The following is a 115,343-nucleotide window of genomic DNA, read 5'->3' on the forward strand; positions in this document are numbered from 1 at the left end:
GCTGCCTAGGGTAAAACTGGTAACTAGGGCTAAGTCGTAACAAGGTAGCCGTACCGGAAGGTGCGGCTGGAACACCTCCTTTCTAGAGCCTTGGTGTTAGTCTTCGGACACGCCTTGGAAATAAGATGGATATTTGATGTTTTGGAATTCCAAGACTGTATTACTCTTGCTGTTAATTTGAAAAAAAATGAAAATTAAGTAAAACAGAGTCTCGTAGCTCAGCTGGTTAGAGTACTACACTGATAATGTAGGGGTCGGCAGTTCGAGTCTGCCCGGGACTACTATTTGACTTTAGATTTAAGATCTCAGATTTTAGATTTAAAACAATAGACTGAAAAGCTTGATTTAAAGGAAATTCTGGAAGCTGGGATTCACCAAAGGAAATTAGATCAGAATCAGTAATCTAAAATCTGAATTCTAAAATCTAAGATTTAAAAATGGGGGATTAGCTCAGCTGGCTAGAGCGCCTGCCTTGCACGCAGGAGGTCAACGGTTCGACTCCGTTATTCTCCACTGGTTTACTATAAGCATAGTAAATAAAAGTTCATTGACATATTGAGATAAGAAAATAATAAAAGTAGAAAGCGTTTTTTACAATTTTATTGTAAAGAACAAAAAAAAACGGTCGTAATTAATTTTATGACTGGGTACAATAAGCAAAATAAGGGCGTATGGGGGATGCCTAGGCTCTCAGAGGCGATGAAAGGCGTGATAAGCTGCGAAAAGCTGCGGGGACGGGCACACACCGATTGATCCGCAGATACCTGAATGGGGCAACCCGTTATGTTGAAGACATAACACACCGATAGGTGGGCAAACCCGCTGAACTGAAACATCTAAGTAGGCGGAGGAGAAGAAAACAAAAGTGATTCCGTAAGTAGTGGCGAGCGAACGCGGAACAGCCCAAACCAGTCTTGTTACGGCCTGACTGGGGTTGTAGGACCACGATATTTTATGCACAAGGAACCGGAAGTTGCTGGAAAGTGACGCCGCAGAGGGTGAAAGCCCCGTATGGGCAACAAGTGTAATAGATAGTGGTATCCTGAGTAGGGCGGGGCACGTGAAACCCTGTCTGAATTTGGCGGGACCATCCGCTAAGGCTAAATACTCCTGAGAGACCGATAGTGAACCAGTACCGTGAGGGAAAGGTGAAAAGAACCGTGAATAACGGAGTGAAATAGATCCTGAAACCATACGCTTACAAGCGGTCGGAGCCCTTTCGTGGGGTGACGGCGTGCCTTTTGCATAATGAGCCTACGAGTTAACGCTGCTGGCAAGGATAAGTACTTCAGGTATGGATCCGCAGCGAAAGCGAGTCTGAATAGGGCGCTTTAGTCAGTAGTGTTAGACGCGAAACCGTGTGATCTACCCATGGGCAGGTTGAAGCTGTGGTAACACACAGTGGAGGACCGAACCGGTTGACGTTGAAAAGTCTTCGGATGACCTGTGGGTAGGGGTGAAAGGCCAATCAAACTCGGAAATAGCTCGTACTCCCCGAAATGCATTTAGGTGCAGCGTTATTTTAGTTATACAGAGGTAGAGCTACTGATTGGATGCGGGGGCTTCACCGCCTACCAATTCCTGACAAACTCCGAATGCTGTATAATGATTGATAACAGTGAGGGCTTGGGTGCTAAGGTCCAAGTCCGAGAGGGAAAGAACCCAGACCATCAGCTAAGGTCCCCAAATATATGTTAAGTTGAAAGAACGAGGTTTGTCTGCCCAGACAGCTAGGATGTTGGCTTGGAAGCAGCCATTCATTTAAAGAGTGCGTAACAGCTCACTAGTCGAGCGGACGAGCATGGATAATAATCGGGCATAAACATATTACCGAAGCTATGGATTTACAGTTTACTGTAAGTGGTAGGGGAGCATTCTGACAGGGCTGAAGGTGTTCCGTAAGGGATGCTGGACTGGTCAGAAAAGAAAATGTAGGCATAAGTAACGATAATGCGGGCGAGAAACCCGCACACCGAAAAACTAAGGTTTCCACAGCTATGCTAATCAGCTGTGGGTTAGTCTGGACCTAAGGCGAACCCGAAAGGGACAGTCGATGGCCAACGGGTTAATATTCCCGTACTGCTTATTACTGTGATGGGGTGACGGAGTGATGAAAGCGCCGCGAACTGACGGAATAGTTCGTTAAAGTACCTAACTATAGGCTCTACAGGCAAATCCGTAGAGCTTGGTGAAATACGATAGTACTCGGAGTCTTCGGACAAAGAGATAGTGCGCCTAAGGGCTTCCAAGAAAAACCTCTAAACTTCAGGTAATAAGCACCAGTACCGTAAACCGACACAGGTAGTTGAGGAGAGAATCCTAAGGTGCTCGAGAGATTCATGGCTAAGGAATTAGGCAAAATAGACCTGTAACTTCGGGAGAAAGGTCGCCCCGAGCAATCGGGGCCGCAGTGAAGAGGTCCAGGCGACTGTTTATCAAAAACACAGGGCTCTGCAAAATCGTAAGATGAAGTATAGGGCCTGACACCTGCCCGGTGCTGGAAGGTTAAGAGGAGATGTTATCTTCGGAGAAGCATTGAATTGAAGCCCCAGTAAACGGCGGCCGTAACTATAACGGTCCTAAGGTAGCGAAATTCCTTGTCGGGTAAGTTCCGACCTGCACGAATGGTGTAACGATCTGGACACTGTCTCAGCCATGAGCTCGGTGAAATTGTAGTAACGGTGAAGATGCCGTTTACCCGCAGTGGGACGAAAAGACCCTGTGCACCTTTACTATAGCTTAGTATTGACCTTGGATAAATGATGTGTAGGATAGGTTGGAGACTATGAAGCGGCGTCGCCAGGCGTTGTGGAGTCATTGTTGAAATACAACCCTTTGTTTATCTGAGGCCTAACCCCATATTGTGGGGGACATTGCTTGGTGGGTAGTTTGACTGGGGTGGTCGCCTCCAAAAGAGTAACGGAGGCTTCTAAAGGTTCCCTCAGTACGCTTGGTAACCGTGCGTAGAGTGCAATGGCATAAGGGAGCTTGACTGAGAGACATACAGGTCGATCAGGTACGAAAGTAGAGCATAGTGATCCGGTGGTTCCGCATGGAAGGGCCATCGCTCAAAGGATAAAAGGTACGCCGGGGATAACAGGCTGATCTCCCCCAAGAGCTCATATCGACGGGGGGGTTTGGCACCTCGATGTCGGCTCGTCACATCCTGGGGCTGGAGAAGGTCCCAAGGGTTGGGCTGTTCGCCCATTAAAGTGGCACGCGAGCTGGGTTCAGAACGTCGTGAGACAGTTCGGTCTCTATCTACTGCGGGCGTTAGAAATTTGAGTGGATCTGATTCTAGTACGAGAGGACCGAATTGGACTAACCGCTGGTGTATCTGTTGTCCCGCCAGGGGCACCGCAGAGTAGCTACGTTGGGAAGGGATAAGCGCTGAAAGCATATAAGCGCGAAACCCACCACAAGATGAGATTTCTTTTAAGGATCGTGGAAGATGACCACGTTGATAGGCTATAGATGTAAAGGCAGTAATGTCATAGTCGAGTAGTACTAATAATCCGTAAGCTTATGTACACCCTTTTCCCGGGTCCAAAGACCCGGGAGGAAACTTTCTAACCAAATTTATTGTATTTCTTTATCTCAGTATGTTAAGATATTGGTTTTAATTATGAATTGTCAATTATCAATTGTTAATTAAAACAGATTGCCCAAAGCAATTATAACTTCTTAAGGTGGTTATTGCGGCGGGGCTCACCTCTTCCCATCCCGAACAGAGAAGTTAAGCCCGCCTGCGCAGATGGTACTGCAGTTATGTGGGAGAGTATGTCGTCGCCTTTCTTTTTAAAACCCTGTTTCTATTGAAACAGGGTTTTTTGTTTTGAAACGGGTTGCAAAACAGGCGCATGTCTGGGATCATTCGCAAAAGCGGGGATAATACAAAGAAGAACCCTGTCTTTCTTACGCCTCTGCCTTCTAAAAACTTTTATTTTTGCGTTAAAATAGTTGCCGGCTCGCTTTTGCGGGCACGGATTGCAAATCCGCGCTAACGTTGTCTGCTAACGCACAGCCCGGTCCGGAGGAAACGTCCTAATAAATAATCTTTAAAATCTATATTTTTCATATAATTCTTCTGCCTTGACATTTCGACACAACTTTTCTGAAAAAAAAATAAACACGAATTTCAGGGATCAATACGAAAACCTATGGAGTAACAAAGAAAGATTGAGCATAAATGTTAGTGAGTCTAAAAAGGAAGAATTCTACATCTCTAACGCCTCTGAATTGAGATCTAAATGCTTTTATTTTTGCATTGAAAGATTCATTCTGCAGACGCATTAGTACTTCTGTTGTCAAAATAGTTTAATATGGTTTGATAGTGATTCATAATTGTTCGAGAGATTGTACTGAAAAGACTTAAACCCAGACTGATTGACTTTTTCATGCCATTTAGCCAGTTTAGCAAAGCCTGTGATTTTATCTCCGCTCTTTTATTAAAATAATACGCCAGCAGCAAATTGGTTCGGGCTAAGGGCCTGTTGTCTGCTTTAGATTTTAAGATCAGATGCGCTTTTTTATAGGCCTTTTTCTCTTCGCCTTTGTTATACAAATCATAGAGTGCAAGCGTATTTTTATCTTCCTTAACAGGAATCGATTTTTTGGAAACAAAAGCTTTCTTTTTATCCTCAATCTGAGCTTTCAGACCAAATGATAAAAAGGCGAAGAACAGTAAAAAAAGTTTTCTAAGCCAGATTTCCATAGCATTTCTTTTATACTCAAAAAGACGAATGAGTAATTTTTAAAGTCTTGTAAATTTGGGATTTATAAGATTAAATCAGTTTTTGAATAAGCGATAAAAGTACTACAAAAGAATTGAAAATGCTTTTCTAAAAATAAAATTTTTGAGTGAAGTTGTGATATAATTTCTGGTTTGTGTTTTGTTTCAATTGATTGATTATGAGTGTTTAAAAAGATTAAAAATTTCTTAAATAGATTTGAAAACATTTTTCCCTGTTGTAAATTAGTGAGACTATACTTAAAAAATTGAATTATGAAAAACAGAATATTTTTAGTCCTTGCATTGTTAACGCTAACAATCTCGGCCAGCGCACAGAAGAAAATTGAAATTACCGAATTGCCAAAACCAGCACAGGAATTTTTGAAAAAGCATTTTAATGATGTTGCTGTAGAAAGCGCCAAAAAAGATGCTGAACATGGCGAAAAAGGATACGAAGTAAAACTAAAAGACGGAACAGAAGTAGAATTCTGGAAAGACGGATCCTATCGTGAAGTGGACGGCGGAGACAAGCCTATTCCAACCGCGTTTATTCCGAAAGAAGTAAAAGATTATGTGGCAAAAAATTATCCAAATGAAAAAATCACGCACATCGACTATGGGCACAAAGATCTTGACGTAGATTTAACCAACAAAATCGATCTGGAATTTACCAAGGAAGGGAAGATTTTGAAAGACAAGAAAAACAATATTGATAAAAAATAGTTTAAAAATTGTTTTTTCGGAATCGGAGCTATATAGGAGAAACAAGCTTAAAAACGATTCATTTTTAAATAGCACTTCACCTATTTTAAAAACAGAAATGTCCTCAATACTTCTTTGAGGACATTTTGTTTTTACGTCAATTTTAGAAAAGAACATCTTGCCTAAAAATAGTTTATATTTACATCTTCTATTTATTTGTTTTATGGAAGAAAATAAACACGTTACCATTTATGATATAGCCGAAAGACTCAATTTGGCGACATCAACTATTTCAAGAGCTTTAAAGGATCATCACACCATTAGTGATAAAACCATAAAAAAAGTCAAGAAAACTGCCGAAGAAATGGGCTTTGTACCCAATACTTTGGCTGCAGGTCTGCGTGGTAATAAAACCAAAACCATTGGCGTTTTAATTCCGACTGTCACACAGCCCTTTTTGTCATCGCTCATTAGCGGTATAGAGATTACAGCCCAAAAATCCGATTATACCGTCATCATTATGCAGTCGCACGACTCGTACGAAGAAGAGGTTAATATGGCAAAATCCCTGTACAGCAATCGTGTAAGCGGCGTAATTTGTTCGCTGGCAATGGAAACGCGCGATACAGCACATTTTCATCAATTTTCAAACAATAATATTCCCTTAGTATTTGTCGATCGTGTACCGAAAGATTACAATACCTTTAGAGTTGTAATTGATAACTATACAGCAGGTTACAAAGCGACCAAACACCTTATTGAACAGGGCTGTATTCGTATCGCACACATAACGGCAGGATCAGAATTGGGTAATTTATATAACGAAAGAAAAAGAGGTTATATCGAAGCCTTAAAAGACCATAATGTCGACATAGATGAAAAACTGATTATCAATTTAAATTCCGTTACTTACGAAGACGGTGTAAAAGCCAGCAATGCGTTATTCGACTTAGACCCAATTCCCGACGGACTTTTTGCACCAGGGGATATTCTGGCCGTAAGCGCCGTACAGACTGCTAAAAAACGCGGGATCAAAGTACCCGAAGAATTTAAAGTAATTGGTTTTAACAACGATCCAATTTCGCAGATCATTGACCCTAACTTATCTACGATTACGCATCCAGCAGAAAAAATGGGAAAAGCGGCGGCCGAAATTATAATCAAAAACCTGAAATCATCTAAAAACGATGATGCCAAAGAAATTACCTTTTTAAACACAGAAGTATTAGCAAGAGAATCTACGCAGAAATAAAACCTATTACAGAATCTAAATTCTAAAATCGGCTTCACCATAGGCAGGATAGTTTTTTTAATTATCCTGCCTTTATTTGTTATATGAAATTATTTTTTGAAAAAAACAGAGCTAAAATTTTTTTCTTCAATAACAATCTTATATTTTTACGCAACCGATTGCATTTGTTGTTTTATTTGGAATAATGTATTTTTTAAATTAAAATTTTATCAAATACTTTTAATTACAAAAGAAAAGCCATCGAAATAAAAATATAAATCGAGAATAAATTAAACCAAAAATGACTTCATTACGATTTGTTTTCCTCTTTTTTTTGACTTCCATTTCGGCTTCGGCACAAAAGGATTATAAATTATGGCTGCAGTACAATACTGTTGCCAATGCTTCAATTTCAAAAGAATACAAAGACAATCTGAAAGGAATTGTGGTTTTAGGAAATTCTGAAACGATTAAAATTGCAGTAAAAGAGCTTAAGACTGGATTTTTGCAAATGCTCGGAAATGTTCCCGAAATAAAATTAGAATTAAAAGGAGAAAATAATCTAATAATAGGGGCTCAATCTAATTTGAACAGCGAAATTAGAAAAGAGCTTCAATCAAATTTTGATAAAATAAACGAAGAAGGATTTATCATCAAATCCATTTCCATTCAAAATAAAAAACAAATCATCATTACTGGAAAAAAGGATGCCGCTGTTTTATATGGAGTTTTTAATTTTCTGAGAATTTTCCAGACCAACAAATCTGTTAAAAATGTAAATATTGCCGATTCTCCCAAAACAAATATCCGAATCTTAAATCACTGGGATAATCTGGACAGAACAGTTGAACGAGGTTACGCAGGATTTTCGCTTTGGAACTGGCAGAAATTACCTGATTTTATCGATCAGCGTTATATTGATTACGCTAGAGCAAATGCCTCAATCGGCATTAATGGAACTGTTTTGACGAATGTAAATGCAAACGCATTAATCTTAACGCCGCAATATTTAGAAAAAGTAGAAGCTTTAGCAAATGTTTTCAGACCTTACGGAATAAAAGTCTACTTGACAGCCCGTTTTTCGGCACCAATTGAAATTGGAAAACTAAAAACCGCCGATCCAAAAGATCTGGAAGTGATAAATTGGTGGAAAAATAAAGCAGCGGAAATTTACAAACGAATTCCAGATTTTGGCGGATTTTTGGTGAAAGCCAATTCAGAAGGACAGCCCGGCCCTCAAAATTACGGACGAGATCATGTTGACGGTGCCAATATGCTGGCCGATGCAGTTGCTCCCTTTGGAGGTGTGATTATGTGGAGAGCTTTTGTATATTCTGAGCATGACGCAAACGATCGTGCGAAACAAGCGTATGCCGAATTTCAGCCGTATGACGGAAAATTTAAAGAAAATGTAATTGTTCAGGTAAAAAATGGAGCAATCGATTTTCAGCCCAGAGAACCCTTTCATCCTTTATTTGGCGCCATGCCAAAAACGCCTTTGATGATGGAATTTCAAATTACACAGGAATATTTGGGTTTCAGCACGCATTTGGTTTTTCTGCCTAAATTATTTCAGGAAGTTTTAGAATCAGATACTTATCAAAAAGGAAAAGGTTCAACCGTTGCCAAAGTCATTGACGGCACTTTGTATCAAAATAAACTAACGGGAATTGCAGGCGTTTCTAACATTGGAAATGATTTAAACTGGACAGGTCATCCTTTTGCGCAAGCGAATTGGTATGGTTTCGGAAGATTGGCCTGGAATCCGTATTTGGATGCTGAAACCATTGCCGATGAGTGGTTGAGATGTACTTTTTCAAACGATGAACATTTTATAAAACCAGTTAAAAAGATGATGATCGATTCGCGTGAAGCTGTTGTCAATTATATGACACCGTTTGGCCTTCATCATATTATGGATACAGGTCATCACTACGGACCAGGACCTTGGGTTTCTGATTTATCTCGTCCCGAATGGAATCCGACCTATTATCATAAAGCCGATAAAAACGGAATTGGTTTTGACCGTTCTAAATCAGGAACAAATGCTGTTTCACAATACGCACCAGAAATGGCAAAAGTTTTCAATAACTTAGAAACCTGTCCGGAGAAAGATTTATTATGGTTTCATCACGTTTCGTGGGACTATAAATTGAAGAACGGCCAGACACTTTGGAACGGTTTGGCGCTCAAATATCAGGAAGGTGTTAATCAGGTTGCCGAGATGCAAAACGTTTGGAATAACGCTGAAAAATATGTCGACATCGAACGATTTAACGAAGTAAAAATGCTTTTGGAAATCCAGCAGAAAGAAGCAAAATGGTGGCGTGATGCCTGTTTGTTGTATTTTCAGCAGTTTTCAGGAAAAGAATTGCCGTCAGGAGTCGAAAAACCAACACAAACATTAGAATATTTTAAATCATTAAAATTCCCATTTGCACCGGGAAATGGATAAATTAAATTATTGAGATTAATTAGAACGCAGATGACGCGGACTCGCTTTCGCGAAAACGCAGATTTACACGGATTTTTTATTTTTTTTCGTTTAGAAAAAGACCCGTTTTTTCCGTGTCTTCGCGAAAACGAATCTGTTAAATATGCGTACCAAAAAAACAAATTATGAGCAAAAAAACGGCAATTGTAACCGGAGGAAATTCAGGATTAGGTTTTGCAACCGCAAAAAAACTTTGTGACAACGGAATCACAACTTACATCATCGGAAGATCAAAAGAAAAAACAGAAGAGGCCTGCAGGGAAATTGGAGAAAATGCGATTCCGGTAATTTTCGATTTAAATAATCTGGACGGAATTCCAGCCATGATCGAAAACATAACCCAAAACGGCCCAATTGATATTTTGGTAAACAACGCCGGAATCAACATGAAAAAAGAAATTCCAGACGTTACGGATGAAGATTTTCTTTCGATCATTCATACCAATTTATTGAGCGTTTTTGCCGTAAGTCGCGAAGTAATTAAAAACATGAAAGCCAACGGAAGCGGCAGCATCATCAACATCAGTTCGATGGCATCGCAATACGGAATCCCGAAAGTAATTGCGTATTCGGCAAGCAAGGGCGCAATCGAATCTATGACGCGTGCGATGGCCACAGAACTGGCTCCGTCGGGAATAAGAATAAATTGTATTGCTCCGGGATTTATCAAAACTAAAATGTCGGCAGCAGCATTGGATAATGATCCGGAAAGAAAAAATAAAGTATTGGGAAGAACACCAATGGGCTTTTTAGGAGAGCCTTCGGATATTGCAGATGCCGTTTACTATTTCGCTTTAAGCGAATCAAAATATACAACAGGTACAGTTCTGCCGGTTGACGGTGGGAATAGTATTGGGTTTTAATTGTGGAAATGCCAAGAAGGCGCTAAGTAACAAAGTTTTTAAGCCACAGATTAAAGGATTAAAAGATTTAAATCAGTTGACACAAACGCCGGCGAATATGCAAAGTAATTTGTTTCCATAGCTATACGCATTAAGGGAAATAAACTTTGTGACTTAGCGCCTTTGCGGCATAAAAAAAAGAAGTATGATAAAAATGCAGCAAACCATGCGATGGTTCGGTCCTAATGACAATGTCAGTTTGATTGATATTAAGCAGGCCGGAGCAACGGGAATTGTAACCGCTTTGCACCAAATTCCGGTGGGCGATGTCTGGACAATTACAGATATAAAAGAAAGACAGGAAATCATTCGGAATTACGGATTGGAATGGGCTGTGGTTGAAAGTCTGCCTGTTCATGAAGAAATAAAACGAGCTTCGGGAAATTACCTGCAATACATCGAGAATTATAAAATCAGTTTGCGAAATCTGGCAGAATGCGGGATCAAAATCATTACTTATAATTTTATGCCGATTTTGGACTGGGTACGTACGAATCATAATTTTATCAACGAAGATGGAAGTAAAGCTCTTTTATACAATCAGGATGCGTTTACTTATTTTGATGTTTTTCTTTTAAAAAGACCCGATGCCGAAAACGATTATTCAGAAGATCAAAAACAGAATGCTTTAAACTTTGGAAATAATCTTTCAGAAGATGAAAAAGCATTGTTGTTTAAAAATGTTTTATTGGGATTACCAGGAAGCAAAATTAATTTTACAGCAGAACAGATTTTATCGCTTTTGGACAATTATGCTGAAATCGACAATCAAAAATTAAGAGAAAACCTGATTTATTTTTTATCCGAAGTTGTTCCGGTTGCAGCAGAAATCGGCGCGAAATTAGCGATTCATCCAGATGATCCGCCGTTTTCGGTTTTGGGATTACCCAGAATCGTTTCAACAGAAGCTGATTTGAAAGCTATTTTCAGTGCTGTTCCTTCAACAGCTAACGGATTGTGTTATTGCACAGGATCTTTAAGCGCCGATCCGAAAAACAATTTGGAAAAAATAATTGACGATTACGAAGATAGAATTCACTTTCTGCATCTTCGAAATACCATCCGCGAAAGCGAAACTATTTTCCGCGAATCAGAACATTTAAACGGCGATGTTCAAATGGAAAAGATTGTAGAAAAGATTTTAGTTGTAATGAATAAGCGAAAAGTGAGCCTGCCGATGCGCCCCGATCATGGTTTTCTGCACGAAGTTGATGAAGCTAAAGAAACTTATCCGGGTTATTCGCTGACGGGAAGATTAAAAGGATTGGCCGAGTTAAGAGGTTTAGAAATGGGAATTGCTTATAAATTGAGTTTGTAAAACGTACTGTTTGCTATCGCTCGAGTCTCCTTCGATTGAAATGAAAAAACTGACGAAAACTATGTTTGTTTAAAAAAGCGAAATGTCTTTTACAGAAAAAGAAACCTATGACCCTATGTGTTTAAAAACTAAAATAGTATACGTTTTATCGCTTTTCCTCATCGGATTAAGCACAAAATCGTATGCGATAAATCCAGAAAAATATGTAGTGAATCAGGCTTCTGCCGAAAATTTTCCTTTGGTTTCAAAAGGAAAAACGGCATCGATTTTAGTTAGTGATAAAGATTTTGAGGGAGTTTTAAAAGTAACGGGACATTTAGAAAACGACATTTTCAAAGTTTCAGATTTACATCCCAAAAGAATAAAAAAAATAGCAGAAGCCGAAGATTTCGTAGTGATTATCGGAACACTCGGAAAAAGCGAAATCATCGATCAATTAGTAAAAAAAGGAAAAATTGATGCCGCCCAACTTCGTGGAAAATGGGAAAAATTTACAACGCAAATTGTTGAAAATCCCTTTAAAGGAATCAAAAAAGCCTTGGTAATTGCGGGTTCAGACAAAAGAGGAACGATTTACGGAATTTACGATTTATCCAATCAAATAGGTGTTTCGCCTTGGTATTTCTGGGCAGACGTTCCAGTGAAGAAACAATCAGAATTGCACGTTTTGCCTGGAATTCATTCGCAGGGAGAACCAAAAGTAAAATACAGAGGAATTTTTATAAACGATGAGGCGCCGGCTTTATCTGGCTGGGCATTCGAAAAATTAGGCGGATTTAATTCCAAATTTTACGATAAAGTTTTTGAATTGATTTTGCGAATGAAAGGCAACTATTTATGGCCGGCAATGTGGGGCAGAATGTTTTATGTTGAAGATCCGCAGAATGCTGTTTTAGCCGACAAATACGGAATAGTAATGGGAACTTCGCATCACGAACCACTCACGCGAGCGCATGCCGAGTGGGGGAAATCGAATGGGAAATGGGATTTTAGTACTAATTCTGAATCTTTGGTTCAATTCTGGAAAGATGGAATTAAAAGAATGGGAAACAAAGAAACCATTGTAACTGTTGGAATGCGTGGTGACGGCGACGAACCCATGACGGAAGGAACGGCAATTGAATTATTAGAAAATATCGTAAAAACCCAACGGAATATCATTGCAGAAGTCACGAAGAAACCTGCCGAAGAAACGCCTCAAATGTGGGCACTTTACAAAGAAGTTCAGGATTATTACGACAAAGGAATGCGAGTTCCCGACGATGTAACGCTTTTGTTATGCGATGATAATTGGGGAAATATCCGCAAACTTCCAGAATTGAACGCCAAAACCAGAAAAGGCGGTTACGGTATTTATTATCATTTTGATTACGTAGGCGGTCCGCGAAATTACAAATGGATCAATACCAATCAGATCGAAAGAGTTTGGGAACAAATGGATCTGGCGTATCAATATGGCGTTGATAAAATCTGGATTGTAAATGTAGGGGATATCAAACCAATGGAATTTCCAACCGAATTTTTTCTTGATATTGCTTGGAATCCCGAAAAATTCAATGCCGGAAATTTAGATCACTATTATAGAAATTGTGCAAAAGAGAATTTTGGAAATCAGTTTTCAGAAGAAATTGCCGAAATTCTAAAATTATATACCAAATACAACGCACGTAGAAAACCAGAATTATTAGATGCGGCTACCTACAGTATTACCAATTATAATGAAGCAGATCGGGTTGTTGCAGATTATCAAAAATTGGCTGAAAAAGCTCATTTGATAAACGAAAAATTACAGCCAGAATACAAAGATGCTTTTTATCAGTTGGTTTTATTTCCGGTTTTAGCGAGTTCAAATTTAAATGAGTTGTATGTGGCAGCAGCTAAAAATCAGTTGTATGCAGAGCAGGGAAATGCCGCTGCAAATTTGTATGCTGAAAAAGTAAAAACGTTATTTGAAAAAGACGCTGAGCTCACCAATTTTTATCACACCAAATTAGCAGACGGCAAATGGAATCACATGATGGCTCAGACGCATATTGGTTATGATAATTGGCAGCAGCCGGACAAAAATGTGATACCAAAAACCAAGTTAGTTTATTATGACACAACTTCAAATCCAGCAGTTACGGCGGAGGGCAGTAAAGAAGTTTATGATTCAAAAAGTACTAAAACAATTGTGCTTCCAGATTTAAATTCTTTAGAGAATAATGCCACCTATGTTGAGGTATCTAATAGAGGTGTAAAATCTTTTCAGTTTAGGATTGAGAATAAAAACGATTGGATTTTGTTTTCTTTTTCTAAAGGAACAGTTGCTTTCGAAAAAAGAATTGCAATCCGAATCGATTGGAAAAAAGCGCCCAAAGGAATTACCAATTGCCAGTTTACCATTTTAGCAGATGATAAAAGACATAAAGTAGAACTGAAAATTAATAATATCGATTCTGATAAAATTAAAGGTTTTGTAGAAAACAACGGTTATATTTCAATAGAAAGTAAAAATTATTCAAATGCAATAAATTCGGAGGTAGTAAAGTGGACTATAATTCCAAATCTTGGTAAAACAGATTCTGGAATAACGATTAAACCTTCGAATATTCAGACTATTGCAGTTTCAGGGCAATCACCAAGACTGGAATACGACGTTCATTTTTTCAGTAAAGGAAAGGTAAAAGTACATGCTTATTTTTCGCCGACAATAAATTTTAAGTTTGGAGAAGGCTTAAAATACGGAATTGGCTTTGATTCTGAAAAACCGCAAATTATGAATTTGAATGCTGATTCTTCAGAAAAAAGCTGGGCTGCATCTGTTGCAGCTAACATTAAAATTATAACGTCCACACATCAAATAGAAAATTCGGGGAATCATGTTTTGAAGATTTACGCGATTGATCCGGCTTTGGTGCTGCAAAAAATTGTAATTGAGACCGAAGATGGAAAAGTTTTGGATTCGTATTTGGGTCCTCCGGAGAGTTTTAAGAAATGATTCAATAACGTAACACATTAAGTTTGTTTATTTGGATGGGGAAGACTCTCCGCAACGAAAATCTCCAATCTTTGTAGAGTTTCTTACGAAGATTTGCTTCGCCTATTCGCTATCGCTCGAGTCTCCTTCGTCGAAATGACAAGATCGACGGTAGTTGCTGCGGATTTAGAAAGGAAAAACTATTAACTATTTAAACCAAAAAGATATGAAATTTATTAACCCTTATTTGTTTGTCGTCACCACTTTGCTGTCTGTAAGTTGTACATCACAAAAAGAAACCGCTTCATTAAAAGAGGTTTATAAAAACGATTTCTACATCGGAGCTGCTTTAAGCGCAGATCAAATTGAAGAAAAAGATGCTAAAGCAGATTCGTTAATTCGAAAAGAATTTAATGCCATTACTGCAGAAAATATCATGAAATCGATGTACACGCATCCGCAAAAAGACCAATACGATTTTGCTTTATCGGATAAATTTGTGGCGTACGGCGAGAAAAATAAAATGTTTATTCACGGACATACGTTGATCTGGCACAGCCAATTAGCGCCCTGGATGGAGAAAATTGCAGACAGTACCGAAATGAAAACTTTTATGAAGGATCACATTACCACGATTGTTTCCAGATACAAAGGAAGAATCGATTCTTGGGATGTGGTGAATGAAGCTTTAAACGAAGATGGGACCTTAAGAAAATCGGTTTTTTTGAATACATTGGGCGAGAAATATCTGGTTGATGCTTTTAAACTGGCAGAAAAAGCCGATCCAAAAGTGGATTTGTATTATAACGATTATAATCTTGAAGATCCTGCAAAAAGGGCTGGAGCTATAGCTTTAATCAAAAAAATAAAAGCGGCGGGCGGAAAAATTGACGGAGTAGGAAGTCAGGGACATTGGAATTTAAATAGTCCATCATTAGAAGAAATTGAAAAAAGCATTTTAGAATATTCGGCTTTAGGAATCAAAGTTGCTTTTACAGAATTGGATATTACTGTTTTACCAAATCCGTGGGACTTAAAAGGAGCAGATGTAAATCAGAAATTTGAAGGAAATCCAAAAATGAATCGCTACCCTGAAAAACTCCCAGATTCAATTCAAAACAAATTGGCAGCACGTTACGCTTCGATTTTTAAATTATTTTTAAAACACAAAGACAAAATCAGCCGTGTTACTTTTTGGGGAGTTTACGATGGACAATCGTGGTTAAACGACTGGCCGATAAAAGGAAGAACGAATTATCCGCTTCCTTTTGATGCCGATTTCAAGCATAAAAAAGCATACGATAGTATTTTGAATTTAAAAAAGACTGAAGAATAATTAGTCAAATGCGTTTCCGATTGAAAGAATAGTAGCAATCGGTTGTTTTTAAAAATATTCTTGAAATAAAGTAAACTAAATTTGCGTAATATGTTTTTTTATCTAAATTTACACAACCGATTGTTTTAATTGTTTCAACGTTTTTTCTGCAAGGTTTTAGAAACTTTGCAGATATATGATAAGCATTATAAAAACAATTTAAAATCTGGAAGGTTTCGAAAACCTTGCTAGACAACTAACTAACCACAAACCACAAAATGAATAACATTTCACAAAAATTATCCATCAAAGAGAAAATAGGATACAGCTTAGGAGACTTGGCCGCTAATCTGGTTTTTCAGACTTTGATGACGTATCTGGCTTATTTCTATACTGATATTTACGGATTATCGCCAACCGATTCTTCTATCATCATGTTGATTGTGGGTTTGATTGCGGCTTTTATTTTTAACCCTATTATTGGAGTTTTGGCAGACAGAACGAGTACGAAATGGGGAAAATTCAGACCTTGGATCTTAGCAACAGCAATTCCGCTTGGTGTAGTGGCACTTTTAGCCTTTTCTACTCCTGATTTTTCGTATAAAGGAAAAGTTATTTATGCCGTTGTAACGTACACTTTACTACTGCTTTTTTATGCTGCAAACAATCTGCCGTATTCTGCACTCAGTGGTGTCATTACGGGCGATATGGGTGAACGAAACAGTATGTCGTCGTATCGTTTTGTGGCGGTAATGTTTGCGCAATTCTTTGTTCAGGTTTTTATGCTTGGTATTATCAAAAGTGCTGGAAATGGTGATAAAGCGATCGGAATTGAAAAAGTGATGACCGCTTTGGCAATTATCGGAACTATTATGTTGATCATTACTTTTTTGACCACCAAAGAAAGAATTATTCCAAAACCAGAACAAAAATCAAGTATAAAAGAAGATTTGAGCGATTTGGTAAAAAACAGACCGTGGGTAATTATGCTTTCGCTGACAACTTTGGTTTTTGTGACTTTAGCCATGAAAGGCGGTTCGTATGTGTATTATTTTGAGAATTACGTCAACAAAGAGCAGCTGGCTGTTTTTATTGAGCCTATTTTGAATTTTCTATCCAATATTGGATTGAATCATTTTGGAAACGATCCTATTGCTGCAGGCTTCGGACTTTTTAATGCCGGCGGTATTATCTTTATGATTGTTGGGATTACGTTGTCTAAAAGTCTTGCGGACAAATATGGAAAGCGAAATGTTTTCGGAATATTTCTGTTTATTTCAACCTTATTTATTATCGCTTTTTACTTTTTTCCATCGACTTCTATTTCGCTTATATTTTTCTCTCAGATCCTGCACGGCTTTTTCTACGGAATCACAATCCCGATTCTTTGGGCGATGATTGCCGATGTTGCGGATTATTCAGAGTGGCTCAATAACCGTCGTGCGACTGCTATAATTTTTTCTGCCATGATGGTAGGTTTAAAAGCAGGTTTGAGTATTGGAGGCGCTGTAACGACTTTGGTTTTAGGTTCCTTTCATTACGTTGCCAATGCCGCTGTTCAGACAGCATCTGCAGTAAACGGAATCAAATTATTGGTGAGTATTTTTCCAGCAATTCCATTTTTGATTGGTGCGGGATTATTGTTTTTCTATAAAATCAATAAAGAAATGGAAGTTCAGATTGAAAAAGATTTAAGAGAAAGAAGAAATTAAAATTAATTAAAAAACATAAAAAAAGAGTATGCCTGAAGATAGTATTGAAAAAATTAATTTTGAGGAGATTAACGAAACGGCGATTTCAAAACCTTTAGTTTCTCATATTTACACCGCAGATCCGTCTGCGCATGTATTTAATGGTAAAATATATATTTATCCATCGCATGACATTGACGCCGGGATTCCGTTTAACGATAACGGAGATCATTTTGGGATGGAAGATTATCATGTGTTTTCTATGGAAAACATTTCATCCGAAGCTGTAGACAATGGAGTTGCATTGCATGTCGATGATGTGGCCTGGGCCGAAAAACAAATGTGGGCGCCGGATGCCGCTTGTAAAAACGGAAAATATTATCTGTACTTTCCAGCCAAACGTGCCAACGGAATTTTTCAGATTGGTGTTGCTGTAAGCGACTCTCCTGTAGGGCCTTTTGTTCCAGAAAAAGAAGCGATAAAAGGAAGTTACAGCATTGATCCTGCTGTTTTTGAAGACGAAGACGGCAGACATTATATTTATTTTGGAGGCATTTGGGGCGGACAACTGCAGAAATACCGAAATAATAAGTATGATGAAAATAATGAAGAGCCTTCTGGAAGTGAACCTGCTTTAGGTCCAATTGCAGCGAGACTTCGAGAGGATATGCTGGAGTTTGATGAAGAACCAAAAGAAATCAAAATTCTGGATGAAAACGGAGAAAACCTGCTGGCTGGCGATAACGACCGCCGCTTTTTTGAAGCTTCCTGGGTTCATAAATACAACGGAAAATATTATTTCTCTTATTCTACGGGAGATACGCATTTTATTTGTTACGCGATTGGCGACAATCCGTATGGGCCGTTTACATATCAGGGTAGAATTTTGAATCCGGTTGTGGGATGGACTTCGCATCATTCGATTTGTGAGGTTGAAGGCGAATGGTACTTATTTTACCATGATTCGAGTTTGTCAAAAGGGGTTACGCATCTGCGAAGTATGAAAGTAACCAAAATTGATTATCTCGAAGACGGTTCTATTATTACGATTGATCCGTATGGGATAAGAAGATTGTTTGATTAAAACTATATTTTATTAATAAAAAATGATGTGTCTTCTGAAAACCGTTTGCGTGAGGGATAGCAGTGGAAAGCCCACAGCCTGACGAAGGAAGTGCGAGGACTTGAAACGGATAGCCCGGCCCGCCTTTTTCGGCGGGACACGCCCAAATTGTTCCTAATTAAAAAATTAAAAAGGAGCTTGGGTTACTTATAAAATTGCAAATTGAAAAATTAACAATTTTAATGTGGAAAAGAATTTTTTGTAAAACATTTTTAGCTACTTTAGCATAACAGAACGGAACAGAACGGTATGCCAAAGGAAGAAGAAAAATTTGAGTTTATAATGAATCACGAAAGTGATATTCCGAAGTACCAGCAGCTGGTGGACGGAATTACGAACGCCATTGCAGAGAATATTCTGCAGAAGGGTGATTTACTGCCTTCTGTAAACGTGATCTGCAAAACGTATCAGCTTTCGAGAGATACGGTTTTTAAGGCGTATTCGATTTTGAAGGATCAGAATGTGATTGATTCTGTGCCGAATAAAGGGTATTATGTGGCGGGAGAAACTAGAAAAGTGCTTTTGGTCTTAGATACTTTTAAGGCATATAAAGAGGTTTTGTATCATTCTGTTGTCAATAATCTGCCGGATAATGTGATTACTGATGTACAATTTCATCATTATAATATTGATGTTTTTAAAACGATCATTAATAACGGAATCGGCAAGTATTATAAATATGTGGTAATGAATTTTGACCACAAGGAGATCGGTCCGGCTTTGTCGGCAATCTCGAATGATAAACTCCTGCTGATCGACTGGAATATTCAAGCGAAAAAGAGCAGTAATTATGTTTTTCAGGATTTTGGAAAAGCATTTTATGAGGCGCTGACAGCGGCAGTGGATTTGTTTAAAAAATATAAAAAGATAGAATTTCTATATCCGGATTTTACGAATCATCCGTGGGAAACGGTGGAGTTTTTTAAGAAGTTTTGTGCTGATTTTAGTTTTGAAAATGAAATTATTACAGATTCTAAAAAGTTTCAAATTGAAAAGGGAATCGCTTACATCAGTGTCAGCGACAGGATTTTGGGCGAATTTTTAGAACAATGCAAAGAAAAAGATTTTGAACCCGGAAAAGATGTTGGTTTTCTGTCTTATAACGAAACGCCAATGAAGAAATTTATTTACAAAGGAATTTCGGTTGTCTCAACTGATTTTAAGGAAATGGGAACCAAAGCAGCAGCATTTATAACGCACGATGAAGAAACGAAGTTTTACGTGCCAACCAAATTAATTTTAAGAGAATCATTATAAAGTTATGTATTATATAGGATATGATATTGGAAGTTCTTCTGTAAAAGCGGCAATCGTTGAGGCAGAAACGGGTAAGAAAGTAATTGTTTTGAACGAACCTCAAAACGAAATGGAAATTGTTTCGCTTCATCCCGATTGGGCAGAGCAGGATCCTGAAATGTGGTGGGAGTACATTTGTACGGCAACTAAAAGAGCTATTAAAGAATCGAATATTGATGCTTCTAAAATTCAGGGAGTTGGTATTTCGTATCAAATGCACGGATTGGTAATTGTTGATAAAGAAAAAAATGCACTTCGCAATTCGATTATCTGGTGCGACAGCCGCGCGGTAGAAATTGGAAATAAGGCTTTTGCCGAAATTGGAGAGCAAAAATGCATGGAACATTTATTGAATTCGCCTGGAAATTTTACAGCTTCTAAGCTAAAATGGGTAAAGGAAAATGAGCCTGAGATCTACAATAAAATCTATAAATACATGCTTCCTGGAGATTATATCGCCTTGAAATTGACGGGTGAGGTAACGACAACCAAAAATGGTTTGTCTGAAGGAATGCTTTGGGATTATAAAGAAAATAAAGCAGCCGACTGGCTTTTGGAATATTACGGAATCGATACTTCGCTGACGCCGACCATTGTAGAAAATTTTTCGAATCAAGGGGTTATTAACGAAAAAGGAGCTCAGGAATCGGGACTTCCGGTGGGGATTCCGGTTGTTTACAGAGCGGGAGATCAGCCTAATAATGCTTTGGCTTTAAATGTTTTACATCCGGGAGAAGTGGCGGCTACAGGCGGAACTTCTGGTGTGTTTTATGCCGTAAGCGATGTTACTTCTGGAAAAAGCACCCGAGTAAACAATTTCGTTCATGTTAATTACGAATTGGAAACGCCAAGAGTTGGTAAACTATTGAATATTAATGGAGCAGGAATTCAGTACAGATGGCTTCGTAATAATATGGGGAACGAAAGTTATGAAGCGATGAACGAGAAAGCTTCAAATATTGAAATTGGTTCAGAAGGTGTTGTGGTAATTCCGTTTGGGAATGGTGCAGAGCGTATGTTCAACAACAAAAACATCGGAACTCATTTTCTAAATTTAAACCTAAACATTCATAACAGTGCGCATTTATTCAGGGCTTCTCTAGAAGGAATTGCATTTTCGTTTGTGTACGGAATGGAATGCCTTAAAGATGATAATGCAGTAATTAATGTAATCAGAGCAGGAAATGATAATTTGTTTCGCTCAGAAATTTTCTCCAATACCGTAGCAACTTTAATCGGTTACGAAATTGAAATTTACAATACAACTGGTGCTGTTGGTGCAGCAAGAGCAGTGGGTTTAAAAGACGGTGATTATGATAAGTTTAGTTCTGGAATTACGACTAACGATCATGTAATGACGTTTTTACCACTAAAAAATAAAGAAGAATACCAGAAAGCATACCAGAAATGGAAACAAGAATTGGAATTAATATTAACAAATAAATAAAAAAACGAGATGATAGTTTTAGGAGATAAAGAATACTACAAAGGTATCGGACAAATTAAATTTGAAGGAAAAGAATCTGACAATCCGTTAGCATTTAAATATTATAATCCAGACCAGATTGTGGCTGGAAAAACAATGCGTGAGCACTTTAAATTTGCGATCGCTTACTGGCATACATTCTGCGGACAAGGAAGCGACCCATTTGGGCCAGGAACTCAAAATTTTGCTTGGGATGCATCATCAGATCCGTATCAGGCTGCAAAAGATAAGGCAGATGCAGCTTTTGAATTCATCAGCAAAATGGGATTCGATTACTTCTGTTTCCACGATTACGATTTGATTGCTGAAGGAGCTACTTTTGCAGAATCAGAAAAACGTCTGGCATTCATTACAGATTACTTAAAACAAAAGAAAGCAGACTCTGGAATTAAATTGCTTTGGGGAACTTCAAACTGTTTCTCAAACCCAAGATTTATGAACGGTGCAGCTACAAATCCAGATTTTAATGTAGTGGCAAGAGCAGGTGGACAAGTAAAATTAGCGCTTGACGCAACGATCGCTTTAGGCGGTGAAAATTACGTGTTCTGGGGCGGTAGAGAAGGGTATATGTCTTTACTAAACACAGATATGGGTAGAGAATTAGACCATATGGCGCAATTCTTAGCAATGTCTAGAGACTACGCAAGAGCACAAGGTTTTAAAGGAACTTTCTTTATCGAACCAAAACCAATGGAACCTTCTAAACACCAATACGATTTTGACTCTGCAACAGCAATTGGTTTCTTAAAACAATATGGTTTAGATAAAGATTTCAAAATCAATATCGAAGTAAACCACGCTACATTGGCACAACACACTTTCCAACACGAACTAGAAGTGGCTGCAAAAGCTGGAATGTTAGGAAGCATCGATGCCAACAGAGGAGATTACCAAAACGGCTGGGATACAGACCAGTTCCCAAATAACATTCAGGAAACGACTGAAGCAATGTTGGTTTTCTTAAAAGCTGGCGGCTTACAAGGCGGCGGTGTTAACTTTGATGCTAAAATCAGAAGAAACTCAACGGACTTAGAAGATGTTTTCTTAGCGCATATTGGCGGTGCTGATACTTTTGCAAGAGCATTATTGACTGCAGATAAAATCATCACTTCTTCTCCTTACGAAAAATTAAGAACTGAAAGATACAGCTCTTTTGATTCTGGAAAAGGAAAAGATTTTGCTGACGGAAAATTAAGCTTGAAAGATCTTTATACTATCGCACACGAAAACGGAGAATTAAACCTTCAAAGCGGTAAACAAGAATTGTTTGAAAACATCATCAATCAATATATTTAATTGGTAAGATAATAGAACCTTACTAAACCCGACAGCTTTTTTAAATCTGTCGGGTTTCTTTTGAAAATTATTTAGTGAGACAAAATTTCTAAAAATTATTTCAATTTTAATATGATAGCTTAAGAACGTTAAAATGATTTTTAGATAAAAATTGAAAAATGTGTATTAAGATTATGCCTTGTTCCAATATTGAAATTTGATAAAAATAGATTGAAGGTTTAGTTACTGTTTTTTGATAATTAAAAAAAGGAATAAGTCAGTTTGATAAAATAATAAGTGAGTATTTTTTATTGAAGGTTTTTTGAAGAGCAGAATCAATCTAAGATGCACATTTTTCACTCGCTAAAATTTAGAAGCGCTTCAGTATACTGTTAGCTTGTTTATACAAGAGATATACACAATCTTGTCATTTCGACGAAGGAGAAATCTTCGTAAGAAACTCGACAAAGACTGATTTTCAGTGCGGAGCTACTTGTGTAGATTTGCTTCGCCTATTCGCATCGCTCGAGTCTCCTTTGTCGAAATTGACAAACTGTAAGGTTTATAATCGACGATAAATCACTTTTCGAAAGTAACTAATCAAACTCAAAACTTATGAAATTTTTTATTGACACTGCAAATCTAGAAGACATTACAGAAGCACAGTCTATGGGTGTTTTAGACGGCGTAACCACAAATCCGTCGTTAATGGCCAAAGAAGGCATTACCGGAAAAGAGAATATTTTAAAGCACTATCTTGATATTTGTAACATTGTCGACGGCGATGTTTCTGCAGAGGTAATTTCAACCGATTTTGACGGAATGATCAGAGAAGGCGAGGAGCTTGCTGCATTGCATCCGCAGATTGTGGTAAAACTTCCTATGATTGCAGATGGTGTAAAAGCGTGTAAATATTTTTCTTCTAAAGGCATCAAAACCAATGTAACTCTAGTATTTTCTGCTGGTCAGGCGTTATTAGCGGCAAAAGCCGGCGCGACTTATGTTTCTCCTTTTCTAGGACGCTTAGATGATGTTTCGACTGATGGAATGCACCTTATAGAGGAGATAAGATTGATTTACGATAATTACGATTATCAAACTCAGATATTGTCTGCTTCGGTGAGGCATACCATGCATATTGTAAATTGTGCCAAAGCAGGTTCTGATGTAATGACAGGGCCATTATCGGCAATCAAAGGATTATTGAAACATCCGTTAACCGATATTGGTTTAAAGCAGTTTGTAGAAGACGCTAAAAAGATGAATTTGTAATTTATAAAGACATCCTTTTTTAATAGATTAAACTCCCTTCAGGTCTTTTGAAGGGAGTTTTTTTATAAAATAAAAGCAACCGATTGTTTGTAAAACTGCTTTTGTAAGAATTGTATTGTTTTGAATTAAAATGTTGATTTTCAGTACAAATATTGTAAAAGTCCTTATTTTACGGGCATTGCCAAAGAAGCCGTTTGAGATCTTCTTTCTGTTCTAACTACAACGTTTTAGTGATTTTTGTAAAAAAGCAAAAATTTAGGCTTTTATATTTTTTTTAAGATTTCAGATCAAACTATTTATTATCTCTAACGTTTTCGCTGTTATTAAATGGCTTTTTGAGGATTATTTAATATTTTATAATTATAAATAAAAAATATGTTTTTTTAAATGATATTTTTTTTGAATTTAGGAAAAAATATTAACGCAACCGATTGTGTATTGTTGTTTTTTACATATATTTGTTTTGACTATAACTTGTTCTTAATTCGATTTTTATCCCATTTAAGGCAGTTGAAATAGTCTAAAAGAAAAACTAACTGAACCATACTATTAACTAATTAAACCAATTATTTATGACTCACTTTTTAATTGCTAAAAGCAGATCAAAATACTTTAAGAATTTGGGATATCTGATCCTGATGCTGGTATTTTCTGCTGCGGTAAATGCTCAAAATACTGTTACGGGAGTAGTTTCCGATAATAGTGGTCCCATACCAGGAGTAAATATTGTTGTAAAAGGAACAAACATTACCACGGTTTCTAATTTTGACGGAACGTATACTATAAAATCGGTACCGGCAAACGGTACGCTGGTTTTTAGTTTTATAGGTTATAAAGTTAAAGAAGCAGCCGTTGGAGGAAAAACTACAATTGATGCAGTTTTAGAAGAAGACATCAGCAGTTTAAAAGAAGTGGTTGTCGTGGGATACGGCACCATGAAAAGAGGCGATTTAACAGGAGCTGTTTCTACCATTAGCAGTAGTGCAGTAACACAATCTGTTGCTACAACAATCGATCAAGTGCTGCAAGGACGTGCTGCAGGGGTGCAGATCCAGCAAAACAGCGGTACGCCGGGAGGAAGTTCTTCGGTGCGTATTCGCGGTATCAGTTCAATCACAGGTTCAAACGAGCCGATTTATGTGGTAGACGGTGTAATTATTGACGGAAATTCGGGTTCGTTAAACTCAAATCCGCTTGCTGGTATAAATCCGGCGGATGTAGCTTCTATTGATGTTTTAAAAGATGCATCGGCGACAGCCATCTACGGATCAAGAGCGGCAAATGGTGTGATTATGATTACCACAAAAACGGGTAAAAAAGGAGATTTAATATTAAATTTTGACAGCTATGTAGGCTGGCAGACCATTCCGAAGGAATTACAAATGCTTAATCTTAGGGAATATGGAACATTAAAAAACACCCGTGCAGATTTAGGTATCGTACAAAGAGACAATACTTTTATCAGACCCGATTTATTGGGCGAAGGAACCAATTGGCAGGACGAATTATTTCAAACGGCCATGATGCAGAGTTATAATTTATCGGCTTCTGGCGGTTCAGACAATACAACTTATGCCTTAGGAATTGGTTATTTTGATCAGGAAGGTATCGCAATTGGCTCTTCTTTTGATCGTTTAAATCTTAGAGGGGTAATCGATTCTCAGGTTAAAAAATTCTTGAAAGTAGGAGTGAATGTAGCTTTAAACAAAACCAATCAGGTTACTACTATTACAGACGATGCCTTGATCCTTACAGCCTTAAAACAAACACCCAATGTAGCAGTGCGTAATGCTGACGGTACGTTTGACGGGCCGGATACTACAGAATTTGTACAGAACAATCCGCTTGGTCTGGCTTTAATGAAAGACAATCATAATACCAATTACGGAATTAGAGCAAATGCTTATGCCGAAATCAGTTTTACAAAAGATTTAAAATTTAAAACACAATATTCTATCGATTACGGATTTGGAAATAGCTACACTTTTAATCCTTCTTATACTTTTGGAGCTATTGTAAATGATGTGAGAGAAGGCACCAGAACAAAATCGACCAGCGATAACTGGATTTGGAATAATTTGCTAACGTACAACAAAGCATTTGGAAAACACTCTGTTAATGTAATGCTGGGTCAGGAATTTCAAGAACAAAACTGGGAAAATCTTTACGGCTACCGCTCTGGATATTTGACCAATGGCGCTACAGATTTAAATGCTGGTGATCCTACAACGGCAAGAAATTCAAATGCAAGTTCAACCCGAGCTTTGAGTTCTTATTTTGGAAGAGTACAATATGCATTTGACGACCGCTATTTATTGACAGGAACTTTAAGAAGAGACGGTTCTTCTCAGTTTGCTGAAGGCAATAAATGGGATTGGTTTCCGTCTGCAGCTTTAGGATGGAAGATTTCTAACGAAAGTTTCTTAAAAGACAATAATACGATTAATAACCTGAAACTGCGTTTAGGCTGGGGAGTTGTCGGAAACTCTACGGTTCCAAACAATGCTTATACTTCTGTTTACGGTACTTCTGCAACCAATTGGGGAAGCGGCCAGATTGCAACCAATACAGCAAACCCAGATTTAAAATGGGAAAAAACAAATTCTAGTAACATCGGTTTAGATCTTGGTCTTTTTGAAAATAGAATCGAACTTACAGCTGATGTTTACAACAAGAAAACAGACGATTTATTATTGAGATTATCACTTCCTGCCTATGTAGGAACAACAGGACAGGGTTCTACAGCACCGCCGTATGCCAATATCGGTTCGCTGGAAAACAAGGGTATTGAATTTAGTTTGAATACTTTAAACATGCAGCGAGACAACTTTACCTGGAGAACCAACATTACTTTTTCTATGAACAGAACCAAAGTATTAAAACTTAATACAGAATCTGGAGTTTACGACCAAACTTTACAGCAGGGTTCTGACGTAACAGTGGTTACCCGTACAGCAGTAGGCCAGCCGATCGGGCAGTTTTATGGTTACAAAGTAATTGGACGTTTTGAGAAAGCAACTGATTTTTATTATAAAGACGCAAGCGGTACGGTAAAACCAACGGCACTGCCAGAAGGTATGGTGATTGGAGAAAATGGAGTATGGATTGGAGATTATATGTTTGAAGATGTTAACAAAGACGGCGTAATCAATGAGAAAGATGCAGGTTACATCGGAAACCCAAATCCAGATTTTACTTTTGGAGTTAATAATTCATTCTCATTTCTAGGTTTTGATGTGAGCGTATTGTTAACAGGATCTTACGGAAATGACGTTTTAAACTATCAAAGACGCTGGTTAGAAAATCCGCGTGAGAATACCAATTTGTTTAAATCAGCTTTAGGATATGCACAATTAGAATTGATCGATCCAAGCGGACCAAACGATTATCGCAATGTGCAAATTGTAGGCGGAGATCCATACATGCCTAGAATCGGAGCATCGTCAGCATCTTCTGCTTCCAATTATCGTTTAAGCAACCGATTTGTAGAAGACGGGTCTTACGTAAGAATCAAAAACATTTCTATTGGTTATAATCTGCCAAAGAGTTTGTATTCTAAGTACGGAATCTCTAACATCAAAGTCTACTCGAACATGCAGAATGTTTTGACTTTTACCAAATATAAAGGATACGACCCAGAGGTAGGTTCGATCAACCAAAACCTGCTTTTGTCTGGTATTGATAATGGTCGTTATCCTTCGCCGATCACAACAACTCTTGGATTAACTGTTAATTTCTAAAAACGGCACAATGAAAACAAAGAAAATAGTATACACGGCTTTAATGATTGCGCTGCCATTTATCTGGACAAGCTGCAGCGACATTCTAGACGTTGAACCAAATGATGTAATTACAAAAGAAAATTTCTATAAAACCGAATCTGATTTTCAGGCGGCCACAGGGCCATTATACAATAAAGTTTGGTTTGATTTTAATGATAAATTTTACTACGGACTAGGCGACGGGCGCGCTGCAAATATGTATGCTCCCTTCTCAGACTATGTTTATCCGTTTACCGATTTGACTGAAACGGGTTTAACAGGGCCTTTAGTCTCTGCTTGGGGATCTTTCTATAATGTGATTCAACAGTCCAATAACGTCATTATCGGAATCTCAGAAAGTACTACCGTAAGCGGTGCTATTAAAAATAAATACATTGCCGAAGCCCGTTTTATGAGAGGAACTGCGTATTGGTATCTGGCTTCTTTATGGGGCGATGTGATTATCTCTACAGACCCGAGAGAGCTGGTAAAAAATCCTATTGTAAACAAAAATCCGTTAAAAGATGTTTACGAATTTGCGATGCGCGATTTAGAGTTTGCGGCTAAATATCTTCCAGAAACAGCTGGTCAAGCCGGACGTTTAACAAAGTACAGCGCATTCGGAATGTTGTCTCGCGTATACCTTTCCTATTCAGGAATCAGTGATAATCCGAACAGCGGTACTAGAAATCAGGAATATTTAGACTTAGCCAAAAAAGCAGCAGAAAAAGTAATTAATTCTGGAACCTACAGTTTAATGACCAATTATGCCGATTTGTTTATGATTGATAATAACAACAATTCAGAGTCTATGTTTGCACTGCAATGGGTTCCAAACGGAGATTTTGGAGTAAACAACACCCAACAGGCCTACTTTGCTTTAAACTCTGAAATTACAGGCGATGATGCTGCTTGGGGATATTGGACAAGAGCGTCTTATAATGTTCTGCAGGAATACGAGTCAAAAGATCTGCGTAGAAAAGCAACCTGGATGGCAGACGATGATCATTATGCCGAAATCAACAAAGCAAACGGCGGTTATACTGTAGACCACACCAAAGATTTCTTAACGGTAAAAAAAGGCGTTGTAGGTTCTACAAAAGACAATTCTAAAATCACGCGTATGAACTCTGCTTTAAATACCTATATGCTCCGTTTGGGCGAAGTGTATTTAAATTACGCCGAAGCGGCTTTAGGGAACAATGCTTCAACCGCAGACGCTATGGCTGTTTCTGGAGTAAATAAACTTCGCGTGCGCGCTGGTTTAGACCCAAAAGCGACCCTTACCTATGCAGATATCATTCACGAAAGAAGAGTAGAACTTTGTATGGAAGGGCAATATTGGTACGATCTCGTAAGAAGAGCCTATTACAAACAACAAGAGGTGATTAATTATGTTACAGGACAAAACCGCGGTACCATAACACCAATTTTGTACGATACAGCAACCAATACCGTAAGTGTTGACGCTTCAAAAAGTACCAGCGCTCGTGCCATTGGTGTCATAGATGCGACCATTTTTGTATTGCCTTATCCAGAGTCAGAATTAATTCAGAATCCGTTATTGAGAGAGAACGCGGTTCCGTATCAATTTACAGAAGAAAGAATCAAAGATTTATTCTAGCATTACCAAAAAACAATTTAAAAGAAAGATTAAGATGAAATATATTTTAAATAAAAAGTATTGGGCGCCGATTGCATTACTTAGCATGCTGTTCTTGGGCCTGCTGTTGACTTCTTGTGAAAACAATGATTCAGAGGGCAAGGCAATCACTATCACAAAAGTATTTTTAGAAGACGTCAATTCTACAGTACCCGATAGAGAAGTTACATTTGCCCGTTTAGGTCAGGCATTGCGTATTGAAGGCTCAGGTTTTACAGGATTAAAAAGAGTTTATATAAACGGATATGCTACCTATTTTAATGTTGTTTTTGTATCTGATAATTCGATGCTCGTAAACGTTTCTGCCGACACGCCTATTTTAGATGCTGATCCATCCGTAAGAAATACGATTCGTTTTGCAAATGATACCAACGAATTTACATTTCCTTTCGAAATCCGTTCTGGAAAACCAGTAATTAACGGAATTTCAAACACTATGCCCAATCCAGGCGAAGTAATTATTGTGGCAGGTTCAGGTTTAACAGAGGTTAGTAAAGTAGTTTTTCCAGGAAATGTTGAGGTTACAAGCGGTATCGTTTCAGATCCTGATGGAGAATTTTTTACTGTTCCAGCTCCAAGCGGCGTATCAGATTTAGGAGGCTCCTTATTTGTGCAGACTTCAAACGGAGGCGTTTATTCTCCCGCTTGCTACAACTTTAAAAAAGGATTACTGCTTAATTTTGACGGACAAGGACAGCACGGTTATTGGGGAACTTCAACCAGCATGATCCAGCCTGCAGATTTAGAATCGGGAGTGATCGGCTTAGAAAATACCTCTCAGGGAAAATATGTACCGCATCGTCCGGCAAGAATTGCTTCTTTTGATCCCGCTAAAAACCGCTGCACAGAAGTGTGGACAGCAGGAAACGGTGTAGACAATTGGAGAGCACAGTTAACACCTTATATTCCAGCAAGTACTCCATTAGACAAAGTAGCACTTCAGTTTGAAATGTATGTTCCTGACAACTGGAAAGATTCCGGATTTATTAAAATCTGTATGATCAATAATTTTAATGGAGGAGAATGGACAGGAGCTTGTTACAATTACGTTCCGTGGATTGTTGACGGTAAATCTGTAGACTTTAAAACACCAGGATGGAGAACAGTGACCATTCCTTTAAACAAATTCTACGCATGGTCTAAAGAAGCTTTTACTTTCGAAACCGTATTAGCCTTTCGCGAAGCGGCAACGTATCAAAATTTCGGAATGTATTTTGAAAACTCTGATATCAAATTGTCAAATGTTACCGGAAGTGCCAGCGAAGTAGAATTTCCTTCAAAAGCCATTTCTGTAAAAGTTTACACAGACAATTGGAGAATCGTATCTCTGGATACACCGGTTTACAATGATTTTGCTAACTAAAAAACCAAAAACCAAAATGAAATATACCAAGATATTACCTGTAATCGCTTCATCCATGCTGTTATTTACAGCCTGCGATGATAATTTGATGGAATGGGAAAAAGATCCCGAGCATGGCGCAGTAACCGGCGCCGAATTACCGCTGGCACTAGTAGAAAAAATAAGCCGCTACGAACCTTTAAAAAATTACAGCGATTTTATTTTAGGAAACGGAATCGGAGCCGACTTATACATGAGCGACGCGGCATACAGAAAAATTGTAAACGAAAACTTTGATGAGGTAACACCGGGTTATGCTATGAAACACGGCGCCATGGTAAACTCAAAAGGCGAAATCAATTTTGCCACTATGGATGCCTTTATTGCTGAAACCAAAAAAGCCGGCTTAAGTGTTTTTGGACATACTTTGGTTTGGCATTCCAATCAAAATGCAACTTATTTAAATGGAATCATTGCTCCAACGATAATTCCAGGATCCAGCGGTACGAATGTTTTAGATTTGACTCCAATTAAAAACGGTACTTTTACGGGCTGGGCAAGAAACAATCCCGGAAAAGGGATTACCACTGTAGCAAATTCTGGATTAACAAGTACGTCTGCAGCTATTCAATTAGCATCAAGTGCCGCTTCATCGCTGCCTTATAATCTGCAGTTGACCTCTCCCAATGTGCCAATTGTTGCAGGACATAATTATGAAATTTCCTTTTACATTAAATCTGATGTGACAGGCAAAGGGCGTATCTCATTTGGTTCTACATTAAACAATCAATACCCGTACAAAGACTGGTACAATAACGGTAACAATGGAGAAGCATTTGCAACAACTTCTTCTTGGCAGCAAGTTAAAATTAAATTAGCTCCAAGTGATTTTAAAGCAGCGAGTACAGCATTTCAGTTTAATTTGGATTTAGGATATCTGCCAAATGTAACCTATTTAATAGACGTAAATACGCTCGCGGTTGTTGATTTAGACGCTGCAGCAGGCCCTGTTAATTTAATTGCTAATGGTGATTTTGAAAGCGGTAATCTTACCGGATGGACTGGCTGGGGTAATAGTTCTACAAGATCTATTTCTGCAAATGGAGAGGGTTACAATGGAGGATATGCTATGAAACTGACCAATCCTACAGCGGCAAATAATTACAGTGCGCAGCAGGTTTACACTTTGAGTGCACCGCTCACAGTAGGACAAAACTATACTTTTACCTGTATGATTAAGGCTGAAGCACCTGGAACGACAGTGCAGATTCAGACTCAAAATACTGCTGGTAATGCAGCCGATTATTATGGCGGAAACAGTGTAGGTAACACTTGGACTCCTATTTCGCTGACAATTAAACCAACAAAACAAGATCTTACAAAAGTTATTTTTGATTTTGGACAATATGCTACGACTTATTTGATTGACAAAGTAGTATTGTCTTCAGAAAGTTCTGGAGGAGGTCCAACAGCTCCAATCACACTTGAAAAAACAGATGCAGAGAAAACCAAAATCATCGGCGATGCCATGACCGATTGGATTTCTAAAATGATGACTCACTATAAAACCAGCGTTTTTGCATGGGATGTTGTGAATGAACCAATGAAAGAAGACGGATCTCTCAGAAACGGAACCGAAGGCGAAACAGCGACAGATCATTTCTCTTGGGCAAAATACTTAGGAAAAGATTACGCCGTAACTGCATTCAAATTAGCGCGTCAATACGGAAATCCATCAGACAAACTTTTTATCAACGATTATAATTTAGAATCAAGATTAGATAAATGCGACGGCTTGATTGAATATGTAAAATATATTGAAAGCAAAGGCGCACAAGTTGACGGAATCGGAACGCAGATGCATATTGGACTGACAACAAACAAGGATCAAATTGTGCAAATGTTTCAAAAACTGGCAGCATCAGGAAAATTGATTAAAATTTCGGAATTAGATATCAGATTAGGAACCAAAACACCAACCGTTGCCCAACAGGCATCACAAGCAGAAATGTACCAATTTGTAATCGATTCATACAAAAAATACATTCCAAAAGCACAGCAGTACGGAATCACCATTTGGGGCGTTTCGGATAATGCCAAAGAACACGAATTCTGGCTTCCAGACGAATCACCAAACCTTTGGGATGCCAACTACGTACGCAAACACGCCTACAAAGGCACAGCAGACGGTCTTGCAGGAAAAGATGTAAGTTTAGGATTTTCTGGAGAATTGGTAAAACCTTAATATTTTGTCAAGTTGAGGGATTCGCTCCTAAAAAATAGTTGGTTGTATCATAGAAATAGAATGACAAAAAAACTACAATCAAAAAAGCTTTGTCAAGGTTCAAAACTTTGACAAAGCTGCTTTGTTTATTTTTAATATTAAAATAAAACGAATGCTCCATATTCTAAAAAATAGTTTTCTTCTAAGCGCATTTTTCACCATCCATTTCGGATTTTGTCAAAGTATTCCCCATCTTCAAAAAAAAGGAAACAAAACACAATTAATTGTCAACGACAAACCATTCTTAATCCGCGGAGGAGAATTAGGAAATTCATCTGCAACCAGTATGGAAAGCATGGAACCGATCTGGTCAAAGCTGACTGACATGAATCTCAATACGGTTTTGACTCCAATTTATTGGGAATTAATAGAGCCCCAAGAAGGAAAATTTGATTTTGCTTTGGTTGACGATTTGATTCTTCGAGCCAGAAAAGAAAACTTAAAATTAGTTTTTCTTTGGTTTGGATCGTGGAAAAACAGCATGTCAAGCCACGCGCCGGAATGGGTAAAACTCAATCAGAAAAAATATCCCAGAGTAAAAGACGATCAAAATAAAAGCCATGAAATTTTAACGCCTTTCAGCGAAAATAATCTTCAAGCCGATTTAAATGCTTTCAAAAATTTGATGGCGCACATTAAAGCCTTCGATCAAAACGAACAAACCGTCATCATGATTCAGGTTGAAAATGAAATCGGAATGCTCCCAACTGCCCGCGATTATCACACACTGGCAAATGAAGCATTTCAAAAACCGGTTCCAAATGAGCTGATTCAGTATTTAGAAAAAAGCAAACAAAATCTCGTTCCAGAATTTTTAGAAATCTGGAAAAAAAACGGTTTTAAAACCAAAGGAAATTGGGAAGAGATTTTTGGAAAAGGACTGCATACAGACGAAATATTCATGGCGTGGTATTTTTCTAAATTTACCAATCACGTTGCCAAGGCAGGAAAAAACATTTATCCGATTCCGATGTTTGTCAACGCCGCTTTGAATGCACCCGAAAAAAAACCAGGTCAATATCCAAGTGCCGGGCCATTACCGCATCTTATGGATGTCTGGAAAGCGGCCGGAAATTCTATCGACTTTTTAGCACCCGATTTTTACAATCCCTCTTTCAAACAATGGAACGATTTATTTACGCGTCAGGGCGATCCGTTATTTATTCCAGAACATAAATTTGACGAAACCGCACCGTTTAAAGGTTTGTATGCCATCGGACATTATGAAGCCATTGGTTTTTCGCCATTTTCTATAGAATCGGTTGAAGACGCCAAAAAAGAACCTTTAGGAAAAATCTATAATCTAATCCAGCAATTAACGCCAGTGATTGAAGCCAATAAAGGACGGGGGAAAATTGACGGCGTTTTGTTAGACAAAGAAAATCAGTTACAGATTATTAAGATGGGCGATTACGAATTCACTTTCAAACATGATTATACTTTAAATTGGTCCGACGGAGCAAAAGCAGCTGTCTGGCCAATGGCGAGTGCGATTATTATAGAAATTGCCCAAAACGAATTTTACATTTCCGGTTCTGGAATTGTCGTAACTTTTAAGCCTTTAAAAGCAAATGTAAATGCGGGAATTTTAAAAACAGATCAGGGAATATTTGAAAATGGAAAATGGAAAACAATTCGTCATTTCAACGGAGACCAAACCCATCAAGGCAGGCATTTAAGAATCTCGGTCGGCGATTACGAAATTCAGAAACTAAAATTGTATTGTTATGAATAGTTTTTTTTCAGCCACGAATTCACGAATTTTTTTAATGCCAGCTTTGCAGTCAATTATTCAAATTATACAAATTTTAATTCGTGGAATTAGATATTATAGCCAACGTATTAAAAAAAAATTCGTGAATTCGTGGCTGAAAAAAAAAGAGAGAGCATAATTTTAGCCACATATTAAAAGATTTAAAAGGATTTTTTAATAATCTGTGCTAATCTTTTTAATCTATGGCAAAAAAATATAAAGAATAGCAAATGAAAAATATATTACTAGCATTTCTAATCACCTTTAGCATCAATGCGCAGATAAAACTTCCGAGGCTTATCAGCGACGGAATGATATTGCAGCGCGATACCAAAGTCTCTATTTGGGGCTGGGCATCGCCTAATGAACAAATTGAACTTAACTTTAAATCTAAAACACTCAAAACCACAACTTCTCAAGAAGGAAAATGGAGCATAGAACTTCCCTCTCAAAAAGCGGGCGGACCTTACGAAATGACTTTAAAAGCAAGTAATACAATCGTCTTAAAAAATATACTTTTTGGAGATGTATGGCTGTGTTCCGGACAATCCAATATGGAGCTGCCAATGGAACGTTTGAAAGACAAATACAAAGAAGTCATTGCGAAATCTGAGAATTCTCAAATAAGACAATTTTTGGTTCCAGACGAATATTATTTTGAAAAAGAAAGAAATGATTTTTCGTCAGGCGAATGGATTGCTGCAAATCCAAAAACAGTGTTGCAATTTACCGGAACAGGCTATTTCTTTGCTTCTGAAATATACGAAAAGTATAAAATCCCGATCGGATTAATCAACAGCGCTTTGGGCGGTTCGCCGGCAGAATCTTGGATCAATGAAGAAGGCATTAAAAAATTTCCAGAATACAATCAGGAATATCTAAAATTTAAAGACGGTAAACTCGAAAAAGAAATTGATGGCAACGATAGAAAAGTAAATAACGAATGGTATCAAACCGTTAACAAAACCGATCTTGGTCTAAAAGAAAAATGGTCGGCAGAAGTGATAAATGATTCTGATTGGAAAACAATGGCAATTCCTGGTTATTGGGCAGATCACGAATTAGGAAATGTAAATGGAGCCATTTGGTTTAGAAAAGAATTTATTGTAGAAAACACAAAAGAAACCAGCGCCAGACTTATTTTAGGAAGAATTGTAGACGCCGATTCTGTTTTTGTAAACGGAAATTTCGTCGGAACCACTTCATACCAATATCCGCCGAGAATTTATTCTTTCAATCCTAATATTCTAAAAGAAGGAAAAAACGAAATAAGCGTTCGTGTCATCAACAATTCTGGCAGAGGCGGTTTTGTTTTAGACAAACCTTATGAGTTGGTTTTAGACAATAAAACCATTGACTTAAAAGGAGAATGGAAATACAAATTAGGAACAAAAATGGATGCGCTTCCGGGGCAGACTTTTGTACGATGGAAACCCGTTGGATTGTACAACGCCATGATTGCACCGCTTAGAAATTATTCTATAAAAGGGGTTTTATGGTATCAGGGAGAATCGAACACCAAAAAGTCATCAGAATATTTTGCTTTGATGGAAACCTTGATTTCTAATTGGAGGGAATTGTGGAAAGACGATAAATTGCCTTTTATATTGGTACAGCTTCCCAACTATATGGATCCAAAACCAGAACCTGCAGAAAGCAATTGGGCAGTATTAAGACAGCAGCAAAGTAAGGTCTTACAAATTCCAAATACGGGATTAGCGGTTACAATTGATTTAGGCGAATGGAATGATATTCATCCGTTAAATAAATACGATGTCGGTCACAGATTAGCGCTTCAGGCACAAAAGAATGTTTACGGCGAAAAAAAAATAATTGCTTCGGGACCAATTTGCAAATCAATTAAAAAAGAAGGAAACAAGTTGATTCTCAATTTTTCAGATGTTGGAACGGGCTTACAAATCAAAAATGGAAGTGAATTAAAGGAATTCGCCATTGCCGGGAATGATGGGAAATTTGTCTGGGCAAAGGCAGTTATCGACGGCGATAAAATTATAGTGAGTAATGATTCCGTTGTAAATCCGGTAAAAGTAAGATACGCTTGGGCAGATAATCCAAAAGAAGCGAATTTATACAATAAAGAAAATTTACCGGCATCTCCGTTTGAAGCTGAATTGAATTCGAATTAAGTATTTAATTAACCAAACTTCGGCAAAGTGAAATTTACTTCGTCTTTGACAAAGTTTATAAACAAAAAAACTATTCCAAATTCCCCATAAGCGTTTTCAAGAAAGCACTAACCGCTTTTTTCTCATAAACTTCTTTCAGCGAAATAAGCATGGCAGTACGCGTCATGCTTTTGCCCTTTATCGGAATTGCATGCAAATCTTTTTCGTTTTCAATAGTCGTTTTGGTCAGGATGGTGTGCCATTTTCCTGTTTTAATTAATTCCAGTAAAGTTGGAATATCATTTATTTCGATTGTAACTTTGGGATGAAGATGATCTTTTTTAAAAGCCTTATTAATGAATTGCGTTGTACTGAAACCACTCGACGGCAGCGCAAGCGGCAATGTACTGACTTCGTCAAGCGAAATACTTTTTTTATTTGTTAAAGGCGTTTCGGCAGAAGTTACCAAAGCCATTGGAGAAGTAAACAATTCGACATATTTAAAATGCGCTTCGGCGGCAATTTCTTCAAAAGTAAGGATCACATCCAGTTCAAAAAGATTCAGTTTTTGGATTAATTCCTGTGAAGTTCCAAATACAATTTCGAATTGAATTTTCGGAAATTCAGAACTAAATAAAATCAAGGCCTTGGTAACCACATGGCGTAAAGCATACGTAACACCAATTGCCACTTTTCCCGTTTCCAGAGTATTCAAATCCTTTAATAATTCCAATCCGTCAGAAGCCTTGTTTACAGATTGCTGTGCATAAACGGCAAATAAATCACCCGCTTCTGTCAGCGTAATACGTTTGCCTATTCGATTAAAAAGAGGCACTTGTAATTCTTCTTCTAATTGCTTAATTTGTTGTGATAAAGTGCTTTGACTGATAAAAAGGGCCGATGCAGCCTCGGTAAAATTCAATAATTCTTTTGCTTTAAGAAAATATTTCAGCTGTCTGAGTTCCATTTCTAAATCGGTTTTATCGATTGATTTTATCGAAAAATAAGGTTTTACAAATATATAAAATCTTAAGAACTTTGCTGTGTTGTAAAAATTAGACAAGTCCAAAAATGAAAATAATAGCTTTACAAGAAGGAAATTATATCGCAGATTCTAATAAAGAATTTAAACTAATAACAGAGAAAACAAACGATCCCGGACTCAAAATGGCGATTCAGCCTTTTGTAGTTATTACAGCTAATGACGTTATCTTATTAGATTTTGGTTTGGGGTTTGTAAACAACGGAATTCCTTTTATCCATGAGGTTTTAAGAAAAAATAATATTGAACCGGAGCAGCTTACTAAAGTTTTGGTTTCGCATTTGCATAAAGATCATATTGAAGGAATCGGGCATTTTGAAGACGATAATTTTATCCAGAATTTTCCAAAAGCGACAATTTATATTCAGAAAAGAGAAATAGATTTTGCCTTAGAACAAAGCAATAATCCATCCTATGTTTTAGAAATATTAAAAGAACTCGAAAAACTTCCTAATGTTGAATTATTGGATGCTGACAGCGGACAAATTACGGATGAAATTTTCTATGAAGTTTCTGCGGGACATACTAAATTTCATCAGGTTTTCTGGATTAAGGCCGATAATGAAATTGTATTTTACGGTGCCGACGACTTACCACAAAAAGTATATTTATCGATGCACGTAGCTTATAAAACAGACTTTGACGGAAAACGTGCTATGGAATCCAGAAAAAAATGGGAGCAGCAAGCCAGAGAAGAAAATTGGAAAGTGCTTTTGTATCACGACATGAAAACGCCTGTTTTGGAGTTTTGAGGGTTAGGAGTTAAGGGTTAGGAGTTATGGGTTAGGAGTTAAGGGTTATGGGTTATGGGTTAAGGGTTATGGGTTAAGGGTTAAGGGGTATGCGTTATGAGTTATGGGTGGTTATAGTGTTTTAGTAATCAGTAAAATAGTGTTTAAAAATGAAAAGTACCGAATCAATTCCGGTTTTAATTATTTACGGATCGCTGGCGCCGGGCGAGTCAAATCATTCGGTTATGGCGCCTATAAAAGGAGATTGGCAAAAAGCAATTATAAAAGGAAAATTACAGGAGGGAGGCTGGGGGTCTTCTCTGGGCTATAACGGATTTATTTCTGTGAATTCTCAAGAAGCACAACCGATCAACTGTTATGTTCTTTTTTCTGAAGATTTGCCATCGCATTGGGATTATCTGGACGAATTTGAAGGCGACGGTTATCAGCGCATTCAAACAGAATACGAATTGGAAAACGGCAAAAAAGGGATAGGATTTATATATGCCTTAAATCAATAAATTAAAAATTCAGATTATTAGTTTAGTCTGAATTTTTTTTTCTTCGGAAAAAATAAAAACAAAACACTTCTAACTTTTTCTTCAAGTGAAGAACGCAGAATTGAAAATGCTTTTGTAATCTGGGCTTCGACTGTTTTTATGGAAACATCCAGATGTTCGGCAATTTCGATATTGGTCAGCCCTTCTTTTTTACTTAAAATAAAAACCTCTTTGCATTTTGGAGGCAGATTTTGAATTTCATTATTTACGGCATTCATAACCCTTTGAAAAGATTCTGAATCTTCTTCCTGAACAATTCCGTTTAAGGCATCATAATAGGATTTTTCTAAAGAAAACAACGATTGGTTTTTGCGGTACAAATCGATAAACTCATTGTAAGCCAGTTTATAAAGAAAACTTTTTAAAGCATGATCTGTTTTTAGCCTTGTGCGCTGTTCCCAAATTTTAATAAATACATTTTGAACAATGTCTTCGGCGCTGTAAACATTCTTTACCAGACTGTTAGCGTAGACACAAAGTTTATGATGATAGGTGTCGATAAGATACGTATAAGCGCTTTCATCTCCATTACGAAGAGCCTCAATTAGTAAATCATTGTTCTGGTAATCATCAATTTTCATAAAAACAAATATATAAATTATCCTTTTCAAGGATTAAAATGGGCGTGTATTTCAATAGAATTTTTAGTTTTTCATCGTTTCTATTTGAAAATTATTACAAATAAAATCGATAAAAAGTGCAAAGGTAAATCATTTAGTTTGTAATTTCTATCAAATTAGTAGAGTTTTATTGAAAGAAAAGACTTGTGAAAAATAAAAAATTCATCAAAATGAAAAAAACTTTATCAAATTGTTAGGGTTTTTATTTTTTGCTTCGTAATAATATTAAAAACAACTAAAATGACAGTGAAAAAGTCAGAGCAAGTAATTGTTAAATTTATCACGAATCAAGCTTCTCAGGAAGAAATTGAATGGCTGACGGTGTGGTTAAAAGAGGATGAAAATCAGATTGTATTTAAAGAGTTTGTAAAAACAAATTATGCAGTCGACTCTTCTTTGTATTCTTTTGATGCCGCTTCGGTTAAGAAAGAGTTATCAGAAAGAATCCAGAAAGAAAATAATGTTTTTGTTAAAAGAAGGTTTTCTTCTTATTATAAATATGCCGCTGTTTTGGTTCTGGCATTCGGATGTTTTTTTTGGTATAAAAACCTGAATCCTGCCCCAGAAAAACAAAATGTTATCGTTCCGAGAGAAGATGCTATTGTGCTGCAATACGCTAATAAAGATGAAGAAACGATCGATGCATTAGAAACGAAAAATATTACAGATCAGGACGGAAACATCATTGGAAAACAGGAAAAAAACAGATTGGTTTATAATAAAACATACACCAATGGAAAACTGAGCTACAATTCGATTAAAATTCCATACGGGAAAAAATTTGAAGTAGAATTATCAGACGGAACCATTGTGCATTTAAATTCTGGAAGCCAAATGAGTTATCCAATACAATTTGGAAAAAATCAAGGACGAAAAGTACATGTAGAAGGAGAAGCTTATTTTGAAGTTGCAAAAGACAAAGTACATCCGTTTACGGTAAACACAAATGAACTGGCTGTTGAGGTTTTAGGAACCAAGTTTAATGTAGATACGTATAATGAACGTATAAGCACTGACATTGTGTTAGTTGAAGGCAGTGTTTTGCTTTATAAAGGAGCAAAAGAAAATAAAAACCAAATGTTTTTAAAACCGGGAACAAAAGGTTCGCTGGTAAAAAGTCAAAATACTTTTGCCACAGAACAAGTCAATACCGATTATTACACAGCTTGGATGAAAGGAAGCCTGATCTTTAAAAATGCTTCATTTGAAGATATTATTAGAAAGCTCGAACGTCAGTACAATGTCACTTTTATCAATAAAAATAAAACATTGGGCAAAGAAATTTTTAACGCCCGTTTTGACAACGAACCGATTGAAGTGGTTTTAAAATATTTCAGCGACAGTTATAAAATTGATTATAAAATTGACAGGGATAAGATTGTTATTGAGTGAGTGAGAAGTTAGAGGTTAGAAGTTAGAAGTTAGAAGTTAGAAGTTAGAAGTTAGAGGTTAGAGGTTAGAGGTTAGAAGTTAGAAGTTAGGAGTTAGGAGTTAGGAGTTAGGAGTTAAAGGTTAGGAGTTAGGAGGTAAAGGTTAAAGGTAGAATTCTCTATTTTCTAAGAAATCTACAATCTACAATCTAAAATCTACAATCTAAAATCATAAATGTACAATCATAAATTAAATCTAAAATAAAAAAAGCCTATGTAGCAAAATCCGAGAAGAAAGAAGGATCGTTATTTAGAAAAAAACCGGAAAATGCGCCAACATTTCCCGGTGGAGTAAATGCGGTCAGTGAACTAACCAACCAACATTAAAAAACATTTTAAAAGTATGAAAAAACTCTTGAACACCATCAGGTTCAGCACGCCTTTTTTGAAATTTGATTTGAAGATGAAATTGACCACATTATTTTTATTGACCACATTGACTGTTATGCATGCAGGGGTTTCTTATTCCCAAAAAGCAAAAGTCTCTTTCAGCGCCAATAATATGTCTGTAGCAAAAGTGATAGAAAAATTAGAATTTACTACAGAATACCGATTTGTTTACAATGTAAGATCTGTTGATTTGGATCGAAAAATTGACATTAATTTAGATAATGCTTCGATAGAAACAATCTTAAGCACTATTTTTAATAACTCGAGTACCGATTATAAAGTTTCGGGAAACCACATTATTTTGACGCCTAAAAAATTGGATGAAAAAACTGCTTCAGTAAAAAAAGCAGCAGCCGATTTTATTGTAAAAGGCCGTGTAACTGACGAAAAAGGAATGCCTTTGGCAGGTGCAGCTGTTTCAGACAATGGTTCTGGAAGAGGTGTGCAAACCGATTTTAATGGTGAATTCCAAATTATTACTGTAAGCAGCGAGACTACTTTGGCTTTTGCTTATCTAGGATATATTCGCCAGGAAATAAAAGTAGAGGGAAGAAGTGTAATCAATGTTGTATTGAAAGAAGATACGCTGGAATTAGGAGAAATCGTAATTACAACGGGTTATCAAAATATTAATAAAGAGCAAGTTACAGGAGCTGTTTCTACTTTAAAAACAACAGATTATCAAGAACAGCGTCTAAGCGGATTAGATAAAATCTTAGAAGGACGTGTGGTAGGATATCAAAACGGAAAAATTAGAGGAACCACAACAATGACTGGTCTTTCAACACCGCTTTATGTTATCGACGGATTCCCTGTTGAGAACACCAAATTAACTCCTTATGCTTCTATAGAAGAAAATCTGCCTAGTTTAAACTTAGAAGATATCGAAACGATTACGGTTTTAAAAGATGCTGCAGCTTCTTCTATTTATGGAGCACGTGCAGCGAATGGCGTTGTGGTAATTACAACCAAAAAAGCAAAAGCAGGAAAAACAAATATCTCATTTTCAAGTAATTTAACGATTACGCCTTATCGAAATTATACAGGCAATCTTACGGATTCTGCCGATATAATTGGTTTAGAGAGAGGATGGGCAGCAGGAAACCCGAATTTACAAGGTGCAAATGCAGGAACGTATTCGCAGTCTTTATTGAACAATGCGGTATTTACAAGTTTAGGAATGCAGACAATCTTAAAAGGATATGCAGGTGTTACTTCGCAGACGGAAGCAAACAATACTTTAAATACACTTGCGGGACAAGGTTACAAATACTATGATGATGTTGCAAAATATGCTAAGCGCGACCAATATTTTATGCAGCATAATATTAGTTTAGGAAAAGCAACCGATTATAATACTTTTAATGCTTCCTTGACATACAAAGACAATCAGTTAGAAGACAGATATTCTGAAAATCAAACGGTTGGACTTAATTTGAAAAATTCTACACAGATTAACAGCTGGCTTTCGTTAGATTTAGGATCGTATACCAATTTTGGAAAAGGAGACACACAGAGTTATATGCCTAGTAATCCAATTACTAGTTCTGTTAATCCAGGTTATAAATATCAGCCATACAACCAGTTGGTTAATAATGATGGAACTAACTTTGTATCAACAGCAGCTTCACGTTACAACAATTACACCTTGCAGTCTATGCAGACTTACGGGCTTTACAATATGGACATTACCCCAATGGATGAATTGGGAAGAAATTTACTTGAAAATAAAAATTTCTTAAACCGAACTTTTGCAAAATTCAATGTCAAATTCAGTAATGCGTTTACCTACAATGCAATGTTTCAATACGAATACGGTTCAGATCGAGCAAGTCAACTGTTAAGTAAAGATTCTTACTACGTTAGAAATAAAGTAAACAGTATGGTAACCATTGCCAATAATAAAGCTGTTTATAATTTGCCTTATGGAGATATTATACAAGAAACCAATCATTTTTCTAACGCTTATAATTTCCGCCAGCAGTTAAACTACAATCAAATTTTTGCAAAAAAACATGATTTTTCTGCCATTGCAGGGATGGAAATTCGCCATGCAAAACAAGAGTTCAGCACTAACACACGTTATGGTTATGATGACCAGACTTTAGGTTTTGCACCTATAAATCAAGCCGATTTATTAAAAGTATACGGAACTGTTTTTAACGGTTACATGTTACAAAATGAATTTTCATTAGAAAAAGAATTGCAAAACCGTTACGTTTCAGTTTATGCTACTGGAGGTTATACTTATGACAGAAGATATTCTCTTTCTGGCAGTGTACGCTGGGACCGTTCTAACCTTTGGGGAACTGACAGCAAATATCAAAACAAACCAATCTGGTCTACAGGTGCTGCGTGGAATATTGATAAAGAATCATTTTTTGAGTCAGAATGGGTAGATGCTCTTAAACTTCGTGTTTCTTATGGTATTGGAGGAAACATTGCAAAAGATTCTGCACCGTATCTAACGGCTTATTATGATTCGAATTCAAATGTTGGAGGAAACCAAGGAACCGTCAACAAGAGGCCAAATCCAGAATTGTCTTGGGAAAAAACGACTACAACCAATATTGGATTCGATTTTTCATTCTTTAAAAGCAGATTAAGCGGAACGCTAGATTTTTACAACAAAAAAGGAGAAGATTTATTAGCCAGCAGTCAGGGAATTCCAACAGAAGGCTGGGGGTATTCTACGTACTACATTAATAATGGGGAGATGACTAATAAGGGTATCGAAACCACTTTAAGAGGTACAATTGTAAAAACACCTTCATTCTCTTGGGATGCATCTGTTTTATATGCCTACAACAAAAACAAAGTCGATTATGTAAATGTAAAAGCTCCTGTTTACTACCTGCAATTAGATCATTCAGAATCTTTCCCGAGAGTAGGTACTAGTTACAACGCTATTTACGGATACAAATGGGCAGGATTAAGTGCTACAGGAATTCCACAGGTTTATGATGCTTCTGGAACCGCAGTAAAGTACAATCCAGGGCAGCTGGACGCTATTTACGATTTCGGTTCAACAGTTCCTTTGCATAGTGGTTCTTTCCATACTGCTGTAAATTATAAAAACTTTTCGCTATCTGCACTTTTCATTTACGAGTTAGGACATAAAGTTAAAAATACTTTTCTGCCAATGCTGAATAATAATTACAATGGTGCAGCAGGAGGTTATGTAACAGATATTTCGGTAGTAAACAACCATATTGCAGATCGCTGGATGCAGCCTGGAGACGAAGCATTTACTAATATACCAAGAGCAGTATACGAATACGATCCAGAATTTAATTCAGATTCCCGTACTATTTATTCGTATGCAGATATTAATATTCTGGATGCATCAAATGTCAGATTAAGCAACATTTCGTTAGCGTATCAAATGCCAAAAGATCTTATTAAGAGAGTAAAATTAGACGGTGTACGTTTTAACTTAAATGCAGAAAACGTGTACACTTTTGCAAAAAGCAGAGATGCTAAGTTTATGTTGAACGGATTCCAATCTCCAAGTTTTGTTTTTGGGGTAAATGTTAATTTCTAATTTTTAAGACGATGAAAAAAATATATCAAAATGCACTGTGCCTTTTAGCTTTAGGATTAACATTTGCTTCTTGCGATAACTATCTTGATGATGTGCCAAAAGGATCAAAAGCCCCAACTGCGCTGGCAGATTATGAAGCTTTTTTACGTGATGAATATACCAATCATAGAGTTGATATTACTGGAGCTTCACAACTATTAAACGATCAATATGTAACACTTGCCAATTTAGCAAGCTATAGATTGTATAATGCTAATTATATGTGGGACGAAAATGCGGACCGTATCGCATTGAAACAATCAGATGAAACAGCATATTATTCTAGTTATGCCGGAATTTCGACTTTTAATTTAATTATCGAAAATGCCTTAACAACGACAAAAGCAACCGACGCAGAAAAAAGAATAGTTTGGGCAGAAGCAAAAGTATTGCGTGCCATGAACTACTTTAATCTGGTTAATTTTTATGCCGATACTTATGCCGCGTCAACCGCTTCTACAAAATTATCTGTGCCTTTAATTACAAGTGCCGATATTAATGCGCCAAGCAGACAAGTAACTATTCAGGAATTGTATGATTTTATTTTGAATGATGTAAAAGACGCGCTGCCGTATCTGCCAAAAGTGTCGCAAACAGCTTTACATCCAAATTTAGGAGCCGGTTATGCTTTTTATTCAAGAGTTTATTTACAAATGAATAATTATACAGAAGCCTTAAAATATGCTGATTTGGCATTGGCAGAGAATAATAAATTATACGACTGGGTGGGGTATTACAATACCAACAAAACCATTATTGATCTGCCAAATTCCTACACCACTACAACATCTCCAATGGGGTACACTTATGTAGAAAACTACACGTACCGTCATGGGACTTATTCTAGTTTAACCACAGAAAACAGTATTCCTGTAGAACGTGCACAGCGTTTTGAAACCGGTGACGCCCGTTTTATTTCTCGCTGGAAAATTTATACTGTGGGAGCAGAAACGTATTACAGAAGAACTTTATCGGGAGCTTTCAATTTTGGAGGTATCACAACGGTAGAAGTGTATTTAATTAAAGCAGAATGTCTGGCTCGTGCAGGACAAATCAGCGATGCGTTAAATGTTTTAAACACCGTTCGTAAAACCCGTATTCTTCCGGCTTCTTATCAGGACATCGCAACTGCTGATAAAACGGTCGCTTTGAATGCTATTTACAAAACGAAAGCAAACGAACTGATTAACACATTGATTCCATTTGCAGATGCAAAACGTTTAAATGCAGAAGGTGTTTATCCTGTTAGTTTTACAAAAACAGCAAACGGAACGACTTATACATTAAAATCAGATTCACATTTGTGGACAATGCCTTTCCCGCAAGGTGCAACACAAAATCCGGGGAATGGAACGATTACTCAAAACGTAGCTAAATAATCAAAAAAAAAACTAAAGCTTCCTGATTAGAAAAACTTCTGAAAAGGAAGCTTTATAAAAAAATAACAACCATGAAGAATCTAAAAACCAATATTTTCGCATTCTGTGCCTGTATAATGCTTACAGGATTTGCAAATGCACAAGCAAAAAAAACGGTTGATACAGGTTATGTTTTAGAAGGACAAATTGCAGGTCTTGAGGACGGAACGAACATAACATTAGTTCCCGGAGCAACACATTCCAGCGAAAAAGCAATAGCTGCAACCAAATTAAAAGAAGGAAAATTTTCGTTTACCGGAAAATTAAGCGAGCCTCGATTTTTTTACATCGCATTTGGAGACAACAAAGGATTTATACCGATTATGGTCGAAAATTCTAAAATAAAAGTAACCGCCGCAGCCGAAAAACCAAAAGAAGAAGGCGGCAGAATCAACTTTAAAGACGAAAAAATTACAGGCTCAAAAGCAAACGATTATTTTGTGAAACAAACGGCTTTTAAAGAAGAATTAAATAATGATTATGCTGCTTATCACGTTGGAATTGACAAATTGAGCGACATTGTGGGCAAAGCCCGAAAAGAGAACAACAAAAAAATAATGGATTCTGTTTTTAATCTTGAACAATGGAAAAAATTTGAAGCAGACGAAAAAGCGTTCTTTACCAAAGTTGAAAAATTAACTACAGATGTTGTTATAAAACATAAAACAAACTGGTGGGGACCATTCTTTATGATGACACAATTCTCGTACCTGACGCCAGATCAAAAACCTTTGTACGAGCAATTCTCCGATGCAGCTAAAAAAAGCTATTACGGACAATTGGTTGATAAAGAAATTAACCCAAAATCTTTGGTAGGAACAAGTGTTGCCAATTTTAAACTGAATGATAAAGACGGAAATCCTAAAAATGTAAAAGACATTGTTTCGGGTAAAAAATATATTTTAATAGACTTCTGGGCCTCTTGGTGCGGACCATGCCGAAAAGAAATTCCGAACCTAAAAAATGCTTACGCAGCCTATGCAGAAAAAGGTTTTGAGGTAGTAAGTATTTCGATCGATCAAGATCAAAAAGCGTGGTTAAAAGCTTTAGGACAAGAAAATATGCAATGGCCAAATTTATACGATGACGATAAAGTAAGCAAAGCATTTAATGTAAAAACAATTCCAGCCACTTATTTAGTAGACAGCAAAGGCGTTATTATTTCTGATAATTTACGCGGAGAAGCATTAGATGCAAAATTGAAAGAATTATTGAAATCTTAGGTTTTTTTAAGTTCAGGTTTCAGGTTTCAAGTTTCAGGTTTCAAGTTTCAGGTTTCAAGTTTCAGGTTTCAAGTTTTAGGTTGGTTTGATGAATGAAAAGCTTATTAGAAGCAGCTAAAATGATTCTATGTGTTAGAAAAAACATCGCAATAAAAAAAAAGCAATATGAAAAATATAATTTCAAAATCAGGTTTAGCGGCACTAGCACTTGCCGCAACAATAACTTCGTGCTCAAAAAAGGCAGAAAGTTACACCATTAAAGGAAAAATCGACGGCTTAAAAGACGGATTAGTGTATCTGGAAACCTTTGGCGACAGCATCAAAGTCGTAGATTCTGTAAAAATCGTAGACGGTAAATTCACCTTTACAGGAACTGTAACAGAGCCCTTATTGCATACCATTAAATTAAAAGGGGTAGAATACGGAAGATCTTTTGTATTAGATAACGAAACAATCGCTTTTACAGCGTTGAAAGATTCTATTTTTAAAGGAAAAATTGAAGGAGCAAAACAAGACTCGATTTATCAGTCTTATTACAATAATGAATTTAAAAAAATTCAAAAAATCGCATTTCCTTTGTACCAATTATCCGATTCCTTGTATAAAATTGATGCTGCAGACAAAACGATTCCAAAAGGAAAATTATCAGAAGAACACCGTGTTTTTATGGATAAAAAATGGGCAGATCTTCAAGAAATTGCAGACAAAGAAACAGCCGGTTATATTGAAAAAAACAAATCCAATATCGGAGCCGCTTTGGTTTTGGACGATCGATTGATTAAATACCCAAACCCAAAATTGGCTAAGAAAATGTACGATGCTTTAGCGCCAGAAGTACAGCAGTCTTTTTACGGAAAAAAAGTAAAAGCCTCGGTAGATCTTTTTGAAAAAACAGCCGTTGGAGCCGTTGCTCCAGAGTTCTCTCAGACAGACGTAAACGGAAAAGTGGTAAAATTATCAGACTATAAAGGCAAATATGTCTTAATAGATTTTTGGGCAAGCTGGTGCGGACCATGCCGAAAAGAAAATCCGAATGTGGTTGCGGCCTACAAAGCATATCATGAAAAAGGATTTGAAGTTTTAGGTATTTCCCTGGACGACAAAAAAGAACCTTGGTTAAAAGCAATCGAAAAAGACGGTCTTACTTGGACACATGTTTCGGATTTAAAAGGATGGAAAAACGAAGCAGCCAAAATCTACGGTGTTTCTGTTGTGCCAACCAATTATTTAATTGGACCTGACGGAAAAATTGCAGCTTCGAATCTTCGTGAAGAAGCACTTCAAACCAAATTAAAAGAAATTTTTAGTAAATCTTAAAAGTATATTTGAAGTAAATAAAATCTATTTTTGATGCTGATAAAACGGATTTGCTTTCGCAAAAGTGCAGATAAAAAAACATTTTTTATGATGCTAAAGCAAAAGAGCCGCATTAATCCGTGTTTTTGCGACAGCGAATCCGTTTTATCCACGTTCAAAATTACAGACAGCTATTTCGTAAAACTTTGAAAAAAGGCAGCGACTAACAAACATCACATCAAAAAATGAAAAAAACAATCTTTCTGGGCTTTTGCTCACTTGCTTTCTGTACGCTTATTTCTGCGCAGGAAAAAAATAACAACTTTAAGAAAATTAAAGAATTAGGCGGAATTGAAGAGTATTTGTACCAGCCAAATGGCATGAACATACTTTTGCTTCAAGACAATGCCTCGCCGGTTGCAACGGTACAAATTGTATATCGCGTAGGGTCTAAAAATGAAGTAATAGGCAACACAGGTTCAACACACCTTTTAGAACATTTAATGTTTAAAGGAACTGCTTCATTCAACAAAAAAAACGGCAATACTATTACAGATGTTTTGCAGAATACAGGAGCACAATTAAACGCCACAACTTGGTACGACAGAACCAATTATTTTGAAACCCTGCCAAGCGATAAAATCGGTTTGGCACTGCAGATTGAAGCCGACAGAATGCGTAATTCTTTGTTATTGAAAGAAGATAAAGAAGCCGAAATGACGGTAGTTCGCAATGAATTTGAACGCGGTGAAAACGATCCAAATAGTTTATTAGACAAAGAAATCTGGGCGTCTGCTTATATTGCACATCCGTACCATCATTCTACAATTGGCTGGAAATCGGATATCGAAAAAGCACCGATTGAAGTGCTGCGTAATTTTTACAACACTTATTATTGGCCGGATAACGCGACTTTGACCATTATTGGAGATTTTAAAAAAGAAAATGTTTTTGCCTTAATCGAAACCTATTTTGGCAAAATAACAAAGGCACCAAACCCAATGCCGCAACCTTACACAGAAGAACCGCAGCAATACGGGCCGCGTAAAATTGTAGTAAAAAAACCAGGTGAATTGGGCGTAATCAACAAAGCGTATAAAATTCCAGGCGCATTGCACGAAGATCTTCCAGCTTTGAATATTTTGGGAGAAATTATCGGTTCTGGACCTTCGGCAATTTTAAACAAAACTTTTGTAGACACACGTTTAGGAATTTACGCTTATGCAAATGCAACCAACTTTAAAGAAGTCGGGCTTTTTACCATCGGAGTTGGATTTCCTACAACCTCAAAACACGAAGATATTGACGCCAAAATAAACGAAGTGGTTGCAAAAATCCAGAAAGAAGGCGTAACTCAGGACGAAATCAATCGCGTAGTGGCAGAGATCAGCACACAGACTATTTTGAGCAGAGACGGTTCTGGCGTAATTGCATCGGGATTAAACGAGGCGATTGCTTCGGGAGACTGGACAGATTACGTAACAGGAGTTGACAGACTTAAAAAAGTAACTCCAGCAGACGTTTTGCGAGTAGCGCAAAAATATTTGGTTGAAGATCAAAGTACAACGGGCTATTTTATTCCGAAACAATCTGGTGAAAGTAAAGCACAAGATCAGGCAGATGCCAATCATTTTATGCCAGAAAACGGACCTTTTTATTACAGAGATTCTAATCACAATCATAATGAAGAGCCTTCTGGAAATTTAATTGCAGCTCATACAGCAATTTTAAATGAAAATAAAATGGAAGCCGAAAGTGATCTTTTAATCGAGAAAAGTGCATCGGCATTTAAAAGAGAAAAAATAGCAGGAATCGATGTTGTTTCTGTAAAAACAGCCGCGAAAGATTTTGTTACAGTTGCAGCTAGTATCTCGGCAGGGAATTTTGCAAACGAAACCAAAAATGCCATAATTCCTTCGTTAACCGCATCAATGTTATCAAAAGGAACCACCTTAAACGACAAATTTAAATTTTCTCAGAAATTACAAAAATTAGGAGTTAAACTTAACGTAAGTGCATCGACAACCAAAATTAATATTGGTTTTAAATGTTTGAAAAAAGACTTGGATGAGGTTGTTTCTTTATTGGCAGAAGAATTGAGAAATCCGTTGTTTGATGCCAAAGAATTCGAAAATCTAAAACAACAGTATACAGGAAATACACAGCAAAGTTTAAACGATCCGGGCGAAAGAGGAAGTATCGCTTTATCTCAGGCAATTTATCCAAAAGGAAATCCAAACTACGATTTAAGTGTTGAAACAAATTTAGAAAATATTAAAAATGCCACTTTAGACGAAGTAAAAGCATTTCACAAAAAATATTTCGGACCTGCGTCGATGCATTTAGTAATTGTAGGCGATACCGAAGGAGCCAATTTAAATGCGTGCTTAAAAAAACATTTTAAAAACTGGACGGGCGGTGTTGCCGAAAACCTAAAATTTGAAGAAGCCGTAAAAGCAAACTCCAAAACAGAAGTTATTACCATTCCAGAAAAACCAAGTGCCGAATTGTTCATCGGACAATATACTGGTTTAAAAAGAGCCGACGCCGATTATATTCCGTTTTACATTGCCAATTATACATTGGGAGCAGGGTTTGCAGGACGCTTGATGCAGACGGTTCGTGACAATGACGGATTAACCTACAGCATTTCGTCTGGAATAGGGGGTAACATCCAAACGGGCGGTTATTGGTTTGTAAACGCTTCTTTCAATCCAAATTTATTTCAAAAAGGCTTGGACGCCACCATGGTGCAGGTTGACAAATGGGTAAAAGACGGCATCACGGCTCAGGAACTCGAAAACAAAAAAAGCAACTTAATTGGAAGTTTTAAAGTCGGAATGTCTACAACTGCTGGAATGAGCAGAACGATTTTAAGTTTTATAGAAAGAGGTTTAGAACCAGATTATATTCAGCAATATCCTAAAGACATTGAAAAAGTGACTTTACAGCAAGTAAATAACGCCGTAAAGAAATACATTCAATTGGATAAAATGATTATCATCAAAGCGGGTTCTCTAGATAAAGATGGAAATCCTTTGAAGTAAGTGTAACTGCGAGTGAACTTTGTCAGAGTTTAAAACTTTGACAAAGTTATGGCAGCTTTAAGGTTTGATGCTGTTTTATAGCATTCGAAGTAACACAAGTAACTCCGCACAGTTTTAAAATCTAAAATCTAAAATCTAAAATCTAAAATCTAAAATCTAAAATCTATTTTAATAGTCGTCTTTCATCATTTTTAAGTAAAATCTGAATTAGTAAGCAATTTTTCTGTGAAAGACCTAAAAGAGCTGTTTTTGCCGACAGCTCTTTTTTTTAAACATCAAAGAAATGAAAAAAATAATCATCGCAATATTCCTATTGTGCAGCTTCTTTATGTCTGCGCAAATGTATAATCCAGTAAAATGGAAGACTTCTGTCGAGAAAATTTCAGATCAGGAATACCTCTTAAAAGTACAGGCCGAAATACAATCGGGCTGGCATTTGTACGGGCAGTACATTGAAGAAGGCGGACCGTCAAAAACCGAATTCACCTTCCATAATCCAAATAAAAATTTCGATTTAATCGGAAAAACAACCGAAGAAAAAGGACATGAAGTAGTCGATAAAATCTTCGATATGAAAATTAAATATTTTGAAGGAAAAGCACTTTTTACCCAAAAAATAAAATTCAGTGCAGCGCCAGTTTCCAAAATCACAGCTTCTGTTGATTTTATGGTTTGCGACGACAGCAATTGCCTGCCGCCAACAACCGAAGAATTATCGTTTAAAATTCCAGAAATTAAAAAAACAACAGAAGCTGCTGTAAATCCAATTTCGGCTGATACAACAGCAGCAGCACAAGGAACCATTAAAAAAGAAGAAATTGTTACGGCAAAACCAGCATTTGCAAAAACGCAAAAAACAGCATCCAGAAACTTAATCAGCATTTTTATAATTGCTTTTCTGTCTGGGTTTGCAGCTTTATTAACACCTTGCGTTTTCCCGATGATCCCGATGACCGTAAGTTTTTTTACAAAACAAAGTAAAAGCAGAGCCGCAGGAATTCGAAACGCTTTGATTTACGGTTTTTCAATTATCATGATTTACGTTTTATTAGGTTCGATTGTAACAGCCGTTTTTGGTGCCGATTCGCTAAATGCGCTTTCTACAAACGTTTGGTTCAATCTGATATTCTTTATTTTATTGGTCGTTTTTGCCGTTTCGTTCTTGGGTGCTTTCGAAATTATGCTTCCCAATTCATTAGCCAATAAAGTAGATTCGCGGGCAGACAGAGGCGGATTGATCGGGATTTTCTTTATGGCTTTAGCGTTAGCAATCGTGTCTTTTTCTTGTACAGGACCGATTGTTGGAACTTTATTGGTCGAAGCGGCTTCAAAAGGAGGCATCGCGCCAATTGTCGGAATGCTGGGATTTTCTTTCGCAATAGCGCTGCCATTTTCATTATTTGCTGCTTTTCCGGGCTGGTTAAACGCACTCCCAAAATCGGGCGGCTGGCTGAATACCGTAAAAGTAGTTTTAGGATTTTTGGAATTGGCTTTGGCTTTTAAATTTTTATCAAATGCCGATTTGGTTCTACAATTGCATTGGCTGGAAAGAGAAGTTTTTTTGGCCATTTGGATTGCCGTTTTTGGAGCGTTAGCTTTTTATTTATTCGGAAAAATAACCTTGCCTCACGATTCACCTTTAAACCATATTTCGGTTGGAAGATTAAGTTTCGGATTAATTGTTTTGAGTTTTGTTATTTATCTGATTCCAGGCCTTTGGGGAGCACCTTTAAAATTAATAAGCGGTTTTCCGCCCCCAATGCATTACAGCGAATCACCAAACGGATTGGGAGTTTCAAGCAATTCAGAAGTTAAAAAAGAAGGTGCATTACCAGAAGGAGCAGAATACGGCCCGCACAATATCATCACATTTCATGATTATGATAAAGGAATGGAATTTGCCAAAAAAGCAGGAAAACCCGTTTTACTAGACTTCACCGGATTTGCCTGTGTAAACTGCCGAAAAATGGAAGAACTCGTTTGGTCGGATACTAAAGTTCTGGGGGTTTTAAATAATGATGTGGTTTTGATTTCATTGTATGTAGACGATAAAAAAGAGCTTCCAGAAAACGAGCAATATGTTTCTGAAACTACCGGAAAGAAAATCAAAACGATAGGAAATAAATGGAGCGACTTACAGATCAAAACCTACAAAGCCAATGCACAGCCGTTTTATGTAATTGTAGATCATAAAAGTGCAAATTTAACCGAACCTTCGGCATACAATCCCGATATTGAAGCGTATTACAACTGGCTGCAGTCTGGAATCAAAAACTTCAAAAAATAATTGTTTTTAAAAAGTGAAAAAATGGAGACAATTATAGAAAAAGCGGCAGATTAAGAACAGTATTTCTCAAAATTTAGAGAAAACACGATTGGCAGTAATCATACTTTTGACACGATGTACGGCACGCAAAAATTGCTTTACGCGGATTGGATTGCCAGCGGTCGTTTGTATTTTCCGATTGAAGAAATTATGCTGCGAAAAATTGGCCCGATGATCGCCAATACGCATTCTTTTTCTTGCACGTACAGTGACGCTCGCGCCAGCGTGGGTTTACTCTCAATCGTTAGCGCGGATTTGCAATCCGTGCCCGCAACAGTTACACAAAAAACAAATCATTAAAACAAAAGTCACAAATTAATGAGCTTTTTTATATTTACAAAGAAAACAAACCAATCTTTGCGGGCACGGATTGCAAATCCGCGCTAACGATTGAGAGTGAATCCGCGCTATCGTTGCGGAAATAGATCTGCGCTATTGGGATTGCCTTCAATTTAATTGAAGGCAATTTATTATTTTACGAACCACATTCACCACTAGCTAAGCTTAAGATCATAACGTTCTTCATTAAATGTTTTCCCCCATTCCTGCACTTCTTCAGACATTGTAAGTTCAAATCCTGCCATTTTATACATTTGGAGCGCTTTATCCTGAAGGCTTGTCGTAAGAAGAAATACATTTTTGAATTTTTGCTCTTTACAAAAATCTATTGCGTCAGTGAGAAGTCTTTTTCCAATTCCGAGACCTCTGAAAGCGGGATCCAGAAGAAACCATCTCAATTGAGCTTCTTCGTTGGGCTGGTGTATAATTGCAGCGCAGCCAACAATTTTATTATGGTATTCTGCCATCCAGATACGGTCTTTTTCGGGAGAATGTTTTTCTAAAAAATCGTAAAAAGTCTTGATCACATATTTCTCAAAATCGCTCGAAAAATGGTATTCTTTTCCATAAATAGCGCCGTGCAGATGAATGATATAACCAATATCTCCTGGGGTAATTTCATGGCGATAAGTAATGTCTTCTTTCGCAATTTTATTTTCTGTAAGCAGGTTTCTTACCGTATGCATCGAGTTTACTAAAATTTCTTTTTCAGACGGATTTAGTTTCTCAATTTTTCCTTCTATTTTGTTTTCCGATTTCGTATTTAAAACAGCCAGTAATTCAATTCCAATATCCGTTAATTTAATATTGAAAGCACGCTTGTCTTCTGCAGAAGTCACTTTTACGATTAAATTTTCTTTTAAAAAACGTTTTAAAATCCGGCTTAAGTATCCTTTATCGAGATTTAAAATTTCAGTGATTTTCTGTGCTGTTATTATTTTGCTTTCGCTGATTTCATAAAGAATACGGATTTCGGTCAACGAATAATCACTATCCAGATAATGCTGGCTTAGGATATCTAAATGTGCTGTATAGAATCGGTTAAAACTTCTAATTTTTGAAGTTGTTGTAGTCATAGCTTTAAAAATTGTATTACAAAAATACAAATATAGAAAAATAGTTGCTTTTGTCAACTAAATTGATTTTTAAAAGATAAAAATTATTCTTTTTTGAGGAAAAAGCCAGCATTTTCAAGGTGTTAATGTTATAATAAAAATGTTATTTTTTTGTAAAACGTAAGGACGAAGCGGGATGTAATTTGTAACTTAAAATTTCAAGATAAATGAATGATGAAAAAACTACGAATTTCCCTTATAAATATACATGGACTTCTAAAAGGTTCTGGCTTAGAAATCGGTCGGGACGCAGATAACGGAGGACAGACCAAATACGTTTACGAACTTGCCGAATTCCTGTCACAGCACAAAGATGTAGCGCACGTTGATCTTTACACCAGACTGATTGATGATCCGGCTCTTTCTCCAGAATACGCGGTGCCGGTTGAAGCAGTCAATGAAAAATTAGACATCAGAAGGATTCCGTTTTTGGGTAAAAAATACAAATCTAAGGAACAGCTTTGGGAAGGTCTTGATACCTTTGTAAGCGGTGTTGTGCAGCACATTAAATCGCACAACATTTACCCCGATTGGATTCATTCTCATTATGGAGACGCGGGTTATGCGGCGGCCGAACTGTCATCACTTTTAAATATTCCTTTTGCACATACCGGACATTCGCTGGGTTTTTATAAAAAGAAAAAACTGCTTGAAAGCGGGCAGTCTGAAGAAGACTTGGAAAAGAAATTTAAGTTTAAAGCCAGAATTGCCGCAGAGGAAAAAACCTTAGAACTTTCAGAATTCATCGTTACGTCGACTGAACAGGAAATAGAAACCTACAAAGCATACAAAAACTTCGAAATTGCAAAATACCACGCGATTTCTCCCGGAATAGATACTCGAAAATTTGTTCCTTATTACTACACCGAAGCCGATAACGACAAACATTTAGAAGAAGCACAAAGAAAATATTGGGTTTCAGAATCAATTTCAAAGTTTCTTACCAATCCGCATAAGCCTTTTATTCTGGCACTTTCAAGACCGGATCGTCATAAAAACTTACATACTTTAATAGACGTTTACGGAAAAGACAAAGAACTGCAAAGTATTGCTAATCTCGTAATTTTTGCGGGAATCAGAAAAGACATTCAGAAAATGCCGGAATCTGAAAAAGATGTGTTGACCGATTTGTTATTGTTGATGGACAAATACGATTTGTACGGAAAAATGGCGATTCCGAAAAAGCATGATGTAGAAAACGAAGTATCGATTATTTATCGTCATGCAGCCGAAAAAAGAGGTGTTTTTGTCAATCTCGCGCTTCACGAAAATTTTGGATTAACGGTTATAGAATCAGCAAGTTCGGGACTTCCGGTTGTGGTGACCAAAAACGGCGGCCCTTCAGAAATTATTCCGGTTTGCCAGAACGGCGAATTAGTAAATCCGCAAGACGAAAATCAGATAAAAAAAGCACTTCGAAATGTTTTAACCGATGAAAATCAATGGAAATATTACTCGAATAACGGTGCGATCAACATTCAAAAACATTACAGCTGGCTGAGCCATGTTAACCAATATGTAGAATTGGTCAATGAAAATTTATCGCTTTCATCTGGCGCGGGAATCAAAAAACAACATTATCCAGCCATCAATATTGATCGTTTAAAACGAAAAGTAGAAAATCTATTGGTTTCGGATATTGACGGAACTTTGATTGAACCCAAATTGAGTAATCCAGGGTTGAAAGAATTAAGAGAACATCTTACGAATCGAACCGATAAAATGGCTTTTGCCTTGGCGTCGGGCAGAAATCTGGAATTGGTAAAAAAGGTTATAAAAGAAGAGCAGTTTCCGTTACCCGATTTTATTATTTGTTCTGTCGGAACAGAAATTTATTATACAAACGGAAATGATTATGTACTGGACAAAGGCTGGGCAAAATTTCTTTCGGGACGATGGAAACGAGACGATATTGTAAACAAGTTAAAAGCCGTAAAATGGATTAAAATGCAGGAAGATGAGGCACAGAATCCGTTTAAAATATCCTATTACTACGAACAGGAAAATTACAATCACGAAGAATTAATCGCAGCTTTAGGAACAGGCTGGTACAAAGTAAATATAATTCCGAGCCACGGGCAGTTTTTAGATTTTATTCCCAAACGGGCTTCCAAGGGAAATGCGATTAAATTCTTGTGCAGAAAATGGGCGATTCCGTTAATGAATGTGATTGCCGCCGGCGATTCTGGAAACGATATTGATATGTTTAGAGGTCCCATAAAAGGAATCATTGTTGGAAACCGAAGTTTGGAACTGGCAGATTATGAAACCTCAAAAAGCATTTATGTAGCCAAAACCGCTGCATCGTCTGGTATTTTAGAAGGTTTGAAACATTATAAAATCATTAAATAATTAAAATATGTATTCAGGTTCAGGATTTAGTAATTGGGAAATTGGCGACGTTGATGTTTTTATAGACGAAAACGGAATTCATCATTTGTTTCATCTTATTATTCCCAATCACGATTATATTGCCCACGCGGTATCCAAAGATGGTCTTTCTTGGAAAAGGGTAAAAAATGCACTTTTTGTCGGTGATCCGGGAGAATGGGACGATGATATGTTATGGACAATGCATGTCAGTAAAAGAGCGACAGGAAAAGGGTATGAAATGTATTATACTGGCTTAAAACGCCAAGATAAAGGAATTGAGCAAAAAATTGGAAGAGCAGTTTCTAAAGATTTAATCAATTGGACCAAAGACAATTCGTACGATCTCCCGTTTAAGAGTGAACCCCCGCATTACGAAGGTCCGAACAATAACCCGAGAGAATGGATTAGTTTTCGGGACCCGTTTAAATACGAATATGAAGGCGAAGATTATCTCTTAATTTGTGCCAGAAGTGCCTCTGGACCCATTTACCGCCGCGGCTGTATTGGTGTCGCCAAACGAGAAAAAGAAGGTTTTGTATTGCAGAAACCGCTTCATATTCCGTATGTATATGACGATGTCGAATGTCCGTGCGTGATCGAAATAAAAGGAACGCATTATCTTCTAGGATCTATTCGGGAAGATATTAAAGTGCGTTATTGGTCTTCGCCAGAATTTAGAGGAGAGTATCGTGCTTTTCATAACAATGTTTTATTACCTCAAGGAAATTACGCCGCCCGTGTGGTAAAAGACGGCGAGCACTTTTTGATTTACAACTTTTATTTTGCCGACGGAAATGTCAATACCCACCGCGTGATTCCACCGCCAAAAGAATTGGACGTCGATCCCAGCGGCAGATTGCTTCTTAAAAGTTATTTCTATTGGGAAAAATTATATCAAAAAACAATTCAGCAGAAAGACCTTCCGCAGCCACTGCCTATTTTAGGAAACCCGACGGCAGAGTTTGTAATCGAAAACGAAAACAAATGGCGCTTTGGATGCCGAAGTGGTTACGAAATTTATTGTTTTGAAAAACCTTCTAATGATTTTGTATGGGAAGGAACTCTGGCAGTTGAAGGTATGGGAAAAACAGGTTTTGTAATTGAATGTGATAAAGAAGGAACGGGCTATTATATTTCGATTGATTTTATGAATGGTTTTGTTCAGTTTAGAGCTTGGGGTTTTAATGAAAAAGACGTCAAGAATAATTTTATTTTCGAAAACATTCAAACGAATCAGTTTCAGATAGAAGATCAAAAGGAGATTTATTTTAAAATTATCCGCTACGGAAATTATTATGAATTGTCTATAAACGATGTTGTAAAACTGACTTTATTGGACTTTAAATATAATGAAGGCAAAGTGGGCATTTACGTTTGCTCGGCCGTTATATCGGTAAAAGATTCAAAAATTCATGTTATTCCAGAACCAGAAAACGAATACGCAGCATCAGATCCAGAAAAATATGAGAAAGACTATTCTAGAATGATTCAGATGTAGTTTTATCTTAGATTAATATAGAATTTTACGCAGATTTAGCAAATCCGACAGATTTTTTATTTACAAATCCATTTTATCAGTATAATCTTTAACAAATAAAAGATCTTTTTAAATCTGCGTGAAACAAAAAAACAAAATCTGACATATAAAATTTTCAGTAGAAGGTAAGTCGTATGGGCTTGCCTTTTTTATTTTGATAAAACGAAGCTTTTTTTTTGCAGTTCTTTTTTTAGAAATAATCTTCATAATAAAATCCTAACATTAGATAAAAAACAAAACTCATTTATTAATAACAAGTTAAGATTTTGAATTTAGTCAAATTCTAATGTTATTCTAATGTACCGCAAAATTTTTAGCTCTAAATTGCGCGCTCATAAAATTGAGTGGAATTGCTTTAAATCATTGGAGTTTCGAGAGAAATTAATTTGGTTTTTGGAACTAAAAAGTAAATTTAGAGGCAAAACAGAAACTTAAAATCTTAAAAAAGATTTCATTTTAAGTTTTTTGGTAGGGATTAATTGGATGAGGTAATTATTTAATTTTTAGAAAAATGTTGAATAGAATTAAAAATAGTCTTTTATGCAAATGCCTTCAGGTGTTGCTTGTCGGCTATTTTTTAATCAGCAGTTTGAACATTTCCAGCAGTTTTGGCAGAATTATAAACAACCATGCCGAAACCTACACGGTTAAAGGGATTGCATGTAATTTTCTAAAAAAAGTATTTAAATGCGACGGCGTTCCAGAAGAAGTGGACGACTGCGAAACAAAAAATACAAAAACAACAAAATTAGCAAAAGGAATTCCTGCTGCAGAATATCTGATTTCTATCGATAATTCGATTACAAACCTTTATTTTCTAACAGAAACTAAAGGTAAAAACTACATTGATAATCCTATATTTTCTTTCGGATTTCATGGTAAAATTCACTTGCGACCTCCGCGAATCATTTCATAAATACTTGTTCTTTAGGAGTTAGAAGAAATTCTTACATCCTGATTGCGGTTTTTGCCGTATATTTATTCTATGTAATAATCTTGTGTTTATATATAAATTCATGACACCACTTAAACGTTTTTTTAATTTACTTCAGCTGGACAAGCGTGATGTATATCAAATTATATTTTACGCCGCTTTTGCTGGTTTAGTAAACCTTTCGCTGCCTTTAGGAATACAGGCAATTATTAATTTTATTCAAAGCGGACAGCTTAGTGTTTCCTGGATCGTTCTGGTTGTTTTAGTAACAATTGGAGTTGGTTTTGGAGGCGTTTTAACGATTTTGCAGCTGCGAATTGTTGAGAATCTGCAGCAGCGTATTTTCGTACGTTCGTCTTTTGAATTTGCGTACAGAATGCCTTTAATTAAATTTAAAGAAATGTATTCTGAATACGCACCCGAAAAGGCCAACCGCTTTTTTGATACTTTGATGGTTCAGAAAGGAACCGCAAAACTTTTGCTGGATTTCTGTACGGCCTTTCTGCAAGTAGGTCTGGGGATTATTTTATTGGTTTTGTACCATTCCTTCTTTATGGTAATCGGACTTTTGTTTATCGTGATTCTTTATATCATTTTTAAATTTTCGTACAGAGATGGTTTAGAAACCAGTTTAAACGAATCAAAGTTTAAATATAAAGTAGCCGCATGGCTTCAGGAAATTGCGCGCAACCGCGAGAGTTTCCGCAAAAAAGGAGCTTTTGAATATGCTTTGAACCGAAACGACGGTTATGTGACCGAATATGTAAATTACCGTGAAAAACACTTTCAGGTAATGAAAAAACAATACATCCAGCTGACTGTATTTAAAGTTATTGTTACTGCTGCCTTATTGTCTATTGGTGGTTTTCTGGTAATTCACCATCAAATGAACATAGGGCAGTTCGTGGCAGCTGAAATCGTGATCGTTTTATTAATTAATTCGGTAGAAAAAATCATTTTCGGCCTAGAGTCTTTTTATGATGTTTTGACTTCTGTAGAGAAAATAGGGCAGGTAACCGATATGGACATTGCATGTATTCCGCAGACTTCAGATAAAACTGAAAAAGGAATTAATATAGAAACAGAAAGTATCAATTATCATTATCCAGATCATACTAAAAAGTCGCTTAAGAATATCAATTTAAAAATCTCTCAGGGAGAAAAAATTATTCTTACAGGAACAAACGGTGCTGGAAAAAGTACTTTGTTACAGCTTTTGTCGGGACTTTTGGAACCAGAAAGCGGTGCAATGTATGTGACTGATAATTATATGAACCGTCTGAACGAAGATACCTATAGAGCTCAGACAGGAAGTTATTTGCAGGGCGATACCCTTTTTGCAGGAACTATCCGCGAAAACATCATTTTTGGAAATGATAAATTAAACAGCGACGATTTAAAGTGGGCTTTGGACAATGTCGGCCTTACACCATATATTAAAACTTTTGAGAACGGATTAGATAATCAGATTCATCCGGGCGGACGTGAACTTTCTGCTTCTGATGTCCAAAAAATTCTTTTGGCAAGAAGTATCGTTGGTAAACCTAATATTTTGTTTTTAGAAGATCCTGTCGACAAAATGGACGAGATTACTTCTAGTAAAATTGTAGATTTTTTACTTTCTGAAGAAAATGACTGGACGGTAATTGTGACTTCTAAAAATGATATTTGGAAGAACAAATGCAGTCGTATGATCACAATCGACGACGGAAAAATTATTAACGACATAAAGCTTTAATCATGCTCAATATATCAAAAGATAATCATGTACTGATCACTCCGGGCGACTATAAATCGATTACCAGTGTTGCGCGAAGACCACATTATAGAATTTTAAACAAAGTAATTATAGGTTTTTTGATCTTCTGCGTAGGCTGTCTTTTTCTGCCTTGGACACAGAATATTTCGGGAAGCGGTTCTGTTACTACTTTAAAACCAGACCAAAGACCGCAGACGGTGCATAATACCATCGCGGGACGAATTGAAAAATGGTTTGTAAAAGAGGGTGATTTTGTAAAAAAAGGAGATACTATTCTTTTTATTTCTGAAATTAAAGAAGACTATCTAGACCCAAATTTGGTAGGCAATACCAAACAGCAGGTTGATGCCAAAAAAATGGCGGTAGAGTCTTATGGCGACAAAGTAAACTCGCTGGATGTTCAGGCGCAGTCGCTTAATACAGAAAGACAATTGAAGCTGCAGCAGGCACAGAATAAGATCAAACAAGCGCAGCTGAAAATTAAAAGCGACAGTATGGATCTTGTTGCGGTAAAAACACAATTGCGAATTGCTAAAACACAATTTGATCGTTCGACAGCTTTGAATAAAGAAGGTTTAAAACCAATGACCGATGTCGAGCAGAAAAGATTAAAGCTGCAAGAGTCTGAAGCATATATTATTACACAGGAAAACAAACTGTTGAGCAGCCGAAACGAATTGATTAATGCGAAAGTAGAAATCAATAGAATTACGGCAGAATATGCTGAAAAAATATCAAAATCAAGAAGTGATAAGTTTACGGCTTTAAGTACTCAGTATGACACAGAAGCTCAGGTTAATAAATTAGAGAATCAGTATACCAATTATAGATTAAGAAACGGTTTGTACTACATTACAGCGCCTCAGAGCGGTTATATTAACCGTGCGCTTTTGGCAGGTCTTGGTGAGACGATCAAAGAGGGAACATCGATTGTAAGTATTATGCCTGCAAGTTATGATATTGCGGTTGAAACTTACGTAGATCCTATTGATTTACCGTTGGTGCACCGAGGAACAAATGTACGTGTATGGTTTGACGGATGGCCTAGAATTGTGTTTTCTGGATGGCCGGGATTGTCGTACGGAACCTATGGCGGAAAAGTGGTGGCAATCGAAAACTTCATTAGTTCGAACGGAAAATACAGGATTCTTGTAGCTCCTGACGGAATAGACCGCCACTGGCCAAAAGAATTGAGTATTGGTGCCGGTGCGCAGAGTATTGCTTTGCTGGAAACAGTTTCGGTATGGTATGAAATTTGGCGAAACCTGAATGGTTTTCCTCCAAATTATTATAATTCGGGTGAAAAAGAAGCAAAAGGAAAGGAGAAAAAATAAAATGAGAAATCTTGTAAAATTGTTTTCTTTCTTACTTTTATTCGGCTCTTCGACCTTACAGGCTCAGAATTTTAATCAGGAAGAATTAACTTTCAGCGAGTTTTTAGGATATGTAAAAAAATACCATCCGCTGGTCAAACAAGCCAATCTTGAAGTGAGCAATGCTCAGGCAAAATTAATGGCCGCTAGAGGAGGATTTGACCCGAAAATTGAAGTCGATTATAATAAGAAAGAATTTAAAGGAACAGAATATTATTCGTTGTTAAACAGCAGCTTCAAAATTCCGACTTGGTACGGAATTGAAGTTAAGGCGGGTTTTGACGATACAGACGGACAATATTACAATCCGCAGAATCGTACGCCGGAAGCGGGTTTGACCTCTCTTGGAGTAAGCGTAGCTTTAGGTCAGGGAATGTTCATTAATCAGCGAATGGCCGATGTTCGTGAAGGAAAACTGCAGGTAAAACTGAGTGATGCAGAACGTAAACTGAGAGCTATTGCGGTTTTGCACAAAGCCAGCGAAGCGTATTTTGAATGGCGAAAAAGTTATAACGAAGCCGAATTGTACAAAAACTATTTAGGTTTTGCGAGCACTCGTTTTGAAGGCGTTAGAAAATTGATAGAAGCGGGTGATGCTCCTGCTATTGACAGCGTTGAAGCGAAAATTACGGTGAGAAACCGTGAATTGAATGTGGAAAACGGAAATCTAAAATTAGCGAAAGCAAAATTGAATCTGGCCAATTATTTATGGATTGAAAATGTTCCGGTTGAATTGGGAGATTTGGTAAGACCCGAAAATAATTTGATACAAACAATAGAAGAAACGTTACGTACAGACGCTATGATGGTTGATGTAGAATCATTGGATTCGCATCCGAAAATTCAGTCTCTGGAAACCAAAATGTCGATTCTGGAAGTTAATCGCCAATTGAAAGCAAATTCATTGCTTCCGAAAGTAAATGTGGGGTATAATTATATTTCAGACCCGAATTATTGGAACACTTTTAATGCCGATGATTACAAATTTAATATTGATTTCAGCTTCCCAATTTTCCTGCGAAAAGAACGTGGAAATCTGAAAATGGCTAAAATTAAAATTCAAGACCTGCAGTTTGATATTGGACAGCAGCGATTGGAATTAAAAAATAAAATTAAAGCCCAGCAAACTGAAATTGCTTCTTTAAGAAAGCAGAAAATCGTGATCGATAATCTTGTAAAAGATTATGTGACGATGCTGAACTCCGAAGAAAAATTATTTTCTTTTGGCGAAAGTTCGATTTTCTTAATCAATTCGAGAGAGAACAATTTAGTAAGTGCCAAGCTTTCACAGATTAGTTTAGAGAATCAATTTTATCTGTCCAATGCCGAGTTGTATAAGATCTTGGCCAACCCGGATTAATTCTTTTCCCTTTACTAAATTTAAATATTTTAGTTAGTTCGAAAAGAGCTCGATGTCCCATCGAGCTCTTTTTTATCTAAGTCCTTTTTAAGGAAATTACGTTTTTAAATACTTGAAAATCAAGAGTAAATCTTAGTAGACAAATTCAACTTCATTTTTAGAAAGATAAACTGCATTCAATCCTTTCTTTTTTTCGGTTACTTTCTTTATTGTTTTGGTTTGAAGATTGAACTTTATAATATTTAATTCGCATTCTTCGAGATAAAGATCATTTTGAATCAAATGTAATTGAGTGCTGCAGATTTCATTTTCTTTATTGAATTGATACAGCGTTTTAGATTTTAGTTCTTCTGGATCAAATTCTTTTAACGCGCCAGTGTACGTGTAATACAGTATTTTGTTTTGGTATACAATAGGAGCTGTAATTAAATCAAAAGCTTGATCTTCTTCTGCCAAAACACTTCCGTTGTTTTTATCTAATAATACAATTTTGCCTTCTTTTTTTAACGGATTTCCCGTTATGCCGCAAAAGATAAAATTTTTGTAAACCAATAATTTTGATAATCCGCTTAAAGACGATTTATAAGACCATAATTTCTTTCCGTTTTTCAAATCATAAGCAGCAACTGTATGGCATTGAAAATCGGAAACATAGAGTTTTTCTTTGTCAAAAGTAAACTGGATAATAAAACTTGAATTGCAAAGTGAAGAATGACTTTCTTCGAGATGATACAAGGGTTTTCCGCTCTGGCTGTTAAGTACAGTTAAACCGAAAGCTCGAATACCAATCACGATCAAAGAATCATTTACAGCTTTTATCACATTGATTTTTTCTTCCGTATTATAAGTCCATTTTGGTACGTTATTTTTTATGTCAAAACAACTTAATTTATTTTCAGAAAAAACACCGTAAAGCAGGTTGTTTTTATCCAAAACAGGCTGCGGTCGGATAGCTTCGTCGTCGTTTATTATTTTAGAAAAAATGATTTTCTTGTTTCTGATATTTTCGATTACGATGCTGTCACTAAGAGTGCTGCAAACCAATAAACTGTCGTTAAAGATTGACGCTGTATTGTTTAACCTCATTTTAGGCTCGTTTTTTTTCTGACAGGAAAGGAGCAGTACACATATAAAGAAGACTATTTTATAGTTCATACACTTATTTTAGCGGTTGAGTAGGAGAGAGGTAGATTTTATTTAGGATAAGTACAAATCTCGTTGTAATAGCGGTAATAAAAAAAGCTAAAAATACTTAAAAATAAAAAGGTGAAAAGTAAAACTGTGACGGCGCTTTTTTTGAAATCAGTTTTAAACCAAAATTTTAGAAATAGTATTTGAAGTACAAGCAATATTAAATAGTGATACAAAGATTGCTGCAGTAAATTATAAAACTGAGAATTTATTTCACTGCACTCTATTTTGGGTGAAGTTCCAAACAAAAGGAGCTGTAGAAATAAAGCAATAATAAATAAAACTACGGTTAGAATTAAGGCTTTTTTCATGGATTATTTTTTAAAAAGATAATAGAATTTTTGACAATCCTTTCTAAGGTATATTTTATTTTCAGACAGATAGTTTGTGTAAAAATATCGATTACACTTAAAATCAAATTTTGCAATGCCGACTATTTTTTCATTTTTATAAAAAATCAAAATATCTTGAAAACAATTTAAACAGTGAGGGTCAGACCTAAAGCGTCCAGGATTTTGATTGGTAAAAAAATCATCTATTTTAAGATCAAAAGCATTGCTGATTGGCTGTTTTTTGAATCCATATTGGGAGAGATTTTCGTAATTACTTTTATCATTTTCATCAACAAAATAGGAATAATAGATTTCCTGCCTTTTTGTACCGTCTGGCGGTGGCGGTACGCTGTAAAAATTACTATGATAGTATAAGACTTTATCATAAAAATCAAAATGCTGTTTCTTCTTACATCCAGATAAAACGAGTGTTAGTAAAAAACATGCTAGTATATTTTTTGAGTACAATTTACTTTTCATTTTGGGTTTTTTCATTTTTTTGTTTTGCAGCTATTTTATAAAGTAACGTCAGTATAAATATGATCACTAAGTTGATTAAAAGATTTTCAATCTTCATAAAGCCAAATTGTTTTTCTGTTTCCGAAATCCAGAATTGATAATAGATTGCTGGATACCCAATTACCTGACCATTGTTAAAAGGTGCTAATCCGAAAAAAAGGCTGTATAAAAAAGTTGCTGCTAAATATATAATTGCTGTTGTTAGAAATAGAAATATATTTTTTCTCATGGTTTTTGTGGACTAAAAATCCCTGTTATATTCGCTTATCATTAGTTCGGGATTTTTATTATAATATTTGATGTAAATTGAATCATCTTCTTTTTTGTTCAATTTGAGATGTATTGCATCAGATTCCTCATATATCTTATTCTTTACGATATATTTAATTCCAACTGATTTTCCTTTATACAAAGATATTTTGGTTATGATGCCTTTTGTAATAGTGTAGTCGGCTTTTATATATTCAATTTCATTTGTTCTTTCTTGTGTAAAATAAACACAAAGACATACGAAAAATGAGATAATAAGAAGTAATATACCAGCTAGTTTAAGGTAATCTTTTGTTGTAGGTTTGTTTGCTTTATTGATAGTACTATTCATAAACTTTATTTAAATATCTAGTTAACATAGCTTTATCATTACCAACTTGAATCATAAAAAAATCATTATTTTCTTCAACTAAAGAAACATTAGTTTTAAAATTTCTTTTTGTAATCTGTATTATAGAATCTTGAAATGTTTTGATGTTAGAATTAAATCCATAATATTGTACAAGTATAAAACCTTTTCTGAGGGGTAAACTATCATTGTAAACCTTCAAATATCGAGAATACTCTTTTGTATATTCTTCCGGCTTTAGTTTTGGACAAGTTCCAGATAAAGCAAAATTCAAGATATAATCTCCTTTATCAAATCGCATTTGAAAAGCACTGCAATCTTCTGAAATATGATTTTCTGTTAAAATATAAGGGTCTGGTCTTCCGATTTCATCGTCATTATTTTTGCATGACAACAAAGTAAGTAGAAGTAAAAAAAATATTCGGTATTTCATAAATTGATTTTTTAAAACAGATCTCTTTCAGATTCTTCAATTGAAATAGAATCATAAGAAGTATAATGTTGAAAATCTAAAAATAGATCATCGATATGATTGTATTTTTTGACTTTATGATTTGACCAATTTTCATCAACAGGCATAAAATCAACTTTAAATTGATAATTGGCAAAAAAGCAAATTGTCATATAAAAATCCGATCCAGAACTATCTATCCTGACAATATAATCCTCGGCGCTTTTGTTGTTTGCAATCCGTAACGAAAACTTTTTATACAAAGGCTGATTCCACTTTTTTGATTTATATTCAAAATAGAAAAATTGCTCTAATTGTTTAGAATTTAAAAGGTTTTGCAAATATTCTATATAATCAAAAGCATCATCTATTGTATCAAAATATTTTAAGGTCGTTTCGTAATTCAAATAGTGTTTTACACCGAAAGTACTATTGTTTAAAGCTTCTTCTTCGGAATAATAAGCATAAATCTTTTGATCAAATCCTAGATAAATTCCATTACTAAAATTGAACTTACTTTGAATTTTTGAAAGATCAACTTCGTAATCTAAATATTGGAGTTGCTCTTTCTTTTTTAGAGCATTGAATACTTTTATTTTGAAATTATCAAGAGTGTTATTCATCATTTTTTTTGCAAGTTTATAGCAATTTTATCATATAATAATAGCTTACTGATTCTTAAATATTATGAATACTTAATAAGTAATATTTCCATAGATATTTTTAATATTTTTGCAGACTATTATCTAGACTAAAAACAGTATCCATTAAGTCGCGAAATGAGCTATAGACAGTTGAAGTCTTTCTATTTTTATTATGTACCGAACCACACAGTATTTGAAGTTATGCGATATAACGTATTTCGTTTTTTATCAAATATTAAGTATATCATATTCGGATATGATATTCTTGTAAAAAATGCTCATTTTTTTATTTCTATTTATTGAGTTTCTTTGCGAGTTCGAAGTTGAGAACATTCGCTCAGCGTAGACACTTCGAAGAGCGGGCCAGAAGATTTATTATTTTGACTATTCCTCAGGTGTTCCTTCATTATCAATACATTCAGGGTGTGTAGTTTTATAAACTATCCCTTTTTTATCTGTCCAAATCGTAATGACATGTGGATTTAATCCATTCCCTGACTTTTTTACTATATATCTACAATTAGGCTTCAATTTTATTTTAGATTTATACAAAATACCTCCTTTAGTACAACGATATTCTTTCGGTATATTATTAAATGAAAAATTAGAAGGAACTAAGTCATTATTGCCTTCCCATACGAACAAGAACCCTCCTTCATAAGGAAAACCATCTGGTTTAATCGAATCGTTATCCACCTCTAATGAAGTAATTGGTATATTATTACAACTAACAACTTTTTGAATTTTTAGATCAAAATAAATATTGTGTTTTTGACATGAAGTCAGTATAAAAAATAGGATAATTATATATTTTGTGTTATTCATCTTTACTTTTAATTACTCGGCTATTCATCTAATTTTTTGAATATTGTTTTGTTATTGAGTTTCCAAATGATCAGAAAAATAGGAAATAGCATTTTCCAGCATTCTTGCTCGTGCAAAAACGTTGTAAGATTTTTACGGACATGACCTCTCCTTTTCTTTTTTGTTGAACAGATACACACAGAAAAAATAACTTGAGCAACGTATTTTTATTCACACATTTCGTTAATTGATTTTAAATATCCATATTCAAATGAAAAAACGATATAACATTTATCTGAATTTATAACGAGCTCACTTCCTTCACAATTTGATTGTGATAAATAGAATAGTTCTTTACTTAAAAAATTTCCTTCAACAAGATCGGCGTCTCCAAATGTTTGTATAAAATCTGATTCTCTACAATTATTAATCATCTGATTTTTGGAAACTATTGATTTCGCAAGTTCAATAGTTCTATACCCTTTACAACCATATTTGTCCATAATCCATTTTAAATTGGGATTATTTATTTTTTGTTTAGAGCAACTTACTAAGAGTACTAGTACAATCGCTACTTTTAAAAGTACGTTAGAATAAATCTTTGAATTTGTCTCATAAACCTCTCTTTTCTCCATTGCATCAAATGTATTATTGTTTGAATATATTTTTATAAAGCTTATTCAAAATTATCTTTTTTAATATTTTCCCTTTTTAATGTTGCTTTTTTAAAAATGCATTTAATTTATCTATTTGTTTTCCTGTAAATGAAAATAGTAATAGAACAAAGGCAACAATGACCCATGCAATATTTACATATCCTTTTAAAAAAAAATAATCAAAATGTTCATAATAAAATAATTTAATTGTATCACCAATTTTTAATTGATCACATTGCATTGCGCTTACATTAACCCTATCTGTTTTATCTTTATATTGTATCCAAACTTTAGAGCTTCCACTTTTGCCATGCCAACAATAAATTTGTGTTATAATACAATCTTTTAAATTATTTTTATTTTTTTTCTACGTTATCCTAGATGTAATTCTTTAGCGCCTTTACAGTTTTTCCACCCATTGAGGTTAATTTAAAATCTTTTTGTAGTATTCTTTTTTTATTGCCTTTTACTGGCTTTAATGGCATCTTGTTTTTTTAGGTGTTTAGCAGTTGCTTTAGTCGTGTTCTTCCTTACAGATTTTAAATTGCGATTATTGTAAACACTTCCATTATTTGTCCATCAAAATAAAATTCTTCTTCAAACATAGGATTGTAAAGCACTAGACGCTCCACATTTAACCACAATGAAATCTTGATATTTAAAGACCTCGTCCTTGAATAGCTCAAATTGTCTCTATATTCATTTCCTTCCCATTAAATAAATATGACGAACTAAGATGAATGTTCTTCAAAAGAGACTCACCAAAAGCAATGTACTCCACATGCCGTGAAATAGAGCCATTTTTGTTGGTAATGTACGAAGTACTTCCCAAATGATCCGGATGAAAATAGAAAATATCATTTTCCGGCATTCCTGTTCCGGTAAAACCTTCGCCTCCTTTAATGGTTGTGGGTTCTACCGGCGGTCCAAATTGTACTGCTGGTCCAGGAACATCTCCTGGAGCATTGAAAATTGGGTTTCTTGGCCAGCCTTCTGGCGGTTCCCATTCTTTTCTACTAGTTGTAATATAAAAAACCTCGATTTTTCGAGGTTTAATTTTTTTTTCTCTGGCGATTTTCTTTTACGGTTCGAAGTCGGGAGACTTCGCACAGCATTAAAAACTTTATGGAACTCTTCGTGCAGCGGGTTTCGTGGCCACCTTACGGTGGTTCCTGATTTTCCTCAACAGGGTTAAGTGTTTCACTTGGGTAAGGGTCTCCTGTAAATTCCGGTGTTGCATATATTCCCCTCTGCGTTGGTCATCCTGGTTAGTTATTCTCTTCCTTCTGTCCAGTAGGGTACTTTGTAAAAATAATCATCTAATGTTCCTTCTGAAAGTTTATATTTAAAGGTGTTTTTAATTTTAGAAATTAGTAAAAGTATTTGCTGATAGGTTAGTTTATTAACATCGATATTTTTACTTTCTTTATCAACTGCATCAAGAAGTATAATTTTATTATTTTTATACTCTATTTTAAAGACAGAGGGACTATCAACACCGAATTTAGTAATGCCATAAACAGGCATAAGTTTGTCATTTAGTATATACAAAGAAAAAGGTCGATTTTTTATAGGTCGAAAATCGGGAAGTAGTGAATTTACAGCTAATTTTAAATTTTCTTTTTTATCAAAAAGAACCCTGCTGCGAAATCCATTATATAAAATTTTATAGTTCGAATCAGAAAATACAACTTTACATCTCTTTAATTCATCAATACCAAAATCTTCAAAATGTTTATCACATACATAACCATTTTGAATTAATTTATCCATATCTGACAAATATTCAATTTTTATTCCCTGATCTTTACAATCAACTTCTTTCTTATTTGTACAGAATACAAGAAGAAATACTAACAATAAGCTATACTTTATCATTTTATTTATGTTATGATTTAAATTACTAATTTTTTAATGGACGAAAAATCTTTTTAGTTTCTGGCACATCTCCAAATCTGTTGTTAGGTCTTGAATATTTAATACTCATTCCTCCAGCACTATTGACTTTTAAATTATAGAAAGCAGGTAATGTACCATTTTTTGTAAAACATAAAAAACCAGTTCTTTTTTGTTCATTAAGTTTCAAATCAAATCTAAAATCATTATAGTAATGATTACTTGTCGCACTTGAATTGGTATAGTTTAAAAATAACTTCCTATTTGAATTACCTACAAAAAAAGAGGAAAAATTTTCTCCATATGCTTTACCTGAAGGGTAATTTCTATCTTTAGGTTGCAGTGATCCCGCAACCAACGAACAAGCTGTAAACATGACATTTGCATTATCCGTCAATAAACTTTTTATATACTTTAGTGATGAGTTTTTCGCTGGATCACCAATTGGTCCCGCACCATTTGACGATAATTCTGCACCAGCGGTACTACCATGAGATCTCCAAGCTAAATTAGTAATAAAAGAGGTTTTATCACCATAAGCTTTTTTTAATGCTCTCTCTGCTTCTTCAGGACTACTTACTGCTATCCAGTCATATTTTCCACTAGTCTCATTCATTTTCTGTTCATTAATACCCTGAGCATCCATTGTAAATATTAAAAGATTTGGACTACCTGTTAATTTTCCTTTTGTTGGAGGGTCATTTTTAGGATCCTCTGGTCCCATTCCTGAAGGATCTATTAAATTGAGTGGATTATTAAAGCAATAATTATAGGGAGAATGATGTAAAAATTCTTCTGCTAAAGGGTCAACACTCAACCACAAAGAAGTCTTCATGTCTAAATACCTTGCCCCATAATAGCTCAAATTCGTTTCCCTGTCAAGTTCTTTGCCGTTAAAAAGATATGGCGAAGAAAACGAGCTGGAATGCTCCTCAAATAAAACTTCCCCAAAAGCAATATACTCCACATGCTGTGAAATAGAGCCATTTTTGTTGGTAATATAGGAAGTACTTCCCAAATGATCCGGATGAAAATAAAAAATATCATTCTCTGGCATTCCTGTTCCGGTAAAACCTTCGCCTCCTTTAACGGTTGTGGGTTCTACTGGCGGTCCAAATTGTACTGGCGGTCCAGGAACATCTCCTGGTGCGTTGAAAATAGGATTTCTAGGCCATCCTTCTGGCGGTTCTTGGTTTTCTTCTACAGGTTTAATGACTTCACTCGGGTACGGATCTCCCGTAAATTCAGGAGTTGCGTAAATCCCCTGCTGCGTTGGCGGGCCGGGAGGCAAACCTAAACTTTTTACATAGGCATCCATTGCTTTTTGTTGTTCGGCTGTCAATTTGGTATAATTAACACCGCCAGCAGTAATTTTTAGCGGTTGTGCAAAAGCTCCGTTTCCTAGTTTGCTTACAATACGTCCTGCACCTTCAAAATAATGTTTGGTAAATTTTCCTTTGCTGATCACAAAATATGGCGAAACATAACCAGTATAATCATCGGTATGTACAATAGTAGCCGCAGTTTCTCCGTTGATCGCCACATTTTGAGAATCTCCAGAGCTTTTTATTACTCTTTCTCCTCCTGCATCATACGTATATTGATGGATTCTTCCGTTATCGTTTATTCCCATTAAACGGTTTTCTTCGTCCCAAGTCATTTTTCTGAAGTTTTTGTCTTCGGTATAACTTGTTGGGTTTCCATTTCCGTCGTAAACATATTCTCTCGGTTGCGTCTTTCCTGCCTCAGCAATTTTATTGGGTGCGTTAGGATGCAGTTCGTTATCGTAATTGTACTCTAAAACATAACCTTTTTGTTCGTTGTTTACCGTATGCACCAAATCTTTTTTGGTAATGTTGTGCATTTTATTGTAGCTCATATTCAGCTCATAACTAGCTTTAGTAAACTCACCCTGATAGCTTGCCTTTGCCGATTTTAATCTATAAAAATCGTCGTATTGGTATTCATGAGATGAGGTCCCGCCTAAAGTATTGTTTACAATTGGAGCGGTGTTTTTTATATTCAATACATTCCCAACTAAATCATAACCATACGAATTATTCATTACTTGTCTCGCACCGCTTTTTACCTGCAGCTGCTGTAATCTTCGCATTACAGGGTCGTAAGTATAATTGGTTTCGGTATCGTTTCCATATTTTAAATATTTACGCTGTTCAAATTCGTCATAACTCAATTGTTTTATGTAATCGTAAGTATGACTTTCTTTTTTGCCCTGCATGCTCTGAAGATTTCCTGCGCGGTTATAGGTATATTCAACCACTTCGCCATCAGGATACGTCATTTTCTGGATACGGTTCCAAGTATCGTATTCGTATTGCGAAATGTAGGTCTGTACATCGGTAGGAGTGATGCGCAGCGTGCGGATTTCTTTTTCGACTTCTCCCAGTTTTCCGTAGAAAAACTCCTGCCCGCCGCTGGCATCTTGTACAAACCACAATCTGCCTCGGCGCGCTGCAGTTCCATCGGCTTTACCGTAATTGTACTGCACATTATTCTGCGGGTTTTTAGGGTATTTTATACTTTCTAAACGGTTGTAATTGTATACGTATTCGATTGCACCGCCGTTGGGTACTGTGTTTTTTATATCTTGTGTGACGCGTGTTGTCAAGTTACCTGCCAAATCATATTGCATGGTAGTTGTTCCTGCATCTGGATGCGTAAACTCCACACGTCTTCCCAGCCAGTCGTAACTGCTTTTGGTAATATGATCCATAGCATCGGTTACTTTGATCATTTCTCCCAAAGCATTTGTTTCAAACTTGGTCGTCAAATCGTTCTGCATGCTGGCCAAATTCTGTCCAGTTGCATCTGTAAAAGTTTCACTTGTTTTGTTTAAAGCATCTGTTTGGGTCGTTCTTAAAACTGAAATTCCTTCATAATCTTCTATTGCAAAAACAGTTGTGTTGGTGCTGCCGTCCGGCAATGTTACTTTAACTGCACGACCCACTTCATCATATTCTGTTTTAGTTGGTGTAACAGTAGATACTGCCGTACTGAAGTTATTATCGAGAGTCGTAGAGGTGGTAGGGTAGTAGCTGGTTATTTGACGCCCTAATCCGTCATAAATTATTTTTCCCGAAATGATATGCGCTTCCTGATCAGCACTTCCTGATTGTGTAAACAAACTGGCTGTTTTCTTTACCTGCAAAGCCCTTCCTAATCCGTCCGTATAGGTAAACGTTTCGATATCTTTGTCTAATTCTGGATCATAATTTTTGGTTTTCGCATAAGGTACTTTTGCCTCTGGGAAATATTCGTAAGCAATAGTATAGGCTTTACCCGAAGCAATCTCGTAAGGTGCTTTTATAGTAGCCGGACGACCTTTAGCATCCAGTGTATAAATCATACTTTGATCGTTACGATCAGTCGTTTTTAATGGTACACCATAACGGTAATCGTATTCCATTTTGTTTTGATACCCAAATGCATCTTTGATTTCGGTCATATACTGATGGTTTTCTGTATCAAAAGTATATTCCAAAGTCATTCGCTGTGCTTTATGATTGGTTGGCCCGGTTATTTTCTCCAGGTTTCCGTACGTATCATAAGCAATATCGGTAATGGCAATTTTATCCGCAGCAGCGTAATTTTTAATCTGCGTTACTTCGGCTGTTGTTGTGTTGATGGTTGTAGCTCTTTTACGGCGTAATCCGTCAGTTGTATACACTTCTAACTGTTTCGGGATACCTCCATAATAAGGCGTAGTGCTTTCGTGATAAGTGATTTTTGCGGTTACTTTATCATCTGCCGTTCCGTTTCCTAAATCTTCGTATTGCGTGATATTTCCGTTAGCGTCATAGGTATTAAAAGTATTGGTTTCAAGATATTCGCTGCCGCCTTCGTATACTTTTTGGTTCGCATGAATTAATCCCACAAAAATGCGTTTGTCATCGCAGGAAGGTAAATTTAAATCAGAAACCGGAACACTTGCCTGTGTTTTTACATCCACAAAACTGTATTCGTTTTCAGTTTCCTGACGCATTTTTCCATTTTTATCTAATGTATAACTATGTTTCAACAGATTTTTACGGAAATAATCCTGATTGTAAAACTCCTGAACAGTCGTTGTAAAAACAGAATTATCTGCCGCATCAATCTGTTCCTGAATTACTTTTCCGAATCCGTAAAACTCTCTTTCACGACGATCGTGAAAACCGTCTTCATAACGGAATTTAGCAATCGAATGATCGATTCCATCACCTTTATGTCCGTCAAAAACATCTACAGACTGCAAAACCCATTTAGCCGACGGATTCTCATAACTTGGTTTTGTGAGTTCGTAATCTACCACATAGCTGTTTCCAGCGCCGTTGGTAACGCTTTTTAGTTTGTTGGTTCTTTTGATGTTGGAAAGCTGTGCTGTTAAATGGTTATCATCTGTAGAAACGATATAATCCAGGTTTCCATCACCGTCAATATCCATATATGTTCCTTCAGAACGGCTGGTGCTCCATCCTTTACTTCCTCCAACAGTTGGTGTAATACGAAGCAGCCAAACCGTGATATCAAAAGAGAAATTGGCATTCATACCGTAGCTTACTCCTTTATTCAGATTCATTTCTGAGAATTTTGGATATACAATTGGTGTATCAAATGAATCTCCTAAGTTAAAAGCCACTTTCATGGTATTGCCCTGATAGCTTATTTTATCTGCCAGACCATCACCGTTGATATCCATAAAAGATTCGTCAACATCAGATTCTGATCTTGCATAATTGGCACCGCCCGAAATAGACCCTTGTTTAATACTGAAACCTAATCCAGCACTCCAATCAGTAGAGAAACCTTTGTTTAAACTTCCCAGATTCCAATTTCCTCCCGATACAAAGCCGTAACCTGTGTTCAGCATTACGTCTCCATTGTCAGTTACTTTATCCGGAAGTCCATCACCGTTTATATCGCTGTGAATCAATCTAGAACGGTCGGTTCCTTTTCCTTGCGATGCACTTACCGAAATTTGGTCTTTTGCTTTTTCAGCTTCTTCATCGGCACAAGATCTTGAAGCTTCTCGTTGTGCCGCTACTTTTCCAACAGTCATTCCCAAACCGCTTTTTGCAGTTCCGTGGCTGTAGCTCCCGCCAAAATTAGGACCTTCGGAAGTAGTGGTCGCATGACTGAAATTGTCTCCTATATTTACAATTTGATCCGAAACTTTTCCAACAGGGGCTGTCAGCTGTACATTGCCGCCGCGAATATAATCTGGAAAACGGTCCCCATTAAAGTCACTCATCGTCTGTGTTACATACGAATCTCCGTCTATAGACTTGCTGTAACCCATATTGGCAAAACCTGTAGAAGCGCCGGCAGAGATACTTTTACTTTTGCTTTCGCTGATCATGTCCAATGCTGATGTACTGCCGCCTTGTAAATTTGGAAGTGAAAAATCCGTGTAATCGGCAATATCATCTTCTCCTAGTCTCGATGTTCCAATAGTCTGGCCTTTAATATAAATTCCTTCTTCCAGACCTTCCCATTTGTATTTAGTGTAAGATGGATTTAAAGACACAAAATAATTATCGGCCATTTCGTACCCTTTTCCATCATAATTTTCAGGATCGGTATTGTTCAAATCAGGTTCGTTATTATACGCGTCCGACTGCTTTAACTTAGTCTGATCTATGGTGTTTGAAGCCAGTGTTCCATTGATAACAAATCCTCCCCATTGACGGTGGTACAATCCTAATGTTCGCTCGTCTGAATTTAGAAGACTGTAAATCGCAAAATCATCTGCAGCCTTGGTATAGATCACATCATCGGTAAGGTCTGTCAAGTCTTTTAAATCGGTTACCTGAACCTGAATATTTAAAGCATTTGCTTTTGGATAATTTTTGATTATTGTAATAGACTGGGCATTAGAAACCGTCATTTCTAACTGAATAGGTGCTCCTAAAACGGCATCTGGATAGACAACTGCATTATCAAATGCATTGTTAACCAACACTAATGTACCTGCGGTGATTTGATAGCGGTTACGGGCTAATAAAACATTATTTTGTTTGGCAGAGATAATGACATCTCCGTTATAATTATTGATATTTCCTGGATATTGAAAAGGAGTCGCTAATATTAAATCTGCCGGCAGAATGTTTAGTTTTACTTTACCGCTTACTGTAGCACTTACACCTGGGATATTATAATTTCCTTCTCGCTTATTGTATAATAAATGCGAAACTTCCATAGCTGCTTCTTCTGCCTCACCACCCGGATAAGCTGGAACCGTTACTTTAGGGGCAAAAGAAATAGACTGCCAATTGATATTGGTTGCTGTTTCTAAAGCAAGGCTGATTTGTGTTTCTGCTTCGAATACCGGCAGTGTAACTGATGCCAAATCGAAAGCAGCAACGTCGTTTGCTAAAAATGTTTTTTCGTAAACAATTACCGAAGGACTGGTTTGGTCCAGATAACTTTTGGTAATAACCAGTCTAATATGATCTGACGTTACCGGTTTGTTTAAAATTCCTTTTAAAACAACATTTCCGCTGGCTGGAATCGTTTTAGCGGCTAGAGAACTGCTGAAAAAATCACTGCTGGCTTGATAAGAAGCTAAAGAATATAAATTGGCATCTTTAAGAGCAGCTGGAATTGTAAAATCACTTTGTACAATATTTCCGTTAAGATCTCTGTCAAACTGCTTTACCTGAGAATAGGTAATAATAGGATCCCAGTTGACGGTATCAAAATTTCCGTCTTTTACAGCACTAACTCTAAAATACAATCTTTCGCCTTTTTCTACAGAAACAGCATTGTTTTGTTTGGTTTTTATTGCGTAATCTGAAGCGCCAATTACCTCGTTCCAGATTAATTGAGTTCCTTTTTGAAAATACAAGTGAACTCCGTCTGCTTTATCTATTCCTGCATTGTTTACATATTCTGCACGCGCTTTAATACCTTCTGGTGTCGATTCTTCGACAAGCTGATATTGATGCGAAATTGAAACAATTCCTTTTACTGGCGCTTCCCACATACGCACCACATCGTGCAGCGGATTTTGTTTTTCAATCTCTTCTTGAGAAATAGTTGTATATCCAGGAATATTAATATCTCCTCCTCCAAAAACAGGAGAAGGGGTTCCCGTACTGCTGCTTTTGAAAGTTGGAACTCCGTTTTCTAAACGATTGTAATAGACCTGCCCGTTTCGAACAAAATCAATTAATCCATCGCCGTTAAAATCCATAAAGTAAGCCTTGGTTTTATTGGTAGAACGCTGCTGGTCGTAACCAATGTTACCGTATTTTAAGTTTAGATCGACACCCCAGTTAAAAGAAGTTGACTTAGAAAAACCAACATCGCTAATATTAATTTCCTGTAATTCTCCAAAGCCTAACTGCCCAGAACCGGCTAAATTTTTTCGGTAGTAAACCCCATTTTTATTTTTAAATACTTTATCAGGCAGTCCGTCACCATCTAAATCTTCGAGCATGGCAGCAGTATCAGATTTTCCCCAGCTATTTCCTCCGTGACCTCCAACCGTAAAGCCTTTAAGACTTCCTGCATTGGTAGCCAAACCGATTCCAAGTCTGTAACTAATACCTTCTGTAGTTCCTTCGGTACTGCTTACCAAAGAGTGTTTTCCTGAAAATAGTACATCGCTGAAAGAAGGAATAGAGCTGTTCTTAAGATTGTCATTTGGTACATCCCAAGCTTGTTCCGGTCCAAACGGATTGTATTTCCCAGACGAATCACGAACATCATCAAAATAATCCAGCGTATTGGTATAGAATAATTTAGATTCTGAATCGTATTCTGAAATCGATTTTAAAAGTGTTTTCTTAAATGCCCCTTCTTTGTACTGCAGTTCATAACTGCGGATCATTTCGTCTTTATAACGAACCTCGATTTTTCGCAGTAATTGATTATTTATTTGTTTAAAACCTAAACGAGCAGAAACTTGTACATCTGGACGATTTGCTTCTCCTAAATCAGCGTTTTTAACAAAAGTTACGTTGTAATTTCCTTTCTGTGAACCAAATCCGGTATAATAAACCTTTTTAAGATACAGCTCGCCGTCTTTTTTATCGTATTCGTAACTTACTGTATTTCCTTTTAAATCTTTTTGCAGGCATAACACCCAATGCCCAATATTTCCCGATGCATCTTGTAAAACAGTATTGGTGTTCAAACCAGATTCATTTCCACCATAATAACTGGCTACACCGCTTTTGTCTTTTACTACCCAATAATAATTTTTTGGAGAATCTCCTTTACGGATAATCTGCTGAAAAGCGCCTTCGCGTCTTGGATAAAACTGCTTGTCTTTTGTTCTGCCAATCCATTCTGCTCTATGTGAATTCGGGATTAAAGCTTCGCCGGCAATTGCGTAACTTTCGGTTTCATTTGTCGCATCATATCTTGGTGCACCCCAGCGGGTTTCGATATTAACAGATGGTGCCGAAATATCCCAGCCCGTTCCTGCCCAGCTGTGAACTCCGTCTGAGTCGTATTGTAAATTTAGAGAAGGCTGCATGCCGCCGCGTCCGTTCGGAATCACGATCGAAAATCCTGTACTCATCGTTCCTCTTCCGTTTGCAGATGGCGGCGCAATAGATTGAATCCCAACTAATGGACTTGCCGCTTTTAAATCTTTAATGCTCGTAGGGGTATAACCAGAAGTTTCTGGAGATTCCGGCATTTTGATAATTCCCGCAATAAAGTCGGTAAAGTGAGTGGTTTTGGCTTGAATGATTCCCGCTTTCAGGTCTATAGAATCTTTGGTTACTTCCTGCCAAAGACGTTTATTTTCGTCAAAATAAAATACATTAATATCTTTTTCGGTATAACCTTCTGGAATGGCTTTTTTATCAAAAGGAAGCGATAAAGTCACCGCTTTTTCAAAAATAGTTCCGTGCGGCAGTAATCTGAAACCCGCATTAAGAGCCGTTACATTGACCATTGCTGCATTCAAAGGCGCAATATCAATTTTTCGAAGTCCGCTTACCGAAACATTCACATCCGATTGAAGCGCTCCTGCCGGAAAAACGGCATTAAAATCTTTATAGGTAAGTGTATTAGAAGTTTGAAAATGAATTGTTTTAGAAAATTTTTCCCTCGCATTTTCAATCGGTCTAAAACTATCCACTTTTAAAAAAGCAGTGCTTTTGATGATTTCCTGTGTAACAATTCCGGCAGCACTTTCTTTATAGATAGTAATCGATTGATTACCAGACAGCTCTTTTTGATCGAAAACGAGTTCAAATTCGGGCTGGTTCACATTAACAGAAATTCCGTTAACAGTAAGTGATTTAAGCTGTGAAGAAAAATTGGTTCCTTTTATATAAAATTTATGATCCGACTGCAGCAATGTATAGCTGCGTAAAAGCGCCGCTGGTTTGTATACAATTTGTACATTTTTAATCTTATAAGCATTAGAAACTCCTTCTGGCGCTGTAAACAACAATACGTTATCGCCTTGTCTTAAAGACTGCTCAGAAAGAAGTTCTGACTGTGAAGTCCAATTTTTATTAGGAGATAAAAACTGTCCCCCGATACTGGCCTGATTGTTTAAACTTCGCGAAATAGAAGCCGCTTGGTCATAACCATATAATTCGTATTCCAGATAAGCATTCTCGTAGGCTGATGGAAGTTCGTTTACCGACAGATGAAAAACGTTATCATACGCTTCGTCTGTGTCATTTTCGTCCTTAATTCCGATAAAACCTTCTTTGATATCGGCAGTAAAAACTTTGGTTGTTTTTACGGTTTTCGAAGCCGTTTGAGCCGGTTCAGAAACTGTAGTTTCTTTGCGGTCTTCTAAAAAAGCATTCGAAAGTTTAGCCGCCAGATCAGGGTTTTTAAAATTGATGGCAAACAGAAATGAACTTATTAAAAGTACAAGAATTATAATTTTATTTTTCATACTATGCTGTTAATCGATTTTGGGAAAATCGTTCGTAATATTTTTAATTAATGTGATGTTTTATTTCACAATAACTTTAAAAGTTTTAGTTCCGAAATCGGACTTTACTGTAACCAGATACATTCCAGATGAAGCTTTTATAACATCATCGTAGAGATAGTTTTCGATCTGCGTCAGCTCTTTTTGTTTGACTAAGGCACCGCTTGGAGAATAGACTGTTACGGTCGCATTTGTTTTTTTTGCAAACTGCATTGCAATGGTATAATGACCGTCCACAGTTGGATTTGGATATAAAATCAAAACACTTGGATCCAGATTTTCTTTTCCGTCTGTGGTAACGGCAATTTTGCTGGAGGTTTTACAGCCTTCTTCACTTAGCAGACGCAGTTCGTAAGTACCAGACTGATCGATCAGGATTTTAGGATTGTTGTCGATAAAATTTCCTTCGTAATACCATTGGTATTCGTAATGTCCGGCTGGCAGATCTTTACTGGCATCGAGAGTTAAGGCATTTCCGTTTGTTAATTGGTATTCTGGTTTTAGATTGGGGAAAGTACCGTGTTTGTCGGCAACAAAAACCGTTTCAGAGTATAGATTACCCTTGTTGTCTCTTACGATATAATCATAATTTCCAGACGAAAGTGTTAAACCCGAATTGCTCTTTGCCGATTGATTCCATTGCTTTACAACAGCTTCCGTTCCCTCTTTTTTTACTGTTACTGTAAAAGGACTTTCACCGCCTTCAATCGTATAATTTAATTCTCCAGATGCACCAGTGCTGCAATCCGCCTGCGTAATCCAGACACGGCTGAACATTTGAGGAGCCGTTTTAATGGTGAATTTTGCCGTTCCCTGCTTTTGAGAATCCCAATTAAAATCTTTTAAAACCAATTTTTCTTTGCTTGAAGTACTGGCTAATTTTATGTATTCTGAGCTGGTTTCGTCAAAAGTCCCTTTGCCAGAATAATCAATCAACAGCCAGTAATAACTGTCGGGCGGGAGTGTGCCTTTTATAAATTTAGGGTCAAAGATCCAGTCTAAGCTTAAATCTTTAGAACTGGCAAAATCCAGCTGCCATTGTCGGTCAATACCAACAGGTTCGCCTTGTTCTTGTTTTTTGATTAAAAGATTCTTTCCGTTATCGCTCCAAAAAACAAAATAATTGTCAGGAATCGTATTGGTTTTGCTTTTAAGTTCAAAAGTCAGTAAACCAGAATCAATCATGTTGCTGCTTTTTTGTTGCAGCAAACCGCTTGCGTCATCACGGCCTACGGCTGTAATACAAGATGTAAAGGCTTTATGCTTTTCTGCATCCCAAATAGTTTCACCTTTACTGTTTACATAGTTTTTATTCTCAAACGGAGAAAGTGAAATACCGTATTTAATGGCTAAATAACTGGCTGCTTTCTGAGTTTCTAAACCCGATAAAACCCTGTTGTAAACCAAAATTTCGCTGATGCTGCCGCCAAATTCGACCGGTGGTAATTTCTCGGATTTTGTTTTTTGACCAATCGTTAAAGAAGAAGCTTTTGCAATGCTGTCGGTAATATTCTGCTGAAAAAAATGAAGATTTGCTTTGTGCGGTTTGATTTTTTCCTGATACGATTGGTAAGAGTATCTTTTAAGATCAACCAAACGTTTGTTTGTGGCAGCAGAAAGTGTTTTTTGAGGATCGTTAATAGTCCATAAAAACTGTTCTTTCAAACTGTCATTTACTTTATAAACCATAAACAAAGTCTGACGTCTTTTGCTGTCTATTCCCAGAGGCAGAATCAAAGAATCCTGAGCGGTATCAAAAACAATACTCGGATTAAAATTAAATGCTGCTCCTTTGTGTTTTTTGGCAGAGATTTTTCCTTGCTGCGCTGTCAGGCTTTCCCAGTAATAACTTTCACCGTTATTTTTTGATTTAATCCAAAAATACGGATCTGAGACTGCGCCCGGCACTGCTTTTTGCTGCGGAAAAATCAAATTACAAGTCAATAACGATATAAAAATTGATGCAGAAAAAACCTTTTTATACATAATAGAATGTTTTTAATTGTCTAAAAATTAGCCAAATCGTCAAAATCAAAAGAATATCCAATAATCAATGAAATGCTGTTGATTTTGTTTTTGTTTTCGCTGTAGCGATGTCCGTTTTCTTCTGTAGTTAAAGCGTCTGTTAATCCTAATGAATATCGGGCTCCAATGGTTAATTTAGATTCAAACTCGTATCCAATCGAGAAAATTCCAGAGAAGTAATTTTTACCCGTAAAAGATTCTTTCAATACTTTCTGAACATTCGCATCGGGTTCAAAATAAACACCAGAATCTCCAAATATTTGTTGAGCATTAGAAGTATATTTGATATTATCGGCTGCGATATTAAAACTGATATGCGGGCCAAAACCTACGTATAATCCTTCGACTGGATAATATTTAAACTGTGCGCCAACATTAATATAGCTGTAGCCAAAAGTAATTTTGTATTTCAATCCTTTTGCGTCTTCATAATTCACGTCGGTGCCTTGACCAGAGTAGGATATTTCAGTTTGTATGGCCACTTTAGCGTACGGATATTTCCAGTTGATAAAAACACCGCCTGTACCTCCAAATTTTCCTTCTTCTTTTAAAGTAAAATTATCATAGAGACCTTTTACAATTAATGCGTCTGGGATATTTGACATTTTTGAATAAATACCGCCCCCAAAAAGACCGTATGTGATTTCTCTGTCGCCTTGTGCCAAAATAGATTTTGTGCTTACTAATAATAGAAGCAGAATAATTTTTTTCATATTTTTTATTAGAATTACCATTGATGAAAACTGTAGCCTATAGAAAAACTAACCACACTGGTTTTGTTTTGATTTTCTATAAACTGAAAAGAAGAAGCATTGCTTTTGACAACATCTTTGACTCCTAAATAATAACGAAGGTCAAAATGAATGCTTTCCTGTAACTCGTAACCTACAGCAAAACATAAAGAGAAATCGTCTGCGCCGTCAAGACCGTCCTTGTAGAACTGTCTCGTAGCAACATCATACATTCCGTTTGCTTCGTTAGATTTATAAGTAATATTGTTAGGCGATAAGCTTATTCCATAAAAAGCGCCAAAACCTAAATTAAGACCTTGATACGGATATACTTTGTAAAGTGCTCCAATTTGCAGATAAGAGTAGTGGAGCCCCAATTCAAATTCTTTGCCCAAAGCATCTTTATAGGTTACTTTTTCGCCAGACTGTCTAAATAAAAGTTCGGGCTGAATAGCAACACGGGTATCGTAAAGTTTGAAATTAAGAAAAAAACCGCCTTCTAATCCATAGGCACCTTTACTTTGCATGACACTATTGTCAAAAGTATTGTCTCTTCCTTTGATGCTTTCAGGAAGATTACTGATGGTCGAATGTAAACCGCCGAATTTTAATCCGTAGGTTATATTGGATTCATACTGAGCGTGTAAAACGGTATTAAAAAAACAAAAAAAGAGTAATAAACGTAAAGTTATTTTCATGCAGTAAATTTTCTGCGAATATATGTATTAATTTCAGGTTAAGTCTGAGGGCAAGGGCTGAAACCCTTGATAATACAAGTAATTTACCTGATTTCAGGTATAATAAAAATAAGCTATTTCTTAATCCTGAATATGTTCAATGACTTTTATTTTAATGACATCGAGACCTCCATATTTTGCGGCATCTTCTTTTGTCCATACATATTCTTGTTTTTTGGGTCTTTTTTCAAAATTCCAATCGATAAGCTCTTTTACATATACATAAAGAGAAACTATTTTTCTTCCCTTTTCGGAGCGTCTCAATTCTTCGACAGTTATAAATCGAAAAGAAAAGTAGGAAGGATAATCGCGTGTCCCCATTACAAATTTCAACTCTGGTTTTATTTGCTTAAGAAGACTGTCCATCGGTTTATGGAGAAACTGCTGTTCGTTTATTTTCAGTTTCATTGCGTCGTCAGGAGTCTGAACCATTTGCTGGGCTTTACAATTGATTGTAAATAGGATAAGAGAAAATATAAAAAATGTATATTTCATAATTAAATTTAATTCCAAGAATATATTTTAAAGTCAATAGAAAAATTGAAACGTTTTGATCTATCAGTTTTATTTAAAATTCAAAAATAGAAAAATATTCTTACGTTAAAAATCATTTAACATCTTTAGAGTCAATTTTAATCAGGCTGTGATTTAGTCGAATTTTTATGAAATATAGATACTTACGATTATAGTATTTTATTTTAATGAATTGTACCATGATTGAGAAAGATCCATTTTATAGAAAAGACAAAATATACAAATAGTACTTTTTTTTGGATTGTATTGGTTGTTGTTTTTTGGTTTTATAATGGGAAGATCAAAAAGGAATTTTAGGATTTGATTTTTTGAAATTGAAAAAATCATCTTTCCAGCAAGGAGTAATTATAAAATGAATGTGATATGAGATGTTTTTGAAGTCTACAAATCATTAAAAAAAGGTTATTAAAGGCTAAAAAGAACAAATCCGTAGATTTACGTGCTGTTTTTTTGTGGTATCTTTTTATTTTTGTGCCTGTATATAAGCCCAAAAGCTTGATTTAATTTTTATCCTCCAAAAACTGCTTGAATTTGATTACCATAGATAACTGGCCTAAACACATTCAGAAATATCTTTTTTTACTAAAAGACGGTTTCTTTCAATTCCCTTATTTATTCAATTCCCCGAAAATAATGCTGGAAAGTTTATTGAAACTTCCTATTACAAAACATTTTCCTGCAAAAAGCCTTGTTACTTTTACAACTCCCTTATGTGATGCCAAGATGTATTACAAAGAATTTGAAGAGGGGTTCTGGCTCATTACGTTCTACATGAACCTGAAAGAAAATATAATGGCATTGTCCGGTTACGATAAGAATAAATACAGTGAGTATTACCTTTTGACTTTTTCGGTTTTTGAATATCAATTTCCATTAAAAGACGGCAATACCCTGCCGTTGTTAAGCACTTGCTGGACTATAAGCAAGCCTAATACTGAAATTTCGAGTTATTTTTATAAAGAAGCAAATGGAAAATTTTTCAGCATAGCAATTACAAAAAAGTGGGCAAAAGATAATTTTTCTTCAAAAAAGTTTAAAGAACGTAAAACGATTCTGAATTTTCTTAACGGCCAGCGCGGCTCTTATACCTGGCTTGATATTTCGCCTAAAGCGCATGAAATTGGCGAAGAGATTTCTCGAATTTTAGAAAGCGAAACCAATTCAGATGCCGATAATTTAAAACTGCAGAAAAAGTCAATGAAACTTATTACGGAGTTTTTTGATAATGCCTTTGTAGACAGCCGTTTTACAGATAATATTTCGCTGACCAATCTGGATTATCTGAATGTTTCTAAAGCAGAAAAAATCATCTTGCAGCATTTGCATCTTCCGTTTATTGGGATCGAGCATATAGCCAAAGAAGTTAATACGTCTCCTACAAAATTAAAGTCCAATTTTAAAGCCGTTTTTGGCTTTTCTATGCTGCAGTATCATAAAGAGAAAAATTTGGTTCTGGCCATGCAGCTCATCTTAAAATCAGATTTTCACATTCAGGAAATTGCAGTAATTACCGGACACGATTCGGCAGGAAGATTTGCTTCAAGTTTCAAAAAAAGATTTGGGAAGCTGCCCTCTGAAGTGCGTCTTTTTGAAGTGTAAAAATTACTTTTTTGCATAAAATAAAACAATTACGACTATTTTAATTTTTTAGAATTATATACCTGATATCAGGTAATTATTTTATTTACAGTTTTTTATAAATGCTTAATTATCAGTTTGTATAAAATTTTTCTTTCAATCCTGCAGCCTCCGAAATATGTCCGAATTGACTATTGACAGCTGTATTTTTACTATACATTTGGCGACGAAAAGAAATCATTAACATTTTCAGAATCAGTAATTCTGTTTGTTAATTCTTAATCTCTTGCTGGTTTTTCAGCTGCTATAAATTTTTACTTAAATGTTTATGCCAGATCCAAAAATAGGATCTGAGCGTACAGGACTTGTTATGCTTATTTTGAATTTTAAATTGTTTTAATATATGGGGAACTTTACTTATTTGAAAATTTTAATGAACAGCAAAAAACGGATGACGAAAGGACTTTCGGTTGGTTTTTTATTGCTGTTGTTAATGGGAACTAAATCTACTGCCCAAGATGCAGCTGGTTTTCAGTCCAATCAGTTTTACAAAGTAATTTCATTCGGCGAAAAAATTGATTTCGGAACTATCGATGAATCTGTAACATGGACCATTGCTAATTCTGCAAAGAATATTCACGCTACAATTCGCGGTAATGAAATTAACAACTATTCATTCCAAGAACCGGGCGAATACGAAATTAATTTTCGCGAAAACAAGAAACACGACGAAGAATGCCATCATCCGGCTTTTGCAGAAAGATTCAAAGTAAAAGTAGAAGCTGTGAGATTGACTTTTGATTTTTCTAAAATCTCATTTTCAGAACAAATTGTAAGAGGAAGAAATTATTCCGATTTAATAATTACTGTTCCTGCAAAAATTACTACAAAAGATAATTCCAATACAAAATTGCCTGCACCAACTATGTCAGTTGCGGGATTAGGGGTTTCATTTACTGTTGAACCAGTAGAAAAAGAGATTGTTATTGGTAATAAAACACAATTATTAAAATATAAACTATCAGGAATCGTCAATCAAGAAACTTATTTGATGTTTGATTTTAATGATTTTAATAATCAGGTTCAGACCTACAATCTTCATCAGGTAATAAAATAATTCAATGAGTATGATAAAAAACTACTTTACTTTAAATAGAGTATTGAATTTACAAAAGACAATTATTTTGTTTTTTGTCTTTTTTGTATTCAGTCAGGTATCAAACGCACAGTGTGCTATTCCTGTTCAGGGATGTTCAGGTACCAATTTATCCAATTTTGGTGCTGATTCTAATAATGATGCTTCATCGATAGAATATGATAACTTTATATCAAGTTTTCATAGTACCATCGTTCGAACTTCAGATGGTTCTCTTCAAGTTTGGGGAGAGAAAGTGGGGAATGATGGAACTACAAATGTAATGTCACCTTTAACAATAAACAAAGCGAATTTTACGGGATTAAATTCTGGAGTTACAGTATTAAAAGCAGCACTTGGGAGTAATTCTACGAATGGTACCCAAGGAATAGTTTTGGCTACAGACGGATTGTATGCATGGGGCACAAGAGGAGCGGTTTTAGCTAATAGCATTGGTACCAGTTCAACATTTCAGAAAATCGCAATAGGTTCAAATGCTAACGGATTACCAACTGGTGTAAATCCCAGTGATGTAAAAATGATGTTTGCAACCTATAAAACGTTAGCTATTACGACATGCAGTGGAGATCTATGGGTAATTTCTCAAACGGCAAGTGTTAGAGGAAATGGAGGTACAGGTGATGCTTTAAATTGGTACAGAGTAACAACTTCAGAGACTGGTAACCCATTTTTGACGAACGTTGTTGTTTGTAGAGGAAGTCTGGATGGCCTTATGGCTTTGAAATCGGATGGTACAGTCTATGTTTGGGGTAGTAATGTATACCTTGGTGATAGTAATCCTGTCATAGCTAGTCAGACTACAGCCGCGCGAATGACACTACCAGGATCTATAACTCCAAAAATGATTGGATCTACATGTAATAGAGACAATCAAAGAAGTTATTATATACTGGCAACTAATAGTAACCTGTATTCGCTAGGATCAAATGTGAGTAAACAATTAGGAGATTGGACTACTAATGAAAGACGATCATGGGTACAGCCAAGGTATACATCCACTACTGGACTAGTTATGGATAATATCAGATGGATCAGTGTACAAGAACATGATACAGAATATGGTGCAATAAATGTAATTAACACTAATTATAATTTATATGCATTTGGGCAGAATGATAATAGATTACTTGGTGGAGGTAGCGCTAACTCTGTAGATCCACTTATGCCAGCTGGTGTAGCTGCTTCTGATAAAATTTTAGCAGTTGAAACAGGCGGACATACTTCGATGATTGTTAAGGCTTGTGAACCAAGATTTGGTTATGTTGGTCATAGAATTAATGGCAGCATGGGGAGTGGACCGACTGCAACTACTGGAACTGAAAATTCTTTTAACTTTGCAACTGCCAATGTACAGATTTGCGGTGCGGAATCAAATCCAGTAATTCAGCCGATTTCATTAGGAGGAGGACCAGATTCTAAATATTGTATTGATGATCCAGTTTTACTAAATCCGACTCCTGCAGGGGGAACATTAACTCTTGTGAGCGGCCCAGGAACTTTGTCAGGTAATACGCTGACTTTTACAGGAGTTGGTACTGTTCAAGTTCGATATACAGTTACTACTTCATGTGGAGGTACAACCGTAACCAACAGAACTTTTGAAGGTGTACTTTGCCCAGCTGATCTTGAGATTACAAAAGTGGCAAATAGTAGCACTCCAAGTGTTGGGAATAATGTTATTTTTACCATTACAGCCAAAAATAATGGTTTGTACAAAGCTACAGGTGTAACTGTAAACGATGTACTTCCTTCTGGTTATACTTTTGTAAGTGCCACTCCTTCTGTAGGAACTTGGACTGCGCCAAACTGGACTGTAGGAAGTCTTGCCAGTGGCGCAAGTGCAACCTTACAGATAACAGGTACGGTGAGAGCAACAGGATCTTATGCAAATACAGCAACAGTTTCTGGAAATAACCCAGACGGTACTGCTGGAAATAATTCGGCAACATCGACGCCTTTAGTTCAAACAAATCTTTCGGTAACAAAAACCGTTGACAATACGACACCAAATGTTGGAAGTGATGTTACTTTTACGATCACAGCTTCTAATGCGGGACCTAGTACTGCAACAGGAGTAACGGTTACCGATAATCTTCCTTCTGGATATACATTTGTAAGTGCCTCACCTTCGACAGGTACATGGGCAGCTCCAGATTGGACTATTGGAAACCTTGCTAATGGAGCAAGCACAACGCTTACAATGGTAGCAAGGGTAAATGCAACAGGTTCGTATGCTAATACAGCATCTATTGCAGGTTCACAAAGTGACCCTACACCAGGAAATAACTCTGGTTCAGCTACACCAACTGTTAACCATTCACCAACTGCAGTAAATGATCCTTATACAGTAAATGAAGATAACACAGTTACATTGACACCGCTAAGCAACGACAGCGATGTAGATGGTAATACGATCAGTTTAGTTTCTATAAACGGAACTACTTTAACAGGTTCTGCACAAAGTATCACAGTTTCAAACGGAACGGTAAACATCTCTGGTTCTGGAGTAATTAGTTTTACCCCAACAGCAAACTTTAATTCAACTACGCCAGTAAGTATTCCTTATATAATTACAGACGGAAGATTAACTGCAACGGCAAATATTTTAATTACTGTTAATGCAGTAAACGATGCGCCGGTTGCAAATAACGATGGTTACACAGTTTTAGAAGGTGGAACATTAACTGTTACAACAGCAGCAGGAATCCTTTCAAATGATACTGATATAGATGGAGACTCTTTAACAGCAGTTTTAGTTTCAGGTCCGGCAAACGGAACGTTGACCTTAAACGCAAATGGATCATTCACTTATGTTCATGATGGAAGCGAGACGATCACAGATAGTTTTACTTATAGAGCTAATGACGGAACGGCAAGCAGTAACATTGCTACTGTAACCATCACGGTTACTCCGGTAAATGATGCTCCGATCGCAGTAAATGATGCTTATACTGTTTTAGAGGGAGGAACACTAACTGTTACAGCAGCAAACAATATTTTGTTAAATGATACGGATGCAGAAGGAAATACACTTACAGCGGTTTTAGTTTCAGGTCCAGCCAACGGAAGTTTAACTTTAAATTCAAATGGGACTTTCACTTACGTTCATAACGGAAGCGAAACGACTACAGACAGTTTTACTTACAGAGCTAATGACGGAACAGCAAGCAGTAACATTGCTACAGTAACCATTACCGTTACTCCGGTAAACGATGCACCGGTTGCAGTAAACGATGCTTATACTGTTTTAGAGGGAGGAACACTCACTGTTACAGCAGCAAACAATATTTTGTTAAACGATACTGATGCTGAGAACAATACTTTAACAGCGGCTTTAGTTTCAGGTCCTTCAAACGGAACATTGACTTTAAACGCGAACGGATCATTCACTTATGTTCATGACGGAAGTGAAACAACGACAGACAGTTTTACTTATAGAGCAAATGACGGCACGGCAAGCAGTAACATCGCTACCGTAACCATTACCGTTACTCCTGTAAATGATGCTCCGAATGCAGTAAATGATGCTTATACTGTTTTAGAGGGAGGAACACTAACTGTTACAGCAGCAAACAATATTTTGTTAAACGATACAGATGCTGAAAACAATACTTTAACAGCAGTTTTAGTTTCAGGTCCAGCCAACGGAACATTGACTTTAAATTCAAATGGTACTTTCACTTACGTTCATGACGGAAGTGAAACAACGACAGACAGTTTTACTTACAGAGCCAATGATGGAACGGCAAGCAGTAACATTGCTACCGTAACCATCACGGTTACTCCAGTAAACGATGCTCCGGTTGCAGTAAATGATGCTTACACCGTTTTAGAGGGAGGAACGCTTACCGTTACAGCAGCAAACAATATTTTGTTAAACGATACTGATGCTGAGAACAATACTTTAACAGCAGTTTTAGTTTCAGGTCCGGCAAACGGAACATTGACTTTAAACGCAAATGGATCATTCACTTATGTTCATGATGGAAATGAAACAACGACAGACAGTTTTACTTACAGAGCGAATGACGGAACAGCAAGCAGTAACATTGCTACAGTAACCATTACAGTTACTCCGGTAAACGATGCGCCGGTTGCAGTAAACGATGCTTATACTGTTTTAGAAGGCGGAACACTAACTGTTACAGCAGCAAACAATATTTTGTTAAACGATACTGATGCTGAGAACAATACTTTAACAGCAGTTTTAGTTTCAGGTCCGGCAAACGGAACATTGACATTAAATTCAAATGGTACTTTCACTTACGTTCATGACGGAAGTGAAACAACGACAGACAGTTTTACTTATAAAGTAAACGACGGAACAATTGACGGAAACACAGCTACAGTAACCATCACGGTTACTCCGGTAAATGATGCTCCGATCGCAGTAAATGACGCTTACACTGTTTTAGAAGGCGGAACACTAACTGTTACAGCAGCAAACAATATTTTGTTAAATGATACTGATGCAGAAGGAAATACACTTACAGCAGTTTTAGTTTCAGGACCATCGAACGGTACATTGACATTAAATTCAAATGGTACTTTCACTTACGTTCATGATGGAAGCGAAACGATCACAGACAGTTTTACTTATAGAGCTAATGACGGAACGGCAAGCAGTAACATTGCTACAGTAACCATTACCGTTACTCCGGTAAACGATGCGCCGGTTGCAGTAAACGATGCTTATACCGTTTTAGAAGGCGGAACACTTACCGTTACAGCAGCAAACAATATTTTGTTAAATGATACGGATGCAGAAGGAAATACACTTACAGCAGTTTTAGTTTCAGGTCCTTCAAACGGAACATTGACTTTAAACGCGAACGGATCATTCACTTATGTTCATGACGGAAGTGAAACGACTACAGACAGTTTTACTTATAAAGTAAACGACGGAACAGTTGACGGCAACACAGCTACCGTAACCATCACGGTTACTCCGGTAAATGATGCGCCTGTTGCAGTAAATGATGCTTATACTGTTTTAGAAGGCGGGACATTAAATGTTGTAACAGCGTCAGGAGTTCTTTCAAATGACACAGATGCTGAGAACAATACTTTAACAGCAGTTTTAGTTTCAGGTCCTTCAAACGGAACATTGACTTTAAACGCGAACGGATCATTCACTTATGTTCATGATGGAAGCGAAACGACTACCGACAGTTTTACTTATAAAGTAAACGACGGAACAATTGATGGGAACACAGCTACTGTAACCATCACGGTTACTCCGGTAAATGATGCACCTGTTGCAAACAATGATGCTTATACCGTTTTAGAAGGCGGAACACTAACTGTTACAGCAGCAAACAATATTTTGTTAAATGATACGGATGCAGAAGGAAATACACTTACAGCCGTTTTAGTTTTAGGTCCAGCCAACGGAACTTTAACTTTAAATTCTGATGGTACTTTTACTTACGTTCATAACGGAAGCGAAACAACGACAGACAGTTTTACTTATAGAGCTAATGACGGAACGGCAAGCAGTAACATTGCTACAGTAACCATTACCGTTACTCCGGTAAACGATGCGCCGGTTGCAGTAAACGATGCTTATACCGTTTTAGAAGGCGGGACATTAAATGTTGTAACAGCGTCAGGAGTTCTTTCAAACGACACAGATGCTGAGAATAATACTTTAACAGCGGTTTTAGTTTCAGGTCCTTCAAACGGAACTTTGACTTTAAACGCAAATGGATCATTTACTTATGTTCATGACGGAAGTGAAACTTCTACAGACAGTTTTACTTATAAAGTAAACGACGGAACAGTTGACGGAAATACTGCTACAGTAACCATCACGGTTACTCCGGTAAACGATGCGCCTGTTGCGAATAATGATGCTTATACTGTTTTAGAAGGCGGGACATTAAATGTTGTAACAGCGTCAGGAGTTCTTTCAAACGACACAGATGCTGAGAATAATACTTTAACAGCGGTTTTAGTTTCAGGTCCGGCAAACGGAACTTTGACCTTAAACGCAAATGGTACTTTTACTTACGTTCATGATGGAACCGAAACGACTACAGACAGTTTTACTTATAAAGTAAACGACGGTACAATTGACGGCAACACAGCTACCGTAACTATCACGGTTACTCCGGTAAATGATGCACCTGTTGCAAACAATGATGCTTATACTGTTTTAGAAGGCGGCACATTAAATGTTACAGCAGCGTCAGGAGTTCTTTCAAACGACACAGATGCAGAGAATAATACTTTAACAGCAGTTTTAGTTTTAGGACCAGCAAACGGAACGTTGACTTTAAACTCGAACGGCTCATTCACTTACGTTCATGATGGAAGCGAAACAATCACAGACAGTTTTACTTATAAAGTAAACGACGGAACAGTTGACGGAAACACAGCTACAGTAACCATCACGGTTACTCCGGTAAACGATGCGCCTGTTGCAAATAATGACGCTTACACTGTTTTAGAAGGCGGCACATTAAATGTTACAGCAGTGTCAGGAGTTCTTTCAAACGACACAGATGCTGAGAATAATACTTTAACAGCAGTTTTAGTTTCAGGTCCAGCCAACGGAACATTGACTTTAAACGCGAACGGATCATTCACTTATGTTCATGATGGAAGCGAAACCACAACCGACAGTTTTACTTATAAAGTAAACGACGGAACAATTGACGGAAATACTGCTACCGTAACCATCACGGTTACTCCGGTAAATGATGCGCCTGTTGCAGTAAATGATGCTTATACTGTTTTAGAAGGCGGGACATTAAATGTTGCAACAGCGTCAGGGGTTCTTTCAAATGACACAGATGCTGAGAATAATACTTTAACAGCGGTTTTAGTTTCAGGTCCGGCAAACGGAACGTTGACTTTAAACGCAAACGGATCATTCACTTATGTTCATGACGGAAGCGAGACTACTACAGACAGTTTTACTTATAAAGTAAACGACGGAACAGTTGACGGAAACACTGCCACAGTAACCATTACCGTTACTCCGGTAAATGATGCTCCGGTCGCAGTAAATGATGCTTATACTGTTTTAGAAGGCGGGACATTAAATGTTGCAACAGCGTCAGGGGTTCTTTCAAATGACACAGATGCTGAGAATAATACTTTAACAGCGGTTTTAGTTTCAGGTCCTTCAAACGGAATATTGACTTTAAACGCGAACGGATCATTCACTTATGTTCATGATGGAAGCGAAACTTCTACAGACAGTTTTACTTATAAAGTAAACGACGGAACAGTTGACGGAAATACTGCTACAGTAACCATCACGGTTACTCCGGTAAACGATGCACCAGTTGCAAACAATGATGCTTATACTGTTTTAGAAGGCGGCACATTAAATGTTTCAGCAGCAAACAATATTTTGTTAAACGATACTGATGCTGAGAACAATACTTTAACAGCAGTTTTAGTTTCAGGTCCTTCAAACGGAACTTTGACTTTAAACGCAAATGGATCATTTACTTATGTTCATGATGGAAGCGAAACGACTACAGACAGTTTTACTTACAGAGCAAATGACGGAACGGCAAGCAGTAACACAGCCACGGTAACCATCACGGTTACTCCGGTAAACGATGCGCCTGTTGCAAACAATGATGCTTACACTGTTTTAGAAGGCGGAACGCTTACCGTTACAGCAGCAAACAATATTTTGTTAAATGATACGGATGCAGAAGGAAATACACTTACAGCAGTTTTAGTTTCAGGTCCGGCAAACGGAACTTTAACTTTAAACGCAAATGGATCATTCACTTACGTTCATGACGGAAGCGAAACGATCACAGACAGTTTTACTTATAAAGTAAACGACGGCACAGTTGACGGAAACACAGCTACAGTAAGCATCACGGTTACTCCAGTAAACGATGCGCCGGTTGCAGTAAATGATGCTTATACTGTTTTAGAAGGCGGGACGTTAAATGTTATAGCAGCGTCAGGAGTTCTTTCAAATGATACAGATGCTGAGAATAATACTTTAACAGCGGTTTTAGTTTCAGGTCCTTCAAACGGAACATTGACTTTAAACGCGAACGGATCATTCACTTATGTTCATGACGGAAGTGAAACAACGACAGACAGTTTTACTTATAAAGTAAACGACGGAACAATTGACGGAAACACAGCTACCGTAACCATTACCGTTACTCCAGTAAATGATGCTCCGATCGCAGTAAACGATGCTTACACTGTTTTAGAAGGCGGGACGTTAAATGTTATAGCAGCGTCAGGAGTTCTTTCAAATGATACAGATGCTGAGAACAATACTTTAACAGCAGTTTTAGTCTCAGGTCCTTCAAACGGAACTTTGACTTTAAACGCAAATGGCTCATTCACTTATGTTCATGACGGAAGTGAAACAACGACAGACAGTTTTACTTATAAAGTAAACGACGGAACAGTTGACGGTAACACAGCCACGGTAACCATTACCGTTACTCCAGTAAATGATGCGCCTGTTGCAGTAAACGATGCTTACACTGTTTTAGAAGGCGGCACATTAAATGTTACAGCAGCTTCAGGAGTTCTTTTAAATGATACTGATGCTGAGAACAATACTTTAACAGCAGTTTTAGTTTCAGGACCATCGAACGGTACATTGACATTAAACGCAAATGGATCATTCACTTACGTTCATGATGGAAGCGAAACAATCACAGACAGTTTTACTTATAAAGTAAATGATGGAACAGTTGACGGAAACACTGCCACAGTAACCATTACCGTTACTCCGGTAAATGATGCACCTGTTGCAAACAATGATACGAACGCAAGTATCCCATCAACAGCAAATGCGACTTCAATCAATGCGCTTACGGCGACAGATGTTGACGGAACAATTGCAAGTTATACTATCGTAACACTTCCAGCACACGGAACTTTAGCCTTAAACGGAACAGCAGTAACAGTGAATCAAATCTTGACACCTGCTGAAGCTGGACAATTAACTTATGATCCAAGCGGTTCATTCACAGGAAATGATTCATTTACTTTTAAAGCGACTGATGATTTAGGATTAGATTCTGCACCAGCAGCAATTACAATTGTAGTTGGAAATAATGCACCAACAGCAAATGATGATACTAATACTGGTATTCCATCAAGTGCAGCGGCAACAGCAATCAATGCTTTAACAGCAACTGATACAGACGGAACAGTTGTTAATTATATTGTACTAACATTACCTTCTCACGGAGTTTTAGCATTAGCTGGAAATCCAATAGCGGTGAACCAAATCCTGACTCCAACAGAAGCAGGAATGCTGACTTACGATCCAAGCGGGGCGTTTTCAGGAAACGATTCGTTTACTTTTACAGCAACAGATAATAATGGAGCTGTAGATGCGACGCCAGCAACAATAACAATCCCGGTTGTTAAAAGAGCGCTTGTTGCACTAAAAGACGAAATAGGATCAGTTGTTGGGATTAATGAAGTGGTTAAAGTAGTCAATGTTTTAAACAACGATACATTAGACAACAATCCGTTAGTAATTTCAGATGTTAATTTGAATGTGACAACTCCAGATCCAAATAATGTAATAACACTGCAGCCAGACGGAACAGTAGAATTGATTCCTAACGCGCCGGCAGGAACCTACACTTTAACGTATGAAATCTGCGAAAAAGCCAATTCAGGAAACTGTACTACTGCAAGCGTATCCGTTACAGTAGTGGCTCCAACCATGACGATCAATGCAGAAAGTTATTGTTCTAATAATGCTGCTTATGTTGCATACAGCGTAAAGGCAGACAACTTTACACCAACAACTTTAGTAACAATCAATTGGATTGACAGTGCTAATAGAGTAGTGGCAACACAAACCAACATGCCGTTAAGCGGTAACGTATTATGGCCGGGAACAATAGTTGACGGAAACAATCGTCCGACAGATTGGCCAGGTTGGGTATTAACAAACGGACAATGGTCAGAAGGTGCCGATGGATTTGAATTGACAAGACCAGCAGTAACCATGCAGTTTACCTTAAATCCGACACAATCGGTAACGGTAAATTATCCAGCAGCGGCTTCGGGTTGTAATGCAAAACCTCAATTCGGAATCGAAGCAGGAAATGATGATGATATTGCAAGAGCAGACGGAATCAACGGTTCATTAGAAGTAATCAATGTTTTAGACAATGATAAATTAAATGGTGTTCCGGTTCATCCAGAAGATGTTATTCTAACAGGAAACAATTTCCCTGCAGGAATCTCTTTAAATACCGACGGAACGATTGATGTTGCGCCAGGAACAAAAGGAGGAAGCCATACTTTGACGTATCAGATCTGCGAAAAAGCAAACAGCAACAACTGCAGCACCGCAACAGTTGAGATTTTTGTTGAAGTACCAGCAATTTCATTAATCATGAAAGTAACTTCTGATGACAATAACCGAAATGGTGCAGTAGAAGCAGGAGAGACTCTGACTTACACTTTCACGGTAACAAATACAGGAAACGTAGATCTTCAAAACATCACAATTTCTGATCTTTTACCAGGAGTTATTCTGCATGGAGGACCAATTAATTTAGCAGTGGGAGCAACTGACAGTACAACATTTACGGCAACGTACACGCTTACACAAGCAGATATTAATGCAGGAATGGTCAGCAGTCAGTCAACTGTTACAGCGATTTCGCAAAGCGGTATTACTGTAGACGACAAATCAGATTCAGAGAATGCAGGAGGAGATAATCCGACGGTAATCGAATTTAACGGCTGCGACATTAAAATCTTTAACGCAATCTCTCTAAACGGAGACAATATGAACGAGAGATTTTACATCCGCGGTATCGAATGTTATCCAGACAACACCGTTCAGATTTTTAACCGCTGGGGAGTTCTGGTTTTTGAGAGAGAGCATTACAACAACAATGATGTAGTTTTCAAAGGATACTCAGAAGGAAGAACAACCGTAAAAGAATCAAACGGACTGCCGGAAGGAACCTATTATTATATTTTGAGATATAAAGACAATCAATCTAAGCCTCGACAAGAAGCTGGATATTTATACTTGACTAAATAATATTTCCCTACTAATAAAAATGGCTTAGCCATAGGTTAAGCCATTATTTTAAAACTATAAAAATGAAAAAATTAGCTTTAGTTTTATTGTTTTGTTCTGCAGTAGGTTTCGCCCAGCAGGATGCACAGTTTACACAATATATGTACAATACCATTAACATAAACCCTGCTTATGCCGGTTCTCGTGGCGTAATGAGTGTTTTTGGATTGTATCGTACACAATGGGTAGGACTGGATGGAGCTCCCGAAACAAGCACCATATCAGTAAACACGCCTTTAAATAATAAAAACATCGGATTGGGTTTGTCATTAGTAAATGATAAAATCGGTCCTACAACAGAGAACAATATCTCGGCAGATTTCTCTTATTCTATTCAAACATCGGCAGCAGCAAAACTGTCTTTTGGTATCAAAGGATCGGCCAATATTTTTAACCTCGATCCTAATAAACTGACACCAGAACATCAGGGAGATCCGCAGTTTTCAGACTTTAGAAACAAATTTACACCCAACGTTGGAGCTGGAGTTTACTGGCATTCAGACAAAGGATATGTTGGTTTGTCGGTTCCTAATTTCATTCAGACCAATCGTTATGACGATAATGATACCGCTATTTACAAAGAGCTTATCAATTATTATTTGATCGCGGGTTATGTATTCAATTTGGATCGTTACGAAATGATTCAGTTCAAACCAGCAGTTTTAGCCAAAATGGTAGACGGTTCACCGCTTCAGGTAGATGTTTCTGCGAATTTCTTGTTTAACGAAAAATTTACTGCGGGAATTTCTTATAGATGGAGTGCAGCTCTAAGTGCAATGGCTGGTTTTCAAGTTAGCAAAAGCATGTATATCGGATATGCTTATGACCGCGAAACCACCAAATTGAACAATTACAATTCAGGTTCGCACGAGATCTTTCTGCGTTTTGAGTTCCTGAACAATTACAACCGAATAACATCACCAAGATTCTTCTAATTATGAATTTTAAAAAAATACTATATACGATTTTTTTGTCTTTCTTCTTTTTTAGCGGAATAGCACAAAAAGCCCTTCTCAAAAAAGCAGAGAAAGAATACAATAATTACGCTTACGCGGATGCTATTGCGATTTACGAAAAGCTGGCTTCTAAAGGTTATGAAGACGAAAAAATGTTTCAGAGGCTGGGAAATGCTTATTACTTCAATGCCGAATTAATTCAAGCAGCCGGCTGGTACCAAAAGCTTTTTGCAGTAAATGCGCAGCAGACACCAGAGTACTATTACAGATATGCACAGTCGCTGAAAACATTGGGCGACTACAAAAAGGCAGATCAAATGCTGGGTGAATTCAATAAAAAAGCAGCGTCAGACAGCAGAGCTATTTTGTTTGAAAACAACAAAAATTACTTAGAACAAATCAAACTGAATTCTGGACGATTTGAAATTACTTCTTCGAACCTGAATTCTGAAAATTCAGACTTTGGAAGCGCATTTTTAGGGACTAATTTAGTTTTTAGTTCAGCAAGACAAATTGGAAAAAAAGAAGGCAAAACCTTTAAATGGACCAACAAATGGTTTACCAATTTGTACATCGCCGAAATCAAACCCGATGGAAATGCTAAAACAATTAAACTTTTAAACAACGAAATCAATTCGAAGTTTAACGAGTCGACACCTGTTTTTACCAAAGACGGAAAAACAATGTACTTTACCCGAAACAACTTTTTGGACGGAAAAAGAGGAAAAGACCAAAAAAACATTACGCTTTTAAAACTATACAAAGCAGAACTTGTTGACGGAAAATGGGCCAATATTAAAGAACTTCCTTTTAACAGCGACAGTTACAGTACCGCGCATCCAGCGTTGAGTGTAGACGAAAAGAAATTGTATTTTGCCTCAGACATGCCGGGAACTTTAGGCGAGTCCGATTTGTTCAGCGTTGCGATTAATGGCGACGGAAGTTTCGGAAAACCAGAAAATCTAGGAAAAGGCATTAATACCGAAGGAAGAGAAACTTTCCCTTTTATTTCGGGTGACAACGAATTGTATTTTGCAACCGACGGACGTCCGGGATTGGGCGGATTGGATATTTTTGTATCTAAAATTCTAGACGACGGCACATTTGACCAAGTACAGAATATCGGTGAACCCGTAAATACCAAATACGACGATTTCGCTTTTATCATTGACAATGCCAGCCGTAAAGGTTATTTTTCGTCCAACAAAAAAGGAGGTTCAGGAAATGATGATATTTACAAATTTACAGAAACCAAAAAGTTAGTCTGCGAAAGAACCCTTACAGGAACAATCTTAGACAGCAAAGCCAATGAAGCCATAGAAGGCGCCAAAGTAACCTTGCTCGACGAAAACAAACAACCTTTGGGAGAAGTAGTAACAGGAGCAGACGGAACGTATAGTTTTAAAGTAAACTGCAGCAAAAACTATTTTGTTAAAGTAGAAAGAAAACAATATCCGACAAAAGAAAGCCCAGCAGCGATTGCCTACGGATTGGATAATAAATTGGATTTTGTTTTAGAAAAAGAAAAGATTGCTCTTATTGCCACGCTTCCAATTCAAGAAGTAAAGAAAATTAAAATCGGAACCGATTTAGGAAAACTGCTGAACATTTCGATGATTTATTTTGATTTAGGAAAATGGAACATTACCGATGCTGCAGCCGTAGAATTACAGAAAATTCTAGAAGCGATGCAGGAATATCCGAAAATGAGAATCGATATCCGTTCGCATACCGACAGCCGTTCATCAGCCAAATCAAATTTAGTTTTATCAGACAAAAGAGCCAAATCGATTATGTCATGGCTGATCGAAAAAGGTATTGCAGCCGACAGACTAAGAGGAAAAGGTTACGGCGAAAGCAAATTGCTGAACAAATGTAAAGACGGCGTAAAATGCTCAGAAGAAGAACATCTTCGAAACAGACGAAGCGAGTTCTTAATTATCTCGATGTAACAAATTAATGAGTTCGCGTAATAAATTACGACACGCATTTAGCAGATTAGTTATTACGAAAACGCGGATAAAAACAGATTTTATTAGATACTATTTTTAAATCCGTATCATTTGTGTTTTGCGAATCTGTTTTAGGAGCGTACTAATTTACACCTAGCGAGTTAACATTAAAATTTAAAATAAAGATTAGAAGAAATCATAATTCTAATCTAACAATCCCCCAAAAGCCTTCAGGATCAATTTTTGACTCTTGGAGGTTTTTGTTTTTTTGGAGGTTTGGGATTAATGAAAATTCTAAAATTTAAATAATTCTATATAATCTACTTGAAGTGCATCACAGACTTTTTCAAGAGTTGAAAGCGTTGCATTTGAATTTCCTTTTTCAAGTCTAGACATATTACTTTTCTCAAAACTGCATTTTAAAGCTAGTTCGCGTTGCGAAATATTCTTTTCTGTTCTTATTTCAAGAATTCGTTTTCCTACTTTTTGTTGTATAGTTTCCTTCATTTTGAATTATCTTTTATGATAATTCAAATTTTGTTATATATTTGCAAATAAAGGTTATCATATATGATAACTAGTAAAATTGATTAAAATTAAACTCATGGAAACACTACAAAAAGAAACAGTAGCAGAATTATTAGAATTAATGAACAGAGTAAATTATTTCGAAACTTTAAAACCTAATAACGATTCGTTTGCCGCAACGCTCAAAATATCTTCTTACGCTGAATTGCAGGTTATGATTTCGGCTTTACTAAAAGGCAGCATCACCCTGTTACAAACCGAAACTTCTGGAAAAGCTTTTCCCGATGCCATGGTTTTAGTCGAAATGGCTTTACAGCTTCTTCCGAACGATGAAATGGAGTTGTTGGATGTGGTTCGTAGGGTGGGTTTAAATTCTTAATATTATTTAATTTTAAAGGATTTACTGCCGTGTATGATTGAACATTTTAGTATACTATCCTTTAGATTTATTTATAATGAGTTTGTAGTTTACAGACTCTTTTTTTTTGTTTTATAAAATTGTTCTTAAAAGCGTATTTTTTGTAATACTTTACGGTTTTCCTCTTTTCCCTTCCGTTTATATTCGATATTTTAGCACATTATAAATATCAGATTAATCAAACAATAATTGCTTAATGGCAGCCGAACAAAAACAAAAATTAGAACAACAACTTTGGAACATCGCAAACACGCTTCGCGGGAAAATGGATGCCGATGATTTTAGAGATTATATATTAGGTTTTATCTTCTACAAGTATCTGAGTACCAAAATGGATTTGTATGCAAATACCATTTTAAAACCAGATGGTTTGACTTTTCAGGAAGTTGAAAATCATCCTCAAAAAGAAATGTATTTAGAAGAAATTAAACAATTGTCGATTGACAAACTTGGATTTTTCCTAGAACCATCTGAATTGTTTTCTGAAATCACGAAGAGAGGAAATGCAGGCGGGAAGAATAATTTCATTTTAGGAGATTTATCAAAAGTACTTACCCATATTGAGCAAAGTACAATGGGTACCGAAAGTGAAGAAGATTTTGGAAACCTGTTTTCGGATTTAGACTTAACTTCTCATAAATTAGGAAAATCAGAAAATGATAAAAATGAGCTTATTGTAAAAGTATTGGCGCATCTCGATGAAATCGATTTTGATTTAGAAAATTCTGATAGCGATGTTTTGGGTGATGCCTACGAATATTTGATTGGTAAGTTTGCCAGTGGTGCAGGAAAAAAAGCTGGAGAGTTTTATACGCCTCAACAAGTAAGCAGTATTTTGGCGCAATTAGTTACAGTAGGAAAAGACAAACTGAAAAGTGTTTACGATCCTACTTGCGGATCTGGTTCCTTATTACTTCGTGTAGCTAAAGAAGTAAAAACGGTAAGTGAATTTTACGGACAGGAAATGAATCCTACAACGTACAATTTATGTCGTATGAACATGATAATGCACGATGTACATTACAAACGTTTTGATATAAAAAATGAAGATACTTTAGAGCGTCCGCAACATTATGATAAACGTTTTGAAGCAATTGTTGCCAATCCTCCTTTTTCTGCAAAATGGAGTGCAAGTCCTTTGTTTATGAGTGATGATCGTTTTTCTGCTTATGGAAAACTAGCACCAAGCAGTAAAGCCGATTTTGCTTTTGTACAACATATGGTGCATCAATTGGATGATAACGGAACAATGGCAATAGTTTTACCTCATGGAGTTTTATTTCGTGGCGCAGCCGAAGGACATATCCGAGAATATTTGATTAAAGAAAAAAATTATCTCGATGCTGTAATTGGTTTACCAGCCAATATTTTTTACGGGACTTCTATTCCAACTTGTATTTTGGTTTTGAAGAAAAAAAGAGAAAGCCCAAATGATATTTTGTTTATTGATGCCAGCCAGAATTTTGAGAAAGTAAAAACTCAAAATGAATTACGTAAGGAAGATGTTGATAAAATTATTGATACTTATGCAAAGCGTAAAAACGAAGTTAAATACAGTCATATTGCACTTTTAAGCGAAGTAGTAACTAATGATTATAACTTAAATATTCCTCGTTATGTTGATACTTTTGAAGAAGAAGATGCTGTAGATTTAAAAGCGATCACGACAGAATTACGCGAATTAGAATTATTGGGTAAAAATACTGATGCTACGATCGCAGATTTTTGTGCAGAATTAGGAATTGAAACACCATTTTAATGATTAGTAGTATTTTAAATATAGAAAAGGGGAAAGCGGTGATTCCTAAATTAAGGTTTCCACAGTTTGAAAATTTTTGGAAAGAAGCAAAATTAGGGGAACTTGGCTCTTTTAAAGGAGGAGGAACTCCATCCACTTCGAATGAAAATTATTGGAAAGGTAGTATTCCTTGGATTTCAAGTTCAGACATTTTAGATAATGATTTGCATAATATAAATATTTATAGATTTATAACTGATGTTGCGCTTAATGAAAGCGCGGTAAAAATTATACCGAGAAAAAGCATTTTATTAGTTTCCAGAGTTGGTGTAGGTAAGATTGCTATTAATGAATTTCCATTATGTACAAGTCAGGATTTTAGTAATTTCACACCCTTCAATGATGAAAGTTATTATATAGGTTACTATTTAATGGCTAAGAAGAATATTTTATTAAATTTTTCACAAGGCACATCTATAAAAGGATTCACCACAAGTGATCTTAAAACGGTTATAATAAATATCCCAAGCCTACTTGAACAACAAAAAATAGCTTCTTTTTTAAGTGCTGTTGATGAAAAAATCCAACAACTTTCTCGTAAAAAAGAATTGTTAGAAGAATACAAAAAAGGCGTAATGCAACAATTGTTTTCTGGTAAATTACGATTTAAAGATGAAAATGGAGAGGATTATCCGGATTGGGAGGAGAAAAAATTTGGTGATATCTATACATTTTATACAACAAATTCTCTTTCCAGAGAAAATTTAAATTATGATTATGGTATAGTTAGAAATATACATTATGGTGATATTCACACTAAATTTAAAACTCTTTTTGATATTAATAAAGAGTTAGTTCCTTTTATTAATTCAAGTTTTGATATTTCTAAAATAAAAGATGAATGTTATTGTCAAGAAGGAGATTTGGTTATAGCCGATGCATCAGAAGATTATGCAGATATTGGCAAATCAATTGAAATAGTAAATCTTCAAGGAGAAAAAATAGTCGGAGGTCTTCATACATATCTGGCAAGGCCTAACAAGAAAAAAATGCATATCGGTTTTTCAGGATATATAGTTCGTTCTCCCGATTTTAGAAAACAAATAATGACAATTGCTCAAGGAAGCAAGGTTTTAAGTATTTCAACAGGAAGAATTGGTATGGTGAAAATGAAAATACCAGTAGAAGCAGAGCAAGAAAAAATTACCATTTTTTTATCGACTATTGATGTCAAAATAGAAAATTTAATTCAACAGATAAATAAAACACAAAACTTTAAAAAAGGTTTGTTGCAACAAATGTTCATATGAGTGAAGAAAGAGAATTAATAACAGTGCAAGGACTTAAAAATTTAAATTTCGTCCAAAAAAAATTTGGTGACCATACTTATTTTGAAAAAGGCACATTTTTTTTAACATACGGTTTGAATGATTGGTCATACGGATGGAAATTTGACGGATTAGCAATTAGAGAGCTTTCTCAAATTAAATACATTGATGAAATTGATAAAGTGATTAATTTTAAAAATTAAATGAGACATGAATTGAAAGCTAAATAAAATTGCTTGATCTAACCTAGTCTGAATTATAATAAATAATGAAAATTTTAGGCTATTCAGAACGGGGTATAATTAATTCTTTGATATTCTCAATTGGCGAGGATAAAACGCTAATGCGTGAGTTTATAAAATTAATTAAAATACCAGAAATTGAAGAGTCAAGAGATAGTATTACTGATTATACTATTTTCTTAGAACAATCTTTTTCTCGTTTTGGAGATTCAGATTTGGTCATTATTCTTGAATATGAAAATCCAGAACATAAAAAAGTACTTTTTATAGAAGGCAAAGTAAAAACTTCTCAAAGTAAAAAATGGGATTTAGAAAATCAGTTTAAAAAATTTGAAAGAGAAGAAAAATATATAGGTTCTTCGTCTAATTTGTTTTTTCAGCTTTATCTAAAAAAATTATTATTTGACAATTGCAATGAAGGAGATTTTGCTTTAGGAATTGAGGAACCAAGATTTAAAGAGAATCGTAAAATTGGAAACAATAAAGTTGTACTCAAAGCAATCAGTTTAGTGAGAGAGTGCCAAGAAGCATATTACATAGGACTTATTCCTTCGAATGAGGAAGATGTTACAACTTTTTCGGGCAAAACAGATTTTAAAATTCACTTTCTTTCTTGGTTTCACGTGCATGAATTTTGTAAAAAAGAAGAAAGATTAAAAAAGGTAATTGAAATTTTTGATTACAACGAGGGGCAGATTTATTAGTATTAGAATTAAACTGAAAATATGAGTCATCAATCTGAAGCAGCATTAGAAAAAAACTTAATCAAGCAATTAGTAGGTTTAAATTATTCGTCTGTAAAAATTCAAGACGGAGAATCTTTGGTTTCTAACTTAAAAAGTCAGCTCGAACTTTTTAACGAGACCACTTTTACAGCCAAAGAATTTGACGCGATTTTAAATCATTTAGCCAAAGGAAATGTTTTTGAAAAAGCCAAAACACTTCGTGATCGTTTTCAATTAGACAAAGAAGACGGAACTTCTTTTTATGTGCAGTTTTTTAACTCAGAAGATAGTACTCAGAATTTATTTCAGGTTGCGAATCAAATCAGTCTTGAAGGAAGTTACAAAAACCGTTTTGATGTAACACTTTTAATTAATGGTCTGCCTTTGGTGCAAATAGAATTAAAACGTTCTGGAACTGAGATGAAAGAGGCTTTTAACCAAATCAATCGTTACGATCGACATTCTTTTTGGAGCAATCATGGGTTGTTTCAATATGTACAATTATTTGTAATAAGTAATGGCGGAAATACCAAATATTTAGCCAATAACAAATTACAATCGGTTAAACAAACTTTCTTTTGGGCAGATGCTAATAATAAAAATATAACTGAATTAGATGAGTTTGCAGATGCGTTTTTAAATCCTAAACATTTAGGAAATATAATAGCACATTATATTGTACTAAACGAAACCCATAAAATAATGATGGTGTTACGTCCGTATCAATATTTTGCCACAGAAGCAATTATTCATCAGGTTAAAAATTCTAATGACAATGCCTATATCTGGCATACTACAGGTTCAGGAAAAACTTTGACTTCTTTTAAAGCAAGCCAAATTTTAATGGAATTGCCAGAAGTTTATAAAGTTGTTTTTGTTGTAGATCGAAAAGATTTGGATTATCAGACAATGAACGAGTTCAACGCTTTTAAAAAAGACAGTGTTGATGTTACTGACAATACACAATCTCTAATTAGACAATTAACAGATAATACAAAATTAGTATTAACGACGATTCAGAAATTGAATAATGCCGTTTCAGAAAAAGCAAAAGGCGCTATAGAATCTTTAAGACATAAAAAAATAGTTTTCATTTTTGATGAATGTCATCGTTCTCAGTTTGGAGATACACATGACAGAATTACTAAATTCTTTGAGAAAAGTCAATTAATTGGTTTTACAGGAACACCAATATTTGCAGAGAACGCTTCAAAAAACGATTATGGAAAAAGAACTACCAAAGATTTGTTTGGTAACTGTCTGCATAAATATGTAATTACAGATGCGATTCGAGATCAAAATGTATTACGTTTTGGAATTGAATATGTCGGGAAATACAAAAATAAAAGCAACACTTTCATAGATATTGAAGTCGAAGATATTGACAAACAAGAAGTCTTTGATTCTAAAAAACGAATCAATAAAATTGTTGATTATATCATTGCGTATCACAATCAAAAAACTTTTAATAAAGATTACTCTGCACTTTTAGCTGTAAGCAGTATTGACAATTTAATTAAGTATTACGATTTATTTCAGGAAAAGAAAGAAGCTGGAGAACACGATTTGAGAATTGCCACCATTTTTACCTATGGTACTAATGAAGATTCAGACGAAGCTCAGGATTTTCTTCCTGGTGATGAAGTAGATTTTGATGTTTTGGCAGAACCAGAAATTCAATACGAATCGAGTCATAGCAGAGATAAACTAGAAAAATACATCGGACATTATAACGCGATGTACGGAACAAGTTTTACAAATAAAGACAGTAAATCATTTGAAAAATACTTTCAAAACATAAGTAAACGATTAAAAAATCGTGAAAAAGAGAACTTTAACGATGAACAAGATCGTCTGGATATTGTGATTGTAGTCAATATGATGCTCACAGGTTTTGATGCTAAAAAAGTAAATACACTTTATGTAGATAAGAACTTGAAACAACATGGCTTAATTCAAGCTTTCTCCAGAACCAACAGAATACTTGGCGAACAAAAATCACAAGGAAATATTTTAGCGTTTAGAAACCTTAAAAAAGCCACAGATGATGCGATAACTTTATTTTCTAATAAAGAGGCAATTGAAGTTGTCACAATGCCATCATACGAAGATATCGCCAAAAAGTTTGAAGAAGCATTAAAATTTTTACGAAAGATTACACCAACTTATCAAAGTGTAAATGATTTAGAAAGCGAAGAAGATGAAGCAGCGTTTGTACGAGCTTTTAGAAAATTAATGCGCGCAATGAATGTATTGCAATCTTATACAGACTTTAATTGGGATGATGTACTAATTGATGAACAAGAATATAACGACTACAAAGGCAAATATTTAGACTTATATCAAAAAGTCAAGCAAGACAATGCAAAACATAAAACCTCTATTCTAGATGATATTGATTTTGAATTAGAATTAATACACAGAGATAGAATTAATGTTGCTTATATCTTAAAATTATTAGTGCAATTGAAGAAAGCTAAAACTCCAAATGCGGCAGATGCTAAAAGAAAAGCTATTATTGATTTATTAGGAGGTGATATAACTTTAAGAAGTAAAAAACTGCTTATTCAAAAATTTATAGATGAGAATATGCCTCATATAAAAGACGGTGATTTAATCGAAGATGAATTTGAGAAATTCTGGCACGATCAAAAAGTTTTAGCGTTAGCAAAGTTATGCGATGAAGAGCATTTGGATAAATTACAATTCAAAGCTTTAATAGATGCTTATATATATAGCGGGAGAGAACCTATAAAAGATGAAGTTTTTCAATGTTTAGACAATAGACCAAGTATTCTTCAAGCACGTGCAATTGGAGACCGAATTATTACAAAAATGAAGGAGTTTGTTGAGGTTTTTGTTAAGGGGATGATTGCTTAGAATAATCTAGTTAAATTACTTTCTATAACAATGAAAATATTTAGATAATTAATATGATAGATGATAATAGTTTTAATGACTTTGATTTTTATTTAAATGGAATTGTAACTGAAAAGGAGCAGCTTCCAACGATAAATAGATTAAAAGATGAATTGGATGTGATGATTAGAGACATGACTTGGCAAAATTTAGTAGTTACAGAAAATTCAAAGCAGGGAAGCATAAAGTCATACAAAATAGGATTTGATGCAAGAATTAAAAATAAAATAGAGGAAATACAACAGATCTACCAGAATCTCAATCATTTGAACGTAGTCGGTCATGAAATATTATTTCGAGGAGACCATCTACACATGGAGTGTTCAATTCAAGTTAATACTTTATCAAATAGGATTGATATAGTTGGTGAAGGTATACCTAGATCAATTCGAGGACTAGGCTTGGGATGTAAAATTTATAGAGCAATTTTAGATCATGAAGAATATTTGACTTCAAAAGAAGAGGGTTTATTCGGTAATGGTAAAATTCTTTGGAATAGTCTAAGAAGAAATCCATTGTTTTATACATTTTACTACAATACCAGAGCATTTTGTTTTGCAGCAGATAAAAATCCACAGGAAATTATTCAAATATTGGAGGATCAAATTAATCATCACATTATTACTAATATTTTATGGGATAATGATTTTGTGCGCGAATACCGTCCTTTAATAGAACAATCTAATTTAAGAAGCTTATTACCATAGCTACATGTTTGGTATTTAATTTGAAAATTTTATTACAACTCAGCTTCTAAAAGAAATAAATATGATATTTAGGCCAAATGACATAACAAAAGAACATGTTCTTAAAGCTATCGAAAAGATTGAAAATGAAAATATTCAATTAATACCTCCAACACGATGGGAGACAATAATTAATAATAAAAGCTATCCTCCAAAGGAAGTAATGCGATATGCACATCAAGAAATGAGTGGAGAGAAAGTTTGGAATTATGGAGGAGGAGAATCTACTAACAAATATTTAAAAAGATTCGAATTTCAAGTTGTTGAAATTGAGAATGATCCAAATAAAAAACTTATAAAAGAATATAAAAAATACATAAGTGAAGGTGGTTTAAAAGAAGAGATTTACAAATGGAATTTGATAGCCCAATTTAAAGGAAGACCAAATCCTAATGCGGAAGATTTTTATGAAGAAATTAAAGCTATACATTTTGCTAATTTAATATATCCAGTAGGTCAGGCGGTTATTAAGCATTTAGCTCAAGCGAGAACAGTTCCATATAAAAATTGCTTTAATGTTCTATTTGATCAAGATAAGCCTCTGCCTTATAGAATCAAATATTTTAATGAAGAAACACTGAAAATTTATAGAGAAATAGTGTTTGAAGAAAAGTTTTCACATCATCAAGATGAAAGAACTATGGCAACTTTTTTAACCTATTTTAATCCAGAACAATACACATTTTATAAGCATTCTTTTTATCAGAAATATTGCGATCTTTTAGGAATTAAACCTAGAAAAAAAGGTGAGAAATATGTTCACTATCTTGAATTAATAGATAATTTAATTGATGAATATATAAATGAAGATTTAGAATTAATTGATTTAGTAAGAAGTAAAATTCCTGTTAGTTCCTTTATTGATGTTAATCATAAAATACTAGCTCAAGATATTTTGTATCAGTCTTTAGATGGGCAGTTAGGCACTACTAAAAAGTATTGGCGAATTGGAACAAAAGATAAGAAGCGGAGTTATTGGGAAATAATGAAGAATGGTAATAAGATAGGAATTGGATGGACAGAAATTGGTGATCTGGATAATTCAACTGTAAAATCAAAAGAAGAGGTAAAAAAACTTTTACGAAATGCTGGTTTTTTTAAGGATGATAATTTAAATTTAAGTAAAAAAGCTGGAGAAATTTTTAATTTTTATAGTAATGTAAAAGTAGGAGATGTTATCTTGGCTCAAGATGGAGAAACTATACTTGGTATTGGAATAATAAAAGATGACTATTATTATAATACTGAAGATATTTTTTCACATCAAAAGATAGTAGATTGGAAAGTATTTAATGTCGGTTTTAAAAATAGTCAAGGAAATCAGACTACAGTTTTTCAAGTTACAAATTCAAATATAATTGACAAAGTTGATACTCTTTTAAATCATGAAAATAGGATATTAATGGAAAAGCTAAATAATTTAGAAGATAAACCTTTAAATCAAATTTTATATGGTCCTCCTGGAACAGGAAAGACATACAATACAGTTTTAGAAGCTGCAAAAATTATTTCTGAAATCGAAATAGAAGATTATGATCATGCTTTAGAAATATTTAATAATAATCTAGGTGATCAGATTGAATTTATCACTTTCCATCAAAATTACAGCTATGAAGATTTTATACAAGGTTTGCGACCAGATACAGAAAACGGAAATGCATTAACCTTCGAAAAGAAAGATGGGGTTTTTAAGCGTATTGCAGATAGAGCTTTAAAGAACTTACTAGCTTCAAAGAATCCGAGTACTGCTAAGAGAGATTTTAATCTCGTTTTTCAGGAACTTATTCAACCATTGAATGATGGAGATGTAGAAGAAATTGAAATCAAAATGAAGAAAACTTCTTTTTATATTACAGAAGTTGGAGAAAAGTCTATAGCTTTTAGAAAAAATGTTGGCGATTCAGAGCATACATTGAGTATCAATACTCTAAACAAAATGTATGATAATGGTGTAAATGATATTATTTTAGGTGGATTACAGCCATATTATAATCCTGTTCTGCAATTACTTTTAGAAAAAGGAAAAAGCCATTTAACTAGCGTAGAGGAAAAAAGCTATGTAATTATAATTGATGAAATAAATAGAGCCAACATATCAAGAGTGTTTGGAGAACTCATAACTTTAATTGAAGAGGATAAACGTTCTCATGGTGACATACCAATGAAAGTAACTTTACCTTCTGGGGATTCCTTTACAGTTCCGTCTAATTTGTATATTATAGGCACAATGAATACGTCAGATAAGTCAATTTCGCTATTAGATATTGCTTTGAGACGTCGTTTTGAGTTTATTCCAATGTATCCGATTTATGAAGGACTTGGAAAAACAGTAAATGATTCCGATTTTCTTAGAAAACTTAATGAGGTTATTACTAAACGTAAGAGTCGTGATTTTACAATAGGACATGCGTATTTTATGGGAGAAAAATATTCATTTGAAAAAACAATTAATAACAAGGTAATTCCTTTGTTATTGGAATATTTTATGAATAATGAAGAGGAGGTTATTAATATTTGTAATGAAGCTGGAATTACCATAGGTAATTGGCCTCTCAGATTTATTTCTAGAAATGATTAATCTCTTTGAATACCAAAATAAGGTTTCTTTTCCTGAGCAACACTTCGATAATCTCGAAGAGTTTTTGGATGTGATTTGGAATAAAAGAGAAAAATCTTCATACTACAATGAAGAAGAGAATAGAGAAGAGGTACAACATTTCATTCAGTTTTTGCATAAAGATCAAAAGCTAAAATCTAATAAATTTGTTGGTGTAATTCATTATGAAGAGCAAACAATCAATTTATTACCAAAAATATTCTATCAGGGAAAAGAAACTACAGAAGATGAGGTTAAAGTAATTAACTCTCATATTTTATGGTGGTTGAGCTATTGCAGAAAATTAAAATTCCCAAATTATTTATCAGGACTAAACACTGAAAAAGCTGATTTCTTCGAAATTTTAATTTACCTATTTAGTAAGTACACGAATGAATTATTGAATTCGTCCGTTTATCAAAAATATATTGAAATAGAAAATGAGCTGTCTTTTGTAAAAGGAAGAATAAATTTTCAGGAATATATAAATCAGAATTTAGCGAGGGGAAGAAATCATAAAGTGAATTGTATTTATGATTCTTTTGAAATTGATAATCCTTTTAATCAATGTATAAAATATGTTTCAAAAATGTTGTTGTCTGTATCTAAGGATCATCAGAACAGAAGAAATCTTAAAAACATATTATTTCTATTAGATGAGGTATCAGATTTAAAAATTTCTTCTGAAGAGTGCAAAAGGATACAATTTAATCCGATGTTTTCAGATTTTGAAACGGTGAGGGATTATTGTGTTCTGTTTTTAGAAAATAGTATTTCTTTCAATTATAAAAATGATTTAAAACTATTCGCATTTTTATTGCCAATGGAATATGTTTTTGAAGATTTCATTTTTGGATTCATTGATAAGGAATTAGATAATATAAATCCAAAAGGACAAGTAAAAGGGGTATGTTTAGATGAAGAGAAAAAATTTGGTCTTAAACCTGATTTAGTTTTAGATTTAGGAAATAAAAAAATTATAGCTGATAATAAATATAAAATGGTGTATTCAGATGATAATAAAAAAGGCATCTCACAATCTGATTTATATCAAATGTTAGCTTATGCAATTCGTTTCAAAATCAAAGACATAAAACTGTTTTATCCCAAATCATTAAATTCAAATCAAAATACCTATCACAATTCAATTGTAATGCAGGATGAGT

At 35.9% G+C, this 115,343-nt stretch carries 68 protein-coding genes, 2 tRNA genes and 3 rRNA genes (1 of these 73 running past the window's edge); 54 read left to right on the forward strand and 19 right to left on the reverse strand.

Annotation, left to right across the window (positions count from 1 at the left end; all coding sequences use genetic code 11):
• The 5 genes from C4F50_RS00005 to rrf all read left to right on the forward strand — a co-directional run.
• Positions 1-82 (forward strand): 16S ribosomal RNA (locus C4F50_RS00005); the annotation flags it as partial.
• A gap of 125 nt (positions 83-207) precedes the next feature.
• Positions 208-281 (forward strand) — tRNA-Ile (locus C4F50_RS00010).
• Between the two features lie 158 nt (positions 282-439).
• Positions 440-513, forward strand: a tRNA-Ala gene (locus C4F50_RS00015).
• Between the two features lie 137 nt (positions 514-650).
• Positions 651-3,531, forward strand: a 23S ribosomal RNA gene (locus C4F50_RS00020).
• Between the two features lie 154 nt (positions 3,532-3,685).
• Positions 3,686-3,795 (forward strand): 5S ribosomal RNA (gene rrf / locus C4F50_RS00025).
• A 481-nt stretch (positions 3,796-4,276) separates the two neighbouring features.
• Here the strand turns inward: rrf and C4F50_RS00030 are convergent.
• Positions 4,277-4,714 (reverse strand): transposase, encoded by a 438-nt coding sequence (locus tag C4F50_RS00030; RefSeq protein ID WP_193844379.1) that lies wholly within the window; start codon positions 4,712-4,714, stop codon positions 4,277-4,279.
• Between the two features lie 291 nt (positions 4,715-5,005).
• Here C4F50_RS00030 and C4F50_RS00035 point away from each other — a divergent pair, with 291 nt between their 5' ends.
• The 19 genes from C4F50_RS00035 to C4F50_RS00125 all read left to right on the forward strand — a co-directional run bounded on the left by C4F50_RS00035 (position 5,006) and on the right by C4F50_RS00125 (position 36,746).
• A complete protein-coding gene (locus C4F50_RS00035; protein ID WP_193844381.1) occupies positions 5,006-5,455 on the forward strand; it encodes a PepSY-like domain-containing protein in 450 nt (149 codons plus the stop codon).
• Positions 5,456-5,657: 202 nt separating this feature from the next.
• The gene (locus C4F50_RS00040) at positions 5,658-6,686 is read left to right on the forward strand and encodes a LacI family DNA-binding transcriptional regulator (protein ID WP_193844382.1); all 1,029 of its coding nucleotides are present in this window, start codon (positions 5,658-5,660) and stop codon (positions 6,684-6,686) included.
• 280 nt (positions 6,687-6,966) lie between these two features.
• Positions 6,967-9,120 (forward strand): alpha-glucuronidase family glycosyl hydrolase, encoded by a 2,154-nt coding sequence (locus C4F50_RS00045; RefSeq protein ID WP_193844385.1) that lies wholly within the window; start codon positions 6,967-6,969, stop codon positions 9,118-9,120.
• Between the two features lie 164 nt (positions 9,121-9,284).
• Positions 9,285-10,022, forward strand: a complete 738-nt coding sequence (locus C4F50_RS00050) for an SDR family NAD(P)-dependent oxidoreductase (protein WP_193844386.1) — start codon at positions 9,285-9,287, stop codon at positions 10,020-10,022.
• A gap of 193 nt (positions 10,023-10,215) precedes the next feature.
• Positions 10,216-11,379: a mannonate dehydratase gene (gene uxuA, locus C4F50_RS00055; protein ID WP_228011977.1), complete on the forward strand. Its 1,164-nt coding sequence runs from the start codon at positions 10,216-10,218 to the stop codon at positions 11,377-11,379.
• 82 nt (positions 11,380-11,461) lie between these two features.
• A complete protein-coding gene (locus C4F50_RS00060) occupies positions 11,462-14,359 on the forward strand; it encodes a glycosyl hydrolase 115 family protein (RefSeq protein ID WP_228011928.1) in 2,898 nt (965 codons plus the stop codon).
• 205 nt (positions 14,360-14,564) lie between these two features.
• Positions 14,565-15,674 (forward strand): endo-1,4-beta-xylanase, encoded by a 1,110-nt coding sequence (locus tag C4F50_RS00065; protein WP_193844389.1) that lies wholly within the window; start codon positions 14,565-14,567, stop codon positions 15,672-15,674.
• A 257-nt stretch (positions 15,675-15,931) separates the two neighbouring features.
• A complete protein-coding gene (locus C4F50_RS00070; protein WP_193844391.1) occupies positions 15,932-17,365 on the forward strand; it encodes an MFS transporter in 1,434 nt (477 codons plus the stop codon).
• Positions 17,366-17,393: 28 nt separating this feature from the next.
• Positions 17,394-18,428, forward strand: coding sequence for a glycoside hydrolase family 43 protein (locus C4F50_RS00075; RefSeq protein WP_193844393.1), 1,035 nt, complete (start codon positions 17,394-17,396; stop codon positions 18,426-18,428).
• 288 nt (positions 18,429-18,716) lie between these two features.
• Positions 18,717-19,724: a GntR family transcriptional regulator gene (locus C4F50_RS00080; RefSeq protein ID WP_193844395.1), complete on the forward strand. Its 1,008-nt coding sequence runs from the start codon at positions 18,717-18,719 to the stop codon at positions 19,722-19,724.
• 4 nt (positions 19,725-19,728) lie between these two features.
• A complete protein-coding gene (locus tag C4F50_RS00085) occupies positions 19,729-21,210 on the forward strand; it encodes a xylulokinase (protein WP_193844397.1) in 1,482 nt (493 codons plus the stop codon).
• A 9-nt stretch (positions 21,211-21,219) separates the two neighbouring features.
• On the forward strand, positions 21,220-22,545 hold the full coding sequence (gene xylA, locus C4F50_RS00090; RefSeq protein WP_193844398.1) for a xylose isomerase: 1,326 nt from the start codon (positions 21,220-21,222) through the stop codon (positions 22,543-22,545).
• 594 nt (positions 22,546-23,139) lie between these two features.
• A complete protein-coding gene (gene fsa / locus C4F50_RS00095; protein WP_193844400.1) occupies positions 23,140-23,796 on the forward strand; it encodes a fructose-6-phosphate aldolase in 657 nt (218 codons plus the stop codon).
• A 572-nt stretch (positions 23,797-24,368) separates the two neighbouring features.
• The gene (locus C4F50_RS00100; RefSeq protein ID WP_193844401.1) at positions 24,369-27,536 is read left to right on the forward strand and encodes a SusC/RagA family TonB-linked outer membrane protein; all 3,168 of its coding nucleotides are present in this window, start codon (positions 24,369-24,371) and stop codon (positions 27,534-27,536) included.
• Positions 27,537-27,546: 10 nt separating this feature from the next.
• Positions 27,547-29,181 carry a RagB/SusD family nutrient uptake outer membrane protein gene (locus C4F50_RS00105; protein ID WP_193844403.1) on the forward strand — a complete coding sequence of 545 codons (1,635 nt, stop codon included), beginning with the start codon at positions 27,547-27,549 and terminating at the stop codon, positions 29,179-29,181.
• Between the two features lie 34 nt (positions 29,182-29,215).
• Positions 29,216-30,583, forward strand: a complete 1,368-nt coding sequence (locus tag C4F50_RS00110; protein WP_193844404.1) for a glycan-binding surface protein — start codon at positions 29,216-29,218, stop codon at positions 30,581-30,583.
• A 16-nt stretch (positions 30,584-30,599) separates the two neighbouring features.
• A complete protein-coding gene (locus C4F50_RS00115) occupies positions 30,600-32,807 on the forward strand; it encodes an endo-1,4-beta-xylanase (protein ID WP_193844406.1) in 2,208 nt (735 codons plus the stop codon).
• A 151-nt stretch (positions 32,808-32,958) separates the two neighbouring features.
• Positions 32,959-34,581 (forward strand): GH35 family beta-galactosidase, encoded by a 1,623-nt coding sequence (locus tag C4F50_RS00120; protein ID WP_193844408.1) that lies wholly within the window; start codon positions 32,959-32,961, stop codon positions 34,579-34,581.
• Between the two features lie 248 nt (positions 34,582-34,829).
• On the forward strand, positions 34,830-36,746 hold the full coding sequence (locus tag C4F50_RS00125; protein WP_193844410.1) for a sialate O-acetylesterase: 1,917 nt from the start codon (positions 34,830-34,832) through the stop codon (positions 36,744-36,746).
• Between the two features lie 70 nt (positions 36,747-36,816).
• Here the strand turns inward: C4F50_RS00125 and C4F50_RS00130 are convergent, their stop codons facing one another.
• Positions 36,817-37,692, reverse strand: a complete 876-nt coding sequence (locus tag C4F50_RS00130) for a LysR substrate-binding domain-containing protein (RefSeq protein WP_193844411.1) — start codon at positions 37,690-37,692, stop codon at positions 36,817-36,819.
• A 104-nt stretch (positions 37,693-37,796) separates the two neighbouring features.
• On the opposite strand from C4F50_RS00130, the gene C4F50_RS00135 reads away from it, so the two are divergent.
• Both C4F50_RS00135 and C4F50_RS00140 read left to right on the forward strand, forming a co-directional pair.
• Entirely contained in the window at positions 37,797-38,519 is a 723-nt protein-coding gene (locus C4F50_RS00135) for an MBL fold metallo-hydrolase (RefSeq protein ID WP_193844412.1), read from the forward strand.
• Positions 38,520-38,668: 149 nt separating this feature from the next.
• Complete coding sequence (locus tag C4F50_RS00140) at positions 38,669-39,019, forward strand: gamma-glutamylcyclotransferase family protein (RefSeq protein ID WP_193844414.1); 351 nt, start codon at positions 38,669-38,671, stop codon at positions 39,017-39,019.
• A 17-nt stretch (positions 39,020-39,036) separates the two neighbouring features.
• On the opposite strand, the gene C4F50_RS00145 is transcribed toward C4F50_RS00140, so the two are convergent.
• Complete coding sequence (locus tag C4F50_RS00145; protein WP_193844415.1) at positions 39,037-39,639, reverse strand: RNA polymerase sigma factor; 603 nt, start codon at positions 39,637-39,639, stop codon at positions 39,037-39,039.
• Between the two features lie 279 nt (positions 39,640-39,918).
• On the opposite strand from C4F50_RS00145, the gene C4F50_RS00150 reads away from it, so the two are divergent.
• The 8 genes from C4F50_RS00150 (at position 39,919) to C4F50_RS25585 (ending at position 54,691) form a co-directional block, all read left to right on the forward strand.
• Positions 39,919-41,070 (forward strand): FecR family protein, encoded by a 1,152-nt coding sequence (locus C4F50_RS00150; protein ID WP_193844416.1) that lies wholly within the window; start codon positions 39,919-39,921, stop codon positions 41,068-41,070.
• 381 nt (positions 41,071-41,451) lie between these two features.
• The gene (locus C4F50_RS00155) at positions 41,452-45,042 is read left to right on the forward strand and encodes a SusC/RagA family TonB-linked outer membrane protein (protein ID WP_193844417.1); all 3,591 of its coding nucleotides are present in this window, start codon (positions 41,452-41,454) and stop codon (positions 45,040-45,042) included.
• 11 nt (positions 45,043-45,053) lie between these two features.
• Entirely contained in the window at positions 45,054-46,460 is a 1,407-nt protein-coding gene (locus C4F50_RS00160; RefSeq protein WP_193844419.1) for a RagB/SusD family nutrient uptake outer membrane protein, read from the forward strand.
• A gap of 71 nt (positions 46,461-46,531) precedes the next feature.
• Complete coding sequence (locus tag C4F50_RS00165; protein WP_193844420.1) at positions 46,532-47,722, forward strand: TlpA disulfide reductase family protein; 1,191 nt, start codon at positions 46,532-46,534, stop codon at positions 47,720-47,722.
• 165 nt (positions 47,723-47,887) lie between these two features.
• Positions 47,888-49,039, forward strand: a complete 1,152-nt coding sequence (locus tag C4F50_RS00170) for a TlpA disulfide reductase family protein (protein ID WP_193844421.1) — start codon at positions 47,888-47,890, stop codon at positions 49,037-49,039.
• 224 nt (positions 49,040-49,263) lie between these two features.
• The gene (locus C4F50_RS00175) at positions 49,264-52,065 is read left to right on the forward strand and encodes a M16 family metallopeptidase (protein WP_193844422.1); all 2,802 of its coding nucleotides are present in this window, start codon (positions 49,264-49,266) and stop codon (positions 52,063-52,065) included.
• 283 nt (positions 52,066-52,348) lie between these two features.
• Positions 52,349-54,352: a protein-disulfide reductase DsbD family protein gene (locus tag C4F50_RS00180; protein WP_193844423.1), complete on the forward strand. Its 2,004-nt coding sequence runs from the start codon at positions 52,349-52,351 to the stop codon at positions 54,350-54,352.
• 114 nt (positions 54,353-54,466) lie between these two features.
• Positions 54,467-54,691: a hypothetical protein gene (locus tag C4F50_RS25585; RefSeq protein ID WP_228011929.1), complete on the forward strand. Its 225-nt coding sequence runs from the start codon at positions 54,467-54,469 to the stop codon at positions 54,689-54,691.
• A 194-nt stretch (positions 54,692-54,885) separates the two neighbouring features.
• Here C4F50_RS25585 and C4F50_RS00190 read toward each other — a convergent pair whose 3' ends face one another.
• On the reverse strand, positions 54,886-55,806 hold the full coding sequence (locus tag C4F50_RS00190) for a bifunctional helix-turn-helix transcriptional regulator/GNAT family N-acetyltransferase (protein WP_193844424.1): 921 nt from the start codon (positions 55,804-55,806) through the stop codon (positions 54,886-54,888).
• Positions 55,807-56,016: 210 nt separating this feature from the next.
• Between C4F50_RS00190 and C4F50_RS00195 the strand changes: the two genes are divergently transcribed.
• From C4F50_RS00195 to C4F50_RS00220, 6 genes are all read left to right on the forward strand, one after another.
• Positions 56,017-58,197, forward strand: coding sequence for an HAD-IIB family hydrolase (locus C4F50_RS00195; protein ID WP_193844425.1), 2,181 nt, complete (start codon positions 56,017-56,019; stop codon positions 58,195-58,197).
• Between the two features lie 7 nt (positions 58,198-58,204).
• Entirely contained in the window at positions 58,205-59,716 is a 1,512-nt protein-coding gene (locus tag C4F50_RS00200) for a glycoside hydrolase family protein (RefSeq protein WP_193844426.1), read from the forward strand.
• A gap of 550 nt (positions 59,717-60,266) precedes the next feature.
• A complete protein-coding gene (locus C4F50_RS00205; RefSeq protein ID WP_193844427.1) occupies positions 60,267-60,671 on the forward strand; it encodes a hypothetical protein in 405 nt (134 codons plus the stop codon).
• Between the two features lie 100 nt (positions 60,672-60,771).
• Positions 60,772-62,427: a peptidase domain-containing ABC transporter gene (locus C4F50_RS00210; protein WP_193844428.1), complete on the forward strand. Its 1,656-nt coding sequence runs from the start codon at positions 60,772-60,774 to the stop codon at positions 62,425-62,427.
• A gap of 2 nt (positions 62,428-62,429) precedes the next feature.
• Positions 62,430-63,782: an HlyD family secretion protein gene (locus C4F50_RS00215; RefSeq protein WP_193844429.1), complete on the forward strand. Its 1,353-nt coding sequence runs from the start codon at positions 62,430-62,432 to the stop codon at positions 63,780-63,782.
• Between the two features lies 1 nt (position 63,783).
• Entirely contained in the window at positions 63,784-65,181 is a 1,398-nt protein-coding gene (locus tag C4F50_RS00220; RefSeq protein WP_193844430.1) for a TolC family protein, read from the forward strand.
• A 132-nt stretch (positions 65,182-65,313) separates the two neighbouring features.
• Here the strand turns inward: C4F50_RS00220 and C4F50_RS00225 are convergent, their stop codons facing one another.
• The 14 genes from C4F50_RS00225 to C4F50_RS00290 form a co-directional block, all read right to left on the reverse strand.
• Positions 65,314-66,267 (reverse strand): outer membrane protein assembly factor BamB family protein, encoded by a 954-nt coding sequence (locus tag C4F50_RS00225; RefSeq protein WP_193844431.1) that lies wholly within the window; start codon positions 66,265-66,267, stop codon positions 65,314-65,316.
• Positions 66,268-66,686: 419 nt separating this feature from the next.
• Positions 66,687-67,199, reverse strand: coding sequence for a hypothetical protein (locus C4F50_RS00230; protein ID WP_193844432.1), 513 nt, complete (start codon positions 67,197-67,199; stop codon positions 66,687-66,689).
• Positions 67,174-67,452 (reverse strand): hypothetical protein, encoded by a 279-nt coding sequence (locus tag C4F50_RS00235; RefSeq protein ID WP_193844433.1) that lies wholly within the window; start codon positions 67,450-67,452, stop codon positions 67,174-67,176. The genes C4F50_RS00230 and C4F50_RS00235 overlap by 26 nt, the downstream gene beginning before the upstream one ends.
• Before the next feature lie 12 nt (positions 67,453-67,464).
• Positions 67,465-67,824, reverse strand: a complete 360-nt coding sequence (locus C4F50_RS00240) for a hypothetical protein (protein ID WP_193844434.1) — start codon at positions 67,822-67,824, stop codon at positions 67,465-67,467.
• Entirely contained in the window at positions 67,817-68,275 is a 459-nt protein-coding gene (locus tag C4F50_RS00245) for a hypothetical protein (protein ID WP_193844435.1), read from the reverse strand. The genes C4F50_RS00240 and C4F50_RS00245 overlap by 8 nt, the downstream gene beginning before the upstream one ends.
• A gap of 11 nt (positions 68,276-68,286) precedes the next feature.
• Positions 68,287-68,919, reverse strand: coding sequence for a hypothetical protein (locus C4F50_RS00250; protein ID WP_193844436.1), 633 nt, complete (start codon positions 68,917-68,919; stop codon positions 68,287-68,289).
• Positions 68,920-69,321: 402 nt separating this feature from the next.
• Positions 69,322-69,762: a hypothetical protein gene (locus C4F50_RS00255; protein WP_193844437.1), complete on the reverse strand. Its 441-nt coding sequence runs from the start codon at positions 69,760-69,762 to the stop codon at positions 69,322-69,324.
• Between the two features lie 206 nt (positions 69,763-69,968).
• Positions 69,969-70,376: a hypothetical protein gene (locus C4F50_RS00260; RefSeq protein ID WP_193844438.1), complete on the reverse strand. Its 408-nt coding sequence runs from the start codon at positions 70,374-70,376 to the stop codon at positions 69,969-69,971.
• 1,293 nt (positions 70,377-71,669) lie between these two features.
• Positions 71,670-72,275, reverse strand: coding sequence for a hypothetical protein (locus tag C4F50_RS00265; protein WP_193844439.1), 606 nt, complete (start codon positions 72,273-72,275; stop codon positions 71,670-71,672).
• A 25-nt stretch (positions 72,276-72,300) separates the two neighbouring features.
• Positions 72,301-82,167, reverse strand: coding sequence for a SpvB/TcaC N-terminal domain-containing protein (locus C4F50_RS00270; protein ID WP_193844440.1), 9,867 nt, complete (start codon positions 82,165-82,167; stop codon positions 72,301-72,303).
• A gap of 60 nt (positions 82,168-82,227) precedes the next feature.
• Positions 82,228-84,192, reverse strand: a complete 1,965-nt coding sequence (locus tag C4F50_RS00275) for a T9SS type A sorting domain-containing protein (RefSeq protein ID WP_193844441.1) — start codon at positions 84,190-84,192, stop codon at positions 82,228-82,230.
• 20 nt (positions 84,193-84,212) lie between these two features.
• The gene (locus tag C4F50_RS00280; protein WP_193844442.1) at positions 84,213-84,944 is read right to left on the reverse strand and encodes an outer membrane beta-barrel protein; all 732 of its coding nucleotides are present in this window, start codon (positions 84,942-84,944) and stop codon (positions 84,213-84,215) included.
• Between the two features lie 14 nt (positions 84,945-84,958).
• Positions 84,959-85,660: an outer membrane beta-barrel protein gene (locus tag C4F50_RS00285; protein ID WP_193844443.1), complete on the reverse strand. Its 702-nt coding sequence runs from the start codon at positions 85,658-85,660 to the stop codon at positions 84,959-84,961.
• A 120-nt stretch (positions 85,661-85,780) separates the two neighbouring features.
• Entirely contained in the window at positions 85,781-86,194 is a 414-nt protein-coding gene (locus tag C4F50_RS00290; RefSeq protein ID WP_193844444.1) for a hypothetical protein, read from the reverse strand.
• A gap of 570 nt (positions 86,195-86,764) precedes the next feature.
• Between C4F50_RS00290 and C4F50_RS00295 the strand changes: the two genes are divergently transcribed.
• The 5 genes from C4F50_RS00295 (at position 86,765) to C4F50_RS00315 (ending at position 102,937) form a co-directional block, all read left to right on the forward strand.
• Positions 86,765-87,832: a helix-turn-helix domain-containing protein gene (locus C4F50_RS00295; protein ID WP_193844445.1), complete on the forward strand. Its 1,068-nt coding sequence runs from the start codon at positions 86,765-86,767 to the stop codon at positions 87,830-87,832.
• Between the two features lie 412 nt (positions 87,833-88,244).
• Positions 88,245-88,928 carry a hypothetical protein gene (locus C4F50_RS00300; RefSeq protein WP_193844446.1) on the forward strand — a complete coding sequence of 228 codons (684 nt, stop codon included), beginning with the start codon at positions 88,245-88,247 and terminating at the stop codon, positions 88,926-88,928.
• Positions 88,929-88,938: 10 nt separating this feature from the next.
• A complete protein-coding gene (locus tag C4F50_RS00305) occupies positions 88,939-99,990 on the forward strand; it encodes a cadherin-like domain-containing protein (RefSeq protein ID WP_193844447.1) in 11,052 nt (3,683 codons plus the stop codon).
• Between the two features lie 62 nt (positions 99,991-100,052).
• On the forward strand, positions 100,053-100,964 hold the full coding sequence (locus C4F50_RS00310; RefSeq protein WP_193844448.1) for a PorP/SprF family type IX secretion system membrane protein: 912 nt from the start codon (positions 100,053-100,055) through the stop codon (positions 100,962-100,964).
• A gap of 2 nt (positions 100,965-100,966) precedes the next feature.
• Positions 100,967-102,937, forward strand: a complete 1,971-nt coding sequence (locus C4F50_RS00315; protein WP_193844449.1) for an OmpA family protein — start codon at positions 100,967-100,969, stop codon at positions 102,935-102,937.
• 294 nt (positions 102,938-103,231) lie between these two features.
• Here the strand turns inward: C4F50_RS00315 and C4F50_RS00320 are convergent, their stop codons facing one another.
• Positions 103,232-103,444 (reverse strand): helix-turn-helix domain-containing protein, encoded by a 213-nt coding sequence (locus C4F50_RS00320; protein WP_193844450.1) that lies wholly within the window; start codon positions 103,442-103,444, stop codon positions 103,232-103,234.
• A gap of 97 nt (positions 103,445-103,541) precedes the next feature.
• Here C4F50_RS00320 and C4F50_RS00325 point away from each other — a divergent pair, with 97 nt between their 5' ends.
• The 9 genes from C4F50_RS00325 to C4F50_RS00365 all read left to right on the forward strand — a co-directional run.
• A complete protein-coding gene (locus C4F50_RS00325; RefSeq protein WP_193844451.1) occupies positions 103,542-103,844 on the forward strand; it encodes a hypothetical protein in 303 nt (100 codons plus the stop codon).
• Between the two features lie 235 nt (positions 103,845-104,079).
• Positions 104,080-105,642 carry a type I restriction-modification system subunit M gene (locus tag C4F50_RS00330; RefSeq protein WP_193844452.1) on the forward strand — a complete coding sequence of 521 codons (1,563 nt, stop codon included), beginning with the start codon at positions 104,080-104,082 and terminating at the stop codon, positions 105,640-105,642.
• Complete coding sequence (locus tag C4F50_RS00335) at positions 105,642-106,931, forward strand: restriction endonuclease subunit S (RefSeq protein WP_193844453.1); 1,290 nt, start codon at positions 105,642-105,644, stop codon at positions 106,929-106,931. The genes C4F50_RS00330 and C4F50_RS00335 overlap by 1 nt, the downstream gene beginning before the upstream one ends.
• Complete coding sequence (locus C4F50_RS00340) at positions 106,928-107,152, forward strand: hypothetical protein (RefSeq protein ID WP_193844454.1); 225 nt, start codon at positions 106,928-106,930, stop codon at positions 107,150-107,152. The genes C4F50_RS00335 and C4F50_RS00340 overlap by 4 nt, the downstream gene beginning before the upstream one ends.
• 140 nt (positions 107,153-107,292) lie before the next feature.
• Complete coding sequence (locus C4F50_RS00345) at positions 107,293-107,895, forward strand: hypothetical protein (RefSeq protein WP_193844455.1); 603 nt, start codon at positions 107,293-107,295, stop codon at positions 107,893-107,895.
• 21 nt (positions 107,896-107,916) lie between these two features.
• Positions 107,917-110,796 (forward strand): type I restriction endonuclease subunit R, encoded by a 2,880-nt coding sequence (locus tag C4F50_RS00350; protein ID WP_193844456.1) that lies wholly within the window; start codon positions 107,917-107,919, stop codon positions 110,794-110,796.
• 53 nt (positions 110,797-110,849) lie between these two features.
• On the forward strand, positions 110,850-111,542 hold the full coding sequence (locus C4F50_RS00355) for a hypothetical protein (RefSeq protein WP_193844457.1): 693 nt from the start codon (positions 110,850-110,852) through the stop codon (positions 111,540-111,542).
• A 61-nt stretch (positions 111,543-111,603) separates the two neighbouring features.
• Complete coding sequence (locus C4F50_RS00360; protein ID WP_193844458.1) at positions 111,604-114,159, forward strand: AAA family ATPase; 2,556 nt, start codon at positions 111,604-111,606, stop codon at positions 114,157-114,159.
• Positions 114,152-115,343, forward strand: partial view of an McrC family protein gene (locus C4F50_RS00365; RefSeq protein WP_193844459.1) — the 5' portion only. It continues 161 nt past the right edge of the window; 1,192 of the gene's 1,353 nt are visible here — the first part of the coding sequence; it begins with the start codon at positions 114,152-114,154; its stop codon lies off the right edge, out of view. The genes C4F50_RS00360 and C4F50_RS00365 overlap by 8 nt, the downstream gene beginning before the upstream one ends.

Source organism: Flavobacterium hungaricum, assembly GCF_015182285.1.
GTDB lineage: Bacteria > Bacteroidota > Bacteroidia > Flavobacteriales > Flavobacteriaceae > Flavobacterium > Flavobacterium hungaricum.

Excerpts from the sequence above, each read along its gene's own strand:
- C4F50_RS00220 (WP_193844430.1), top strand. The coding sequence starts at position 63,784 with ATGAGAAATCTTGTAAAATTGTTTTCTTTCTTACTTTTATTCGGCTCT.
- C4F50_RS00335 (WP_193844453.1), top strand. The coding sequence starts at position 105,642 with ATGATTAGTAGTATTTTAAATATAGAAAAGGGGAAAGCGGTGATTCCT.
- C4F50_RS00050 (WP_193844386.1), top strand. The coding sequence starts at position 9,285 with ATGAGCAAAAAAACGGCAATTGTAACCGGAGGAAATTCAGGATTAGGT.
- C4F50_RS00355 (WP_193844457.1), top strand. The coding sequence starts at position 110,850 with ATGATAGATGATAATAGTTTTAATGACTTTGATTTTTATTTAAATGGA.
- C4F50_RS00045 (WP_193844385.1), top strand. The coding sequence starts at position 6,967 with ATGACTTCATTACGATTTGTTTTCCTCTTTTTTTTGACTTCCATTTCG.
- C4F50_RS00205 (WP_193844427.1), top strand. The coding sequence starts at position 60,267 with ATGTTGAATAGAATTAAAAATAGTCTTTTATGCAAATGCCTTCAGGTG.
- C4F50_RS00325 (WP_193844451.1), top strand. The coding sequence starts at position 103,542 with ATGGAAACACTACAAAAAGAAACAGTAGCAGAATTATTAGAATTAATG.
- C4F50_RS00100 (WP_193844401.1), top strand. The coding sequence starts at position 24,369 with ATGACTCACTTTTTAATTGCTAAAAGCAGATCAAAATACTTTAAGAAT.
- C4F50_RS00065 (WP_193844389.1), top strand. The coding sequence starts at position 14,565 with ATGAAATTTATTAACCCTTATTTGTTTGTCGTCACCACTTTGCTGTCT.
- C4F50_RS00130 (WP_193844411.1), bottom strand. The coding sequence starts at position 37,692 with ATGGAACTCAGACAGCTGAAATATTTTCTTAAAGCAAAAGAATTATTG.
- C4F50_RS00125 (WP_193844410.1), top strand. The coding sequence starts at position 34,830 with ATGAAAAATATATTACTAGCATTTCTAATCACCTTTAGCATCAATGCG.
- C4F50_RS00165 (WP_193844420.1), top strand. The coding sequence starts at position 46,532 with ATGAAGAATCTAAAAACCAATATTTTCGCATTCTGTGCCTGTATAATG.
- C4F50_RS00155 (WP_193844417.1), top strand. The coding sequence starts at position 41,452 with ATGAAAAAACTCTTGAACACCATCAGGTTCAGCACGCCTTTTTTGAAA.
- C4F50_RS00315 (WP_193844449.1), top strand. The coding sequence starts at position 100,967 with ATGAATTTTAAAAAAATACTATATACGATTTTTTTGTCTTTCTTCTTT.
- C4F50_RS00250 (WP_193844436.1), bottom strand. The coding sequence starts at position 68,919 with ATGATGAATAACACTCTTGATAATTTCAAAATAAAAGTATTCAATGCT.
- xylA (WP_193844398.1), top strand. The coding sequence starts at position 21,220 with ATGATAGTTTTAGGAGATAAAGAATACTACAAAGGTATCGGACAAATT.
- C4F50_RS00240 (WP_193844434.1), bottom strand. The coding sequence starts at position 67,824 with ATGAATAGTACTATCAATAAAGCAAACAAACCTACAACAAAAGATTAC.
- C4F50_RS00290 (WP_193844444.1), bottom strand. The coding sequence starts at position 86,194 with ATGAAATATACATTTTTTATATTTTCTCTTATCCTATTTACAATCAAT.
- C4F50_RS00060 (WP_228011928.1), top strand. The coding sequence starts at position 11,462 with ATGTCTTTTACAGAAAAAGAAACCTATGACCCTATGTGTTTAAAAACT.
- C4F50_RS00270 (WP_193844440.1), bottom strand. The coding sequence starts at position 82,167 with ATGAAAAATAAAATTATAATTCTTGTACTTTTAATAAGTTCATTTCTG.
- C4F50_RS00245 (WP_193844435.1), bottom strand. The coding sequence starts at position 68,275 with ATGAAATACCGAATATTTTTTTTACTTCTACTTACTTTGTTGTCATGC.
- C4F50_RS00320 (WP_193844450.1), bottom strand. The coding sequence starts at position 103,444 with ATGAAGGAAACTATACAACAAAAAGTAGGAAAACGAATTCTTGAAATA.
- C4F50_RS00170 (WP_193844421.1), top strand. The coding sequence starts at position 47,888 with ATGAAAAATATAATTTCAAAATCAGGTTTAGCGGCACTAGCACTTGCC.
- C4F50_RS00180 (WP_193844423.1), top strand. The coding sequence starts at position 52,349 with ATGAAAAAAATAATCATCGCAATATTCCTATTGTGCAGCTTCTTTATG.
- uxuA (WP_228011977.1), top strand. The coding sequence starts at position 10,216 with ATGCAGCAAACCATGCGATGGTTCGGTCCTAATGACAATGTCAGTTTG.
- C4F50_RS00255 (WP_193844437.1), bottom strand. The coding sequence starts at position 69,762 with ATGAATAACACAAAATATATAATTATCCTATTTTTTATACTGACTTCA.
- C4F50_RS00215 (WP_193844429.1), top strand. The coding sequence starts at position 62,430 with ATGCTCAATATATCAAAAGATAATCATGTACTGATCACTCCGGGCGAC.
- C4F50_RS00225 (WP_193844431.1), bottom strand. The coding sequence starts at position 66,267 with ATGAGGTTAAACAATACAGCGTCAATCTTTAACGACAGTTTATTGGTT.
- C4F50_RS00260 (WP_193844438.1), bottom strand. The coding sequence starts at position 70,376 with ATGGAGAAAAGAGAGGTTTATGAGACAAATTCAAAGATTTATTCTAAC.
- C4F50_RS00190 (WP_193844424.1), bottom strand. The coding sequence starts at position 55,806 with ATGACTACAACAACTTCAAAAATTAGAAGTTTTAACCGATTCTATACA.
- C4F50_RS00350 (WP_193844456.1), top strand. The coding sequence starts at position 107,917 with ATGAGTCATCAATCTGAAGCAGCATTAGAAAAAAACTTAATCAAGCAA.
- fsa (WP_193844400.1), top strand. The coding sequence starts at position 23,140 with ATGAAATTTTTTATTGACACTGCAAATCTAGAAGACATTACAGAAGCA.
- C4F50_RS00300 (WP_193844446.1), top strand. The coding sequence starts at position 88,245 with ATGAACAGCAAAAAACGGATGACGAAAGGACTTTCGGTTGGTTTTTTA.
- C4F50_RS25585 (WP_228011929.1), top strand. The coding sequence starts at position 54,467 with ATGTACGGCACGCAAAAATTGCTTTACGCGGATTGGATTGCCAGCGGT.
- C4F50_RS00120 (WP_193844408.1), top strand. The coding sequence starts at position 32,959 with ATGCTCCATATTCTAAAAAATAGTTTTCTTCTAAGCGCATTTTTCACC.
- C4F50_RS00345 (WP_193844455.1), top strand. The coding sequence starts at position 107,293 with ATGCGTGAGTTTATAAAATTAATTAAAATACCAGAAATTGAAGAGTCA.
- C4F50_RS00135 (WP_193844412.1), top strand. The coding sequence starts at position 37,797 with ATGAAAATAATAGCTTTACAAGAAGGAAATTATATCGCAGATTCTAAT.
- C4F50_RS00115 (WP_193844406.1), top strand. The coding sequence starts at position 30,600 with ATGAAATATACCAAGATATTACCTGTAATCGCTTCATCCATGCTGTTA.
- C4F50_RS00210 (WP_193844428.1), top strand. The coding sequence starts at position 60,772 with ATGACACCACTTAAACGTTTTTTTAATTTACTTCAGCTGGACAAGCGT.
- C4F50_RS00035 (WP_193844381.1), top strand. The coding sequence starts at position 5,006 with ATGAAAAACAGAATATTTTTAGTCCTTGCATTGTTAACGCTAACAATC.
- C4F50_RS00340 (WP_193844454.1), top strand. The coding sequence starts at position 106,928 with ATGAGTGAAGAAAGAGAATTAATAACAGTGCAAGGACTTAAAAATTTA.
- C4F50_RS00080 (WP_193844395.1), top strand. The coding sequence starts at position 18,717 with ATGCCAAAGGAAGAAGAAAAATTTGAGTTTATAATGAATCACGAAAGT.
- C4F50_RS00075 (WP_193844393.1), top strand. The coding sequence starts at position 17,394 with ATGCCTGAAGATAGTATTGAAAAAATTAATTTTGAGGAGATTAACGAA.
- C4F50_RS00280 (WP_193844442.1), bottom strand. The coding sequence starts at position 84,944 with ATGAAAAAAATTATTCTGCTTCTATTATTAGTAAGCACAAAATCTATT.
- C4F50_RS00235 (WP_193844433.1), bottom strand. The coding sequence starts at position 67,452 with ATGAGAAAAAATATATTTCTATTTCTAACAACAGCAATTATATATTTA.
- C4F50_RS00040 (WP_193844382.1), top strand. The coding sequence starts at position 5,658 with ATGGAAGAAAATAAACACGTTACCATTTATGATATAGCCGAAAGACTC.
- C4F50_RS00110 (WP_193844404.1), top strand. The coding sequence starts at position 29,216 with ATGAAATATATTTTAAATAAAAAGTATTGGGCGCCGATTGCATTACTT.
- C4F50_RS00085 (WP_193844397.1), top strand. The coding sequence starts at position 19,729 with ATGTATTATATAGGATATGATATTGGAAGTTCTTCTGTAAAAGCGGCA.
- C4F50_RS00230 (WP_193844432.1), bottom strand. The coding sequence starts at position 67,199 with ATGAAAAAACCCAAAATGAAAAGTAAATTGTACTCAAAAAATATACTA.
- C4F50_RS00140 (WP_193844414.1), top strand. The coding sequence starts at position 38,669 with ATGAAAAGTACCGAATCAATTCCGGTTTTAATTATTTACGGATCGCTG.
- C4F50_RS00175 (WP_193844422.1), top strand. The coding sequence starts at position 49,264 with ATGAAAAAAACAATCTTTCTGGGCTTTTGCTCACTTGCTTTCTGTACG.
- C4F50_RS00285 (WP_193844443.1), bottom strand. The coding sequence starts at position 85,660 with ATGAAAATAACTTTACGTTTATTACTCTTTTTTTGTTTTTTTAATACC.
- C4F50_RS00275 (WP_193844441.1), bottom strand. The coding sequence starts at position 84,192 with ATGTATAAAAAGGTTTTTTCTGCATCAATTTTTATATCGTTATTGACT.
- C4F50_RS00145 (WP_193844415.1), bottom strand. The coding sequence starts at position 39,639 with ATGAAAATTGATGATTACCAGAACAATGATTTACTAATTGAGGCTCTT.
- C4F50_RS00305 (WP_193844447.1), top strand. The coding sequence starts at position 88,939 with ATGATAAAAAACTACTTTACTTTAAATAGAGTATTGAATTTACAAAAG.
- C4F50_RS00360 (WP_193844458.1), top strand. The coding sequence starts at position 111,604 with ATGATATTTAGGCCAAATGACATAACAAAAGAACATGTTCTTAAAGCT.
- C4F50_RS00070 (WP_193844391.1), top strand. The coding sequence starts at position 15,932 with ATGAATAACATTTCACAAAAATTATCCATCAAAGAGAAAATAGGATAC.
- C4F50_RS00310 (WP_193844448.1), top strand. The coding sequence starts at position 100,053 with ATGAAAAAATTAGCTTTAGTTTTATTGTTTTGTTCTGCAGTAGGTTTC.
- C4F50_RS00030 (WP_193844379.1), bottom strand. The coding sequence starts at position 4,714 with ATGGAAATCTGGCTTAGAAAACTTTTTTTACTGTTCTTCGCCTTTTTA.
- C4F50_RS00200 (WP_193844426.1), top strand. The coding sequence starts at position 58,205 with ATGTATTCAGGTTCAGGATTTAGTAATTGGGAAATTGGCGACGTTGAT.
- C4F50_RS00160 (WP_193844419.1), top strand. The coding sequence starts at position 45,054 with ATGAAAAAAATATATCAAAATGCACTGTGCCTTTTAGCTTTAGGATTA.
- C4F50_RS00195 (WP_193844425.1), top strand. The coding sequence starts at position 56,017 with ATGATGAAAAAACTACGAATTTCCCTTATAAATATACATGGACTTCTA.
- C4F50_RS00330 (WP_193844452.1), top strand. The coding sequence starts at position 104,080 with ATGGCAGCCGAACAAAAACAAAAATTAGAACAACAACTTTGGAACATC.
- C4F50_RS00105 (WP_193844403.1), top strand. The coding sequence starts at position 27,547 with ATGAAAACAAAGAAAATAGTATACACGGCTTTAATGATTGCGCTGCCA.
- C4F50_RS00150 (WP_193844416.1), top strand. The coding sequence starts at position 39,919 with ATGACAGTGAAAAAGTCAGAGCAAGTAATTGTTAAATTTATCACGAAT.
- C4F50_RS00265 (WP_193844439.1), bottom strand. The coding sequence starts at position 72,275 with ATGATAAAGTATAGCTTATTGTTAGTATTTCTTCTTGTATTCTGTACA.